The sequence below is a fragment of the Streptomyces sp. NPDC048415 genome, from assembly GCF_040651675.1.
GTDB lineage: Bacteria > Actinomycetota > Actinomycetes > Streptomycetales > Streptomycetaceae > Streptomyces.
Map to the genome: position 1 here is coordinate 1 of NZ_JBEZKJ010000030.1, position 85934 is coordinate 85934.

The following is an 85934-nucleotide window of genomic DNA, read 5'->3' on the forward strand; positions in this document are numbered from 1 at the left end:
AGGAACCCTCGCTTCTCTGCGACCTGATCCCGCCGGACAGGCCCTAGTCCTGGCCCGCCGGCCGATACACGCACACCGACGTCGGGCCGGTCGGTCGCCGAGTCGCCGGTGAGCGCCGCGATCGTGGCGCGCATCCGCTCGACGGCGGCCTCGGCGTCCCCTCCCGCCGCTGCGGCGTCGGTCAGCACGATGCCCGCGACGAGCGTGGCCATCCAGTCGAACGGCCCGTCGAGGAGGGCGTGGGCACGGTCGGTGGCGTCCTGATCGCCGCGCGCCAGGGCGACGTACAGCGCGGGCCCGGTCGCGAACCCGCCCGCCGCGGGCAGCCGTTCGGCATCCGCTTCGGCCGCTCGCGCGCACTCCTCCCAGCGGCCCAGGGTGTAGAGCACCAGGGACTGCAAGTAGCGCAGCTCCAGGGCGTACGGCGAGGAGATCAGACCCGCGCGGCGGGCGCGGTCCAGGCCGTCGGTGAGCCAGGTCAGGCACTCGTCGAGGTCACCGGATTCGTAGCACCCGACGGCGAGGTTGTAGAGCGCGCGCATCTCGACCGGTATGTTGCTCGCCCCCCGGGCCAGCTCGCGGGCCTGGCGCAGCCGGTCGCGGCCTTCCGGTGTACGCCGGTTGGGCGCTTCCAGGCCGACCAGGGAGATCATCAAGTCGGCCTGGGCGTCGGCCAGTCGGAGCTGTTCGGCGATGCTCAGCGCCTGCCGGGCGACCCGCTCGGCGTCCTCGTCACGGCCCACGTAACGCGCGGCCATGACGTGGGTGGCCGCCGCCCACACCCAGGTGTACGACGGCGGCTCGGCGGGGATCATGGCCAGCGCCTCGCTGCTGTAGGTGAACGCGGCTTTCAGATTGTCGATGCGCATCAGGTTGCCCGCCAGGGTGTAGCGCACGCGGGCGGCGAGTTCGGAGTCGGCGTCCGAGCCGGCCCTGGCGAGCGCGGCGCGGGTGAGGTGGACCGCCCGGTGGGTCTCGCCGGCGTGCGCGGCGGCAGCGGAGGCGCGCAGGGTGAGGGTCACCGAGTCGCCGTCCTGGGGGCGGGCGGCCGGATCCACCGCCGGCCACAGTTCGAGGACGGTCTCCAGATGGCGCAGCTCCTCGGCGGGCGCGCCGACCCGCTGGGCGTGGTCGGCCGCTTCGAGCGAGGCCGTGAGCGCGTCGGCGAGGTCATGGCTCTCGCGTGAGTGATGGGCGCGCTCCGCCGCGCTCTCGCCCGAACGCCCGTGCCCCGCGAGGAGCTTGGCGAACGCCCTGTGCAGCCGGACCCGCTCGCCGGGCAGTAGATCGGTGTACACGGCCTCGCGGGTCAGAGCGTGCCGGAAGGAATACGTGCCGTCCTCGCCGGGGACCAGCAACTGCCGGCCGACGGCCTCGCGCAGCGCCGACTCCAACTCGTCCTCGGGCAGTTGTACGGCGGCACGCAACAGGTCGTGCTCGACGCGGCGGCCCGCGACGGCGGCCGTGCGCAGCACCTGCTGGGCGGTCTCGGAGAGTTGCTCGATGCGGATGAGGAGGACGTCGGCCAGGCCGCTCGGCATGGCGGGCGATGCGGGGTCGATGTCGCCGGGCAGGGCGGCGAGCAGCTCCTCCGCGTAGAAGGCGTTGCCCTCGGCGCGGTCGACGATATGGCGGACCGTGGTGTCGGAGAGGGGGTCGGTGCGCAGCGCCCGCACGAGACGGGCCACCTCGGCGTCGGGCATCGGCCGCAGCTCCAGGCGGTCCACCGAGGGCAGCCGGATCAGCTCGGCGAGCAGGGGGCGCAGGGGGTGGCGGCGGTGCAGGTCGTCCGCCCGGTACGAGGCGAAGATCGCCAGGCGGTGGGCGGGGGCACCGGCCGCGGGACTGTGCAGCAGCCCGCGGCTGAGCAGGAAGCGGAGCAGGTCGCGGGAGGACTGGTCGGCCCAGTGGAGGTCTTCGAGGACCAGGAGAAGGGGGGTGATGCCGGCGAGGTCGGCGAGGAGGGCGGCCATGCCCTCGAAGAGGCGCAGGCGGCTGCCGGGGTCCGGCATGGCGTCGGTGCCGGTGCCCAGCAGGCGGTCCACCGCCGGGTGCGCCGCGAGCGCGGGGGCGAAGCGGTCGTCGGTGGCCAGGACGCCCAGGATCTCCGTGAACGGCAGGTACGGCAGGCCCACGTCGCCCAGGTCCACGCAGTGGCCGGTGAGGACCGTTATGCCGGTGGTGGTGGCGTGGGTGGCGGCTTCCGTCAGCGTGCGGGTTTTGCCGACGCCGGCGTCGCCCGCTATCAGTACGGCGCGGGGGGCGCCGTTCGTTGCCCGGTCCAGCACGCCGGTGAGCCGGGCGAGTTCGTCCTCCCGGCCGATGAACGGCGTACCGAATGTCTGGGCCACGGTGACCATCCTGGCACGCGCCACCGACAGCCGATGGTTCTCGCCCCTCCGCCCCTACCCGTCCCGTACCTGGGGGCTCCGCCCCCCAGACCCCCCTGTCGCGCTTCGCGCTCGTCCTCAAACGCCGGACGGGCTAAAGGTTTTCAGACCTCCCAAGGACGGGACGGGCAGGGGCGGAGGGGGCGAGAACCCGGACGGGCCGGGAATCCCGGCCCGTCCGCGAAAGCGCACCCTCAGACAAGGGACTCCGCGGCCTCGGCCTCGCGCACGTGCACCCTCCGCAGCGTCGTCGTGGCGAGCACCGCCGCCCCGAGGAGCAGCACCGCCCCCGCGATCGCCGCCGCCTGCATCCCGCTGGTGAAGGCCTCGCGCGCGGCCGTCGCCAAGGCCTGCCCCGCGGAGCCCGGCAGCTGCTCGGCGACGGCCAGCGCGCCGCCGAGGGTCTCGTGGGCCGGGGCCGGGACCCCGGAGGGGATGTCGTGGCGGTAGACCGCCGTGCCGATGGAGCCCAGGACCGCCATGCCCAGCGCGCCGCCGAACTCCGCGCCGGTCTCCAGCAGTGAGGAGGCGGCGCCCGCGTTGCCCACCGGGACGGTGCCGAGGGCGAGGTCCATCATCTGCGACATCACGGTGACGATCCCGGCGGCGAGGACACCCGCGCCGGCGAGCACGAGCCACATCGAGTCGGTACCGGCGAGGGTCAGCAGCCCATAGCCGCAGGCGGCGGTGACGAAGCCGGCGGAGACGACGTGGGCGCGGTGCACACCCTTCTGCACCAGTTGCGCGGCGACCGGCGCGGCCACGCCGACCAGGACCGTGGGGAGCAGCGCCCACAGCGCGGCCTCCATGGAGCTCTTGCCGAGCACGGACTGGAGGTACTGGGTGGTGAAGTACGCCGAGCCCATCATCCCGAAGGAAGAGATCAGGTTGAGGACGACGGCGGGTGCGAAGCCGCGGCCGCGGAACAGGGCAGGGGAGATCAGCGGGGACTTCGCGGTGCGCTGGCGGTGGATGAAGAGGGCGGTGAAGACCAGGCCGACGACGATCGAGGCGACGTACTCCAACTTCCAGCCGTCGGAGGGGATTTCCTTGATGCCGTAGATGACCGGCAGCACGGCGGCCATCGACAGCGGCACGCTGAGCAGGTCGAAGCGGCCGGGCTCCGGGTTCTTGGACTCGGGCAGCAGGATCGGGCCGAGGACGAGCAGCAGCACCATCGCGGGCAGGTTGACCAGGAAGACCGAGCCCCACCAGAAGTACTCGACCAGGACGCCGCTCATCACCGAACCGAGCGCGATACCGCCGGTCATGACGCCGGACCACAGGCCGATCGCCTTCGCGCGCTGGCCGGGGTCGGTGAACATCGTGCGGATGATCGCCATGGTGGACGGCATCAGCGTCGCGCCGCCGATGCCGAGGAGCGCGCGGGCGGCGATCAGGGTCTCGGGGCTGTTCGCGTAGGCGGCGATCACCGAGGCGGTGCCGAAGGCGGCGGCGCCGAAGAGGAGGAGCTTGCGGCGGCCTATGCGGTCGCCGAGCGAGCCCATCGTCATCAGCAGCCCGGCGAGCACGAACGCGTAGATGTCGAAGATCCACAGCTGTTGGGTGCCGCTCGGCTCCAGGTCCGCGCTGATCGAGGGGATCGCGAAGTACAGGACCGAGACGTCCATCGAGACCAGGAGCAGCGGAAGCATCAGGACGCCGAGGGCGGTCCATTCGCGGCGGCCGGCGAGGGCGCCGGGTGCGGGAGTCGTGCTCGTCGAGTTCGTCATGCCAGGGACTGTACGGGCGTCTTAAACACTTGTCTAGTACGAGCGTATAAGACGCTCGTTTCGTACGATCGTCTAGGACGCTTGTCTGGATCGGGGGTACGCTGGCTCGTATGGGACACCGTGAGGATCTGCTCGAAGGCGCCAAGCGCTGCCTGCTGGAGAAGGGGTTCGTGCGCACGACGGCGCGCGACATCGTGAAGGAGTCGGGGACCAACCTGGCGTCCATCGGCTACCACTACGGCTCGAAGGACGCTCTGCTGACGCAGGCCTTCGTGGAGCTCATCCAGGAGTGGGGCGAGAAGTTCGATCCGCCCTCGGCCCGTGAGGCCGAGCCCGGGGGTTCCGTCGAGCGTTTCCGCAGCGTGTGGGCGCGGATGCTGGAGTCCGTCGACGACTTCAAGCCCCTGTGGGCGGCCAGCATGGAGATCGCCACGCAGGGGGACCGGGTACCGGAACTGCGCGATCTGATGGCGAAGGCGCAGATCGAGGGCCGGTCCGGGCTCGTCGCGATGTTCACGGACCTGGACGAGGCGACGCTCGACGAGAAGACCGTCCAGTCGGTCGGCGGCTTCTATCAGGCGCTGCTCAACGGACTGATGGTGCAGTGGCTCTTCGACCCGGCGAGCGCCTCCACCGCGGACGACCTCACCGAGGGGCTGCGGCGGGTCATCGACGCGGCGGCGAAGGCGAAGGACTGATGTCCTCTTCGGCGCGGGCCCTACGCGTCTCCCGTCCGCCGCTGGTCCCGGCATGCGGGCACCAGTGCCACCAGCATCAGTAGGGCGGTGACGGCGAAAGCCCACGGATAGCCCGTCCACCCGGCGAGCGCGCCGAAGCCGACCGCGCCGACGCCCATGCCACCGTCGTAAGCGAGGTTCCACACCGCGCTGACGGTGCCGTATCCGGAGGCCGGGACCCGCGCGTACATCAGGGTCAGCGTGGCGTTCTTCGCGGAGCGCCTCGACAGCAAGAGCTGGAACGAGCAGTACGCCGACGACCTGGGCCTATGGGCCGCCCGCCGGTACGAGCGGCACGAGGAGGCCGACGACCGCGAGCGCGCCGTACTGCTGCTCACCGCCTGCCAGACCATGCGGATCTCCTCTCCGAGCCCACCGCTCTCCTGGTCCGGGGCGTCCTCACGGCGATGCGCGCCGTCGCCGCCGCGCCCCGCCCCGGGGAGTGCGCGCACGACGACGAGCACCCGGCCCTGCGGGACGCGCAGTTCCGGCACGGCCTGCCGCACTTCTACGCGCCCCGGGAGTTCCCGCCGGCCGGGCAGCCCCGCGCCCCGGAGGCGTGGACCTGCCCGCGGTTTACGGGGGAGGTCGCCGAGGAGTGCGTCAGTGGACTGGAAGGTCTGTACGAAGACGAGAGCTCGTAGGCGGACGAGGCCCCTTCCCTAGAGCCGCGCCCCCTTCAGTGCCATGTGCAGCAGCAGCCGGTCCTCGCCGTCGTCCAGGTCCAGGCCGGTGAGCTGTTCGACCCGGGAGAGGCGGTAGTAGAGCGTCTGGCGGTGGATGCCCAACTCCGTTGCCGTGCGCCCGGCTTGGCCCGCGCAGTCGAGGAACACCTCGGCCGTGCGGGCCAGTTCGCGGTGGGCGGGGGACAACAGGGCGCGTACGACGGGGTCCTGGGCGATCTCCGGGGGCAGGGACGTCAGGAGGCGGAAGGGGCCGATGGCCGCCCATTCGGCGACCGGGCCCAGGCGCGGCTCGGCCAGTACCGCGCGCGCGGCGGCCGACGCCTCCTGCCAGGCGGCGCCCAGCTCGGCGAGACCCACCCGGGCTCCGGCGACCCCGGCCGCGGTCGCGCCCGCCTCCTCCGCCTCCCGTACGAACCGGGAAGCCGCCGTCAGCGCCGGAGTCAGGACGTCCGCCGACCGCAGCCGTACGAGCAGGGCCAGGCTGTGCCCGGCGGCCCCCCACGGCACCGTGCACAGCGCGGTCGCGCCCGGCACCGTACGGGCGGAGGGGGCGTCGTCCGGGTCGGCGGAGGGCCAGGGTGCGACGCAGACGACGGTGTGCAGTACGTCGCCGCGCGGGCCGAGAGCCGTGCGCAGTTCGGCGACGGCCATGTCGCGCTGCCAGCCGCGCTCCGCGGTCAGGACCGCGCGCAGCTCGCGGGTGAGGTCCGCGCCGGCCTGCGCCTCGTCCGCGAGCAGGGCGCCGATGCGGGAGGCGACCTCCATCGCGGCGCCGAGCTGGGCGTCGGTGGGGCCGGGGTCGTCGTCGAGGAGCCAGACGTAGCCCAGAACGATCCTCCGATGGCGTACGGGCAGACAGATCCGTCCCCGGTACACCCCCGCTTCCGGGGTCGGCGGAATGCGCACCGGGTCGGTGGCACGGGTGATGCCGAAGCCCTCGAACCAGGTGCGGACCGCCGTGGTGGAGCGGCGCGTGAGGATCGAGCGGGTGCGCACGGGGTCGAGGGCCGACGGGTCGAGCTCGCCCTCGCTGTCGTACGCGCCGAAGGCGATCAGCTCGAAGTCACGGTTCTCCAGCGTCGCGGGCACGCCCAGGAGCGCCGAGATCTCGTCGACCAGCTCTTGGTAGGCGCCTCTGTATTCACCCGTCACTTGGGCATTCTCCCGCATTTCCGGGAGCCCTTCATACATCTGTCTGAAATCCAGGGCACGGATGCGTGACAGCTGTCGATGGCACAGGATCGGAGGGATCCTTAGGTTTCACGGTGGTTCTCCGTGCCGTATCCGAATGGTCGGGATACGGCCTCCTGGTCGCTTTGTTGTGGAGGTGCCCCGTGCTGGGTCCCGTGATTCTCGCCGCGTCGCGCAGCGACAAGATGCGCCGCTTCGTGTCGGCGGCTCCCGGCACCAAGCAGGTGGTCGCCCGCTTCATCGCCGGTGAGACGGTCGATCAGGTCGTTCCGGTCGTCGAGGACGCCGTCGACAAGGGGCTCGAGGTCACCCTCGACGTCGTCGGCGAGGACATCACCACGCGCGAGCAGGCCTACGCCGCCCGTGACGCGTACCTGGAGCTCATCGAGCGCCTCAAGGACCTGGACCTCGGCACCAAGGCGGAGATGTCCGTCAAGCTGTCGATGTTCGGCCAGGCGCTGGAGGGCGGCCACGAGCTGGCCCTCGGCAATGTCCGCCCGGTCGTCGAGGCCGCCGCCGCCATCGGTACCACCGTCACGCTGGACGCCGAGGACCACACCACCCTCGACTCGATGTTCGCCATCCACGAGGAGCTGCACAAGGACTTCCCGCAGACGGGCTGCGTGATCCAGGCCTATCTGTTCCGCACCGAGGCCGACGCCCGCCGCCTGGCGGCGAGCGGCAGCCGCGTACGCCTCGTGAAGGGCGCCTACAAGGAGCCCGCCGAGGTCGCGTACCAGCAGAAGGCCGAGATCGACAAGGCGTACGTCCGCGTCCTGAAGGTCCTGATGGAGGGCGAGGGGTACCCGATGATCGGCTCCCACGACCCGCGGCTCATCTCCATCGCGCAGGAGCTGGCCCGGCGCGCCGGGCGCAAGCTGGACGAGTACGAGTTCCAGATGCTGTACGGCATCCGCGGCGAGGAGCACCTGCGGCTCGCCGCCGAGGGCCACCGCATGCGCGTGTACACCGCCTACGGCACCGACTGGTACGGCTACTTCATGCGCCGCCTCGCGGAGAAGCCGGCCAACCTCCTCTTCTTCGCCCGCTCGATCCTCACCAAGGGCTGAGCGGTAGCTGTCGGCATCCGGGTACATCCTGGGTAACGGCAGCTACCGCCCATCGGTCGGCTGAGCCGACCCGGTTCCGGAAAGGAGTTACGGAACCCGTGACTCCGCCCCCTGGGGGCTTCTCACTCGCCCGCCGCAGCGAGCTCGTGAAGGTCAAGCCCTGACCGCCGACCAACATACGCACATGGCTTCGGTTCTCCCGGCTGAAGTCAGGGATTCACTCGGAAGAGGTAGCTCATGGACGCTGTGACCCAGGTCCCCGCCCCCGTCAACGAGCCGGTGCACGGCTATGCCCCCGGCTCGCCGGAGCGCACCCGTCTGGAGGCCAAGCTCAAGGAGCTGGCCGAGAACCCGATCGAGCTGTCGATGACCATCGGCGGCGAGAAGCGGCTCGGCGGCGGTGAGCGCTTCGAGGTCGTGCAGCCGCACAACCACAAGGCCGTCATCGGCACCGGCGCGCACGCCACCCAGCAGGACGCGCAGGATGCCATCGACGCGGCCCTGGCCGCCGCGCCCGCCTGGCGCGCGATGTCCTTCGACGACCGCGCCGCGATCATCCTGCGTGCGGCCGAGCTGCTGGCCGGTCCCTGGCGTGAGACCCTCGCGGCCTCCACCATGCTCGGCCAGTCGAAGACCGCCCAGCAGGCCGAGATCGACTGTCCCTGTGAGCTCGTCGACTTCTGGCGCTTCAACGTGAAGTACGCCCGCGACCTGCTCGCCGAGCAGCCGCCGGCCAACTCGCCGGGCGTCTGGAACCGCCTCGACCACCGCCCGCTCGAGGGTTTCGTCTACGCGATCACGCCGTTCAACTTCTCGGCGATCGCGGGCAACCTGCCGACCGCGCCCGCGCTGATGGGCAACGTCGTCGTATGGAAGCCATCGCCGACCCAGACCCACGCCGCCGTGCTGCTGATGCAGCTCCTGGAGGAGGCCGGTCTGCCCAAGGGCGTCATCAACCTCGTCACCGGTGACGGCATCGAGGTGTCGAAGGTCGCCCTTGAGCACCGCGACCTGGCCGGCATCCACTTCACAGGGTCCACGAAGACCTTCCAGTACCTCTGGAAGACGGTCGGCAACAACATCGAGAAGTACCGCTCCTACCCGCGCCTGGTCGGCGAGACGGGCGGCAAGGACTTCCTGGTCGCGCACCCGAGCGCCGACCGTGCGGTCCTGAAGACGGCGCTCACCCGCGGTGCCTTCGAGTACCAGGGGCAGAAGTGCTCCGCCACCTCCCGCGCGTATGTCCCGGCCTCCATCTGGAACTCCGGTTTCAAGGAGGAGTTCGCGGCCGAGGTCGACTACCTGACCATGGGTGACGTCGCCGACCTGTCGAACTTCATCGGCGCGGTCATCGACGAGCGGGCCTTCGCCAAGAACAAGGCGGCCATCGACCGCGCCAAGTCCGACCCGAGCTGCACGATCGTCGCGGGCGGCTCGTACGACGACTCCGTCGGCTACTTCGTACGCCCGACCGTCGTCGAGTGCGCGGACCCGGAGAACGAGGTCTTCAAGACGGAGTACTTCGGCCCGTTCCTCGCCGTGCACGTCTACGAGGACGACAACTACGACGAGATGCTGACCCAGATGGAGTCGGCGTCCGACTACGCGCTGACCGGCGCGGTCATCTCCAACGACCGTGCGGCGGCCGCGTACACGATGGAGAAGCTCCGCTACGCCGCGGGCAACTTCTACATCAACGACAAGTCGACCGGTGCCGTCGTCGGCCAGCAGCCCTTCGGCGGCGGCCGTGCCTCCGGCACCAACGACAAGGCCGGCGCCCCGCAGAACCTGATGCGCTGGACCCTGACCCGCGCCATCAAGGAGACGCTGGTCCCGCCGACCGACTACGGCTACCCGCACATGGGCTGACGCTCAGTCACACATGTCGGGCCAGGAAGTCGTCCATCAGGGCGGCGACCTGGCCCGCGTGCGTTTCCAGGGCGAAGTGGCCCGTGGGCAGGAGATGGATCTCGGCGTTGGGGAGGTCGCGCCGGAAGGCGAGGGCGCCCGCCGGGACGAAGATCTCGTCGTGCCCGCCCCAGACCGCCAGCAGCGGGACCTGGCTGGTGCGGAAGTACTCCTGGAAGGCCGGGTAGAGGGCGAAGTTGGAGCCGTAGTCGGAGATCAGGTCGAGCTGGATGTCGGGCTGGCCGGGACGGCCCATGAGGGCCACGTCGTGCGTGTACGCGTCGGGACTGACGAGCGTGGGGTCCGGGACGCCGTGCAGGTACTGCCACTTGATGCCGTCGGGACCGCTGATCTCACGGACCGGCGCCTCGGTCTCGGAAGTGCGCTCCGCGATCAGCGCGAGGACCGGCGCCCAGGCCTCGGCGCCCAGCCCCTCCTCGTACGCGTTGCCGTTCTGCGTGATGATCGCGGTCACCCGCTCGGGGTGCGCGAGCGCCAGGCGCAGACCGATCGGGGCGCCGTAGTCCTGGATGTAGAGCGCGTACTCCTTCAGGCCGAGCTGCTCGGTGAACTCACCGGTGATCTCGGCCAGTCGGTCGAAGGTGTACGGGAACTCGGTGGCCGCCGGGGTCGCCGAGCGGCCGAACCCCAGGTGGTCCGGGGCGATGAGGTGGTAGCGGTCGGCGAGGAGCGGCATCAGGTCGCGGAACATGTGCGAGCTGGTCGGGAAGCCGTGCAGGAGGAGCAGGACGGGCGCGTCCGCGGGGCCCGCCTCGCGGTAGGCGATCTCGTGACCGCGGACGGTGGTGGTGCGGTGGTGGACCCGGTGGCTGCTCATGATCGGTTCCCCTAACCTCTCAAGCCTATTTTGATGGTTGGCGCGGCGATGCGGACAGTGCATCATGAGCGACTGTAACCAGTCAACACGCTTTTGGGGGTTAGATTGCGCCTCGCGTGATACTGGCCCGATGACTCTCCGACTGCGGACCGTCCACACGGCGGACCTCACCCCCGCCGAACTCCGTGCCGCCCGCGAGCTCCTGGACGCCGCCTTCGGCGGGGACTTCAGCGAGGAGGACTGGGACCACGGGCTCGGCGGTCTGCATGTGCTCGTGCACGACGAGCGGGGGCTCGCGGCCCACGGCTCGGTGATCCAGCGGCGCGTCCTGCACCGCGGCCGCTCGCTGCGCGTCGGATACGTGGAGGCGGTCGGCGTACGGGCGGACGTGCGCCGCTCGGGCCTCGGCGGTCGGGTGATGGCAGAGGCCGAGCGGATCATCGAGGGGGCGTACGCGCTCGGGGCGCTCTCCGCGAGCGAGGAGGGGGCCGCCCTCTACGCCGGCCGGGGCTGGCAGAGCTGGCCCGGCCGGATCTGCGCGCTCGGCCCGGCCGGCGTCGTACGCCTCCCGGAGGAGGAGGGCACCACGTTCGTGCGCCCCGCCTCGGCCGGTTCCCTGGACCCGGCGTACGAGCTGGTCTTCGACTGGCGTGAGGGGGACGTGCTGTGACGGTCCCGTCGGGTGCGGTTCATGTGCCGACGGCCTCTCAGGCCTGACTGATGTCCCGCACGATCATCGTGCCCGTGTTGCCGCCGCGCAGCATCGACAGGAACGCGTCCACGATCCGCTCGAAACCGTCGACGACCGTCTCGTCGAGCGAGAGTCGGCCACTGAGCAGATGCGGTACGGCGAACTCGTACAACTCCTCCTGTGCGTCACGGTAGTCGCTCACCAGGAAGCCCTCGATCCGCAGGCTCTTCTCCACCACGTCGGCGTGGTTGAAGAGGACCGGCGGCGCGTCCGGTGTGTTGTACTGGCCGACCGTGCCCACCCGCACCACCCGGCCCCGGTCGCGCAACGAGCCGATGGCCGCGCCGAGTTGGTCGCCGCCGCCGTTGTCGACGCATACGTCGATACCGTCGGGCGCGGCCTTCCCGAGCAGCTCGGCCACCGGCCCCGAGCGGTAGTCGAAGGCCTCGTCGTAGCCGACCCGGTCCCTCAGGTACGCCACCTTCGCCGCGCCGCCCGCGCTGCCGATCAGCCGTCCGGCGCCCAGCAGTCGCGCGAACCTTCCGGTCGCCGTGCCGACCCCGCCCGCGGCCGCCGAGACGAACAGATCGTCCCCTTCCCGCAGTCGGGCGATGCGGGTGAGAGCGACGTACGCGGTCAGGCCGGTGCCGCCGAGCACGCTCAGATACGCGGACAGCGGTACGCCCTCGTGGCGGGGGAGGCGTCTGGTCTCGTCCGGGCGTACGACGGAGTGCGTGCGCCAGCCCGCGCGGTGGAAGACGATCTCCCCCTCGGGGAGCGCCGGGTCGCGGGACTCGATCACCCGGCCGAGGGCGCGACCCTCCAGAGGGGCGTTGAGCTCGAAGTCGCCATCCATCATTTCGCGGTGATACGGGTCGACGGACCAGTACAGGTTCTCGACGAGCGCCGCGCCCGGGCCCGGTTCGGGCACGGGTGACTCGGCGAAACGGAAGTGGTCCGAGGTCGGGAAGCCGGTCGGGCGGGCGGTCTGCAGCACGGTGAGCGCGATGTCGTTCATGGCAAGGGACCGTAGGAAGGAATGTGACCGCCCGGCAGAGGGTTGTGCTCATGGCACGGCCGCTTCCATGAGCCGTGTTCATAGCCGCAGGTGGGGAGCACTATCCGCAGCGGAGGGGGTGACTCCTTTCGCCACCCGCGTCAGCGCCCCCCGCAGCCAGCGAGGCGCCGGAGCCGGGCGAAGGCCTACGTGCCACGCCTGGCCGTGGCGGCGGGCGCTCTGCGTCCGCACTCCGCGGCTGGCGACGCCGTACGGACCGTCGTCCCAGGTTGGAGCGGTGTGACTCAATCCGCCGTCTCAGATAGTAGGAAGTCCGAGTAATTGTGGAGACAGACGCGCGGTCCTCGCCTACTTTTGTAGGAGCCGAACGTCTCGCTCGACCCAGCGAATGGCGGTCGTGAGCCGGAGCCCTTGGCAGGCAACCCCTGCGGCACCGCTCCCCGCCCCTTCCGGCGTCTCGTATCCCTCACGCATTTCCGGTCGCTGTGCGCCCGGAGGCAAGGAGTCGATTCACCATGGCCGAGACGACCGTCCGCCGAGTCCGCCACATCTCCCGTACGAGCGAGTCCGACCGCAAGAACGCCGCCGCCGCCCTCCAGCGCGCCCTCGACCGCAGGGACAACGGCGGCGCGACGGGCCACTGAGCCCACCACCTCTGCCGGGAGCCGCACCCGCACGGGGTGCGGCGCGGGGCCTACGCGCCGCGCCGCACCTCGAAGTGGTCGATGCGCTCGCCGCTCTGCGCGAGCGCCGACACCTTGAGCCGGGGAGAGCTAGCCGCCTCCACCTCCACCGAGAGGAAGGAGAAGCCGGTGTACCGCACGCGTGACCACTCGACCGTGTCCGGCTTCTGCTGCTGCGACTTGGTCCAGTGGAAGGTGTCCACGGACTCGTGGTCGGCGACCTTCCCCTCGTAGCTGTCCTTCACCCCGGCGGGGAACCGGTACAGGCTCTTGCCCGCGCCGCCCGCCGTGACGTACACGATCCCGTCCCGCGTCGGATCGGTCGACGCACCCACCGGCACCGGCTTGCCCACCGCGCCGCCCTTGATGGCGTCGGTCCGCTCGTACACGTGGTTGTGCCCGTTGATCACCAGGTCCACCTGGTGCTTGGCGAACAGCGCCAGCCAGGCGTCGCGAACGCCCCCGTCGGAGGCGTGCGTCGACGTCGAGTAGGCGCAGTGGTGGAAGAAGACCACGACGAAGTCGACCGCCTTCCGCAGTTCACCGAGCCGCTTGTCGACCCAGGCCGTCTGCCTGCCGTCCGTGTAGCCCAGGTTGGCGGGAATCTCGTACGACACGTCGTTCGCGTCCAGCGCCACGATGCCGACATTGCCGTACGTGAACGAGTACACGCCCGGCGCCTTCCGCGCGTCGAAACCGTTGTCCGGCAGGGACCAGCGCGCCGACTGGCCGCCGTAGCCGTTCGGCGAGTACCACGCCTCCATGTCGTGGTTGCCGGTCGTCACCATCCACGGCACCGACTTCGCCACCGTCTCGGTCTGCTTGAGGAACAGATCCCAGGCGCTGGGGTCGTAGACGTCGGAGTCCTTGCCGAGGCCGATCGAGTCGGCGTAGCAGATGTCGCCCGCGTGCAGATGGAAGGCCGGGTGCCGGCCGAGCAGCGCCTTGTCGCCCGCGAGCGCGTCGGGGGTGACGCCCTGGTCGCCGAAGGCGGTGAACACGAAGGTTCCGGGACTGGCCGGCGCCGTGCGGAAGGAGCCGACCGTGGAGTGCCGCTCCCGGGAGGCCGGGTCGAACCCCTCGTGACCGACGCCGTAGTAGTACGTCGTTCCGGGGCGCAGCCCGTCGAGCGCCGCGTGCAGGTAGTACTGGTCCAGTGCGAAGCGCTGCCCCGCGAGGGCCGGCGTGTGCAGGGCGCGCACCTCGGCCTCGATCTTCCGGCTCAGACCCCAGGGCGTCAGACCCACCCGTACATACGGCTTGCGCACCGCGAACGGCACCTGCCAGGAGATCCGCATCTGCGTCTTGGGGTCCGCGCCGAAGGCGAGGTGGCGGCCGAAGGGGGTGACGACGGACCCGGGTACGCGGCTGGTCGCCGGATTCGGCGTCGAGGTGGACGAGCGCGCACCCGCCGTGGCCGAGGAGCAGCCGGCCAGCAGCCCGCCGCCCGCGAACGCGCCCGCAGTGACCAGCGCGCGGCGCCGGGTGAGCTTCGTCCGCAGGTACTCGTGCTGCTCCGCCATGCTCATCCCGCGCGCGAGCGGCTCGGGAATGCCGACGTCAGGGGTGTCCATGTTCGAGAACTTCCCAGCAACTCCCAACGTCCGCCATACGTAAGAGTGAACGGGAGCCGACGAATCGCCGCCGTGTCCGTATGGCGGACATGGCGTGTCATCCCATGGGACCAGGAGTACGGTGCCGTCATGTCTCGCAGCATCAATCTCGCAGTGATCCCCGGTGACGGCATCGGCCAGGAAGTCGTGGCCCAGGGGCTCAAGGTCCTCTCCGCCGTCCTTCCGCAGGATGTGAAGCTGGAGACCAAGGAATTCGACTTCGGCGCCAAGCGCTACCACGCCACCGGTGAGACCCTCACCGACGCGGACCTGGACGCCCTGAAGCAGCACGACGCGATCCTGCTCGGCGCGATCGGCGACCCGTCGGTCCCCTCCGGCGTCCTTGAGCGCGGCTTCCTGCTCAAGCTCCGCTTCGCCTTCGACCACCACGTGAACCTGCGCCCCTCGAAGCTCCTCCCGGGTGTCGAGACCCCGCTCGCGGGCCAGCCCGCGATCGACTTCGTGGTGGTACGCGAGGGCACCGAGGGTCCGTACACCGGCAACGGCGGCACCATCCGCAAGGGCACCCCGCACGAGGTCGCCACCGAGGTGTCCGTCAACACGGCCTTCGGGGTCGAGCGAGTCGTCCGCGACGCGTTCGCCCGTGCGCAGGCCCGTCCGCGCAAGAAGCTGACGCTGGTCCACAAGAACAACGTGCTGACCTTCGCGGGCCACCTCTGGACGAACGTCTTCAACCGGGTGGCCAAGGAGTTCCCCGAGGTCACCACCGACTACATCCACGTGGACGCGGCGACGATCTATCTCGTCACCGACCCCGAGCGCTTCGACGTGATCGTCACCGACAACCTCTTCGGCGACATCATCACCGACCTCGCCGCGGCCGTCTCCGGCGGCATCGGCGTCGCCGCCTCCGGCAACATCAACCCGAGCGGCGAGTTCCCCTCGATGTTCGAGCCCGTGCACGGCTCGGCGCCCGACATCGCGGGCCAGGGCAAGGCCGACCCCAGCGCCACCGTCCTGTCCGTCGCCCTCCTGCTGCGCCACCTCGGCTACGAGGCCGAGGCCGCCCGCATCGAGGACGCCGTCTCCGCCGACCTCGCGGAGCGGGTGGGCAAGCCCGCCCGTAGCACCGACGAGATCGGCGACGCGCTCGCCGTACGAGTAGCCGGCTGACCCGCCGGGCCACTTACCCTTCGTAGGAGCCGCCGGGTCGCATCCGCACCCGGCGGCTTTTGCTATGCCCTCGCCGGGTGCCACCATCAACCCCTGGGCAATTCCCTGGGCCGCTACACACCGTTTTCGTCCACGGCTCTCCGCGCGCGATAATCGAACGCGGAGCCGCGGATTGAGGGAATGCTCGGACGTCCTAGCACTGGCCACTGGCAGTGCGGACGTGAGCGCGGCCCGTCACACACAAACCGGTGAAGGACAACCACTCATGACGACGCCCACGATCGAGCTCAAGCCCTCCGCCCGTCCGCTCTCCGACGCGGAGCGCGAGGCGATCCTGACCAACCCCGGGTTCGGCCGCCACTTCACCGACCACATGGTGACGATCAAGTGGACCGAGGGCCGCGGCTGGCACGACGGCCAGCTCGTTCCCTACGGCCCGCTCTCCCTGGACCCCGCGAACATGACCCTGCACTACGCGCAGGAGATCTTCGAGGGACTCAAGGCCTATCGCCAGCCCGACGGCTCCGTCGCCACCTTCCGCCCCGACAAGAACGCCAAGCGCTTTCAGGCCTCCGCCCGCCGGCTCGGTATGCCGCAGCTGCCGGTCGAGACGTTCATCGAGGCCTGTGACGTGCTGGTCCAGCAGGACCGCGACTGGGTCCCGGCGCACGGCGGCGAGGAGTCCCTGTACCTGCGCCCGTTCATGATCGCGACCGAGGTGGGCCTCGGCGTGAAGCCCGCCAACGAGTACCTCTTCCTAGTGATCGCCTCGCCCGCCGGCGCGTACTTCGCGGGCGGCGTGAGGCCGGTCTCCATCTGGCTCTCCGAGGACCGCGTGCGTGCCGTCCCCGGCGGCATGGGCGACGCCAAGACCGGCGGCAACTACGCGGCGTCCCTCCTCGCGCAGGCCGAGGCCGCCGCCATGGGCTGCGACCAGGTCTGCTACCTCGACGCCGTGGAGCACAAGTGGGTCGAGGAACTGGGCGGCATGAACCTGTACTTCGTGTACGGCGACAAGATCATCACTCCCTCGCTGACGGGGTCCATCCTGGAAGGTGTCACCCGTGACTCCCTCCTGACCGTCGCCCGCGACCTCGGCTACGTGTCCGAGGAGGGCCGTGTCTCCATCGACCAGTGGCAGCGCGACGCCGAGAACGGCACCCTGACCGAGGTCTTCGCCTGCGGCACGGCCGCCGTCATCACCCCCGTCGGCACGGTCAAGCGCACCGGCACCGAGTGGCAGCAGTCGGGCGGCGAGCCCGGCGAGGTCACGCTGAAGCTCCGCGAGGCGCTGCTGGACATCCAGCGGGGCATCAGCGAGGACAAGCACGGCTGGATGCACCGCCTGGGCTGAGCCGGTCCCTCCCGGACTCGCCTTCCGCTGAGCCGGTCCCTGCGGGCCTGCGCCTGGCGGCCTGCCTCTTCGGGCCTGCGCCTGCGGGGTCTGCGCCTGCGGGGTCTGCGCCTGCCGGGCCTGTGCCTGCCGGGCCTGTGCCTGCCGGGCCTGCCCCTCCGGGCCTGCCCCTCCGGGCCTGCGCCTGCCGGGCCTGCCCCTCCGGGCCTGCGCCTGCCGGCCTGCCCCTCCGGGCCTGCGCCTGCCGGCCTGCCCCTCCGGCCCTGCCCCTCCGGCCCCCGTCCGCTCCAACAAGCGGGCGGGGGCCGGTACTTCGTTCGACGCGTATCGCCTTCGCCGGGCGGGTATCCACTGAGTCCACGGGGGGAGCGTGTGCTGTCCCGTGTGCACACACGTCCGGGGGAGGAGTGCGGGTGAACGGGTCGCGGATATCGCGGGTGCGGTGGCTGGCACGGGCGTTACGCACCCCGCGCCGCCCGCAGGCCGCTGGTGGCCGGGATCAACGACAACGCGGACGCCTGGGCCGACCTGTGGGACGAGACGACCACGCTCGGCGCGGTGCCGTACTACCAGTTCGTGGAGCGTGACACCGGCCCGCAGGGCTACTTCGGGGTGCCGCTGGCCCGCGGCCACCAGATCTTCCGCGACGCCTACGCCCGCGTCTCAGGGCTCGCCCGCACCGTGCGCGGCCCGGTCATGTCGGCGATGCCCGGCAAGGTCTGCGTGGACGGGGTCGCCGAGGTGGCGGGCGAGAAGGTCTTCGTCCTGCACCTCATCCAGGCACGGAACCCTGACCTGGTCGACCGCCCCTTCTTCGCCGTGTACGACGAGAGCGCGACCTGGTTCACCGACCTGAAGCCCGCTTTCGGCGCGAGCCGGTTCCTGCCGGGCCTGGAGACGGGCTGAGCCGCGCGCCGCCTTCCGCTCTGTGATCTACGACGTTCCAGAAGGATTCGTCATGACCAATTCGCCGGCCCAGCCCGCGGCCACGGCTGCCTGGCTTCTCGTCGCAGTCCTGTTTTCCCTGGTCGTCGCCCTGTTGGCGATCCTGCTGAAGGTGAACGAGGGCGAGCGCCTGGGCGCGGCCCTGCCGTCGGCGGCCGTCGCCTTCGCCGGATCCATGGCACTGTGCGTGCCGACGCTCACCGCTGGGGGCCTGCTGTGACGCCGATCTCGGCCGCGGCGTGCTGTGAGCCGCCCGAGCCGTGGACTGTCTTCGGAGACAGCACCAGGTAGACCAGTCCGCCCACCGCCCCCGACAGCAGGAAGCTGCAGTCCACCCCGCCGGTCAGGGAGAGCAGGGGGCCCTCGTAGGAGGGGAGGGAGACCGCGAGGAGGCCGGTGAACGCGCCGAGGGTCCAGGACACGACGGCCTGGATGTTCCAGCCGGACCGGTACCAGTACACGCCGCCCTGGGAGCGGCGGTTGAAGACCTGGAGGGCGTCCGGGTCGTAGACGCCGCGGCAGCGGACGAAGCCGATCAGGGTGATGACAGCCCACGGGGTGCCGAGCGCGGTCAGCAGGAGGACGAAGGACGTCATCGCGGACTGCGCGTTCCAGGCGTAGTGGCCGGCGAAGACGCAGAGCATGGCGACGGCGGCGACCGTGTAGGTGGCCCGGGCGCGGGAGGCGCGGGGCAGGATCGCGTCGAGGTCGAGGCCCATGGAGTAGAGCATCAGGCCCGCGTTGCCGACCGAGCCCGCGGAGGCGGCCAGCAGCAACGGGACGAGATACCAGGTGGGCGACGCGGAGACCAGCGGCCCCGCGTAGTCGAGGGCCGCGTGGGCCGCGTACGCCGTGAAGGTGCCGAAGAGCTGGGGGACCAGGAGACCGAGGGTCAGTCCGAGCCAGGTCGCGTGCAGGACCGTGCGGGAGGAGTGGCGGGACGGGGAGATGTAGCGGGTGTAGTCGCCGAGCAGGGTGATGAACGCGATCGGGCCCGACAGGCCCGCCGCCACCGCCGCCAGCAGCCAGGTCGGCCAGAAGGAGCCGAGCAGATAGCCGCCGGTCCCCGGCAGCGCGGCGGTGGTGAAGTGCGGGGCGTACGCGATCACGCCGACGGCCAGCAGAGCCGTCATGCCGATCGCGAGGACCCGGGACATGGCCAGCAGCACGCGGTAGCCGTACACCGCGCCCGCAACCGTGGCGGCGGCCAGCAGCGCGTAGACGACGGCGTACGACACTCCGTTCGCCGGCAGTCCGAAGAGGCGGCCGAGCACGCTCACCATCACATCGCCGCCGATCCACACGGTCAGCGCGGTGTAGCCGAGGGCGAGGAGCAGTCCGACGACCGAACCGACCAGGCGTCCCCGGACGCCGAACTGGGCGCCGGAGGAGGTGGAGAGGTTGGTCGCGGTACGCAGTGACACGAGGGCCAGCGGCGCCGTCAGGGCCGTGCCGACCACCGTGCCCGCCACAATCGCGCTCACGGAGGCCCACCAGCCGAGGCCGAACGACGCCGGCAGCCAGCCGAAGATGATCACACCGAGGCACAGATTGGATCCCAGCAGGATCGAGACGAGGTCGCGCGGCCCGCTGGTGCGCTCCTCGTCCGGGATGGTGTCGACTCCGCGCTGTTCTATCGGCATGGCTGGTCTCCTTCGACGGCCGCCTGAGATGTTTGAGCGACGTTCAATGTCAGGCTTCGGCAGGTGAAAGTCAATGTTTCCGTTTCATGAATCCCCCGTTTAGAGTGGTACTCAAAAGCGAGGAAGGCAAGGAGGTGTCGTGGCGTGAGGCTGACCCCTACGGAGCGTGACCGGCTGCTGCTGTTCTCGGCGGCCGAACTGGCCCGGGCCCGCAAGGCCCGCGGTCTCAGGCTCAACGTGCCCGAGGCGACCGCCCTGATCGCCGACACGGTGTGCGAGGCGGCCCGTGACGGGGCCAGGCTGGCCGAGGCCATCGAGCGCGCCCGGTCCGTCCTAGGCCCGGGCGATGTGCTGCCGGGCGTCGCGGACGTCGTCACCGAGGTGCATGTCGAGGCGGTCTTCGACGACGGTTCGCGACTCGCGGTCGTCAGCGACCCCCTCGGCGGCGGGCTGGGCGATCAGGCCCCGGGCGCCCTGCTGCCGGGACCAGGCCACGCCGAGCCCGAGGCGGTCCTGCGGCTGCTCGTCACGAACACGGCCACCGTGCCTGTCTCCGTCACCTCCCACTTCCACTTCTTCGAGGCCAACCCGCGCCTCGACTTCGACCGCGCCGCGGCCTACGGGACGCGGCTCGCCGTGCCCGCCGGGTCCTCGGTCCGCTTCGGGCCGGGGGAGAGCGTCGAGGTCGGGCTCCTGCCGATCGGGGGCAAGCGGGTCGCGATCGGGTTCGCGGGGCTCGTCGACGGGCGGCTGGACGCGCCGGGGGCGAAGGAAGAGGCCCTGCGCAGGGCCGCCGCCTGCGGATATCTCGGAGCTGAGCTGTGAATCCGTACGAATACGCCGCCACCCACGGCCCCCGCGCCGGCGACCGCGTCCGCCTCGGCGACTCGGGGCTGGTGATCCGCATCGAGTCCGACGCACAGCGGCACGGTGACGAGTTCCTCGCCGGCTTCGGCAAGACCGCGCGCGACGGACTGCACCTCAAGGCCGCCGCCGTCCGTGAGACCTGCGACGTCGTCATCAGCAACGTCGTCGTGATCGACGCCGTCCAGGGCATTCGCAAGGTCTCCATCGGCATCCGCGAGGGGCGGATCTGCTCGATCGGGCGGGCCGGGAACCCCGACACCCTCGACGGCGTCGACGTCGTGGTCGGCACGGGCACGTCCATCGTGTCCGGGGAGGGGCTCATCGCCACCGCCGGAGCCGTCGACACGCACGTCCATCTGCTCTCGCCGCGCATCATGGAGGCCTCGCTCGCCTCCGGTGTGACGACGATCATCGGCCAGGAGTTCGGCCCGGTGTGGGGCGTGGGCGTCAACTCCCCCTGGGCACTGCGCCACGCCTTCAGCGCCTTCGACGCCTGGCCGGTCAACATCGGCTTCCTGGGCCGGGGTTCGTCCTCCTCCGACGCGCCGCTGATCGAGGCCCTCGCCGAGGGCGGAGCGAGCGGCTTCAAGGTCCACGAGGACATGGGCGCCCACACCCGCGCCCTCGACACGGCGCTCCGGGTCGCCGAGGAGCACGACGTCCAGGTCGCCCTGCACAGCGACGGCTTGAACGAGTGTCTGTCCGTCGAGGACACACTGCGGGTCCTCGAGGGCCGCACCATCCACGCCTTCCACATCGAGGGGTGCGGCGGCGGGCACGTACCCAACGTCCTGAAAATGGCCGGAGTCCCGAACGTCATCGGCTCCTCCACCAATCCCACCCTGCCCTTCGGCCGGGACGCGGTCGCCGAGCACTACGGGATGATCGTCTCCGTCCACGACCTGAAGACGGACCTGCCCGGCGACGCCGCCATGGCCCGCGACCGGATCCGGGCCGGGACCATGGGCGCCGAGGACGTGCTGCACGACCTCGGCGCGATCGGGATCACCTCCTCGGACGCACAGGGCATGGGCCGCGCGGGCGAGACCGTACGCCGGACCTTCGCGATGGCCGGAAAGATGAAGGCCGAGTTCGGCGCCCCCGAGGAGCACGACAATGAACGCGTCCTGCGCTACATGGCCAAGCTGACCATCAACCCCGCCATCGCACACGGCCTCGCGCACGAGGTCGGATCCATCGAGGCCGGCAAACTCGCCGACATCGTGCTGTGGCGGCCCGAGTACTTCGGCGCCAAGCCGCAGCTCGTGCTGAAGTCGGGTTTCCCGGCGTACGGGGTCGTCGGAGATCCCAACGCGGCCACCGACACCTGCGAACCCCTCGTCCTGGGGCCCCAGTTCGGAGCGCACGGGGCGACGCCCGCCGAGATCTCGGTGGCCTTCGTGGCGCAGGCCGCCCTCGACCAGGGCGGCGACACGATGCCGACCCGCCGTCGCCGGGTCGCCGTGCGCGGCACGCGCGGCATCGGACCGGCCGACCTGCGCCTCAACTCCCGTACGGGAGCGGTGGACGTCGACCAGCGCACCGGCCTGGTCACCCTCGACGGCGACCCGATCCGTTCCGAGCCCGCCGACTCCGTATCCCTCAACCGCCTGTACTTCCTGTGAGGACCCCCCGCATGAACACCCCCGCCGCCGACGGCTTCCGCATGCCCGCCGAGTGGACCCCCCACGAGCGCACCTGGATGGCGTGGCCGGGCCCCAACCCCACCTTCGACAACCCGGACGACCTCGCCGAGTCGCGGGCGGCGTGGGCGGCGGTGGCCCGTGCGGTGCGCCGCTTCGAACCGGTCACGGTGGTGTGCGGTCCGGGGCAGTCCCGGGAGGCCTCCGCGCTCCTCGGCCCCGGCATCGACACCGTCGAACGGGAACTCGACGACGCCTGGATGCGCGACATCGGCCCCACCTTCCTCACCAACTCGAACGGCGAACTCGCCGCCGTTGACTGGACGTTCAACGGCTGGGGCGCCCAGGACTGGGCCCGCTGGGAGCACGACTCCAAGATCGGCGCGTACGTCTCGGACCTCGCGGGCGCGAAGACGTACGCCTCCAAGCTGGTCAACGAGGGCGGAGCGATCCACGTCGACGGCGAAGGGACGGTGCTGCTCACGGAGACCGTGCAGCTCGGCCCCGAGCGCAATCCGGACTGGACCCGCGAGCAGGTCGAGGCGGAGATCCACGCCCAGCTCGGCACCCGCAAGGCGATCTGGCTGCCGCGCGGCCTGACCGGCGACTATCCGCCCTACGGCTTCGGCACGCTGGGCCATGTCGACATCGTCGCCGCCTTCGCCCGCCCCGGTGTGATCGTCGCGCACTCCCAGCAGGACCCGGCGCACCCCGACCACGAGGTAAGCGAGGAGATCATCGGGCTGCTGAAGGCGCAGACCGACGCGCGGGGCCGCCGTATCGAGGTCGTCGAGGTGCCCGCCCCGACCGCCCTGGAGGCCGACGGCCACTGGGCCGACTACTCCTACATCAACCACTACCTCTGCAACGGCGGTGTGGTGCTGTGCGGCTTCGACGACCCGCGCGACGAGATCGCGGCGGGCATCTTCCGCCGGCTGTTCCCGGAGCGGACGGTGACGCTGGTGGACGCACGTACGATCTTTGCGGGTGGGGGAGGCATTCACTGCATCACCCAGCAGCAGCCGAAGATCTAGGGAGTCGGGCGATGGCCGGTGCGCGCAAGCACGCGCCCCCGCGGGAGGACGTACTCGCCGCCGCCATGAACATGATCGCCGAACGCGGTCTGGAGAAGCTCACCATGGCGGCGCTCGGCCGCGAGGTCGGCATGAGCAGTGGCCATCTCCTCTACTACTTCCGCTCCAAGGACGAGCTGCTGCTGCGCACCCTGGAGTGGAGTGAGGGCCGCCTCGGTGCCGAGCGCGGCCGACTGCTGGCCGCGCGGGGAACCGCCCGCGAGCGGCTCGACGCGTACGTCGACCTGTACGTCCCCGACGGCCACCGCGACCCGCACTGGACGCTGTGGCTGGAGGTCTGGAACCGCTCGCAGAACGCCGACGAGGACGCCCGGGAGCGGCAGGTCGCCATCGAGGGCGCATGGCACCGGGACCTGGTGGCGCTGCTCGCCGAGGGCGTGTCGCGCGGCGAGTTCCGCACCGTCGACCCGGACCGCTTCGCCGCCCGGCTGCGCGCCCTGCTCGACGGATTCTCCATCCATGTCGCGATCGGCCTGCGGGGTACCGACCGCGGCCAGACCCTCTCGCACGTACGGGAGTTCCTGGACGACTCGCTCGGCTGACCGGCGTGCGCGGACTGTTGATCAGCGGTCCGGGTTGTACGTAATCGGGCGCATTGACCCGAGGTGCGTGGTGCGATTGCATCCCAGGGGGGACGGCCCGGCGGGCACGGTGTCCCTGACCAACGGCCGGGCGGTCTCCTCCTCGACTGCCATGAACCTCGTCCCCGGCGACGCCGACGGAGTCTCCGACGTGTTCGTCGACCACATTCGCTGACCATCAGCGAGGGGAACACATCGCGTACGCGGGCACGCGGGTCGCACTCGCCGCCGTCCTCGTCGCCGCCAACGCGGCGCTTACGGGAACGGGAGCGAGCGCCGCAGCGGAGAGGTCGCGGTGTCCGGTGACACCAACGGGCACGCGGACGGGTTCGTACGCCACCTGGGTCGAGGGAGGGAGTAGCCCGCTGTTCGCATCCTGAGACGCCCCGTGAGCATGGGGCCGGTATGTGCCAGACTGCCCCCGTGCTCTCGTTCGCCATGATTATTGGCAGCAGGCGCGCCGGTCCGCAGTGACCGCCACGTACCACCACGTACGGGCGGACACCGTCGTCCTCGACCCGCGCGCAGACCTCTCGCACCCGCGAGAGGTTTTTCGTTTTCCTGGCCCACCCCAAGCCGGGAAGGGAGCGCGAGGGACCATGGAGGAACGGTGGAGCCGGTCATTCCGGTAGACCGAGATCCAACATCAGGAGCCAGAGACCATGACGGAAACCAGCGAACTCGACGATTCGTTCCACGTCTTCGACACGACCCTGCGCGACGGCGCGCAGCGTGAGGGCATCAACCTCACGGTGGCGGACAAGCTGGCCATCGCACGGCACCTGGACGACTTCGGGGTGGGCTTCATCGAGGGAGGGTGGCCGGGCGCCAACCCGCGCGACACCGAGTTCTTCGCCCGCGCCCAGCAGGAGATCGACTTCAAGCACGCCACGCTCGTCGCCTTCGGCTCCACCCGTCGCGCGAACGCCAAGGCTTCCGAGGATCCGCAGGTCAAGGCGCTGCTCGACTCCGGCGCCCAGGTGATCACGCTGGTCGCCAAGTCCCACGACCGGCATGTCGAGCTGGCCCTGCGCACCACGCTGGACGAGAACCTGGAGATGGTCCGTGACACCGTCTCCCACCTGCGCTCGCAGGGCCGCCGGGTCTTCGTCGACTGCGAGCACTTCTTCGACGGCTACCGCGCGAACCCCGAGTACGCGAAGGCCGTCGTCCGCGCTGCCGCGGAGGCCGGCGCGGACGTCGTCGTCCTGTGCGACACCAACGGCGGCATGCTCCCGGCCCAGGTCCAGGCCGTGGTGGCCACCGTCCTCGCCGACACCGGTGCCCGGCTCGGCATCCACGCCCAGGACGACACGGGCTGCGCGGTCGCCAACACGCTGGCCGCCGTCGACGCCGGCGCCACCCACGTCCAGTGCACGGCGAACGGCTACGGCGAGCGGGTCGGCAACTCCAACCTGTTCCCGGTAGTGGCGGCCCTGGAACTGAAGTACGGCAAGAAGGTGCTCCCCGAGGGCGCCCTGCGCGAGATGACCCGTATCTCCCACGCGATCGCCGAGGTGGTGAACCTCACCCCCGCCACCCACCAGCCGTACGTCGGTGTCTCGGCCTTCGCCCACAAGGGCGGCCTGCACGCTTCCGCGATCAAGGTCGACCCGGCGCTGTACCAGCACATCGAACCCGAGCAGGTCGGCAACACCATGCGGATGCTGGTGTCCGACATGGCGGGCCGCGCCTCCATCGAGCTCAAGGGCAAGGAGCTCGGCATCGACATCAGCGGCGACCGCGAGCTGGTCGGCCGGGTCGTCGAGCGGGTCAAGGAGCGCGAACTCAAGGGCTACACGTTCGAGGCGGCGGACGCGTCCTTCGAACTCCTGCTCCGCGCGGAGGCCGAGGGCAAGGCCCGCAGGTACTTCGAGGTCGAGTCCTGGCGGGCCATCGTCGAGGACCGCCCCGACGGCACCCACGCCAACGAGGCCACGGTCAAGCTCTTCGCCAAGGGCGAGCGGATCGTCGCCACCGCCGAGGGCAACGGTCCGGTCAACGCCCTCGACCGTGCCCTGCGCGTCGCCCTGGAGAAGATCTACCCCCAGCTCGCCAAGCTGGAGCTCGTCGACTACAAGGTCCGCATCCTCGAGGGCAAGCACGGCACGTCCTCCGTGACCCGCGTCCTCATCTCCACGTCCGACGGCGCGGCCGAGTGGTCCACGGTCGGCGTCGCCGAGAACGTCATCGCCGCGTCCTGGCAGGCACTGGAGGACGCGTACACGTACGGACTGCTGCGGGCCGGGGTGGAGCCCGCGGCGTAAGCTCCGCCGCTCAGCACGAGTCCTCGGCGAGTTTCTCGAACTCGCCGAGGCTCATGGCCCGGCCGTCGGCCCCGACCTGGCCGGGCGAGGCCAGGCCAGGCCGGCTGTGGTGAAGCCTGGCCCCCTCGGCCGGGCCTAGCCCAGCCGCCACTTCTGGTTGGCGGCGCCCGTGCAGGACCAGATCTGCGCCCGTGCCCCGTTCGCGGACGAGTTGTCCGCCACGTCGAGGCACTTGTTGGCAGCGGTATTGACCACGTCCCCGGTCGAAGAGTTGTACGACCAGCGTTGTGCGCCCGTACCGTTGCAGTCGTAGAGCTGGACCTTCGCGCCGTCGGCGGTCGACGCGGAGGTGACGTCCAGGCACTTTCCGAGGGACTGGACCGAGCCGTCGGCCTTCACCGTCCACCTCTGCGCCGTGGACCCGTTGCAGTCGTAGAGCTGAACGGCCGTCCCGTTGGTGCTCGAACCACCCGCCACATCAAGGCACTTGCCGGCGAGCCCGACGAAGGCCCCCGACTGGTCGCCGCCACCGGACTGCGTGCCCGACCACGTGAACGTGGCGGACGTCTTGCCGGGCAGCGAGTAAGTCGCGTGCTGGCCACCCCAGTTGATGGTCACCGTCTTCGCGGACGACGCGTCGTTGTACGCGATCAGCGCCTTCGATCCGTCCGGGTTGCGCCACGCGACGTTCGGCACGGAGGTGCTGGCCGTGGAAGCGATCCGCTGCGCCCCCGGCCGTACGAACTTCGTCAGGTGCCCCATCGTGTAGTACTCGACCGTGTAGTCGACCGTCCCGCTCGCACCGTCCCCGTTGTGCACCGTGATCAGGCCGGTGCACGTCCCGCAACCGCCGTTGTGCGGCCCCATGTTCTGGTCCACCGCCAGCGACCACTTCGTCACCGACTTCGCCCAGTTGCGGGTGTAGTCCACGATGTTGAGCATGTCCTCGCGCTGCTGGTTGGCGATCCAGGTGCCACCGGAGTGCTCGGTGCCGAAAGCGTCGAGAGCGGGGTACTGGTTGTGCACGCTCGTCTGCTTGGTCACATCGCCGCCGTACCCGTGCCACGCGATGCCGCCGAAGTTCGGGTGCGAGCGGACCGCCGCGTCGTCGACGGTCTGGGCGGCGTACGAGTCGTACACGTCCCAGTTCCAGTCGTGGGCGAGGACCTTCGTGGACAGCCCCGCCGCCTGCAGCTTCGGCAGCAGTTCGCTCTTCGTGAAGTAGGCGAGCCCCGACGCGTTCCAGCTCATCGACGGATACCCCGAGCAGCAGGTCGGCTCGTTCTGCGTGGTGACGTAGGAGACCGGCACGCCCTGGTCGCGGTAGGCCTGGAGGTACTTCACGAAGTACGACGCGTATGCCCCGTAGTTCTCCGACTTCAGCCAGCCGCCGTTGAGCTGCCCGCTGTCCTTCATCCAGGCCGGAGCCGTCCACGGCGAGGCCATCACCGTCAGGGAGGGATTGAGCTGGAGCGCCTGTTTCGTCAGCGGCACCACATCCGCCAGGTCGTGGGCGATCGAGAACTGTGTGAGGTTCGGGTCGGTCTGGCCCGAGGGTACGTCGTCGTACGTGTACCCGTACCGCGCGAGGTCCGACGCGCCCATCGGATTGCGCAGGAACGACAGCCCGATTCCGTCCGTCGGCGAGAACAGCTTCCGCATCGTGGCGTCCCGGGTGGCCCCCGACAGCGCGCCGCTGCTGTTCATCAGCCAGGCGGCCGTGTCGGTGAAGGAGGCGCCGCCGCCGGTGAACGTCTGGTAGCGGGTGTTCTCGTCGATGGTGATGTTGTCGCCGCTTCCGCCGCTGCCCGACTGGAAGGCGAACGGCGTCTGCGCTTGGAGCCCGCGCACGACATGACGGCCGCCGCTGTCGTCCGTCGTGGTGAGCCAGGCGGTGACCTGCTCGCCGGCCGCGTGCGCGGGCGTGGCCGCCGTGAATCCGGCGGTGGTGAGCAGTCCGGCGAGGATCAGCCGGACCGCCCGGGTGGACCGCGTGGATCTGGTGGATCTCCTCATGGAGCGCCGCCCTTCTGGAGGTGGGGGTGGGGAGGCGTGTGCGGCGTGAGTAAATGACGGCTTGGGAGACCCGTCAAGGGGTTGCGCGTTCAGACTTTGAAGTGACAACCCTCCGGATCCGGCCGCGACTTGGGTCTGTACCGGTTCTGACGTGAAGCCTTGACGGGTTCGCGTGCCGACAGTTAACTCACGGCGTGATCTAAGTCGTAAGTGAACTACGAGAGCCGAGGGAAGGTCCATGCGAAGAACCGCCCTGCTCGCCTCCGCCGCCTTGCTGACCGGACTGCTGCCGCTGGCCTCGGCCGGATCCGTCGCCGCGGCCGGCGATCCCGCCCCCGTCCCGGTCGACCGCTTCGAGGGCGAGGTGCCCTTCGCGAACCAGCCCGCCGACGGCATCTTCACCTGGGGCAGCGACGCCGACGACCCGCCCCGACTCGCCCTGACCGCACGGTCCGACGCCCCCGAGGGCGCGAAGGTCCTCACCGGCGACTACGACATCAGCGGCTACGGCGGCTTCACCCATGACTTCGCCTCCGGCGAGCCCGCCCACGACTGGTCGGCCCACCAGGGCATCCGCTTCTGGTGGGAGGGCCGCGACACCGCCAAGAAAGTCAGCTTCGAGATCAAGGACGGCGGCGCGAACGGCGAGGCCTCCGAGCTGTGGACGACCTCCTTCACGGACGACTGGACCGGCTGGAAACAGGTCGAGATCCCCTTCACCGACTTCACTTATCGCACGGACTACCAGCCCGTCGGCGGCATCGACCAGGTCCTCGGCCTCACCCAGATGTGGGGGTACGCCCTCACGCTCCCGGTCGGCGTCAAGGGCCAGTTCGCCATGGACGACGTCGAGTTGTACGGCAAGGCGGACCAGTCCCTGCGGGCCTCCGTCACCACCGACTCGGCCGTCCACACGGTGAAGGAGGGCGGCACGGCCGACGTGAAGCTCTCCGTCGCCACGACCGGCTCCGCCCCGATCGACGAGCCGGTGACCGTCGCGTACGAGAGCGCGGGCGGCACCGCCGAGCCCGGCAAGGACTACACCCCGGTCAAGGGCGAGATCACCTTCCCGGCGGGTACGGCGTCCGGCACCTCGCGCACGATCCAGGTGACCGCTCTGAAGGACAAGGCCGCGGAGTCCGCCGAGACGATCCCCCTCAAGCTCACGGTCACCGGTGCGAAGGCTCCCGCCGAGACCCCGCAGGTGGTCATCGACGCGCACGGACTCCCGTACCTGGATGCGAAGTTGCCCGTGAAGAAGCGGGTCGCCGACCTGGTGTCCCGGATGTCCCTGGAGGAGAAGGCCGGGCAGATGACCCAGGCCGAGCGCGGCGCGCTCACCGCCCAGGGCGACATCGCGACGTACGACCTCGGCTCACTGCTGTCGGGAGGCGGCTCGACGCCGACGCCCAACACCCCCGGGGCATGGGCGAAGATGATCGACGCCTTCCAACTCCGGGCACAGGCAACACGGTTCCAGATCCCGCTGATCTACGGCGTGGACGCGGTGCACGGCCACAACAACCTCACCGGCTCGACGATCATGCCGCACAACATCGGCATCGGCGCGACCCGCGATCCCCAACTCGCCGAGAGGACGGGCGCGGTGACGGCCTCGGAGGTCCGCGCCACCGGCATCCCGTGGGACTTCGCGCCCTGCCTGTGCGTGACCCGCGACGAACGCTGGGGCCGCTCCTACGAGTCCTTCGGTGAGGACCCTGCCCTCGTCAAGTCCATGGAGACGATCATCCAGGGCCTGCAAGGCGCCGCCAACGGCAAGGACTTGAAGGACAACGACAAGGTGCTGGCCACCGCCAAGCACTTCGCCGGCGACGGCGGTACGGAGTACGGCTCGTCCACGACGGGCTCGTACACCATCGACCAGGGCGTCACGAAGGTCACCCGGCAGCAGCTGGAAGCGATCCACCTCTCCCCGTACCAGACGGCGGTGGACCGCGGCATCGGCTCGGTCATGCCGTCCTACTCCTCGCTCGACATCCTCGGTGACGGACAGGGCCCGGTGAAGATGCACGCCCGCGCCGACATGATCAACGGCGTGCTCAAGGACCGCATGGGCTTCGACGGCTTCGTCATCAGCGACTGGGCGGCCATCGACCAGATCCCCGGCGACTACGCCTCCGACGTCCGTACGTCCGTCAACGCGGGCCTCGACATGATCATGGTCCCGTACGCGTACAAGGACTTCCGCACCACACTCATCGACGAGGTGAAGGCGGGCCGCGTCAGCGAGAAGCGCGTGGACGACGCTGTATCGCGCATCCTCACGCAGAAGTTCAAGCTGGGCCTCTTCGAGAAGCCGTACGCGGACACCAGCGGCGCGTCGGGGATCGGTTCGCCCGCGCACCGGGCGGTGGCCCGCCAGGCGGCGGCCGAATCCCAGGTCCTGCTGAAGAACGCGGACGCCGTGCTGCCACTGAAGAAGTCGCAGAAGGTGTACGTCGCCGGTTCGAACGCCGACGACATCGGCAACCAGACGGGTGGCTGGACGATCACCTGGCAGGGTTCGTCGGGCCACATCACGGACGGCACGACGATCCTGGACGGGATGCGACGCGCCGGCGGTGACGTCACCTACTCGAAGGACGCCTCGGCGCCCACCAGCGGTTACGACGTCGGCGTGGTCGTCGTCGGCGAGAGCCCGTACGCCGAGGGCGTCGGTGACGTCGGCAACGGCAACGACCTGGAGCTGACCGCGGCGGACAAGGCCGCCGTCGACAAGGTGTGCGCGGCCATGAAGTGCGCCGTACTGATCGTCTCCGGCCGCCCGCAACTCATCGGCGACCGCCTCGGTGACATCGACGCGCTCGTGGCCTCCTGGCTGCCCGGTACAGAGGGCGACGGCGTCGCGGACGTGCTGTATGGGAAGCGGCCCTTCACCGGCCAACTCCCCGTCACCTGGCCCAGGTCGGAGTCCCAGCTGCCGATCAACGTCGGTGACACGGCCTACGATCCGCAGTTCCCCTACGGCTGGGGCCTGACGACCCTGACGAAGGTACCGTCCGGCGGCACGGCGGCCCTGAGGGCCCTCGCCCTCGTGGCCGGGGCGGCGGAGAAGTCCGGCGCGGACGAGATCGCCCGCACGGCCGTGACGAAGGCCCGCCTTCTGGTCCAGCAGAGGATCGGCTCGTCGATCACGGCGGCGACCGCGAAGCCCTTCGCCGACGCCGACCATCTCCTCCTGACGGGCCGTTACGCCGGCGCGGTGGCGAAGCTGAGGGAGGCGTACGGGGCTGGGTGAGGGGTTTCTTCGCCCCCTCCGCCCCTGCCCGTCCCGTACCTGGGGGCTCCGCCCCCAGACCCCCGCTGCGAGCGCTCCGCGCTCGTCCTCAAACGCCGGACGGGCTAAGAATCAGCCCCTCCGGCGGTTGAGGAGCGGGCCTGGGGCGGAGCCCCACGTTGGGCGGGCAGGGGCGGGCGGGGCGGGGGGGGCGAAAACGCTCTCCGCCCCGCCCCGCCTCCCACCGGCTCCGATGCCCGGTTTCACCCACCTTCAGGTAGCTTCGAAGACATGAAGCCCGCACGCGCCCGAGGGCTCCCCGGCCTCCTGGTCGCCCTGACACTCGCCGCCCTGGCGGTCCTGTCACCGGCGCCCAGCGCCCACGCGTCAACCGACGTAGGCACCGTCGCGGCAGCGCTACGCAAGAGCCCGGTCTACGTGGACCCGGCCGCCTCCGCCCAGCTCTCCGCGACGGACGCCGCCTCCCTCGCCAAGAAGATCGAAAAGGCGGACAAGCCCCTCTTCGTCGCCGTCCTGCCCGCCGGCTTCCCCACCCAGAACCTCTTCCAGAACCTGCGCACCTCCACCGGCATCACCGGCCTGTACGCCATCAGGCTCGGCGACCGTTTCGACGCGCGGGCCGACTCCTCGGTGATGCCGCGCACCGCGGTGGGCAATCTCGTCAGCAGCGTCCAGGGCGAGGGCGCGAAGGCCCAGCTGAACGATTTCACCGACCGCGCGCTCACCAACATCAGCGGCTCGGCGCCCGCGAGTTGGAGCGGCGGCGGCTCGGGCAGCGGCGGTGTCTCCACGGGCGCGCTGATCACGGTCGGCGCGGTGGTCGTGGCGGGCGGCGCGGGCGCGTACACGCTTGTGCGCCGTAACCGCCGCCGCAAGGACGAGGAGCAACAGGCGGCACTCGACAGACTCCGCGTGGTCGTGGACGAGGACATCACGGCCTTCGGCGAGGAACTCGACCGGCTCGACTTCCACCCCGCGGAGGCGGGTGCGGACGACGCGATGCGCGCGGACTACGAACGCGCGCTGGACGCCTACGAGCAGGCGAAGTCCTCCATGGCCGCGGCCCGTCGCCCCGAGGACGTACGCCCGGTCACGGAGTCCTTGGAGGACGGCCGCTTCTCACTGGCGATGCTCGCCGCCCGCCGCGAGGGCCGCCCGCTCCCCGAGCGCCGTGCGCCCTGCTTCTTCGACCCGCGGCACGGCCCGTCCGTCGCCGACGCCACCTGGACGCCCGCCGGCGGCGCTCCCCGCGAGGTCCCGGTCTGCGCGGCGGACCGGGCCCGCCTCGCCGACGGCGCCGACCCGGCGGTCCGCGAGGTCGACACCGACTACGGCCGCCGCCCGTACTGGGACGCGGGCCCGGCGTACGGCCCCTGGGCGGGCGGCTACTTCGGCGGCGGCCTGCTGCCCGGCCTGCTCGTCGGCACGATGCTCGGCAGCATGATGTCCAGCCCCTCGTACGCCTCCGACTACGGCTCCGGATACGGCGACTTCGGCGGCGGTTACGACGGCGGGGACGTCTCCGGCGCCGACTTCGACCCCGGCGACTTCGGCGGCGGCTTCGGGGACGGCGGGGGCGGCGACTTCGGCGGGGGAGGGGACTTCGGCGGGGGTTTCTGAAGCATCAGGATCCACGCAACCGCCGGGACCGCACCGAACCGTCACCCGAACGCCGCGACGTTCCGCTCCGCCCACTGCGCGAACGTACGGGCCGAGCGGCCGAGGACCCGCTCGACGTCCGGGCTCACCCGCTGCTCGGCGGCCTTCGGTGCGCCCAGGATGTCAAGGGTGCCCTCCACCACCGGCTCGGGCATGAAGCGCAGCATCTGCGCCCTGGCCTCCTGACGGGTCTGCTCGACGAACCGCACCGGTTCACCCAGCGCGTCACCGATCGCGGACGCCTGCTGCCGAGGTGAGACCGGCGCCGGACCGGTCAGCTCGTAGGCCCTGCCGACATGGCCGGAGTCCCGCAACGCCACCGCGGCCACCTCGGCGATGTCGTGCGGATCGACGGTCGGCAGCGCGACATCGCCGAACGGCGCGGAGATCGTCCGTTGCGTGCGGACCGTCTCGGCCCAGGCGAGCGTGTTGGAGTGAAAACCTCCCGGTCGCAGCAGCGTCCACTCCAGGTCCGAGCGGGTGACGGTGTCCTCCAGGGCCGAGGGATGGCGTCCCGTGACCACGCCCTGGGAGGACAGCAGGACGACCCGGCGGATCCCGCCCGCCCGTGCGACGTCGAGGACGTCACCGACGCTGCCACCGGCCGACAGGAAGTCGCCCGACGTCAGCAGGAAGAGCGCCTCGGCCCCGTCCAGCGCTGGCTTGAGGCTCCCCGGATCGCTCAGGTCGGCCCGGACGTGCCGCACTCCCGTCGGAATGTCCGGCGCCGCTGCCCCGCGCGAGACCGCCGTCACCCGCTCGCCCGCCTCGGCCAGCGCCCGCACGAGCGGCTGCCCGACATTGCCCGTAGCGCCCGTCACCACGATCATGATCGCTCCCCTGTGTCACGTTTCCTTGTGGACAAAAAGAAAGCTACAGGCGCATGCATAGTAGGTACCTAGAGGAAAGTAATGGAGAGGAAGGCTCATCGTGACCGACGCCACACTCGCGCCGCGCGGCGCCGTCGAGGTCGACCCGGAAGTGGCCTGCCCGATCGCCCCGGTCGTCGACATCGTCTTCAGCCGCTGGACCACGCCCATCCTCTGGGCGCTGAACGAATACGGCCGGCAGCGCTTCGTGGAGCTGGAACGCCGTATCACCAAGATCACCCCCAAGGTGCTGACCCAGCGGCTGCGCCAGCTGGAACGCGACGGGCTGGTCGTGCGCACGTACCACCCCGAGGTCCCGCCGCGCGTGGAGTACGAGATCAGCGAACTGGGCCGCAGCCTGGCCCCCCTCTTCGCGACCCTCACCGAGTGGGCGGCGGTCAACCTGGACAAGGTCGACGAGGCGCGAGTCGAGTACGACGCCAGGTGAGGCCGGGCAGAAGGCCGGCATGGTGATCTCCACTGGTGCCGAGCAGGTCGCCGCCGCGGTGGACGCCCGCAGGAACGGCGGATTCGCCCTGGTCGCCCTCGACGGCATGGGCGGTTCCGGCAAGTCGACCCTGGCCGCGGCCCTGGGCGGGCTTCGCGGTGCCGAGGTGGTGCACGGCGACGACTTCTACCGCCCGATGGACTGCGCGGAGCGCGCCCGGCTGAGTCCCGCGGAGGGTTACCGCTGCTACTTCGACTGGCAGCGCCTGCGCGAGGAGGTGCTCGCCCCGCTCGCCGCCGGCCTCGACGCTGCCTACCGGCGCTACGACTGGGAGCGAGGGGAGCCGGCGCCGAACGAGAGCCACGTCGTGTCCCGCTCCGGCGTCATCGTGGTCGAGGGGCGTCTACACCGCCCGCCCCGAACTCGCCCACCTACTACGACCTGGTGGTCTACGTGGACCCTCCTCGGGAGGAATCCCTGCGCCGACTCCGCGAACGCGACGACGCGGGGCGATTCCGGGTGTGCCGCTTGCCGGATCCGGATCCGGACATGCCGAAGCGCCCGCCCTCCGGTACGGGGAGTCGGAGGGCGCGCGCGCTTCAGTCGGGGCGTAAGGGTGTCAGCCGGTCAGTCGGGACGTAAGGGCGTCAGCCGGCGTTCTTGATCGCCGAGATGTCGAAGTTCAGCTTGATCTTGTCGGAGACGAGGACGCCGCCGGTCTCCAGCGCCGCGTTCCAGGTGATGCCCCACTCGGAACGCAGGATCTCGGCCTTGCCCTCGAAGCCCACGCGCTCGTTGCCGAACGGGTCCTTCGCGGCGCCGTTGAACTCCAGGTCGATGCTGAGCGGCTTGGTCGTGCCGAGGATCTCCAGGTCGCCGGTGATCCGGTAGTCGTCGCCGCCCAGGGCCTCCGCCTTGGTGGACCGGAAGGTCATCATCGGGAACTCGTCGATCTTGAAGAAGTCGGCGCTCTTGAGGTGGCCGTCGCGGTCGGCGGACCCGGTGTCGATGCTCTCCATCTTGATGTCGAGGGACGCCGTCGACTTGGAGGGGTCGGTGCCGTCCAGGTGCAGCGTGCCCGCGACGTCGTTGAACTTGCCCTTGACGTTCGTCACCATCGCGTGGCGCGCGACGAAGCCGATCGTCGTGTGTGCGGGGTCGATCGTGTAGTCGCCGGTCAGCGCGGCCAGGTCGGGGTTGACGGCGGCGGGCGCCGCAGCGGCGGAGGACTCGGTCGTGTCGGTGGTGTTCTTGCGGCCGAAGATGCCCATGGCGTGCTCCTAGGGGGACGGGTCGCGGCTTCCTTGCCGAAGCCGCGCTGCGAAGCTGTTGAATCTTCAACGATGCTAACAAGGAGCACCGTAGCGCTATTCCGTTCAAGTTTCAACATCATCCGTAGCGTGTCTACGACGTTACGGTGGGTTCATCTGTACCGCCCTCTGGCGGACGCGCGTAGAGCTCGGGCACCATCTCCCTGCACCACCTGCACAGCTGCCCCGTAGGAAGCACGCTAGTCCGCAGGAAGGGTCCCCATGAAGCTCCGCTCCGCCGCGACCGCCCTCGCCCTCGTCGTCGCCCCCGGCCTCGCCGTCGTCGGCACCGCCACCGACGCCTTCGCCGTCACCAAGATCAGTCACGCCACGGCGACCTCGATGTTCCGCGAGGTCGGCATCACCTGGTCCTCGTCCGGCAACTGCTCCGACCGCAACAACCCCACGTGTACGTCCTTCGAGCAGCTCAACCTCGCCACCGCTCAGGGCGCCCAGACGCTCAAGCGGGCCGGCGGGTGCGCCCTGAACATCACCGGCGGCACCGAGACCGGCCACGCGAGCGGCACGTACTCGCACTGGAACGGCTACAAGCTCGACTACGCCAAGAACACCTGCGTCACCGGCTACATCAAGAACAACTTCACCTACATAGGCCTGCGCGGCGACGGCGCCCCGCAGTACAAGTCCGGCTCCGGCAACATCTACGCCGACGAGGGCAGCCACTGGGACGTCCTCTACTACAACTGCGGCGGCTGCTAGGCATGCCGTCCACCCGGCGCGCCTTCCTGCTCGCGGCCGCCCTGGTGGCGGCCGCGGCACCCCCCGCGGACGCCGCCGACGCGTACGCCGCCCTCCGGAAGCGCTGGCTCACTCTCGCCCTGGGTGCCGACTACGACCCCACGGTCGAGCTGTACGCCTCCCGCCTCCGTGAGACCGGCGAACTCGCCCGAGCCCTCAGCGCGACCATGGCCCCGACCGCCGTCTCCCTCTGGCCGGGCCACCCCTTCGACCCGCCCTCGGGCATCACCCAGAGCTACAGCAGGTTGTGGACGATGACCCAGGCGTACGTCCAGGAGGGCACCGGCTCGACCGGGGACGAGTCCCTCCTCACCGCCGTGATCAGCGGCCTCGACCATCTCTCCGCCACGGTCTACAACCCCTCCATCACCCGTTACGGCAACTGGTGGGAGTGGCAGATCGGCAGCCCCCGTCTCCTGTTGGACATCGTGGCGGCCCTGTACGACCACCTCACCGACAGGCGAACCGCCGCCGCCTGCGCCGCCGTCGACCACTTCATCCCCGACGCCATGCTCCGTGACTACTCCGGCACCTCCACCGGCGCCAACCGCGTCGACCTGTGCCGGTCCGTCGCGCTGCGGGGCATCCTCGGCCGGGCGCCCGACAGGATCGCGCTCGCCCGGGACGCGCTCTCGCCCGTCTTCCCGTATGTGACGACGGGGGACGGGCTGTACGCGGACGGCTCGTTCGTGCAGCACACCTGGGTCGCGTACTCGGGGACGTACGGGCAGGTCATGCTGGACGGACTCGGGCGGCTGTTCGCGCTGCTCGCCGGGTCCGCCTGGGAGGTGACCGACCCGAACCGGCAGATCGTCCTCGACAGCGTGGAGGGCGCGTACGCGCCCCTCCTGCACGACGGTCTGGTGATGGACAGTGTCAACGGGCGGGCCATCAGCCGGGGTTACCTGAAGAGCGACGACCTGCACGTGCTGCGCGGCGACCACTTCCACGGGCAGGGGCTGATCGCCGCGATCGCGCTGCTGGCCGAGGGGGCGAGCGCGCCGGAGCGGCAGCGTTGGCACGGGCTGATCAAGGGGTGGATCGAGCGGGACACGGTGACTCCGAGCCTCACGGCCCCCCAGTTCGGGGTCGCCGATCTGGCGCGGCTGCACGCCATCGCCGACTCCGCCACCGAGCCCGCCCCCGAACCCGCAGGGCACCGCCTGTTCGCCGCCATGGACCGCGCCGTGCACCGTGGCCCCGGGTTCACCGCGGGCCTCTCCATGGCCTCCGAGCGGATCGCGTACTACGAGTGCGGCAACGGCGAGAACCCGCGCGGCTGGCACACCGGCGCCGGGATGACGCTGTGGTGGGCCGAGGGGCACTCGGAGCAGTACACGGACTGGTTCTGGCCGACGGTCGACTGGTACCGGCTGCCCGGAACGACCGGGTCCACCAAGCGGCTCGCCGACAAGGAGGGCGGTGAGTGGGGCGAGCCCAAGCCCGCCGTGCGGTGGGTCGGTGGCACGACGGACGGCACGTACGCGGCCGTGGGACAGCACCTCAAGGGGCTGGGATCCTCTCTCGAGGCCCGCAAGTCGTGGTTCTGCACGGCGGATTCCCTCATCTGCCTGGGCGCCGGGATCACGGCCGCCGACGGTGTGCCCGTCGAGACGGTGGTCGACAACCGCAACCTGGGCGAGGGCGGCACCGAGGTCTTCACCCTGGAGCGCGGATGGGCGCACCTCGAGGGGCACGGCGGGTGGGTGTTTCCCAGCGGTACGTCGGCCCTGCGCAGCCTTCGCGAGGACCGCACCGGCGCCTGGTCCGACATCAACACCACCAGCACCAGCGAGCGGCGCACCCGGCGCTGGCAGACGCTCTGGCTCGACCACGGCATGGACCCGAGCGGGGCGTCGTACGCCTATCTCCTGATGCCCGGTGCCTCGCGCCGTGCCGTCGCGGCCCGTGCGGCGGACCGCGACTGGCTCCGCGTCCTCGCCAACGACGCCCGGCGCCAGGCGGTGCGCGTGCGCTCACTCGGCCTCACGGCAGCGAACTTCTGGGAGGCCGGAACGGCGGGCCCGCTGAGCGCGTCGGCGGGAGCGAGTGTGCTCGTCCGGCATCGGGGGCGTACCGCTACGCTCTGCGTGAGCGAGCCGCCGCGCACCGGGGAGCCGGTGGAGATCGTCTGGGACCGGCCTGTGCGCTCCGTCCTGAGCGCCGATCCGACGGTCGAGGTGGTCGGGACAGGCCGCCGACTGAGGGTCCGTGTCACTCCAGGGATGGCATGCGCCACTCATGAATGTGAGGTGACTCTCAGCTGACGGGTTTGTGTGACCTCTACAAGCCGAAGGCCCTCTGAGCAGTCAGATCGCCTGCACGGGGTGATGGTTCTGTTCAGGTGCACCAGGAAAACGGGCCGGAGACTGTACGGAGTCGACGGCCCCCTTTCCTTGGCGGACTTCGTAAGGTCGCTACATGACCGTTTTGGACGAGGCCGGCCCGACAGACTCCACGAGCGCCACTGGCGAACCCACGGACGCGCGCGGGCGTGTGGCCGAACTGCACGCGATCCGTGCGGAGGCGCTGCGGGGTCCCAGCGAGAAGGCGACCGAGGCGCAGCACGCCAAGGGCAAGCTGACCGCCCGGGAGCGCATCGAGCTGCTGCTGGACGCGGGCTCGTTCCAGGAGGTCGAGCAGTTGCGCCGGCACCGGGCGACCGGGTTCGGCCTGGAGGCCAAGAAGCCGTACACCGACGGTGTCATCACCGGCTGGGGCACGGTGGAGGGCCGCACGGTCTTCGTGTACGCGCACGACTTCCGCATCTTCGGCGGCGCCCTGGGCGAGGCCCACGCCACGAAGATTCACAAGATCATGGACATGGCCATCGCGGCCGGCGCCCCGCTGGTGTCACTGAACGACGGCGCGGGCGCCCGTATCCAGGAGGGCGTCTCCGCCCTCGCCGGATACGGCGGCATCTTCCAGCGCAACACCAAGGCGAGCGGGGTCATCCCGCAGATCTCGGTGATGCTCGGCCCGTGCGCCGGCGGCGCTGCCTACTCGCCCGCCCTCACGGACTTCGTCTTCATGGTCCGCGAGACCTCGCAGATGTTCATCACGGGCCCGGACGTGGTCAAGGCGGTGACGGGCGAGGAGATCACCCAGAACGGCCTGGGCGGCGCGGACGTGCACGCGGAGACGTCGGGCGTGTGCCACTTCGCGTACGACGACGAGGAGACCTGCATCGCCGAGGTGCGCTACCTCCTGTCGATGCTGCCGCAGAACAACCGCGAGAACCCGCCGCGCGTCGCCTCCGAGGACCCGGCGGACCGCCGCTCGGACGTCCTGCTGGATCTGGTCCCCGCGGACGGCAACCGCCCTTACGACATGGCGAAGGTCATCGAGGAACTCGTCGACGACGGGGACTACCTCGAGGTCCACGAGCGCTGGGCCCGCAACATCATCTGCGCGCTGGCTCGCCTGGACGGCCAGGTCGTCGGCATCGTGGCCAACCAGCCGCAGAGCCTCGCCGGTGTCCTCGACATCGAGGCCTCCGAAAAAGCTGCGCGCTTTGTCCAGATGTGTGACGCTTTTAACGTTCCGATCGTCACGCTGTTGGACGTTCCCGGGTTCCTCCCGGGGGTCGACCAGGAGCACGGCGGGATCATCCGGCACGGCGCGAAACTCCTCTACGCCTACTGCAACGCGACCGTCCCGAGGATCTCGCTGATCCTGCGCAAGGCGTACGGAGGTGCGTACATCGTCATGGACAGCCAGTCCATCGGTGCCGACCTCACCTTCGCCTGGCCGACGAACGAGATCGCCGTGATGGGTGCGGAAGGTGCCGCCAACGTCATCTTCCGTCGGCAGATCGCCGAGGCCGAGGACCCCGAGGCCATGCGGGTCCGCATGGTCAAGGAGTACAAGTCCGAGCTCATGCACCCGTACTACGCCGCTGAGCGGGGCCTTGTCGACGATGTCATCGACCCCGCCGAAACCCGCGAGGTGCTGATCAAGTCGCTCGCGATGCTGCACACCAAGCACGCGGACCTGCCCTCCCGCAAGCACGGCAACCCTCCGCAGTAACCCCGCGGATCCTCCGCAGTACCCCTGCGGAAACCTCTCTCACGGAGACTGACACCTATGACCACCCCTGACATTCGCGTTGAGAAGGGCCACGCAGAGCCCGAGGAAGTAGCCGCCATCACGGCGATCCTCCTCGCTCGCGCCGCCTCCGCCCCCGCCGATGCCCCGGCCCACCGCGGCCGCGCCAAGGCCGGCTGGCGCCGCCTGGAGCGGGAGCCCGGGTTCCGGGCGCCGCACAGCTGGCACTGAGGGTTTGAGCTGACTCACGGCCCCGTTCTCCTGGTGGAGGGCGGGGCCGTGGTGTGTGACCCACGGACAACGGCCCCCGCTTCTCCCTGGGGAGAAACGAGGGCCGCTGCCTCAAAGTGCGGTGCCGCTAGCGCAGGCGCGCCATCAGGGCGTGCTCGACGAGCGTGATCAGCGACGACTTGGCGTCCGCGCGGTGGCGGGCGTCCGTCGTGATGATCGGGGTGTCGGGGCCGATCTGGAGCGCCTCGCGGACCTCGTCCGGGTTGTACGGCTGGTTGCCGTCGAAGCCGTTGAGGGCGATGACGAAGGGGAGACCCGAGTTCTCGAAGTAGTCGACCGCGGGGAAGCAGTCGGCGAGGCGGCGGGTGTCCACCAGGACGACGGCGCCGATGGCGCCGCGGACCAGGTCGTCCCACATGAACCAGAAGCGGTCCTGACCGGGGGTGCCGAACAGGTAGAGGATCAGGTCCTGGTCCAGGGTGATGCGGCCGAAGTCCATGGCGACGGTGGTCGTCGTCTTGTCTCCGGTGTGCGTGAGGTCGTCGATGCCCGCGGACGCGGACGTCATGACGGCCTCGGTACGCAGCGGGTTGATCTCCGAGACGGCGCCGACGAACGTGGTCTTGCCCACGCCGAAGCCGCCCGCCACCACGATCTTCGCGGACGTGGTGGAGCGGGAAGGCCCTCCGCTAGAGCTTGCGAAGTCCACTGAGCACCCTTTCGAGCAAAGTCACGTCTGGCTGGCCGCCGGCGTTTTCGTCGCCGCCGGGCTGATGGATGGCGACCAGGCCCGCCTCCGCCAAGTCGGCGACGAGAATCCTGGCCACGCCGAGAGGGATCGTCAGCAGCGCCGAGATTTCGGCCACCGACTTGATCTCGCGGCAGAGGTTGCAGATCCGCTGATGTTCGGGCAACTGGCCCTGCATCTGGTGCGGCTGCGCGGTGGTGTGCACCAGTGCCTCGATGGCGAGCTGGTAGCGGGGCCTGGTGCGGCCGCCCGTCATGGCGTACGGGCGCACCAGAGGGTTGTTCGACGACCCGGCCGGCGCCGGCTCGGGGGTGCGTCGCTGCGGCTGCACAGGCTGGATACGCGGCGCCGGAGGCTGGTCGTACGGTGACGGACCGGGACCCTGGGGGCCCTGAGGCGCGTACGGCTGCCGTCGGTGGCTCGGCGCGGAGGGGAAGTTGTATCGGTTCGGGTTCTGCGAACCGTCACCCTGGCCGCCCTGCCCCTGGCCGGGGCCGTACGACCAGTTGCCCGAAGACGAACCGCCTGGGGGTGTTGCCACTTTCTCCTCCTCCGACTGTGCCGGGCACCCATCACTGTGGGACCGCGTCCCGAAACCTTACGGCCACGGGACGCCAAAACGCACCGTCTGACTGTTAGTTGAGAAGGCTCCCCTGGAGCTCCGCTCGAAGGTCGGGTGTCAGGACCGTACCGGCACGGTCCACCAGAAGGGCCATCTCATACCCAATGAGGCCGATGTCCGCCTCCGGATGTGCGAGGACCGCGAGCGACGAACCATCGGAAACGGACATGATGAAGAGGAATCCTCGCTCCATCTCCACAACTGTCTGGTTCACACTGCCGCCCTCGAAGATGCGGGAGGCACCCGCGGTCAACGAGGTCAGACCGGACGCGACGGCCGCCAGCTGGTCGGCGCGGTCACGGGGAAAGCCTTCGGACATCGCCAGAAGGAGTCCGTCGGCGGAGACCACCACCGTGTGCGACACCCCGGGGGTGTTGTCCACGAAATTGGTGATCAACCAGTTCAGGTTCTGTGCCGCCTGGCTCATCGGGCTCACACTAACGCTCCTGGTTGTAGGTGCTGTCAGGACCGAAGCCCTGACCGTTCGTGTCACTACCTGCATTGCGCCCCCGCTGCACGCCGCGGCGCAGGTTGCTCAGCCTGCCCCGCACGTCCTCGGGAGCGCGGGAGACCTGGGGGCCGCCCTGTGGGGTCGATTCCGCGGTTCCCTCGACCAGGTTGGCCTTGGGCACCCGCCGCGGCAGGCCGGACGAGGTGACCCCGCCCGCCTTGGGCTTCTTGAGCTGCTCGGCGCGCTGCCAGCGGTCGTCGTTGGACGAGCGCCAGTCGTCGGTGCCGTTGCTCTCGGTGGCCGCGGGCGGTGCCTGGACGCCCTGGTCCACCGGACGCCGGCTGTTGCCGTTGGCACTGCCGCTCGCGGGGGATCCGCGGCGGGGCAGCCCGGCGTCGGTCAGCGCGTGGGTGGCGGAGGCAGCCGGTCCCGGACGGGTGAAGCCTACGCGGTCCTGCTCACTCACGTCAGCGGCCTGTGCGGATTCCGCTTCCGGAGCGTAATCGGATCGATACCCGCCCTGGTACGAGCCCTGCTGCGGCCAGTCGTCCTGGTAGGACGGCTCCTGGAAGGCGGAGAACGTCTCCGAGGCGGCGCCCCGGGCTCCCGAGTGCTCCTCCTGGACCGGCTCCGCATACGAGGGCTCCGGGTAACCGCCGCTGGACGGGAAGTACGTCTCGTCGTACGTCGGCTGCTGGGGCTCCTCGTACGCGGTCTGCCGGTCGTACCCCGTCTGCTGCTCCTGGTACCCGCCCTGCCCGTTGTCGTACCCGGGGGCGCCGTCGTACGACGGCTGTCCGTTGTCGTACGCGGGCTGACGGCCGTCGAAGTCGTCCTGGTAGCGCGGGGCCTCGATGGCGTCCGGGCCCTGTGCCTGGGCCTCCAGGGCCGCACGGCGCTCCTCGCGCATCAGGGAGCGGCCCACCGGGTCCAGCTCGCGGATGTCGTCGGGGACCTCGGTGTAGCGGCTGTCGTCGAAGCCGAGTTCGGCGGCCGTACGCAGCGGCTGCTGGCCCCCGAAGTCCTCGCCCTGGAACGACTGCTGCTGCTCCGGGATGATCTGCGAGACGGTGAACTCGTCACGCTGCAGCTGCTGTTCGCCGCCGCCACCACCGTGGGTGATCGCGTCGGGAAGCATGACCAGGGAGGTCGTACCGGCCTGCTCGCCCGAGGGGCGCAGCTGGACGCGGATGCCGTGCCGGTCGGACAGCCGGCCGACCACGAACAGGCCCATGCGCTGCGAGATCGCGGCGTCCACGGTCGGCGGGTTGGCCAGCTTGTGGTTGATGTCCGCGAAGTCCTCGGCGGTGAGCCCGATTCCCTTGTCGTGGATCTCGACCATGATGCGGCCGTCCGGGAGACGGGTCGCGGTGACGCGGACCTTTGTCTGGGGTGAGGAGAACGTGGTGGCGTTCTCAAGGAGCTCGGCGAGCAGGTGCACGAGGTCGGTCACGGCGCGGCCGTGGATCTCGGCCTCCGGTACGCCGGACAGCTCGATGCGCTCGTACTGCTCCACCTCGGAGGAGGCGGCGCGCAGGACGTCGACCAGCGGGACCGGCTGGTCCCAGCGGCGGCCCGGCTCCTCGCCGGCGAGGACCAGGAGGTTCTCGCCGTTGCGGCGCATTCGGGTCGCGAGGTGGTCCAGGCGGAAGAGGTTCTCCAGCTGGTCCGGGTCGGCCTCGTTGTTCTCCAGGTCGGTGATCAGGGTCAGCTGGCCCTCGATCAGCGACTGGTTGCGGCGCGAGAGGTTGGTGAAGATCGCGTTGATGTTGCCCCGCAGGAGAGCCTGCTCGGCGGCCAGTCGTACGGCCTCGCGGTGGACCTGGTCGAAGGCGCGGGCGACTTCGCCGATCTCGTCCGTGGTGGTGATCGGGATGGGCTGGACACGGGTGTCCACGCGGCCCGGATCGGTGCGCGAGAGCTGGTCGACCAGCATCGGCAGACGCTGCTCGGCGACGCTGAAGGCCGCGTTGCGCAGCTGGCGCATCGAGCGGCTCATCTGGCGCGCCACCATGCCGGCCAGGATGAACGCGGCGAGCAGGGCGACGACGACGACGGCGCCGGTGGTGAAGGCGTCGGTCTTGGCACTGTCGGAGATGTCCGCGGCCTCGGCCACCGCCTTGTCGGCGAGGTCCGACTCGATCTGGCGGTAGGCGTCGTACTTCGCGGTGTTGACCGCCCACCAGTTCTGCTCGGTGATGCCCTTCGCGGCGAGCCCGTCGAGCGCGGTCTGCTGCGGGGAGGGGAGCGTCGCGAGGGCCGAGACCATCACGGTGGTGTCGGACGGCGGCGGCACGTAGGCCGGGTTGGCGGCGGCGGCCTGCTTTGCCTTGTCCGTCAGGTCGGTCTTGATCTTCGCCTTGGCCGCGTCCAGCTTCGTCGCGTCGGCCTCGGTGCCACCACCGATGTACTCCTCGACGGCGATGCCCTCGAGGTAGGCGTACGAGGAGAGGGCGACGCGCTGGCTGGCGAGGCTGCCGGCGCCCGGGCCGGGCTTGATCAGCATGTGCATGCCGATGGACCGCTCCAGCGACAGCGCGGCCTTGGAGAGCGAGATCGCGTAGACCGTACGGCCGTAGCTGGTGATGTTTCCGGTGCCCAGACCGAGTTCGTTGGCGAACTCCATCAGCGGGTGCTGGATCTGGAGATAGCCCTCTTCGGTCTGCACGCCGTGGAGCTTGGAGGTGTACGCGATCTTGCGCAGGGAGTCCAGACCGGGCTCGACCTTGCGGAAGATGGCGAGGCGGCGTTCCAGGCCCGCCGTCTTCGGCATGTTCTGGGCGGCCTCGTCGAAGGTGTCGGCGGCGGCGTCCGTGGCCTTGCGGGCGTTGACGACGGTCGCGTTCTTCTGGCCGGCGCCGCTCAGCAGCGGTGCGGCGGTGACGTCGCGCTCGACGAACAGCTTGTCGCCGTAGTTGAGGGCGGCCTGCACCAGGCGCGCCGTCTTCTCGGCGTCCTGAGCCTGCTGCCAGGTGTCGATCGAGCTCTTCACCTGGAAGCCGCCCATCACAAGGCCGACCGCCACGGGTATGAGCAGAATCGCGTTCAGCCTGGTCGGCACGCGCCAGTTGCGCGGGGAGAGGCGACCGCCGCTCGGCGCGGGCGCCGCCGTGGGCTCCGGGCCGGGCATGTGTGCGGGCGCCGCTCCGCGCGGCGGCGGGGTGAAGTTGCCCCGTGCCGACGGCTCGGGACCGTTATTGCTTCGCCTCACTCGACCAACAACCTCTCGGCGTCGGCACCTACGTTGTGCCGCGGTATGTCCAGCGCCCTTGACTACTGGGCAGTTCAGCGCATTCCAGCACGTCAGGCGGCGCCCTTCCAAACACTCGGAACCCATGATTCCGAGTGGCGCAAGCCCCAGATAAAACGGTCATAAAGAGCGAGCCCCGCCAAAAGGCGGGGCTTTTGTGAGCGCAGCGGTACCGGACGACCGCGATGCGTGTCTGCGCCAGTGAAATTCTCTGTCGAAACGTTATGAACACTGTGGCCGACCGTGTCAAACGACACAGCCGGCTCCAATGCGTCTACGACAACTTCCGTACGAAGCTGACGACTTGGGTGCTACCGCAGGCGTGCCATGAGCGCGTGCTCGACCAGCGTGATCAGCGCACTCTTCGCATCCGCACGGTGCCGGGCGTCCGTCGTGATGATCGGGGCGTCCGGACCGATCTGGAGCGCCTCGCGAACTTCCTCGGGGTTGTACGGCTGGTGCCCGTCGAAGCCGTTGAGGGCGATGACGAACGGCAGACCGGAGTTCTCGAAGTAGTCGACCGCGGGGAAGCAGTCGGCGAGCCGGCGGGTGTCCACCAGGACCACCGCGCCGATGGCGCCGCGGACCAGGTCGTCCCACATGAACCAGAAGCGGTCCTGACCCGGCGTACCGAAGAGGTACAGGATCAGGTCCTGGTCCAGGGTGATGCGCCCGAAGTCCATGGCCACCGTGGTGGTGGTCTTGTCCCCGGTGTGGGTGAGGTCGTCGATGCCCGCGGACGCGGACGTCATGACGGCCTCCGTGCGCAGCGGGTTGATCTCGGAGACGGCGCCCACGAAGGTGGTCTTGCCGACGCCGAAGCCGCCCGCCACCACGATCTTCGCGGAGGTGGTCGCCCGGCCTCCGTCAGAGCTTGCGAAGTCCACTGAGCACCCTTTCGAGCAAAGTCACGTCCGGCGCGCCGCCGTTGCTCTCGTCGCCACCCGGCTGGTGGATGGCGACGAGTCCGGCCTCCGCGAGGTCCGCGACGAGAATCCGTGCCACACCCAGCGGCATGGACAGGAGCGCCGACACTTCGGCGACAGACTTCACCTCACGGCAGAGGTGGCAGATCCGCTGGTGCTCGGGGAGCAGCCCCATCAGCTGCGCCGGGTCGGCCGTGGTGCTGATCAGTGCCTCGATGGCGAGCTGGTAGCGCGGCCGGGTCCGGCCGCCGGTCATCGCGTACGGACGTACCAGCGGCTGGTCGCCCTCGTCCTCGTACGTATGTGCGTACGGATCATGAGAGGCGGTGGGCGGGGTCATGAATCCTCCGGGCGGGACAGCAAGTCGGTCAGTCGTGCCGTCTGTTGGGGCCGGTGGGGGGATTGTGGCGGCCGGACGGTGATTTCGTGCAGTCGGTAGAACCGGGGGTCGTCAGTGGAGCAGACTGCCCTGGAGTTCGGCGCGCAGGTCCGGGGTGAGGACGGCGCCCGCACGGTCGACGAGCAGCGCCATCTCGTAGCCGACGAGGCCGATGTCGCAGTCCGGGTGGGAGAGGACCGCCAGGGACGATCCGTCCGAGATGGACATGAGGAAGAGGAAGCCGCGCTCCATCTCCACGACCGTCTGGGCCACCGTGCCGCCCTCGAAGATCCGGGAGGCCCCGGCGGTCAGCGAGGTGAGCCCGGAGGCGACGGCCGCGAGCTGGTCGGCGCGGTCGCGGGGGAAGCCTTCGGACATCGCCAGAAGGAGTCCGTCGGCGGATACGACGACGGTGTGGGACACCCCGGGGGTGTTGTCCACAAAGTTGGTGATCAACCAGTTGAGGTTCTGTGCCGCCTGGCTCATCGGGCTCAACTAACGCTCCTGCTGGTGAGTGGGGCTGGGGAAGCTGCCGGTCTGGCCGTTGGGAGCGGCCTGTCGACCTTGCTGAATGCCCCTACGGAGATTGGTCAGCCGACCGCGTACGTCATCGGGCGCACGCGAGACCTGCGGACCGCTTTGGTGCTGTTGCTGCTGTGCCGTGCCCGCGACGAGATTGGCTCGCGGGACGCGGCGCGGCAGGCCTGAGGTGGTGACCCCGCCCGCCGACGGTTGACGGACGCGTTCTGCCTGCCGGACGAGGTCGTCGTTCGGCGAGGTGCGCCAAGAGGCGGGTGCTGTGGGGGCCGGTGCGGCGGCCGGCCGTTGCGGAGCCGAGGGAGCCTGCGGCGGCTGCTGCGGGGCCGCCGGCGAAGGCTGGGAGCCGTTGTGCTGAGCACCGCCGTTCGCCTGACCGTGGAACCAGTTGGTCTCCAGCGTGTCGTACAGCGGCGTACGTCCGTCGCCGGGGCCCGACGCCGGCGGCAGGGCCTCGGGCTCCTGCGGACGCACGGGCCGCTGCTGCGGACGCTCGTACTGCCCGGTGGAGGACGGGTCCTGGTGGTTGTCGTAGCCCGGGGTGGCGAACTGGCCGGTGGACGAGGGGTCCTGGCCGTTGCCGTAGCCCGGCCGGGCGAACTGCCCGGTGGACGACGGATCCTGGGAGGCGCCGTAGCCCTGAGTGGCGAACTGGCCCGTGCTGGACGGGTTCTGGCCGGCCGGGGAGGAACTCCCCGGGCCGAACACGTCCGGGCGGACGAACTGCCCGGTGTTCTGGCCGGTGTTCTGCGGCGCACCCGCGCCGGGGCGCGGAGCGTCGAAGTCGGGACGGGCGAACTCGGAGGTGGATCCGGGGCCCTGACGGTCGTCGATCCGCGGCATGCGCGAGGTGGCGTCGGGCTCCTCGTGACCGCGCGGGGTGTCGAGGGACGCGCGCGGCACCGGCGGCTGCGCGTTGTCGTCGCTCCAACTCGGCGCGCGGGAGCCGGGGTTGCCGCCGGGCAGCTCGGGTCGCTGACCACCGCGCCCCGGAAGCTGCGGCCTGCGGCGGCTGCCCTTGCCGCCCTTCGGCTGCTGCGGAGGAGCGGCCGCGGGGCCACTGTCACCGAAGCTGCCCTGACGGGCACCCGGTCCCTCGCCGAACGTGTTCTGACGCGTACCGGGTCCGTCACCGAAGCCCTGCGGCGCACCACCGGTCCCAGCGGCCTGGAGGCCCTGCGGGGCACCCGGCGAGCTCTGCCCGAAGGCACCGGCACCGGCCGGAGCCGGCCTGCCCTGCTGCCCGGCACCCGGACCCTGCGGCCCGCGCGCTCCGCCAGGAGCACCCGGGCGACCGCCCTGGTTGCCGCCCGGCAGCGAGGGGCCGCCCTGGTTGCTTCCGGGCAGCGCGGCCCGCGGACCCTGTCCCGCGCCGACCTGCCCACGCTGTGGCGGGGCGCCGACGCGTCCGGCGCCACCTGTGGGGGCACCGGCACCGAGCGAGGGGCCGCCCGAGCCGTTGCCCCGGCGGGCCGCGGCGACACCGGCGGAGGCCTGCGCGGCGGCCGGACCACCGGCGACCGGGGCGCCCTGGCCCGGCTTGCCCGGAGCCTTCTTTCCCTGGGCGACATCGACGGGAAGCATGACCAGGGCGGTCGTACCACCGGAGTCGGACGGGCGAAGCTGGATGCGGATGCCGTGGCGCTGCGACAGCCGGCCGACCACGAACAGGCCCATGCGGCGGGAGACGGAGACGTCCACGGTGGGCGGCGAGGCGAGCCGCTCGTTGATCGCCGCGAGGTCCTCGGGCGAGAGGCCGATACCGGTGTCGTGGATCTCGATCAGCACACGCCCGTCGGGCAGCGCGTGACCGGTGACCTTGACCTTGGTCTGCGGCGAGGAGAACGAGGTGGCGTTCTCGAGCAGCTCGGCGAGCAGGTGCACGAGGTCGTTGACGACGCGGCCGGCGACCTCGGTGGTCGGCACGGAGGCCAGCTCGATGCGCTCGTACTGCTCCACCTCGGACGCGGCGGCGCGGAGCACGTCGACCAGCGGGACCGGGCGGGTCCAGCGGCGGCCGGGCTCTTCACCGGCGAGCACGAGGAGGTTCTCACCGTTACGGCGCATGCGGGTCGCGAGGTGGTCGAGCTTGAACAGCGAGGACAGCTGGTCCGGGTCGGCCTCGCGGGACTCCAGCTCGGAGATGAGCGAGAGCTGACGCTGGATGAGGCCCTGGGAGCGGCGCGAGAGGTTGGTGAACATCGCGTTGACGTTGCCTCGCAGGAGGGCCTGCTCGGCGGCCAGTCGTACGGCCTCGCGGTGCACGTCGTCGAAGGCCGCGGCCACCTGGCCGATCTCGTCCCGGGAGTGCACACCGACCGACTCGACGGAGGTGTCCACGTCCTGCGGGTCCGACTCGGAGAGCTGCTTGACCAGCTCGGGCAGCCGGTCCTGGGCGACCTTGGTCGCGGTGTCCTGGAGGCGGCGCAGCGAGCGAATCATGGAGCGGGCCACCACGAAGGCGCCGACGAGCGAGACACCGAGGACGAGCAGGATCAGCGCACCCGAGAGGATCGCTTGGCTCTCGGACTCGTTGCGCAGCTGACGGGCCTTCTGCTCCATCTGGCCGAGCAGCGTGGTCTCGATCTTCGACATCTGCTCGATCTTGGCGGAGTCGTCGTCGACCCAGTCCTTGTACGAGCGCTTGCTCTGCGTCTTGAGAGCGTTCGGACCGGCCAGCACGCGCTTGGCGTACTCGTCGGCGGACTGGATGGTCGGGTTGTCGCCCTCGATCGGCTTGAGGAGCTCCGCGTAGCCGGCGCCGTAGATGTCCTTGAAGCCGCTGATCTCGGATTCCTGGCTCTCCTGTGCGGAGAGCGCGTACTGCCGGTCGTTCTCGGACAGCGTGCCGTAGGTGTTCTTGGTCTCGGGCAGCGCGGCGGCGATGACGGCGCGCTGGAGGGAGGCGTACTCCTTGGCCGAGGAGAAGGCCGACAGCGCGCGGGTGCGCTGGATCATGTCCGGGTTGCTGGTGGCCTCGGCCATGTCCTGCGAGAGCGCGAGGAGCTGGGTGATGAGGCGGTGGTACGCCTCGACCGTCTGCGTCGAGTTCTTGGGGTCGTCGTAGGCGTCGCTGCGGATGCTGTTGAGCTTGTACAGCTCGGTGGCGAGGCCGACGAGGCTCTCCCGGACGCCGGAGAGCTGGCCGCTCTCGGTGGCGTCGTCGACCTGCTGGACATCCGAGAGGAAGTGCTTCTTGGCGACGTCCGTGGCATCGCGAACGCCCTTGACCGTGTAGTCGGTGGCCGGGGCGCCGTGCGCGAGAGGGCCCGCCGACTGGTCGCGCTCCTTCTGGAGCGCGGCGGCGAGCTCGGTCGCCTGCTTGGTCATGTCGGTCAGCAGCTTCATGTTGTCGAGCTGCTGGATGGAGTTCATGTTCTCGTTGATGCGGAGCGCACCGAGCGAGGTCGCGGCGACCACGGGGAGCGCGAGCAGCGACACCAGACGCGTGGAGATGCGCCAGTTGCGCAGGGCTATTCGCGAGCCGGGGCCGCTGGGGCTCTTCGGCTTCGCGGCCGGCGTGGTGGCGGGAGCCTTGGCCTTCGCGCCGGGGCGAGCGGAGTGTTCACCGCTGCCGCCGACCGCTGCCGGTCCCGGGTTCTGGGCGTGCTGGGGCGAGGAGCCGGCTGCCATCGGGCCAGTCCCGCCGTGCGGCTCCGGCTCCGCCGAAGCGCTGCCATCCCTCTTGAAACGTCCCTGCACTAGCGTCGCAACCTCTGGACCAGGCGCCCCTCCGCGAAAGCGGCGAGGCGGTGTCGGCGTCGTACAGGAGCGCAGATGCGCCCCTTGGTGGTCGTGAGTGACCGGCGCTGGCTCCCCTTTCCCGCCGCCACTCGGCGCTGCGTTGCGCCGCTTGCGCGCCGGTTCCATCCCGCGGCGGTCCGTGGAATTCCAGCACAGTGCCGGATCTCCAACAAGGCCCGAGTACCAGGCTGTGACCTCCGTGACACCTAGTGAGGGCTGCGTCACGAGATGTAGAAAGCGATCTGGTACATAACGGACGTATGTCCACGAGGGGAAGGGGTGGGTGGGGTGTCCCAGTCGCCATGATCAGGAGCGGAATGTTGGCTTCAGGGAAGCAATGTCCGTTTCGTGGGGTCGAGTTGGGGGTCTGAATTGACCGATTTGCCTAGTAGTAAGTGAGCAAACTCACATGGCGATCATGGCCTCTTCACGGCTCCGCCCGGGAATTGAATGTTTAGCCTGACGCTTTACAGCGACGGCGAATCCGACAACCCGCGCCGATACGGCGGCCCTTGGGCGCGCCCGGCGCCCGCGACGACAAGGTCGAGTACAACAGTGAAGACGACGATGATGTTCCGCAACATAGCCAACCCGCGGCGCACGACGCTGGCGCACCTCGAGGACGCCGACGCGCTGGAGACGCCGCAGCAGCCGGAGCACTCGGTCGACCTCCCCGCCCAGACCGCCAACCCCTGCCGGACCATCCTGATGGAAGCCCCGGTCGCGGCCTCCGTCGCGGAGTAGTACGCACCGCGGGTCGCCGCAGGCTCACGCCCGGCCGGTCGATATACGCGAAGCTCGCACCCCTTGCCGCGTTAGCCTGGAGCGTCAGACTCCAGCCAGCTCAGTGAGGGGCGCAACGATCCCGTGCGCATCGCCAGATTCTCCATCGACGGCAACGTCGCGTTCGGCGCGGTCGAGGGCGACAAGCCGGACGAGCTCGTCCTCGACATCATCAAGGGCATCCCGTTCGCGGACTTCGAGCTCTCCGGTACGAAGGTCCCGCTGAGCAAGGTGCGGCTGCTGCCGCCGGTGCTGCCCAACAAGGTCGTGGCCTTCGGCCGCAACTACGCGGAGCACGCGAAGGAACTCGGCAATGAGGTGCCCGACGCCCCGTTCGCCTTCTTCAAGCCGTCGACCTCCGTGATCGGCCCCGGCGACGAGATCCAGTACCCCTCCTTCACCAGCGAGCTGCACCACGAGGCCGAGCTGGCCGTGGTCATCGGCCGCATGTGCCGCGAGGTCCCGCGCGAGCGCGTCAAGGACGTCATCCTCGGCTTTACCTGCGCCAACGACATCACCGCGCGCGATGTCCAAAAGCGCGAGAAGCAGTGGGCCCGGGCCAAGGGCTTCGACACCGCCTGCCCGCTCGGCCCCTGGGTGGAGACGGACCTCGACCCGAGCGACCTCACCATCCAGCTCACGGTCAACGGGCAGCAGCGCCAGCTCGGCCGCACCAGCGAGATGATCCACTCCATCGAGGATCTGATCGTCAACATCACCGAGGCCATGACGCTGCTCCCCGGCGACGTGATCCTCACGGGCACCCCTGCTGGGGTCGGCCCCCTGAACGTCGGCGACGAGGTCGCCGTCACCATCGAAGGCATCGGCACTCTCACCAACAAGGTGATCAAGCGTGGCTAACGGATCCGTCCGCGTACGTTTCTGTCCCTCCCCGACCGGCAACCCCCATGTGGGCCTGGTCCGCACCGCCCTGTTCAACTGGGCGTTCGCCCGGCACAACGAAGGCACTCTGGTCTTCCGCATCGAGGACACCGACGCGGCCCGCGACTCCGAGGAGTCGTACAACCAGCTGCTCGACTCGATGCGCTGGCTGGGCTTCGACTGGGACGAAGGCCCCGAGGTAGGCGGCCCGCACGCGCCGTACCGCCAGTCGCAGCGCATGGACATCTACCAGGACGTCGCCCAGAAGCTGCTGGACGCCGGCCACGCGTACCACTGCTACTGCTCGACGGAGGAGCTGGACGCCCGCCGCGACGCCGCCCGCGCCGCAGGCAAGCCCTCCGGCTACGACGGCCACTGCCGCGACCTGACCGCCGAGCAGAAGGCCGCGTACGAGGCCGAGGGCCGGACCCCCATCGTCCGCTTCCGCATGCCCGACGAGACGATCACCTTCACGGACCTGGTCCGCGGCGAGATCACGTACCTCCCGGAGAACGTGCCGGACTACGGGATCGTACGAGCCAACGGCGCGCCCCTGTACACGCTGGTCAACCCGGTCGACGACGCCCTGATGGAGATCACCCACGTCCTGCGCGGCGAGGACCTGCTCTCCTCCACCCCGCGCCAGGTCGCCCTCTACAAGGCGCTGATCGAGCTGGGCGTCGCCAAGGAGACCCCGGCCTTCGGGCACCTCCCGTATGTGATGGGCGAGGGCAACAAGAAGCTCTCCAAGCGCGACCCGCAGGCCTCGCTCAACCTCTACAGGGAGCGCGGCTTCCTCCCCGAGGGCCTGCTCAACTACCTGTCGCTGCTTGGCTGGTCGCTCTCGGCGGACCGCGACATCTTCAGCATCGACGAGATGGTCGCCGCCTTCGACATCGCGGACGTCAACCCCAACCCGGCCCGCTTCGACCTCAAGAAGTGCGAAGCCATCAACGCCGACCACATCCGCCTGCTCGATGTGAAGGACTTCACCGAGCGCTGCGCCCCCTGGCTGCGCGCCCCGTTCGCCCCGTGGGCGCCCGAGGACTTCGACGAGGCGAAGTGGCAGGCGATCGCCCCGCACGCGCAGTCCCGTGTCAAGGTCCTCTCCGAGATCACGGAGAACGTCGACTTCCTGTTCCTGCCGGAGCCGGTCTTCGACGAGGCGTCCTGGGCGAAGGCCATGAAGGAGGGCTCGAGCGAGCTGCTGAGCACGGCCCGCGCGAAGCTGCTGGAGGCCGACTGGACGAGCCCCGAGTCGCTGAAGAACGCCGTCCTGGCCGCCGGCGAGGAGCACGGCCTCAAGCTCGGCAAGGCTCAGGCCCCGGTCCGCGTCGCCGTCACCGGCCGCACGGTCGGCCTCCCCCTCTTCGAGTCCCTGGAGATCCTGGGCAAGGAGAAGACGGTAGCCCGCATCGACGCGGCGCTGGCGAAGCTGTAGCCACACCGCTCAGCGAAGGGGCGGCGTCCGGTTCGGACGCCGCCCCTCTCGCGTCGCGTTCCTCGCGCGAGCGACGGACACGGGCCCCCGCACGGAGTTACGGTCGGTCCATGAGTATCAAGGCCGTGGTCTGGGACATCGACGACACGATCTTCGACTACACGGCCGCGGACCGGGCCGGGATGCGTGGGCATCTGGCGGCCGAGGGACTGCTCGAGGGGTACGAGTCCGTCGAGTCGGCCCTCGCCCGCTGGCGGGAGATCACCGACGCCCAGTGGGCGAGGTTCTCGGCGGGGGAGACGGACTGGCAGGGCCAGCGCAGGGACCGGGTCCGGGTGTTCCTGGGGGAGCAGCTCAGCGACCCCGAGGCCGACGCCTGGTTCGACCGGTACATCACGCACTACGAAGCCGCCTGGACCCTCTTCCCGGACGTACTGCCTGCCTTGGACAGCCTTGTCGCCAGCCACCGGCACGCGGTCCTGTCCAACTCCAGCCTGCTCGTCCAGGACCGCAAGCTGCGTGTCCTCGGCGTGCACGACCGCTTCGAGTCCGTTCTGTGCGCGGCCGAACTCGGCGTCTCCAAACCCGCCGCCGAGGCCTTCCACGCCGCCTGCGACGCCCTCGGTCTGCCCCCGCACCGGGTCGCGTACGTCGGCGACCACCCGGAGATCGACGGCCGGGGCGCCGCCGCCGCGGGACTGCTCTCCGTCTGGATCGACCGTGACGGTGCTCACGCTGCCGGCGACGGCCCACCCGCGGGCCCGCACCGGATCGCCTCACTGGCCGAACTCCCGGCTGTCCTCGGCGCGGATACCCGTTTTGGAGCGCCGTCCACCTTCAGGTAATGTTCTTCCTGCGCCGCCGGAGAGCGGGCCGAAAGGTCCGGAAACCCGGAGGCGCAAGCTAGAACAGGATCCCCGCAAGGGATTGTGTTTCAGTGGCCTATGGTGTAATTGGCAGCACGACGGTTTCTGGTTCCGTTAGTCTAGGTTCGAGTCCTGGTAGGCCAGCTCGCAGAGCTTATCTGCATCGCAGACACCAGTTCTGCAAGGCCCCCGTTGTGTAGCGGCCTAGCACGCCGCCCTCTCAAGGCGGTAGCGCCGGTTCGAATCCGGTCGGGGGTACAGATCCTTCCCAGGGGGACAGTCCGGGTCGCACCCGCTGACTCTCATGCAGGATCGCTAGGGCCCCCGTTGTGTAGCGGCCTAGCACGCCGCCCTCTCAAGGCGGTAGCGCCGGTTCGAATCCGGTCGGGGGTACTCGGTGGTCTAGACCACCATTGGGCTATGGTGTAATTGGCAACACGACGGTTTCTGGTTCCGTTGTTCTAGGTTCGAGTCCTGGTAGCCCAGCTGGATCACTTGTGATCCTTGCCCCCGTTGTGTAGCGGCCTAGCACGCCGCCCTCTCAAGGCGGTAGCGCCGGTTCGAATCCGGTCGGGGGTACAGAGATCGACGGGCCTTCACTTCGGTGGCGGCCCTTCGGCGTTCCCGGCCCGCTTCATGACCGTACGAGCCCATCCCGCTTGGGGCTTGGGGTACGACCGTCACACGATCCCGTACCGCCGTGCCGACTCCTCCTCCTGCGCCAGTCGGTGCATCGCCTCGAGTACCGGCTTGAAGAGCACCGCTCCCACCACCGCCGCCTCCGCCTTCTCCTCCTCGGACGGGAACGTCTCCACGAAATCCAGGTCCCGGACGGCCGCCTGATACATCAACTGGGCGTAGGACACCATGAGTTCGGCATCGACGGGATAGCCGAGCCGGATGAGCGTGGCCACCGCCGACACCAGCGCGCGGTGCACGGGGGAGAGGGTGCTCAGCTCCCGCGCGCTCTCCCAGCCCACCGTCCGCAGCATCGCGTCCACCTCGCGGCGCGCGGCCGTTACGGAAGGGTCCGCCTCGTCCGGTGCGGGCGGCTGCGGCAGCGCCCACAGGGCCGCGCCCAGCCGGATCGTGCGGCCGAGGGAGTCGTCGTCGATGTGCCCGAGAACCTCCCGGGTCGTCGCCACCGGGACCTGGCCGTCCTGGATCAGCGCGCGCACCAGGCGCAGCCGGCGCAGATGACCCTCGTCGTAGTCGGCGGTCGTCGCGCCGATCCTGCGCCCCGGAGCCAACAGCCCTTCGCGCAGGTAGTACTTGATCGTCGCGATGGACACCCCGCTGCGCTCGCTCAGTTCCGCCAGCCGCATCTCTTGCGCCCCTCCTTGGATAAGGGCACTATCTAAGCATCGCCCGGTTGGATAGTGACGTTATCCAAGGCGTGTTCTCCGGGAGGGGATCGCCATGTTCGCCAAGCCCATCGCGGGCCGTACCACCGCAGCGGCCGAGGGAGACGCGGTCGTCCTGCTGATCGGGATGCGCATCAACCACTTCTGGGCGGTGCACCAGTGGGTGCCGGTGCTCCTCGCCATGCCGCGCATGATCCGGGAACTGTCCAGGGACAGGAGCCGCGGCCTGCTCGGTCACCTTCTGCTCACCGCCTCCCCGCGGACGTACTACGTCGTCCAGTACTGGGAGTCCAAGGAGAAGCTCTACGCGTACGCGGCGGCGCCCGACATGTTCCATCACAAGGTGTGGGCGGTCATCAACCGCAAGGAGCGCGCCGGGAAGGTGCGGCAGCACGTGGGGATCTGGCACGAGGCGTACATCACGCCCAAGGGCTCCTACGAGACGATCTACGCCGACATGCCGCCCTTCGGGCTCGCGAAGGCCACCGGTGTGCTGCGCGTCGAGGAGCGCGGCCGCCGTGCCGCGGACAGGCTGGCGCATCGCTGAGGGGGAAAGGGGGCGGGGCATGCCGGGTGCTCCGGCATGCCCCGCACTCGTGTGAGCTCGTATCTGTCTCGTCCGGGGGAGGGTCTGCCGCGGCGTTGAGGCGGGCCCGGTCCCGGAGCGTACGAGAAGAAGGTCAGCCGGTGCGGCGCAGGGCCTCGGAGAGGCGGGCGGCGGCGTCGATGACCGCCTGGGCGTGCATACGGCCCGGGTGGCGGGTCAGACGCTCGATCGGTCCGGAGACCGAGACGGCGGCCACGACACGGTTGGAGGGGCCGCGCACGGGCGCGGAGACGGACGCGACGCCAGGCTCGCGCTCGCCGATCGACTGGGCCCAGCCCCGGCGTCGTACCCCGGAGAGCGCGGTGGCGGTGAAGCGGGCGCCCTGCAGGCCCCGGTGCAGGCGCTCGGGCTCCTCCCAGGCCATCAGGATCTGGGCCGATGAGCCGGCCTTCATGGTGAGCGTGGAGCCGACCGGGACCGTGTCCCGCAGGCCGGACAGGCGCTCGGCCGCGGCGACGCAGATGCGCATGTCGCCCTGGCGGCGGTAGAGCTGCGCGCTCTCGCCCGTGATGTCACGCAGGTGCGTGAGCACCGGGCCCGCCGTCGCGAGGAGGCGGTCCTCACCGGCGGCCGCGGCCAGCTCGGCGAGGCGGGGGCCGAGAATGAAGCGGCCCTGCATGTCGCGCGCCACCATACGGTGGTGTTCAAGTGCCACGGCGAGGCGATGTGCCGTGGGTCGTGCCAGTCCGGTCGCCGCGACCAGGCCCGCGAGGGTGGCCGGACCGGACTCCAGAGCGCTCAGGACAAGGGCTGCCTTGTCCAGAACGCCGACGCCGCTACTGTTGTCCATGCAACGATACTCGCGTCTCACTCTGTGAAACGCAAGTTCAATTTTCCGTGGAAGGCGCCACCCTTGTAGACACAGCGGCCCGCGTACCAACGGGCCCGGCGGACGACGTCCGGTACGAGGGGTACGAACGTTGCACGCCCCGGAAATCTCTAGTTGGGCCGGCGCCACACAGGCCGGCCGGAGGGAAAGCGATGGGTAGGACACTCGCGGAGAAGGTCTGGGACGACCATGTCGTCCGGCGCGCCGAGGGCGAGCCCGACCTCCTCTTCATCGATCTGCACCTGCTGCACGAGGTGACCAGCCCGCAGGCCTTCGACGGTCTGCGTCAGGCGGGGCGCCCGGTGCGCCGCCTCGACCTCACCATCGCCACCGAGGATCACAACACCCCGACCCTCGACATCGACAAGCCCATCGCGGACCCGGTCTCCCGGGCCCAGCTGGAGACGCTCCGCAAGAACTGCGCCGAGTTCGGCGTGCGCCTGCATTCCCTGGGCGACGTCGAGCAGGGCGTCGTCCACGTGGTGGGACCGCAGCTGGGCCTGACCCAGCCGGGCACCACCGTGGTCTGCGGTGACTCGCACACCTCCACGCACGGCGCCTTCGGCGCGCTGGCGTTCGGCATCGGCACCTCGCAGGTCGAGCATGTGCTGGCCACCCAGACGCTGCCGCTGGCCCGCCCCAAGACCATGGCCATCACGGTCGACGGCGAACTGCCCGAGGGCGTCACCGCCAAGGACCTGATCCTGGCGATCATCGCCAAGATCGGTACCGGCGGCGGCCAGGGCTACATCCTGGAATACCGCGGCTCCGCCATCGAGAAGCTCTCGATGGAAGCCCGCATGACCATCTGCAACATGTCGATCGAGGCCGGCGCCCGCGCGGGCATGATCGCCCCCGACGAGACCACCTTCGACTACCTCAAGGGCCGCGCCCACGCCCCCGAGGGCGAGGAATGGGACGCCGCCGTCGCGTACTGGAAGACGCTGAAGACGGACGAGGACGCGGAATTCGACGAGGAGGTCGTCATCGACGCCGCCTCCCTCTCTCCGTTCGTCACCTGGGGCACCAACCCCGGCCAGGGCGCGCCGCTTTCGGCGTCCGTCCCCGATCCGGCTTCGTACGAAGACGCTTCGGAGCGGATGGCCGCCGAAAAGGCCCTGGAATACATGGGGTTGACCGCCGGAGAGCCGCTGCGCGACATCAAGGTGGACACCGTCTTCGTAGGTTCCTGCACCAACGGCCGTATCGAGGACCTGCGTGCCGCCGCCGCGATCGTCGAGGGCCGCAAAGTCGCCGACGGCGTACGGATGCTGGTCGTCCCGGGCTCCGCGCGGGTCGGTCTGCAAGCCGTTTCCGAGGGCCTGGACGTCGTCTTCAAGGAGGCCGGCGCCGAATGGCGGCACGCGGGCTGCTCGATGTGTCTGGGCATGAACCCCGACCAGCTGGCTCCCGGTGAGCGCTCCGCGTCCACCTCCAACCGCAACTTCGAGGGCAGGCAGGGCAAGGGCGGCCGTACGCACCTGGTCTCGCCGCAGGTCGCCGCCGCGACCGCCGTGCTGGGCCACCTGGCCTCGCCCGCCGACCTGTCCGACGCCCCCGTGCCCGCTGGAGTCTGAGAGCCATGGAAGCATTCACCACGCACACCGGCCGGGCCGTCCCGCTGCGCCGCAGCAACGTCGACACCGACCAGATCATCCCCGCCCACTGGCTCAAGAAGGTGACGCGGGACGGGTTCGAGGACGGACTGTTCGAGGCCTGGCGCAAGGACTCCTCGTTCATCCTCAACCAGCCCGAGCGCAAGGGCGCCACGGTCCTGGTCGCCGGACCCGACTTCGGTACGGGCTCCTCGCGCGAGCACGCCGTCTGGGCGCTGCAGAACTACGGCTTCAAGGCCGTCATCTCGTCGCGCTTCGCCGACATCTTCCGCGGCAACTCGCTCAAGAACGGCCTGCTCACGGTGGTTCTGGAGCAGAAGATCGTGGATGCGCTGCAGGAGCTGACGGAACAGGACCCACAGGCCGAGATCACCGTCGATCTGGAGGCCCGCGAGGTGCGCGCCGAGGGCATCACCGCCGCCTTCGAACTCGACGAGAACGCCCGCTGGCGGCTGCTGAACGGCCTGGACGACATCTCCATCACCCTCCAGAACGAGGGCGACATCGCCACGTACGAGGCCAAGCGCCCGTCGTACAAGCCGAAGACGCTCCAGGTCTGACCCACAGGCCGTAGCCACGGCTGATTTCAGCCACCGCAACATCCCTCTGTACCCCCAATCGTGGACGGTTGGGGGTACAGCTGTGTCTGCCTCCGGGCGGCCTTCCAAAGGGTCGGTCCGGGGCCTCAACTCCCCTAGTTACAAAGGCGGTTGCCGGGGTACACGACCCGGCGTGCCGGGTCGTGCCGAGGTGCTCAGGACCCCCTCCAGGGACGGCAGTTACCCCCTGCGCAGGCGACAACTCGCCCCAGATGGCACAATCTGTGCATGGAACACGACGGCCAACTCGAGCTCTACGTGGCAGTCGCGGCCCAACTGAAGGAAGCGCACACAAGAGTGCGCGCACTGCAAGTCCCGGAGGGCGTACGGATGGCGCTGACCCGGAAGCTGCTGGTCATTACGGCCGTGGCCAAGCACGATCTCGCCGATGCGGCAAGGCGTCTGGAGCGGTTCACCACGGACCTCGACGAGGGTCGATTCCTCGAAGGGGAACGCTGAGGAACTCCGCGACAGCCCGAGTTCGTTGCGGCACAAGGGTGATTAGCCCGTTTCGTGTTTGATTTGCGGTATATATCTGCCTAACGTGCGAAAAAGCTTGAACGCATTCGTTCGGGCAATGTCTCCGAAGGGGAAGACGTGAACAAGGCGCAGCTCGTAGAAGCGATTGCCGACAAGGTCGGCGGGCGTCAGCAGGCCGCTGACGCGGTCGACGCCGTACTGGACGCCGTCGTCCGTGCGGTTGTCGCCGGCGAACGGGTCTCGGTCACTGGCTTCGGTTCGTTCGAGAAGGTCGACCGTCCGGCCCGATACGCCCGCAACCCGCAGACCGGAGAGCGCGTTCGGGTCAAGAAGACCTCCGTGCCGCGCTTCCGCGCGGGTCAGGGCTTCAAGGACCTGGTGAGCGGCTCCAAGAAGCTCCCGCGCGGCGGCGAGGTCTCCGTCAAGAAGGCGCCCAAGGGCAGCCTGACCGGCGGCGCTTCGGTGACGGTCAAGAAGGCCGCGGCCAAGAAGGCCACCGCCAAGAAGGCCGCGGCGAAGAAGACCACCGCCAAGAAGGCGACGCCGGCGAAGAAGACCACGGCGACCGCCAAGAAGACCACCGCCAAGAAGGCGGCGCCGGCGAAGAAGACGACGTCGACCGCCAAGAAGACCACGGCGAAGCAGACGACCGCCAAGAAGGCGACCGCCAAGAAGGCCCCGGCGAAGAAGGCGACGGCCAAGAAGGCCCCCGCCAAGAAGTCGACGGCTCGCAAGACCACCGCCAAGAAGACCACCGCCCGCTCGTAACAAGGGCGCGAGGGCAACTCACGCGCCGGGCCGGGCTCCCACTGGGAGCCCGGCCCGCGGCGTGTCACGGCCTCCGGAAAAGCCTGTCTAGAAGGTCTGCAGCGTGATCAGGGTGATCCGGCGGGCCTCGCCCGCACCCTCGGTCTCGATGCGCACGCGCTGACCGGGGCGCAGCAGCCGCAGCCCCCCGGCGTCGAACGCCGGCCCGTCGAAGGGCACCGGAGTGCCGTCGTCGAGCAGCACCTGTCCACTGCGGGTCTCGGGGTCGTACGTGTACGCGGTCGCCTGCATGGGGGCAGCCTAGGCGCTCCCCTTGAGAACCTGCTCTTCGAGGCGGTGCACAACGCGCGGGCATGCCCGGGCACCGACCGCCCGCCTACTGCCCCGGAATCAGCAATCGCGCCGCAGCCGCCGCCGTACGGGGCCCCACCCCCAGGGCCAGCGCGGCCCGCAGATCGTCCCCGGTGTCCACGTCCTGCCGTACGGAATCCACCGCGTCGAGGCGCAGTTCCACGGCACCCGAGGCGTGATGCCGGGCCCGGGAATCCGCACCGAAAGCCGGAAGCAATTCCCGGGCCCGCCCGGCGGCCAGCAGAGTTGTACCGATTGCGGCGGCATCCGGCAGAAATGCGCGGGGGAATTCGGCGGCGGCGTCGAGTACCCGGGACAATTCCGTCGGCCGCAGCGCGGGCAGATCGGCGTTGAGGGCCGCCACGGCGGGGTCGGTGCGCCAGGACCGTACGACCGCGGCCGCGTGCGCCAAAGCCGCGTTCAGGCCGCCTCCGGGTTCGTCCGCAATGATCCGGGCGCCGAGCGCGGCCAGCTCTTCTCCGGCCAGGGCGTCGCCCGTGACGACCGCCACATCCCGGACCGCGGCGCAGGCCAGCGCGGCCGTCACGGTGTCCTGTGCGAACGCGAGGGCGAGGCCCGGGCGCAGTCCGTCGGCGGCCGTGTCCGCCAGCCTGCTCTTGGCCCGCGCCAGAGATTTGAGGGGTACGACCACAGTCCACCGCACGAGCGTTCCGCCCTCCTTTGTCGCGCCCCATTGTGACCCGGCCGCCCCAGCGGCCCGCAGGCCGGGGCGTACGGTGTTCTCGACAGACAGGCGGCCTGGGGCGACACTTGTGCGGCCCCCCAGGCCTTAGAGGAAGGTGTCCGCGTGCCCCGCCGCAGAATCGGCTTCTGGTACCGCTTCGCAGCGGTCCTCTGCAAACCACCACTGGTGGTTCTGATCAAGCGGGACTGGCGCGGAATGGAGAACATTCCGGTCGAGGGCGGATTTATCACCGCGGTGAACCACAATTCGCATGTGGATCCCTTCGCGTATGCGCACTATCAGTACAACACCGGGCGTGTTCCGCGATTTCTGGCGAAGGCCGCCCTTTTCAGGAAGGGATTCGTGGGGGCCGCGATGCGCGGCACCGGACAGATCCCCGTCTATCGCGAGAGCACCGACGCGCTGAGCGCCTTCCGGGCCGCGATCGACGCCGTGGAGCGAGGTGAGTGCGTCGCGTTCTATCCCGAGGGCACCCTCACCCGCGACCCCGACGGCTGGCCGATGATCGCCAAGACCGGTGCCGCGCGGGTCGCCCTGCAGACCAAGTGCCCGGTGATTCCGGTCGCCCAGTGGGGCGCGAACGAACTCCTGGCCCCGTACGCCAAGAAACCCAACCTCCTTCCACGCAAGACCCACCACGTGCTCGCGGGCCCGCCGGTGGACCTCTCGCGTTTCTACGACAGGGAGATGAGCCCGGACCTCCTGAAGGAGGCCACCGAGGTCATCATGGCCGCCATCACCGCGCAGCTGGAGGAGATCCGCGGCGAGAAGGCGCCCAAGACGCCGTACGACCCGCGTGAGGTGCGCATCGCGCAGCGTCGCAGGGCCGCGGCCAAGGAAAAAGCACAGCAGGAAGAGGGGCAGGGCACGTGAGCAAGCCGGTCAGGGCGGCCGTCTTCGGGACCGGATCGTGGGGTACGGCCTTCGGCATGGTGCTCGCCGACGCGGGGTGCGACGTCACCCTGTGGGCGCGCCGCGGCGAACTCGCCGACGCGGTCAACTCCACCCGGATGAACCCGGACTACCTCCCGGGCATCGAACTCCCCGAGAACCTGCGGGCCACCACGGATGCCGCGAAGGCCGCGCGCGACGCCGACTTCACCGTGCTCGCCGTGCCCTCCCAGACCCTGCGCGCCAACCTCGCGGACTGGGTGCCGCTGCTCGCCCCGAGCACCGTGCTCGTCTCCCTCATGAAGGGCGTCGAACTCGGCACGGTGAAGCGGATGAGCGAGGTCATCGAGGAGGTCGCCAAGGTGTCGCCGGACCGCGTCGCCGTGGTGACCGGGCCCAACCTCGCCAAGGAGATCGCCCAGCGGATGCCGGCCGCCGCGGTCGTCGCCTGCCGTGACGAGTCGGTGGCCCAGCGACTCCAGGCCGCCTGCCACACGCCGTACTTCCGGCCGTACACGAACACCGACGTCGTCGGCTGCGAACTCGGCGGCGCCGTCAAGAACGTGATCGGTCTCGCCGTCGGTATCGCCGACGGCATGGGCCTCGGGGACAACGCCAAGGGCTCGCTCATCACCCGTGGCCTCGCCGAGACGACCCGCCTCGGACTCGTCATGGGCGCCGACCCGATGACGTTCTCCGGCCTCGCGGGTCTCGGTGACCTCGCCGCCACCTGCTCCTCGCCGCTCTCCCGCAACCACACCTTCGGGCTCAACCTCGGCAAGGGCATGACCCTGCAGGAGACCATCGCGGTCACCAGGCAGACCGCGGAGGGCGTCAAGTCCTGTGAGTCCGTGCTGGATCTGGCCCGCAGACACGGCGTCGACATGCCCATCACGGAGACGGTCGTCAGCATCGTCCACGAGGGCAAGCCGCCGGTGGTCGCCCTCAAGGAGCTGATGTCGCGCAGCGCGAAGCCCGAACGGCGCTGACACGCAACGCTGCCCGACCGCTCGGTCGACGCTGGGAATCAACGCTGCGCGACCGCCGCCCGTACGGCGCTGGGAATCGACGCGTGACGACCGCTCGGTCGACGCTGGGAATTCAACGCTGCCCGACCGCCGCCCGTACGGCGCTGGGAAGCAACGCTGCGCGACTGCCGCCCGTACGGTGCTGGGAATCGACGCGTGACGACCGCTCGGACAGGGCCGGGAATCAACGCTGCGCGACCGCCCGTGCGACGCTGAGCAACGGCCGTCGTGGGGCGCTGACTCACCGCCGTACCAACGGGTACTCTCAACGCGATATGAGCACCGAGAACCTCCCCCAGAGCCCTGAGCAGCCGCCTCGCAAGCCGCGCGTGGCCGTCGTCTTCGGCGGCCGCAGCTCCGAACACGGGATCTCCGTGGTCACGGCCGGCGCCGTCCTGAGCGCCATCGACCGTACGAAGTACGACGTACTGCCGATCGGCATCACCCAGGACGGCCGTTGGGCGCTCACCGCGGACGAGCCGGAACGCATGGCGATCGTCGACCGGAAGCAGCCCAGCGTCGAGCAGCTCGCCGAGTCGAGCGAGGGCGGCGTGGTGCTCCCCGTCGACCCGGCCAACCGCGAAGTCGTCTACAGCGAGCCCGGTTCGGTTCCCAAGGCCCTCGGCGAGGTCGACGTCGTCTTCCCCATGCTGCACGGTCCCTACGGCGAGGACGGCACCCTGCAGGGCCTCCTGGAGCTCTCCGGAGTCCCCTACGTCGGCTCGGGCGTGCTCGCCTCGGCCGTCGGCCAGGACAAGGACTACATGAAGCGGGTGTTCACCTCGTTCGGCCTGAAGGTGGGCCCGTACGTGGTGATCCGGCCGCGCGAGTGGGAGCGCGACGAGTCGGTCGCCCGCAAGAAGATCATCGACTTCGCGGGCGAGCACGGCTGGCCGCTGTTCGTGAAGCCCGCGCGCGCGGGGTCGTCGTTCGGCATCACCAAGGTCGACGACCTCTCGGGCCTCGACGAGGCGATCGCGGTGGCCCAGCGGCACGACCCGAAGATCATCGTGGAGGCGCTGCTGCGCGGCCGCGAGATCGAGTGCGGGGTCCTGGAGTTCGAGGACGGGCCGCGCGCCTCCGTGCCCGCGGAGATCCCGCCCGTGCAGTCCCACGCCTTCTACGACTTCGAGGCCAAGTACATCGACTCGGCCGACGGGATCGTGCCCGCGCCGCTCACCGAGGAGCAGACCGCCGAGGTGCGGCGGCTGGCCGTCGAGGCGTTCGAGGCGGCCTCCTGCGAGGGCCTGGTCCGCGCGGACTTCTTCCTCACCGAGGACGGCGAGTTCGTGATCAACGAGATCAACACGATGCCGGGCTTCACGCCGATCTCCATGTACCCGCGGATGTGGCAGGAGACGGGCGTCAGCTACCCGGAGCTGGTGGACCGCCTGGTGCAGGCGGCGCTGCGGCGGTCGACGGGGCTGCGCTGAGCACTTCGTAGGACGGCCGTGTCAGTTGGCGATCCCCTTGGGGATCGCCTTCTTGATGGAGGCGGCCAGGTCGACGAGCATGCCGGAGGTGTCCCGCCCCTTGGGGACGGTCACCTGGACGTACGCGCTGCGGTTGGCGGTGGTGAAGCGGTTCGAGCCGTCGTCCTGCTTCTCCATCAGCCAGTCGACGCCGTTCACGCCGCCGCCGGCCGCCTTCGGGTCGTCGCCGAGCGCCACCTTCGGGTCGATCATCTTGGGAGGCCGCTCCACACCGCAGCGCAGTATGATCGCCGGGCTTCCCCAGCCCGCGGTCAGCGCGGACCGGGGCTCGGGGTCCTGGCGGCTTTGGCCGTCCACCTTCCGCGGCAGCACCTTGTCCAGGTTCTGGCACAGCTTGGTGACCTTCGCGTCCGGGCTCGGAACCGCGACGGAGACACTGTCGTCTGCTGAGGAGCAGCCCGCGATCGTGATCAGCAGTGCGAAGGCGGGCAGCCCGAAGAAAGCGGCGTGCCGGTGACGGAAGAAGTTCACCGGCCAAGGGTAGACGGGGGCTAGAGGTGAACGACCGGGCAGGTCAGGGTACGGGTGATGCCATCCACTTGCTGGACCTTCGCAACCACCATGCGGCCGAGTTCGTCGACCGTGTCGGCCTGGGCACGCACGATCACGTCGTACGGTCCTGTCACGTCCTCTGCCTGGATCACCCCCGGGATCTTGCTGATCGTCTCGGCGACGGTCGACGCTTTGCCGACCTCCGTCTGGATCAGGATGTACGCCTGTACCACGGAACCTCCAGGGCGGCCACGAGGATCATGTGGGGAAAAGGAACGCCACGGTATCGCGTTGCCGCTCGCCACGGGGAGACCCGGGGTGATGGGGGCTTGCGCGCCGGGGTGCAGGGACAGGACAAGTTGACGGTCAACTCGACCGTACCGAGTACGCAGACGGCTCGCGACCGGGCACGGGTAGCGACAGAGGGAGCACGACGATCATGAAGGGTACCGTGGGCGAGTTGGGGGAGTTCGGGCTCATCCGAGAGCTCACCTCGCGTCTCACCACCACCCCGGCGGTCCGGGTCGGGCCCGGCGACGACGCCGCGGTGGTGGCCGCGCCGGACCGCAGGGTCGTGGCGAGCACCGACATCCTCCTGGAGGGACGGCACTTCCGCCGCGACTGGTCCACGGCGTACGACGTCGGGCGCAAGGCGGCCGCGCAGAACCTCGCGGACATCGCCGCCATGGGCGCCGTACCGACCGCGCTGCTGCTCGGCCTGGTCGTCCCGGCCGAACTCCCGGCCACCTGGCCCTCCGAGCTGATGGACGGGCTGCGCGACGAATGCCAGGTCGCCGGCGCCGCCGTGGTCGGCGGCGATGTCGTACGCGGCGACACCATCACCGTCGCGATCACCGCCCTCGGCGATCTGCGCAACCACGAGCCGGTCACCCGGGCCGGCGCCCAGCCCGGTGACGTGGTCGCCGTGACGGGCTGGCTGGGCTGGTCGGCGGCCGGATATGCGGTGCTCTCGCGGGGCTTCCGCTCGCCGCGCGCCTTCGTCGAGGCCCACCGGCGCCCCGAACCGCCGTATCACGCCGGTCCGGCGGCCGCCGGGCTCGGCGCGACCTCGATGACGGACGTCAGCGACGGGCTGATCGCCGATCTCGGGCACATCGCCGAGGCGAGCAAGGTGCGCATCGACGTCCGCTCCGGGGACATCGACATCCCCTCCCAGATGAACGACATCGGGCAGGCCGTCGGCGTCGACCCGCTCCAGTGGGTGCTCACCGGCGGCGAGGACCACGCGATCGTCGCGACCTTCCCACCGGACGTGAAACTGCCCGCCCGCTGGAAGGTCATCGGCGAGGTCCTCAACCCGTCGGCGCTGCCGCAGGTCACCGTGGACGGCGCGCCCTGGACGAGCAAGGGCGGCTGGGACCACTTCGGGGACATCGAGTCGTGATTGCTCGCGGCGTCGAGCAGGGCGTGCAGGGCGTGCAGGGTAACGCTGGTGCTGGTGCTGGTGCTGGTGCTGGTGCTGGTGCTGGTGCTGGTGCCGGTGCCGGTGTTGGTCGTGGTGCGGGTACGGGTGCTGGCTGCTCCCGCGCCGGGTAGAACTGCCCTGATTTGCGCGGTGCTTGGGAGCTACCCCCTTCACGGGCGGGGTTCAGGGCGGGGTGTCGGCCAGGCGCGGTCGGCGACGGTGCGTAGGCGTTTGTGTGAACGCTTCCGGCCACGGGAGTGCGTAAGCGTTTGCGTAAACGCTTCCGTCGACGGCGCGTAAGCGGTTGCGCAAACGCTTACGGCGATCGGGCGTAAGCGGTTGCGTAGGCGCTTACGCCGATGTTTACGCCCATGGGCATTCAGGCGTGCCGTGTCGCCCAGGCCCCGGCGGGCGGCCGCCACCTTGTCGGAAGCGCCGGCCGTACGGGCCAGGGAGGCGGCGTGCGTGTAGTGCGCGGCCGCCCCTTCGAGATCTCCCGTGTGCAGCAGGACGGTGGCCCGGCGCTGCAACAGGTCACCGGTCTCCTCGGGCGCCGCCAGCTCCCGTACGGAGACCAGGGCCTCGTCGATCAGCCGCAGGGCCCGCACGTGGTCGCCGCGCAGGTCGGCGAGCAGGGCCAGCGGGTCGAGGCAGTTGGCCAGGCCCCAGCGGTCGCCGGTGGCCCGGAATCCCGTCAGCCCCCGGGTGAACGCGGCCTCGGACGCCACGGGGCGCCCGCGGAACAACTGCTGGAAACCGTCGCCGAGTTCCAGCAGGGCCAGCCCCCAGGGATCGTCGCCGACCTGGAGGCGCACCTGTTCGTCGGTGACACGGCGCGGGCCGTCGGCCACCGACCACATCACGAAGGCGAAGGGAAGCCGGAGTTGGTGGTTGTGGGCACCGAAGAGGGTGGCCGCGCGGTCCAGGCGCTCCCGCGCGGCAGGGTCGTCGCCGTCCCCGGAGACCGTGTTGATCAAGCACAGGACGTACTCCTCCGTCAGCCCCTCCGGGGGAGTGCTGCCCACGGCCGCCAGCAGCTCATGAGCAAGCGACACCTGCTCGCTGTGCAGGCCGCGCAGGCGCCAGAACCAGGACAGTGCGGCCATGAGGAGCAGCGCGCATCTCGCGTTCGCGCGCACGAGGTGGCGAAGGGCCGCGTCCAGATTGCCGTGCTCGGCGCCCAGCCGGGCCAGCCACGGGAGTTGGCCGCCGCCCCGGAGACGAGGTTCGGTCTTCTCGGCCAGGCGCAGGAAGTACCTGGCGTGGATGTCCCGCAGCCGATCCTCCTCACCGGCCCGCGCGAGCTGCTCGGCGGCGAACGCGCGGATGGTCTCCAGCATCCGATAGCGCCCGTCGGCCACCTCCAGCAGGGATTTCTCCGCCAGCGAGGCCAGCAGATCCTCGGGATACGGCACTCCGCACACGGCCTCGACCGCCTCGAGGGTCGCGCCCGCGGAGAACACCGTGAGCCGCCGGGCCAACTCACGCTCCTCCTCGGCCAGGAGGTCCCAGCTCCACTCCACGACAGCCCGCAGGGTGCGGTGCCGGGGCGCCTTGGTGCGGTCGCCCCGCGAGAGCACCCGAAAACGGTCGTCGAGGCGCTCGGCGAGCTCGTCGGGGGTGAGGGTGCGCAGCCGGGCCGCGGCCAGTTCGATGGCCAGCGGCAGTCCGTCGAGCGCGGCACAGATGTCGGTCACGCGCGCGTGACCTTCGAAATCCGGGCGCACGGCGGCGGCCCGGTCCAGGAACAGCCCGACGGCGGACTCCGGCGGCAGCGGCGGGACCGGGCACAGCACCTCGCCGGTGATACCCAGGGACTCGCGGCTCGTGGCCAGGATCCGCACGCCGGGGCAGGCACCGAGAAGCAGCGCGGCGACTCGGGCCGCGTCCTCGATCAGGTGCTCGCAGTTGTCCAGCACCAGCAGCAGCTCGCGGTCCTCCAGCGCGTCGAGGAGCCGCTGGGTGGTGTCGGTCGCGGGGGTGCGGAAGCCCTCGCGCACGCCGAGTGCGGTGAGGAGGGCGTGCGGGATTTGGGAGCCGTCGGTGAGGCTGGTGAGGTCGGCGAAGTAAACGTTTGCGTAAGCGCTGGCGCAAGCGTTTGCGTTGGGGTTGACGTATGTGTCGGCGACGTAAGCGTGTGCATTGGGGTTGACGTGCCCGTCGGCGCTCGCGTAAGCGCTTGCGCCAGCGTTTACGTGGACCTCCGCCCCCCTGCTCGCGGCCTCGAGCGCCAGGCGGGTCTTGCCCGCGCCGCCCGGCCCGGTGAGCGTCACCAGGCGAGCCCGCGCGAGCAGTTCCCCGATCCGCCGGAGTTCCGCGTCGCGGCCGATGAAGCGCGTCAGCTGGGCCGGGACGCGCCGCTGGGCAGGCGCCGCGCCCTTGAGCAGCTCCAGGTGGAGCGCGGACAGCTCGGGCGTCGGATCAGCACCCAGCTCGTCCGCGAGAGTGCGCCGCGCCTCCTCGTACACCGTGAGCGCCTCGGCGGACCGCCCGCCCGCGTGCAGGGCCCGCATGAGCTGGCCATACAGCCGCTCGCTCAGTGGATGCGCGGTGAGCAGCTCGCGCAGCTCCGGTATGAGTTCGGGACCGCCGCCGAGTGCGAGCTCGGCGTCGACGCGGTCCTGGGTGGCGGTGAGCCGGAGTTCGTGGAGCCGGGTGATCTGGGCGTGCGCGTCGGGCAGGTCGGCGAGGGCGGAGCCGCGCCACAGGGCGAGTGCTTCCCGGAGCGCTGCCGCCGCGCCCGCGTGGTCGCCTCGGCCGAGGGCTGTGCGGCCCTCGCGCGCCAGGCGCTCGAAACGGTGGGCGTCGACGGCCTCCGGAGAGACGTCGAGGCGGTAGCCGATGGGGGAGGCCGTGATCTCCGTGTGGGGAGCGAGTCGCTTGCGCAACCGGGAGATCTGGGACTGGAGGGCGTTGGCGGCCCCGGCCGGTGGCTCGGCACCGTACAGTCCGTCGGTCAGCCGCTCCGTGGACACCGTCTGCCCGGCGTGCAGCAGAAGCAGGGTGAGCAGGGCGCGTGGCCTGGGGCCGCCGGGGTCCAGCGGGCTGCCGTCCTCGCTGCGGATGTCGAGGGAGCCGAGGATGCCGAAGCGCATTGGGCAGATTCTGGCAGCTCGCGCGGGCGCGCGTACGACAAAAAACCGGCCCACCCTGAGGTGGACCGGTTTCTGTAAGCGAACCAGCAGTGGTTGCGCGCTAGCGTAGCGTCAGCGCGAGACCTTGCCGGCCTTGATGCACGAGGTGCAAGCGTTCACGCGCTTCGGCGTCCCGCCGACCACGGTACGGACGCGCTGGATGTTGGGGTTCCAGCGACGGGACGTACGGCGGTGCGAGTGCGAGATGTTGTTGCCGAAGCCCGGCCCCTTGCCGCAGACGTCGCAGTTGGCAGCCACGGGTCACTCCAAAGACTTCAGATGCACTTACGGTTGATCCCGGCATGCCGGGATCAAGATCTAGGATCTGAGTGGCGGTGCCAGGGGGAAGGCCCGATCGGATCGGGCAACTGGAGCAGCATACAACGACTGCGTCCGGAGAACGAAACTACCATGGCTGCCCCCGGCCTCGCTCCAGCCCACCTCAGGGCCCCTACCGGCAGTAACCCGTTCTGGGTCTACGCTGCGTCCCACGTCCAGCAGCTCAAGGAGGCGCAGGTGCCGCAGGTGCCGCAGACATTCGATGCTCTCGCGGTGCGCACCTGGTGCGGGCTCGCGCTGGAGGCGCTGGGACGCGCGCGCGAGGAGATCGACGCGATCAATGTCTACCCGGTGGCCGACGGAGACACCGGGACGAATCTCTATCTGACGGTGGAGTCGGCGACGGCGGCGGTCGAGGCGGTTTTCGCGGGTTACGAGACCGTGGCGGCCCCGGGGCGCGGGACGGTGACTCCTGCCGGGGGCGAGACGGTGGCTGCTCTTGGGCGCGAAACGGAGACTCGCTCGGGGCGCGACACGGTGGCTGCTCTTGGACGCGAGAGCGTGGCTGCCCCGGGGCGCGATGCGGCGCCCGCCTCGGCGACCGAGCGGCCCACCCTCGCCGACGCCGTACGCGCGATGGCGCACGGGGCGCTCATCGGGGCCCGCGGCAACTCCGGGACCATCCTCGCGCAGCTGCTGCGCGGTATGTCTCAGGTCTTCGCCGCCGACAGTGAGACCGCTCACACCGACGACCAGGGGCTACGGCTCGCGCTGCGGCACGCCGCGGACTCCGCGCGTCAGGCGGTCGCGCACCCCGTCGAAGGCACCGTCCTCACAGTCGCCGCGGCCGCCGCCGACGCGGCCACCGGCGCGGAGGGGGACTGCGGCACGGTCGCGCGCGCGGCGTACGAAGGGGCGCGAGCCGCCCTGGCCGCGACCCCCGGACAACTGGCCGTCCTTGAGCGCGCCGGTGTGGTCGACGCGGGCGGACGGGGACTGGTGGCGGTGCTGGCGGCGCTGGTGGAGACCCTGACCGGGGAGGCGCCGGGAGCGCTCGACGGTCCCGCGGCGGTCCACGCGCGCGTGATGGAGGCTCACGCGCGCGTGAGGGAGCCCGTGACCGATGTCATCGGCGCCGGTATCGGCGGGGTCCACGCGGACGTGTGCGCGGACGGGGTGCCGGAGAAAGGTGGCCCCGCCTTCGAGGTGATCTATCTCCTGGAGGCGGACGACGTGGCGGTGGCCGGGCTGCGGGACCGGCTCGACAGGCTCGGGGACTCGCTCGTCGTGGTCGGCGGGGACGGGCTGTGGAACGTCCATGTGCACGTGGACGACGCCGGCGCCGCGGTGGAGGCGGGCGTCGAGGCCGGTCGGCCGTACCGGATCAGGATCACGCACTTCGGTCTCGGGGACGCCCACGCCGCGGGCGCGGCCGGGCGGCCACCCCGGGAGCGGGCACAGCGCGCCGTCGTGGCGGTCGTGCCCGGCGAGGGCCTGGCCGGGCTGTACTCGGAGGCCGGGGCGACCACCGTGCTCGCACGGCCCGGGGAACCTCCCGCCAGCGGGGAGCTCGTCGAGGCCGTACGGCGGGCCCACGCGCGCGAGGTGGTGCTGCTGCCCAACGACGCCGAGCTGCGCCACACCGCGGCGGCCGCTGCCGAGCAGGCCCGCGCGGACGGCATCCGGGTCGCGCTGATCCCGACCCGCTCCGCCGTGCAGGGCATCGCCGCGCTCGCCGTGCACGAGCAGGAGCGCCGCTTCGACGAGGACGTGGTCGCCATGACCTCGGCGGCCGGCGCCACCCGCTACGCCGAAGTCGTCGTCGCCGAGCGGCAGTCCTGGACCATGGCCGGCATCTGCCAGGCCGGTGACGTCCTCGGCCTCATCGATGGCGATGTCGCCGTGATCGGCTCCGACATCGCCGCCACCGCCGAAACCGTCCTCGACCGCATGCTCGCCGCCGGCGGCGAAATGGTCACCCTAGTCCTCGGCGACGAGGCTCCCGACGCCATCGCCACCCATCTGGAAACACGGGTACGGGAGTCATACCTGGCGGTGGACACGGTGGTGTACCGGGGCGGACGGCAGGGAGCGCTGTTGCTGATCGGCGTCGAGTAGTAGATCTTCAGCCCGTCCGGCGTTTGAGGACGAGCGCGGAGCGCGATACGGGGGGTCTGGGGGGCGGAGCCCCCAGGTACGGGACGGGTAGGGGCGGAGGGGGCGAAACCCACCCCACCGGCACCCCGGCACCCGGCACCCCGGCACTCCGCACCCGGCAGCCCGCATCGGGCACCCCGCAGCCCGCACCCGGGACCCCACACCCCGCCCGCACCCTCGCCACGGCTCAGCGCGTCTCCGCCGCCCCCATGAGCTCCCGCATCCTCTCCGCCTCGGCCCGCCGATCCTCCGCGACCTCCCCCTCCAGCCCCGCGCAAACGGAAAGCACCGCACGCGCGCGTGCAGCCGCCTCCCCGGGCCGCCCCAGGTCGGCCTCCAGCCACCCAGCGGCGAGTTCGGCTCCGGTCCGGGCGTCGAGGACCTCGTCGCCGAGGGAGGCGAACACGGCGATCGCCTGCGTGATGTGGCCGAGGGCCTCCGCGAACGCGGTCTGTGCGGCGGCCTCCGCCGCGTCCTTGGGCACGGAACGTGCCACAAGGTCCCCGAACTGGCGCCACGTGTGGCCGAGTTCGGCGACGAGACGGCGGCGCGCATCCTCCTCCGACGAGACAGCTGGCGAGACAGTCGACGAGACAGCTGGCGGGCCAGCCGACGAGCCCGACGCGACGGTCGCGCCCCCGACCGCCGACTCGCACTCCCGCACCGCCGCCCCCATCAACTCCCGCGCCTCGTCGAGCTCCCCGCCCACACGGGCCGTCGCCCACGCGCGCGCCCGCAGCGAACGGACCAGCCCGTGGATGTTGCCGAGGTCGCGCCAGAGATCGCCGGCGCGGGCGTACGCCTGGTCCGCCTGGGCGGTCAGCCCGGCGTGCCCGAGGGCCTCGGCGGCGAGATGCGCGAGCATCGCGTGGTCGCGCTGCTCGGGCCAGTGCCGGGCGATCTCCGCGGCCCGCAGCCAGTGTTCCGCGGCCTCGCGATGTTCGCCGAGTTCGGTGAGACAGTCACCGAGCCACCACCGGGTCTGGACGATCGCGCCGTCGCCGTGCATGTCGGTCGTCAGATCGGGCAGTGCCGACTCCAGTATCTCGGCGGCCTCCGCCCACCGCCCCTGACGGAGCAGGAAACCACCGAGCTGGTGCCGGGCCCAGGCACCGAGCGTGGTGGCCTCGCCCGCTTCGTCGGCCCAGTGCGCGGCCTCCAGGGCGTGCTCCGAGGCGGGCCGGAACTGCCCGGTGGTGGCCAGGATTTCGGCGAGCTGCAGGTGGAGCTGGGCATGGCCCGTCGGCTCCAGATACGCCCCTCCGTGGTCCAGCGCCGCGCGCGCCGCCCGCTGCGCACCGTCCGCATCGCCGAGGTGCAGGGCGATCCCGGCGAGCCGGGAGTCGTACTCGACGGCGAACCACGGCAGTCCGGCCGCCACGAATCCCTCGACGGCCCGCGAGAGCAGCTCCGCGGCCGCCTCGGCGTCCCCGGAACGCGCCGCGAGCTCCCCGAGCATCGCCTGCGCCTCCGCTGCCCGCGAGGCCAACGCCACGCCGTCCCCGACACGCGGCTCGACAAAAGCCAACAACTCGCGAGCGGCCTCCTCCGCGGCGGCACGGACGGTACCCCCGGCCTCCGCAGGTCCCGCTGTCCCGCTCCTGGAGCCGGCCTCCGCCTGATCCACCAAGTGCATCCATATCCGCGCCCGCCCCACCAGCACGGACGCCGTCTGCGACGCCCCCGTCCCACCCTCCGCGAAGAGGGCGAGCACCGCCGCGTACAGCTCCGAGACGGCCGTCAGGGCCTCGTCGGCCTCGCCTGCCAGCGCGTGCACGTACGCGGCACGGGCGCGCGCCGCCAGCGCCTCACCGGGGTCGCCCGCCTCGGCGTACAGCTCGGCCGCCTGATGGAAGAGTTCGCCGCCCTCCGGACCGCGCCCCATCGCCGCGTGGTCGGCGATCTCCGCGCGGTTGCGGGCATCCAGCTCGTGGCCCTCCGCGGCTCGCGAGACCGCCGCCCACGCCGCTACGGCGTCCGGGCTCCGGAGATCCGAGAGCCGCCGGGCCTCGGTGAGCAGCGCGGACAGGCCGGGCTCGGCGGCGGATTCCGCGACGGCGTCCGGCACGGGCGCGGACGCCGGCGCCCGATGCCCGGTGCGCGTGGGGCGCGCGGAGCGCACGCCCAGCGGCAGTCGGTCCACGAGCGCGGGCTGATCCATCCGCGCGCGGGCGCGCTCACTGATGTACGACGTGCCGTTGCGCGCGTCGAAGCGCGCGGCCAGCGAGAGGGCCTCCCCGCGCGCGTGGACGGCGAGTTCCCGCGCGCTCCACACGCGCCCGACGGGCCCCGGCACTGCCTGTTCGCCCAGCCCCAGTGACGTCAGGCGGTCCATCAGGAGGGCCACGACCGCCATGAAGTCCAGCTTGCTGCGCGGGTCCCCCGAATCCGTGAAATAGGCGGGCCGCTCGGCGAGCAACTCCAGGGCGCGCGCCTCGTTGCCGGAGAGAGCGCAGAACTCCACGTGGTCCGCGTACGCGCCGCGCATGCTCTCCATGGGGCGCACCAGCCGGAAGCCGCGCAGGTGATGGCCGCGGGCCTCTTCCAGGCGCCCCAGACGCAACAGCGGAAGCAGGGAGGACGCGAGCACCGTGTGCGGCTCGTGGGCGCAGGCGTACTCGCCCTCCAGGACCGGACTCCACAGCTCCAGCGCCTCCGCGTCCGCGTCGCGCTGTGCCCGCCACCACCCCTGGCTGTGCAGCTCGCACGCGTGGCAGTCGGCCATGGCGTCACGGTCGGCGGCCAGCCACGCGGTGTACGCCCGCTCGGCGCGCGCCACGTCGCCCAGGTGGGCGGCGACGCTGAACTCGGCGCCGCGCACGGCCCGTTCGGAGTGTCCTGCCAGCCGGTAGCGGTGTTCCATCTCGCCGAGCCACTTCTCTATGGAGGCGAGCGGAATGTGCGGCTGGTCGAGCATTCCGGCCGACATCCACTTGAAGACCCAGTGCAACGAGTGGATCTCGTACTCGTCGAAGTCCTCGGGGCGCTCGTCCCACATGCGCAGCAGGCGCGCGAAGGGGACGAACATCTTGTCCTTCTCGGAGCTGTAGTTGTAGACCTTCAGCTGATGTCCGAGCGCCTCGATGACGGCGAGGGGGATGTCCAGCTTCTCGGCCTCGAGAAGCAGCTGCTCCGCGCGCGCGTTGCGGGCGGGTCCCTCCGGCTGTTCGTGGTTGTCCGCCATCGCCTGGCGCAGGGTGTCGAAGTCCATGGCCTGGCTCATCGGCGGTCGTCCTTCCCGGGGTCGGTGTGGGTGGCCCACTCCAGGAGGCCGATGAACGCGCGGTTGAGGAGCGCGGAGTCCGCCGGCCGCAACGGGCGCTGGGCCATCAGCAGGGCCTGCCCGTAGAGGGATTCTGTGGCGGTGCCTATCAGCTCCGGGTCGCTGAGCGAACTGATCCTTCGGATCAGTGGATTGAGGTGGTTGAGGACCAGGCGCGCGCGTGGGGCGCTGCCGCGCAGCGAGCCGAGAATGCCCGCCCACAGGTCGTCGGCCTGCTCCTCCGCCTCCGCACGGGCCTGTTCGTGACGGGCGGCCCGGTCATCCAGGTGCAGCGCGGGAACCGACAGCGGGTGGAAGGCGCGCAGCACCACATCGCAGCCCAGGGGATCGAGCCTGGCCCGCGCGGCCGCCAGGAAGGCCGACAGGGCCAGCTCCTCGGCCGGGTCGACCGCGTCCAGATGAGCCGTCACCGTGTCCGCGTCCAGCTCGGAGACGACCGTCCCCGGGCGCACGGACGGCAGCGCCTCGATCAGCTCGCTGTCGTACGTGTAGCCGCCGTTGATCACCCCGACGCCCTGCGCGGAGGCGATCGGCGCGACCTGCCGGTACTCCTCCACGGTCCGCGTGAAGTGCACCACCGGGTGCCGCTGCGCGAACTCCTCCAGGGACAGCCGCCCGTCGGTCGTCTCGAAGGGCAGCCACGGCAGCATCGTGCGCAGCATCTCCTTGTCGTGCCGCGCGAGGGACTTCACGCCCAGGTGATGGACCGAGAGGAAGGCGGCCAGCCGCTCCGGATCGCCCGCCGCGAGACCCGTCAGCCAGGACCGGATGCGCTCGCCCAGCGCCTCTCGCACCGCCGCGAGCGTCTCGTCCTCGTACAGCGACTCGCGGGACGCGGTGGGCCGCAGGCTGTCCGTGTCGAGGACGCAGCGCACGAAGAACGCCCAGTCGGGCAGCAGCTGTTCGGCCCGCTCGGTGAGCAGCATGCCCTTCAGGTGCACGCGGTGGCTCGCGCGCTGGGCCGGGCTGACCGCGGACGGCAGCACGTACGCGACGCCCCGGATCCCGGCGAGCGGCACGTCCAGGTCGATCGAGTCCAGCGGAGTGAACCCGAACAGCTCGTGGCAGTGCCGGCTCAGGGCCACCCTTCGGGTGGCGGGGCTCGGGTAGGCGCGGTCCCAGGGTGCCGGAAGGTCCGCGATCACCTCGTCCCCGACGCATACGTCGTACGGCAGCAGTGAGCCGAAGTGCCGCGCCAGTGATCGGACGCGCTCCTGGCTCAGCCACTCACCGGCCCCGGCGCGCGCCACCAGGTGCACGGTGGTGCCCGGTTCGGGGCGCGCCTCGCGCGGCAGCGTGCGCACGGTGTACGAGCCGTCGTCGGCCGCCGTCCACTCCACGGGCGCCGCGTCGGGCGTCCGCGCGCTGCGGCTGACGACCCGGATGCGCTCGGCGACGACGAAACACGCCAGCAACCCGATGCCGAACTGGCCCAGGAACTCGGAGCGCGCCGACTCCAGCCCGTCGTTCCGCTTGGAGCTTCGGCCGATGGTCGCGAGGAGGTTGTGCACGTCGGCCTCGGTGAGCCCCACGCCGGAGTCCTCCACTCGCAGGACGCCGTCGGTGGCGTACAGGCGCACGGTGGCCGGGGCGTCCGGCTGCTCGGCGCGGCGCGCGGTGATCGCGTCCACGGCGTTCTGCAGCAGTTCGCGCAGATAGACCTTGGGACTGGAGTACAGGTGATGGGAGAGCAGGTCCACCAAACCGCGCAGGTCGACCTGGAACGTATGAGGTGACTGGGATGCCTGTGATGGCTGTGAAGTCTGGGAGTCCATCGTCGCTGCGCCGGTGGGTGGGGGGACGGGCGACGGCGCGGGGTCGGGCGGTCCCGGGGGACGGTGACCGCGAAGAGGGCCGGAGCGCGCCATCCTAGGCCCTGTCGTCAGCCCTGTCGTCAGCTTCCCGCCTGTCCCGGGGCGTCTGGCACGCATGCTCGCCGTGTTGCAGAAAGCCTCAGCAGCGCCGCTACGAGGACATTCCGGCACGTTGCGATGGCACGCTCCACCACGCTCGGCTTCGCTCGCGCGGGGAATCCCCATGACGCGGCGGGGCCGGCCCTCGGGCGGACGACGGCGGGCTGGCGACGGGGCCTGCCCGGAACGACCCGCCTGACCAGCGGATTTCCGGGACGTATACGACATTGTCAGTGCCGTGGTGTGCAATGGATCTCGTGCCCGTGCTCGAAGAACCACTGAAGAAGGCGCTCGGTCCCGCCACCGCGAAGGTGATGGCTGAGCACCTCGGCCTGCACACTGTCGGCGATCTGCTGCACCACTATCCCCGCAGATACGAGGAGCGCGGGCAGCTCACCCACCTCGCCGACCTGCCCATGGACGAGCATGTGACGGTGGTCGCCCAGGTGGCCGACGCGCGCCTGCTCACCTTCGCCTCGTCCAAGGCACCCCGCGGCAAGGGCCAGCGCCTCGAAGTCACCATCACGGACGGCAGCGGCCGCCTCCAGCTGGTCTTCTTCGGCAACGGCGTGCACAAGCCCCACAAGGACCTCCTGCCCGGCACCCGCGCGATGTTCTCCGGCAAGGTCTCCGTCTTCAACCACCGCCTCCAGCTGGCCCATCCGGCCTACGAACTGCTGCGCGGTGACAGCGACGAAGCCGCAGAGAGCGTCGACTCCTGGGCGGGCGCCCTCATCCCGATCTACCCGGCCACCGCCAAGCTGGAGTCCTGGAAGATCGCCAAGTCCGTGCAGATGGTGCTGCCGAGCGCCCAGGAGGCCGTCGACCCCCTCCCTGACTCCCTCCGGGACGGCCGCGGGCTGGTCCCCCTTCCCGAGGCCCTTCTCAAGATCCACCGCCCGCACACCAAGGCGGACATCCACGACGCCCGCGCGCGCCTCAAGTGGGACGAGGCCTTCGTCCTCCAGGTCGCCCTGGCCCGCCGCCGCCACGCGGACGCCCAACTCCCGGCCGTGGCCCGCACGGCCAAGCCCGACGGCATGCTCACCGCCTTCGACGCCAAACTGCCCTTCACCCTCACCGAGGGCCAGCAGAAGGTCTCCAAGGAGATCTTCGACGACCTCGCCACCGAGCATCCGATGCACCGGCTGCTCCAGGGAGAGGTCGGTTCAGGCAAGACGATGGTCGCCCTGCGGGCCATGCTCGCCGTCGTCGATGCCGGCGGACAGGCCGCGATGCTCGCGCCGACCGAAGTGCTCGCCCAGCAGCACCACCGGTCGGTCACGGAGATGATGGGGGAGCTGGCCCAGGGCGGCATGCTCGGCGGCGCCGAGCACTCCACCAAGGTCGTGCTGCTCACCGGCTCCATGGGCGCGGCGGCCCGGCGTCAGGCGCTGCTCGACCTCGTCACCGGGGAGGCCGGGATCGTCATCGGCACGCATGCGCTGATCGAGGACAAGGTGCAGTTCCACGACCTGGGCCTGGTCGTGGTGGACGAGCAGCATCGCTTCGGTGTCGAGCAGCGCGACGCCCTGCGCGGCAAGGGCAAGCAGCCCCCGCACCTTCTGGTGATGACCGCCACGCCCATTCCGCGCACGGTCGCGATGACCGTCTTCGGCGACCTGGAGACCTCCGTCCTCGACCAACTCCCCGCCGGGCGCTCGCCGATCGCCAGCCATGTCGTCCCGGCCGCGGACAAGCCGCACTTCCTCACGCGCGCGTGGGAGCGCGTCCGCGAGGAAGTGGAGAACGGACATCAGGCGTACGTCGTCTGCCCGCGCATCGGTGACGAGGAGGACGACCCGAAGAAGACCAAGAAGAAGTCCCCCGAAGACGAGGCCGAGAAGCGGCCGCCCCTCGCCGTCCTGGATGTCGCCGACCAGCTCGCGACGGGGCCCCTCCAGGGGCTCGGGGTGGAGGTCCTGCACGGCCGGATGCATCCCGACGACAAGGACGCCGTCATGCGCCGCTTCGCCGCGGGCGAGACGCACGTCCTGGTCGCCACCACGGTCATCGAGGTCGGGGTGAACGTGCCTAATGCCACGGCGATGGTGATCATGGACGCCGACCGGTTCGGCGTCTCGCAGCTCCACCAGCTGCGCGGCCGTGTCGGCCGTGGCTCGGCCGCCGGACTCTGCCTCCTGGTCACCGAGATGCCGGAGGCGAGCCCTGCCCGCCAGCGGCTGAACGCGGTGGCGGCCACACTCGACGGCTTCGAGCTCTCCCGCATCGACCTCGAACAGCGCCGCGAGGGCGACGTCCTAGGCCAGGCCCAGTCCGGCGTCCGCTCCTCGCTGCGCATGCTCGCCGTCATCGACGACGAGGAGGTCATCGCCGAGGCCCGCGAGGAGGCCGCCGCGGTCGTCGCCACCGACCCGGACCTGGAGCGTTTCCCGGGCCTGCGCACCGCCCTGGACGCCCTGCTCGACGAGGAGCGCGAGCAGTACCTGGACAAGGGCTGAGCGGCGGTGTCCGGGCAGCGGCTGAGACACTGGGAGGAACCGACACACCCCCAGCGCAAAGGACCCTCATGACCCGCGTGATCGCCGGCCGGGCCGGCGGACGCCGTCTGGCCGTCCCGCCGGGCACCGGCACCCGCCCCACCTCCGACCGGGCGCGTGAGGGCCTCTTCTCCACCTGGCAGTCCCTGCTCGGGGGCCCACTGGAGGGCGAGCGCGTCCTCGACCTGTACGCCGGCTCGGGCGCCATCGGCCTGGAGGCGCTCAGCCGCGGCGCAGGACACACCCTCCTTGTCGAGGCCGACGCCCGCGCGGCCCGCGTCATCCGCGAGAACGTGAAGACACTGGGCCTGCCCGGTGCCGAGGTCAGGTCGGGCAAAGCGGAACAGATCATCCAGGGACCGGCGCCGGCAGCCCCGTACGACCTGGTCTTCCTCGACCCGCCGTACGTCGTCTCGGACGACGATCTTCGGGAGATACTGCTCACACTCCGGGCGCAGGGCTGGCTCGCGGCCGAAGCGCTCGTCACCGTGGAGCGCAGCACCAGAGGCGGCGAATTCGGGTGGCCGGACGGCTTCGAAGAGATCAGGGCCCGTCGTTACGGCGAGGGGACGTTTTGGTACGGTCGCGCCGCCTTTACGTGCGAAGACGCACGATGACCGGACCGGAGAGCGAGGGACCACTGTTGCGCCGCGCCGTCTGTCCGGGGTCATTCGACCCCATCACCAATGGACACCTCGACATCATCGCCCGCGCCTCCAGGCTGTACGACGTGGTGCACGTCGTGGTGATGATCAATCAGTCGAAGAAGGGCCTGTTCACCGTCGACGAGCGGATCGAGCTGATCCGCGAGGTCACCGCCGAGTTCGGCAACGTCCAGGTCGAGGCCTACCACGGCCTGCTCGTCGACTTCTGCAAGCAGCGCGACATCCCCGCCATCGTCAAGGGCCTGCGCGCGGTCAGCGACTTCGACTACGAACTCCAGATGGCCCAGATGAACAACGGACTCTCGGGCGTCGAGACGCTGTTCATCCCGACCAGCCCCACCTACAGCTTCCTCTCCTCCTCGCTGGTCAAGGAGGTCGCGACCTGGGGCGGCGACATCTCCCACCTGGTTCCGCCGGTGGTCCTCGAAGCGCTCAAGGGGCGGCTCGGCCAGGACTGAGCATCTGACGGCCCGTCACCAGGTGTCGGGCGGGGCAGGAGTGGTCGTACAGTCGACCCGTCCGTCTCCATCACAGCTGTAGAGAGTGGCGAGCACCCGGTGGACGTGCAGAAGAAGCTCGATGAGATCGTCGCGGCGGTGGGCAGCGCCCGTTCCATGCCCATGTCGGCCTCGTGCGTGGTCAACCGCGCCGAGCTGCTCTCGATGCTCGAAGAGGTGCGCCAGGCGCTGCCCGGCTCCCTCGCCCAGGCCCAGGAGCTGATCGGCGGCCGTGAGCAGATGGTCGAGCAGGCCCGGGCGGAGGCCGAGCGGATCATCGAGTCGGCGCACGCCGAGCGCGGCTCGCTGATCTCCGACACCGAGGTCGCCCGCCGCTCCCAGAACGAGGCGGACCGCATCCTCGCCGAGGCCCGCAAGGAGGCCGAGGAGATCATCGCCGAGGCCGACGACTACGTCGACTCCAAGCTCGCCAACTTCGAGGTCGTCCTCACCAAGACCCTCGGCTCCGTCGGCCGCGGCCGCGAGAAGCTCCTCGGCACCGGCCCGGGCGTCGACGAGCAGGGGTACGAGGACGAGGACGCCCCCGAGCGCAGCCACGACCCCGAGACCCTGCGCCGCAACGCCGACGAGTACGTCGACGTCAAGCTCGGCGCCTTCGAGGCCGTCCTCGCCAAGACCCTGGAGGCCGTCGGCCGCGGCCGGCAGAAGCTGCACGGCCGCATCGCCAGCGACGATCTCGGCGACCTGAGCGTCTTCACGGACGACGGTACGCCGGGCCTGCACACCAGCGACGCCGACTACCTGGCCGGTCTCGCGGATCTTCCGGACGCCCCGGAACAGCCCGCGCAGGCCCCCGAGGTGCCGGCCCAGCCGTCGTATGGGCAACAGGACGCCTACGCGTACCAACAGCAGGTCGATCCGTACGGCTATCAGCAGCAGTACGTCCAGCAGGACGCCTACGGCTACCAGCAGGCCGACCCGTACGCCGCCTACCCGCAGCAGCAGGGCTACGACCAGCAGCCGACGTACGACCAGGGCGGCCAGCAGGCCTACGGGCAGCCGCAGACGCACGCGCCGGACCCGCAGACGCACGCCCTCGACGAGACCAGCCTCTTCGACACCGGCATGATCAGCGCGGAGCAGTTGCGGGCGTACGAACAGGGGCGCGGCGGCCACTGAGACGGGGGCGCACGCCGGCGTACGTTCGCGGGGGCGCACACCGGATTGGGCCGAGAGCGAAAGGTCCAGTATCCTGGCTCTTCGGTCGCGCGTACGTCCGCGATCACTGCTGCCCACGGAACACCAGGGGCAGCGCTCCCTTGAGCGTCGAAGATCGAAAGCAGGAATGGCCCTGAACACCCGCCTCGACCACCGCAACCCTCTCGTGTTCGACACACACGAGCTGGGGCGGCGTCCTGGTGCGCTCCAGCGCTCGACCCGCACGATCGACGCACCCAAGGATCTCGGGATCCAGGACGTCATCGGAGTGCCGGAAGGCGCCCCGTTGGAGCTCGAACTCCGGCTCGAGTCGGTCATGGAAGGGGTGCTTGTCACAGGCACCGCCCGTGCATCGGCCAAGGGGGAGTGCGTAAGGTGTCTGGAGCCGCTCGAGCAGCAGCTCGAAGCGGACTTCCAGGAGATGTTCTCGTACCCTGACGCCGATGACCGGGGCCGCCCCAAAGCGGAACCGGTCGACGACGCCGAGGAAGACGAGGACAGGCTCTTCATCGAGGACGGCTTGTTCGACCTCGAACCCGTGCTGCGTGATGCGGTAGTGCTCGCACTGCCGATGCAGCCGGTGTGCCAGGACGACTGCCCCGGCCTGTGCTCCGAGTGCGGAGCACGGCTCGCGGACGACCCGGACCACCACCATGACGCCGTCGACATCCGTTGGGCGGCACTGCAGGGACTCGCCGGTTCACTCGAAGATGGCGAGAAGGACGACATGAGCGGCGCCGAAGCGGGCGTCGACGAGAAGCAGGAGAAGTAGCCGTGGCTGTTCCGAAGCGGAAGATGTCGCGCAGCAACACGCGCCACCGCCGGTCGCAGTGGAAGGCTGCGGTCCCCACCCTGGTTGCGTGCGAGCGCTGCCACGAGCCCAAGCTGCAGCACATCGCGTGCCCGGCTTGCGGCACCTACAACAAGCGCCAGGTCCTCGAGGTCTGAGCGGCTGGTGAGAGGTCTGATGTCTGACGCCAAGGCGGACTCAAACGCCAAGAAAAAGGCGGACAACACAGCCTCGTCCCACACGCTTCTGGAAGGGCGGCTCGGGTACCAGCTCGAGTCCGCCCTTCTGGTGCGTGCGCTGACCCACCGTTCCTACGCGTACGAGAACGGCGGTCTGCCGACCAACGAGCGCCTGGAGTTCCTCGGGGACTCCGTGCTTGGCCTCGTGGTCACGGACACGCTGTACCGCACCCACCCCGACCTCCCAGAAGGCCAGCTGGCCAAACTGAGGGCCGCGGTGGTCAACTCGCGTGCGCTGGCGGAAGTGGGCCGCGGCCTCGAACTCGGCTCCTTCGTCCGGCTCGGCCGGGGCGAGGAAGGCACGGGAGGCCGGGACAAGGCGTCCATCCTCGCCGACACCCTTGAAGCGGTGATCGGCGCGGTCTATCTCGATCAGGGTCTGGACGCGGCGGGCGAACTCGTCCACCGGCTCTTCGACCCACTGATCGAGAAGTCCTCGAACCTCGGTGCCGGCCTGGACTGGAAGACCAGTCTCCAGGAGCTCACCGCGACCGAGGGGCTCGGCGTTCCCGAGTACCTGGTCTCGGAGACCGGCCCGGACCACGAGAAGACCTTTACTGCTGCCGCCCGCGTCGGAGGCGTCTCGTACGGCACCGGCACCGGCCGCAGCAAGAAGGAGGCAGAGCAGCAGGCCGCGGAGTCCGCGTGGCGTGCTATCCGCTCCGCCGCGGACGAACGCGCGAAGTCGGCCCAGGCCGCCGAGAGGGCGGCTCTGGCCGCCGCACAGGCAGCCCAGGCCGCCGAGGGGACCGCCGACGCCCCCTCGGCTCCGACCAGCGACCCGGCCACGGCCTGAATCCTTCACAACCGCAGTACCGAACCCCGCCGCAGCGCCCGCGCTGCGGCGGGGTTCGTCTTTCCGCAAGCGGGCTTCCGCAAGGCGGGCTTTCCGAACGGCGGCCTTTCGGCACGTGGGCCTTCGGTACGGAGGGTGAGATGGGCTCGGACCTGCTGCGGGGGCCGCGCCCGGCCGCTGTGACCCGGCGCAGCGGGCGAGCGTGCCGGACCACTGGTTCGAGGAGGTGCCGGCGCACGCGACCCGGCCGCTGCCCGGAGTTCGCCGACCAGGGGAACGGCGAAGTCGACTACACCCGCGTGCGGCTGCCGGCCAAGCGCGGCGAGCTCGACGTACTCCTCGAACGCGCCGACGACGGCGACGCGCACGTGGCCGCCGAGGCGGCGAAGTCGCCGCGCGCGAGGCGAAGTGGACCGCGCCGCCGACGCTTTGACCCGCCGACCCGCCGACGCTTTGACCCGCCGACCCGCCGACCCGCCGACCCGCCGACCCGCCGACCCGCCGACCCGCCGACCCGCCGACCCGCCGACCCGCCGAC

The 85934-nt window shown here is 70.4% G+C and carries 75 protein-coding genes and 5 tRNA genes; 51 read left to right on the top strand and 29 right to left on the bottom strand.

All coding sequences use genetic code 11. The features are described 5' to 3' along the window. Window positions 1–2351 (bottom strand): AAA family ATPase (locus AB0D27_RS20760; protein WP_362510618.1); only part of this gene is annotated, 2351 nt, incomplete at its 3' end. Window positions 2352–2584: 233 nt separating this feature from the next. Further along, a complete protein-coding gene (locus AB0D27_RS20765; RefSeq protein ID WP_362510621.1) occupies window positions 2585–4123 on the bottom strand; it encodes an MFS transporter in 1539 nt (512 codons plus the stop codon). A gap of 110 nt (window positions 4124–4233) precedes the next feature. Here AB0D27_RS20765 and AB0D27_RS20770 point away from each other — a divergent pair, with 110 nt between their 5' ends. After that, window positions 4234–4821: a TetR/AcrR family transcriptional regulator gene (locus tag AB0D27_RS20770; protein WP_362510624.1), complete on the top strand. Its 588-nt coding sequence runs from the start codon at window positions 4234–4236 to the stop codon at window positions 4819–4821. Window positions 4822–4841: 20 nt separating this feature from the next. Here the strand turns inward: AB0D27_RS20770 and AB0D27_RS20775 are convergent, their stop codons facing one another. Next, entirely contained in the window at window positions 4842–5213 is a 372-nt protein-coding gene (locus AB0D27_RS20775) for a hypothetical protein (protein ID WP_362510627.1), read from the bottom strand. 54 nt (window positions 5214–5267) lie between these two features. Here AB0D27_RS20775 and AB0D27_RS20780 point away from each other — a divergent pair, with 54 nt between their 5' ends. Next, window positions 5268–5504, top strand: coding sequence for a hypothetical protein (locus AB0D27_RS20780; RefSeq protein WP_362510629.1), 237 nt, complete (start codon window positions 5268–5270; stop codon window positions 5502–5504). Between the two features lie 18 nt (window positions 5505–5522). On the opposite strand, the gene AB0D27_RS20785 is transcribed toward AB0D27_RS20780, so the two are convergent. Next, on the bottom strand, window positions 5523–6716 hold the full coding sequence (locus AB0D27_RS20785) for a helix-turn-helix domain-containing protein (RefSeq protein ID WP_362510632.1): 1194 nt from the start codon (window positions 6714–6716) through the stop codon (window positions 5523–5525). Between the two features lie 164 nt (window positions 6717–6880). Between AB0D27_RS20785 and AB0D27_RS20790 the strand changes: the two genes are divergently transcribed. Next, on the top strand, window positions 6881–7807 hold the full coding sequence (locus tag AB0D27_RS20790) for a proline dehydrogenase family protein (RefSeq protein WP_362510635.1): 927 nt from the start codon (window positions 6881–6883) through the stop codon (window positions 7805–7807). Between the two features lie 237 nt (window positions 7808–8044). Then, window positions 8045–9676: an L-glutamate gamma-semialdehyde dehydrogenase gene (pruA, locus tag AB0D27_RS20795; protein WP_362510638.1), complete on the top strand. Its 1632-nt coding sequence runs from the start codon at window positions 8045–8047 to the stop codon at window positions 9674–9676. Between the two features lie 7 nt (window positions 9677–9683). Here pruA and AB0D27_RS20800 read toward each other — a convergent pair whose 3' ends face one another. After that, window positions 9684–10553, bottom strand: coding sequence for an alpha/beta hydrolase (locus AB0D27_RS20800; protein ID WP_362510641.1), 870 nt, complete (start codon window positions 10551–10553; stop codon window positions 9684–9686). Window positions 10554–10683: 130 nt separating this feature from the next. Between AB0D27_RS20800 and AB0D27_RS20805 the strand changes: the two genes are divergently transcribed. Beyond that, the gene (locus AB0D27_RS20805) at window positions 10684–11223 is read left to right on the top strand and encodes a GNAT family N-acetyltransferase (RefSeq protein ID WP_362510644.1); all 540 of its coding nucleotides are present in this window, start codon (window positions 10684–10686) and stop codon (window positions 11221–11223) included. A 37-nt stretch (window positions 11224–11260) separates the two neighbouring features. Here AB0D27_RS20805 and AB0D27_RS20810 read toward each other — a convergent pair whose 3' ends face one another. Further along, window positions 11261–12262, bottom strand: a complete 1002-nt coding sequence (locus AB0D27_RS20810) for an NADP-dependent oxidoreductase (RefSeq protein ID WP_362510647.1) — start codon at window positions 12260–12262, stop codon at window positions 11261–11263. A 515-nt stretch (window positions 12263–12777) separates the two neighbouring features. On the opposite strand from AB0D27_RS20810, the gene AB0D27_RS20815 reads away from it, so the two are divergent. Continuing rightward, window positions 12778–12906 carry a hypothetical protein gene (locus AB0D27_RS20815; protein WP_362510650.1) on the top strand — a complete coding sequence of 43 codons (129 nt, stop codon included), beginning with the start codon at window positions 12778–12780 and terminating at the stop codon, window positions 12904–12906. Between the two features lie 50 nt (window positions 12907–12956). Here AB0D27_RS20815 and AB0D27_RS20820 read toward each other — a convergent pair whose 3' ends face one another. Beyond that, window positions 12957–14519, bottom strand: coding sequence for a metallophosphoesterase family protein (locus tag AB0D27_RS20820; protein ID WP_362510653.1), 1563 nt, complete (start codon window positions 14517–14519; stop codon window positions 12957–12959). 129 nt (window positions 14520–14648) lie between these two features. Between AB0D27_RS20820 and AB0D27_RS20825 the strand changes: the two genes are divergently transcribed. From AB0D27_RS20825 to AB0D27_RS20840, 4 genes are all read left to right on the top strand, one after another. After that, window positions 14649–15692, top strand: a complete 1044-nt coding sequence (locus tag AB0D27_RS20825) for a 3-isopropylmalate dehydrogenase (RefSeq protein ID WP_362510656.1) — start codon at window positions 14649–14651, stop codon at window positions 15690–15692. A gap of 265 nt (window positions 15693–15957) precedes the next feature. Next, window positions 15958–17046 (top strand): branched-chain amino acid aminotransferase, encoded by a 1089-nt coding sequence (locus AB0D27_RS20830; RefSeq protein ID WP_362510659.1) that lies wholly within the window; start codon window positions 15958–15960, stop codon window positions 17044–17046. A 489-nt stretch (window positions 17047–17535) separates the two neighbouring features. Further along, window positions 17536–17952, top strand: coding sequence for a hypothetical protein (locus AB0D27_RS20835; RefSeq protein ID WP_362510662.1), 417 nt, complete (start codon window positions 17536–17538; stop codon window positions 17950–17952). 52 nt (window positions 17953–18004) lie between these two features. Beyond that, window positions 18005–18211, top strand: a complete 207-nt coding sequence (locus tag AB0D27_RS20840) for a hypothetical protein (RefSeq protein ID WP_362510665.1) — start codon at window positions 18005–18007, stop codon at window positions 18209–18211. Here the strand turns inward: AB0D27_RS20840 and AB0D27_RS20845 are convergent. After that, on the bottom strand, window positions 18189–19634 hold the full coding sequence (locus AB0D27_RS20845; RefSeq protein WP_362510668.1) for a cytosine permease: 1446 nt from the start codon (window positions 19632–19634) through the stop codon (window positions 18189–18191). The two genes, AB0D27_RS20840 and AB0D27_RS20845, sit on opposite strands and share 23 nt — an antisense overlap. A 144-nt stretch (window positions 19635–19778) precedes the next feature. Between AB0D27_RS20845 and ureA the strand changes: the two genes are divergently transcribed. The 6 genes from ureA to cimA all read left to right on the top strand — a co-directional run bounded on the left by ureA (window position 19779) and on the right by cimA (window position 26086). Next, window positions 19779–20459 (top strand): urease subunit gamma, encoded by a 681-nt coding sequence (gene ureA / locus AB0D27_RS20850; protein WP_362510671.1) that lies wholly within the window; start codon window positions 19779–19781, stop codon window positions 20457–20459. Then, window positions 20456–22126, top strand: a complete 1671-nt coding sequence (locus AB0D27_RS20855; protein WP_362510674.1) for an urease subunit alpha — start codon at window positions 20456–20458, stop codon at window positions 22124–22126. The genes ureA and AB0D27_RS20855 overlap by 4 nt, the downstream gene beginning before the upstream one ends. A gap of 11 nt (window positions 22127–22137) precedes the next feature. After that, entirely contained in the window at window positions 22138–23178 is a 1041-nt protein-coding gene (locus AB0D27_RS20860) for an agmatine deiminase family protein (protein WP_362510677.1), read from the top strand. Between the two features lie 11 nt (window positions 23179–23189). Continuing rightward, window positions 23190–23780, top strand: coding sequence for a TetR/AcrR family transcriptional regulator (locus AB0D27_RS20865; RefSeq protein ID WP_362510680.1), 591 nt, complete (start codon window positions 23190–23192; stop codon window positions 23778–23780). A 70-nt stretch (window positions 23781–23850) separates the two neighbouring features. Continuing rightward, window positions 23851–23994 (top strand): hypothetical protein, encoded by a 144-nt coding sequence (locus AB0D27_RS20870; RefSeq protein ID WP_362510683.1) that lies wholly within the window; start codon window positions 23851–23853, stop codon window positions 23992–23994. A gap of 487 nt (window positions 23995–24481) precedes the next feature. Continuing rightward, a complete protein-coding gene (gene cimA, locus AB0D27_RS20875; protein WP_362510686.1) occupies window positions 24482–26086 on the top strand; it encodes a citramalate synthase in 1605 nt (534 codons plus the stop codon). A gap of 135 nt (window positions 26087–26221) precedes the next feature. On the opposite strand, the gene AB0D27_RS20880 is transcribed toward cimA, so the two are convergent. After that, window positions 26222–28102 carry a ricin-type beta-trefoil lectin domain protein gene (locus tag AB0D27_RS20880; protein ID WP_362510689.1) on the bottom strand — a complete coding sequence of 627 codons (1881 nt, stop codon included), beginning with the start codon at window positions 28100–28102 and terminating at the stop codon, window positions 26222–26224. 238 nt (window positions 28103–28340) lie between these two features. Here AB0D27_RS20880 and AB0D27_RS20885 point away from each other — a divergent pair, with 238 nt between their 5' ends. Further along, window positions 28341–31361, top strand: coding sequence for a glycoside hydrolase family 3 N-terminal domain-containing protein (locus tag AB0D27_RS20885; RefSeq protein ID WP_362510691.1), 3021 nt, complete (start codon window positions 28341–28343; stop codon window positions 31359–31361). A 270-nt stretch (window positions 31362–31631) separates the two neighbouring features. After that, on the top strand, window positions 31632–32981 hold the full coding sequence (locus AB0D27_RS20890; protein WP_362510694.1) for a hypothetical protein: 1350 nt from the start codon (window positions 31632–31634) through the stop codon (window positions 32979–32981). Window positions 32982–33022: 41 nt separating this feature from the next. Here AB0D27_RS20890 and AB0D27_RS20895 read toward each other — a convergent pair whose 3' ends face one another. Then, complete coding sequence (locus AB0D27_RS20895; RefSeq protein ID WP_362510696.1) at window positions 33023–33850, bottom strand: NAD(P)H-binding protein; 828 nt, start codon at window positions 33848–33850, stop codon at window positions 33023–33025. 100 nt (window positions 33851–33950) lie between these two features. Between AB0D27_RS20895 and AB0D27_RS20900 the strand changes: the two genes are divergently transcribed. Both AB0D27_RS20900 and AB0D27_RS20905 read left to right on the top strand, forming a co-directional pair. Next, window positions 33951–34337: a helix-turn-helix domain-containing protein gene (locus AB0D27_RS20900; RefSeq protein ID WP_362510699.1), complete on the top strand. Its 387-nt coding sequence runs from the start codon at window positions 33951–33953 to the stop codon at window positions 34335–34337. 19 nt (window positions 34338–34356) lie between these two features. Beyond that, entirely contained in the window at window positions 34357–35001 is a 645-nt protein-coding gene (locus tag AB0D27_RS20905) for a hypothetical protein (RefSeq protein ID WP_362510702.1), read from the top strand. On the opposite strand, the gene AB0D27_RS20910 is transcribed toward AB0D27_RS20905, so the two are convergent. Further along, window positions 34985–35608, bottom strand: a complete 624-nt coding sequence (locus AB0D27_RS20910; protein ID WP_362510705.1) for a YceI family protein — start codon at window positions 35606–35608, stop codon at window positions 34985–34987. The two genes, AB0D27_RS20905 and AB0D27_RS20910, sit on opposite strands and share 17 nt — an antisense overlap. 261 nt (window positions 35609–35869) lie before the next feature. Between AB0D27_RS20910 and AB0D27_RS20915 the strand changes: the two genes are divergently transcribed. The 4 genes from AB0D27_RS20915 (at window position 35870) to AB0D27_RS20930 (ending at window position 40684) form a co-directional block, all read left to right on the top strand. Further along, on the top strand, window positions 35870–36367 hold the full coding sequence (locus AB0D27_RS20915; RefSeq protein ID WP_362510708.1) for a hypothetical protein: 498 nt from the start codon (window positions 35870–35872) through the stop codon (window positions 36365–36367). A 2-nt stretch (window positions 36368–36369) separates the two neighbouring features. After that, entirely contained in the window at window positions 36370–38673 is a 2304-nt protein-coding gene (locus AB0D27_RS20920) for a polysaccharide lyase 8 family protein (protein ID WP_362510711.1), read from the top strand. A 154-nt stretch (window positions 38674–38827) separates the two neighbouring features. Then, the gene (locus AB0D27_RS20925; protein ID WP_362510714.1) at window positions 38828–40435 is read left to right on the top strand and encodes an acyl-CoA carboxylase subunit beta; all 1608 of its coding nucleotides are present in this window, start codon (window positions 38828–38830) and stop codon (window positions 40433–40435) included. A 57-nt stretch (window positions 40436–40492) separates the two neighbouring features. After that, entirely contained in the window at window positions 40493–40684 is a 192-nt protein-coding gene (locus AB0D27_RS20930) for an acyl-CoA carboxylase subunit epsilon (protein WP_362510717.1), read from the top strand. A 127-nt stretch (window positions 40685–40811) separates the two neighbouring features. Here the strand turns inward: AB0D27_RS20930 and AB0D27_RS20935 are convergent, their stop codons facing one another. The 8 genes from AB0D27_RS20935 to AB0D27_RS20970 form a co-directional block, all read right to left on the bottom strand. Then, complete coding sequence (locus AB0D27_RS20935; protein WP_362510720.1) at window positions 40812–41393, bottom strand: ATP/GTP-binding protein; 582 nt, start codon at window positions 41391–41393, stop codon at window positions 40812–40814. Then, the gene (locus AB0D27_RS20940; RefSeq protein ID WP_362510723.1) at window positions 41374–41973 is read right to left on the bottom strand and encodes a DUF742 domain-containing protein; all 600 of its coding nucleotides are present in this window, start codon (window positions 41971–41973) and stop codon (window positions 41374–41376) included. The genes AB0D27_RS20935 and AB0D27_RS20940 overlap by 20 nt, the downstream gene beginning before the upstream one ends. Window positions 41974–42067: 94 nt before the next feature. Further along, window positions 42068–42481: a roadblock/LC7 domain-containing protein gene (locus tag AB0D27_RS20945; RefSeq protein WP_005479603.1), complete on the bottom strand. Its 414-nt coding sequence runs from the start codon at window positions 42479–42481 to the stop codon at window positions 42068–42070. Window positions 42482–42491: 10 nt separating this feature from the next. After that, complete coding sequence (locus AB0D27_RS20950; RefSeq protein WP_362510726.1) at window positions 42492–45716, bottom strand: nitrate- and nitrite sensing domain-containing protein; 3225 nt, start codon at window positions 45714–45716, stop codon at window positions 42492–42494. Between the two features lie 350 nt (window positions 45717–46066). Continuing rightward, entirely contained in the window at window positions 46067–46642 is a 576-nt protein-coding gene (locus AB0D27_RS20955; protein ID WP_028802395.1) for an ATP/GTP-binding protein, read from the bottom strand. Beyond that, window positions 46623–47021: a DUF742 domain-containing protein gene (locus AB0D27_RS20960; RefSeq protein ID WP_362510729.1), complete on the bottom strand. Its 399-nt coding sequence runs from the start codon at window positions 47019–47021 to the stop codon at window positions 46623–46625. Before AB0D27_RS20960 ends, AB0D27_RS20955 begins: the two co-directional genes overlap by 20 nt. A gap of 111 nt (window positions 47022–47132) precedes the next feature. Then, the gene (locus AB0D27_RS20965; RefSeq protein WP_055520031.1) at window positions 47133–47546 is read right to left on the bottom strand and encodes a roadblock/LC7 domain-containing protein; all 414 of its coding nucleotides are present in this window, start codon (window positions 47544–47546) and stop codon (window positions 47133–47135) included. 9 nt (window positions 47547–47555) lie between these two features. Then, window positions 47556–51299 carry a nitrate- and nitrite sensing domain-containing protein gene (locus AB0D27_RS20970; protein ID WP_362510732.1) on the bottom strand — a complete coding sequence of 1248 codons (3744 nt, stop codon included), beginning with the start codon at window positions 51297–51299 and terminating at the stop codon, window positions 47556–47558. A gap of 597 nt (window positions 51300–51896) precedes the next feature. Here AB0D27_RS20970 and AB0D27_RS20975 point away from each other — a divergent pair. The 9 genes from AB0D27_RS20975 (at window position 51897) to AB0D27_RS21015 (ending at window position 55892) form a co-directional block, all read left to right on the top strand. Then, complete coding sequence (locus tag AB0D27_RS20975; RefSeq protein WP_362510735.1) at window positions 51897–52085, top strand: hypothetical protein; 189 nt, start codon at window positions 51897–51899, stop codon at window positions 52083–52085. A 123-nt stretch (window positions 52086–52208) separates the two neighbouring features. Further along, complete coding sequence (locus tag AB0D27_RS20980) at window positions 52209–52985, top strand: fumarylacetoacetate hydrolase family protein (RefSeq protein ID WP_362510738.1); 777 nt, start codon at window positions 52209–52211, stop codon at window positions 52983–52985. Further along, a complete protein-coding gene (gltX, locus tag AB0D27_RS20985; RefSeq protein ID WP_362510742.1) occupies window positions 52978–54447 on the top strand; it encodes a glutamate--tRNA ligase in 1470 nt (489 codons plus the stop codon). The genes AB0D27_RS20980 and gltX overlap by 8 nt, the downstream gene beginning before the upstream one ends. 110 nt (window positions 54448–54557) lie before the next feature. After that, on the top strand, window positions 54558–55292 hold the full coding sequence (locus tag AB0D27_RS20990; protein ID WP_362510745.1) for an HAD family hydrolase: 735 nt from the start codon (window positions 54558–54560) through the stop codon (window positions 55290–55292). A 93-nt stretch (window positions 55293–55385) separates the two neighbouring features. Next, window positions 55386–55457 (top strand) — tRNA-Gln (locus tag AB0D27_RS20995). A 41-nt stretch (window positions 55458–55498) separates the two neighbouring features. After that, window positions 55499–55571, top strand: a tRNA-Glu gene (locus tag AB0D27_RS21000). A 62-nt stretch (window positions 55572–55633) separates the two neighbouring features. Beyond that, a tRNA-Glu gene (locus AB0D27_RS21005) sits at window positions 55634–55706 on the top strand. 21 nt (window positions 55707–55727) lie between these two features. Continuing rightward, window positions 55728–55799 (top strand) — tRNA-Gln (locus AB0D27_RS21010). Between the two features lie 20 nt (window positions 55800–55819). Then, window positions 55820–55892, top strand: a tRNA-Glu gene (locus AB0D27_RS21015). A gap of 101 nt (window positions 55893–55993) precedes the next feature. On the opposite strand, the gene AB0D27_RS21020 is transcribed toward AB0D27_RS21015, so the two are convergent. Next, a complete protein-coding gene (locus AB0D27_RS21020) occupies window positions 55994–56638 on the bottom strand; it encodes a MerR family transcriptional regulator (RefSeq protein WP_362510748.1) in 645 nt (214 codons plus the stop codon). Between the two features lie 94 nt (window positions 56639–56732). On the opposite strand from AB0D27_RS21020, the gene AB0D27_RS21025 reads away from it, so the two are divergent. Then, window positions 56733–57224 (top strand): DUF4188 domain-containing protein, encoded by a 492-nt coding sequence (locus AB0D27_RS21025; protein ID WP_362510751.1) that lies wholly within the window; start codon window positions 56733–56735, stop codon window positions 57222–57224. A 133-nt stretch (window positions 57225–57357) separates the two neighbouring features. On the opposite strand, the gene ndgR is transcribed toward AB0D27_RS21025, so the two are convergent. Next, window positions 57358–58074, bottom strand: a complete 717-nt coding sequence (gene ndgR / locus AB0D27_RS21030; RefSeq protein ID WP_007384919.1) for an IclR family transcriptional regulator NdgR — start codon at window positions 58072–58074, stop codon at window positions 57358–57360. 191 nt (window positions 58075–58265) lie between these two features. On the opposite strand from ndgR, the gene leuC reads away from it, so the two are divergent. The 4 genes from leuC (at window position 58266) to AB0D27_RS21050 (ending at window position 61576) form a co-directional block, all read left to right on the top strand. Continuing rightward, window positions 58266–59690: a 3-isopropylmalate dehydratase large subunit gene (gene leuC, locus AB0D27_RS21035; RefSeq protein WP_362510755.1), complete on the top strand. Its 1425-nt coding sequence runs from the start codon at window positions 58266–58268 to the stop codon at window positions 59688–59690. Window positions 59691–59695: 5 nt separating this feature from the next. Next, window positions 59696–60289, top strand: a complete 594-nt coding sequence (gene leuD / locus AB0D27_RS21040) for a 3-isopropylmalate dehydratase small subunit (RefSeq protein WP_362510758.1) — start codon at window positions 59696–59698, stop codon at window positions 60287–60289. Window positions 60290–60556: 267 nt separating this feature from the next. After that, window positions 60557–60787 carry a hypothetical protein gene (locus tag AB0D27_RS21045; RefSeq protein WP_362510761.1) on the top strand — a complete coding sequence of 77 codons (231 nt, stop codon included), beginning with the start codon at window positions 60557–60559 and terminating at the stop codon, window positions 60785–60787. Between the two features lie 138 nt (window positions 60788–60925). Then, on the top strand, window positions 60926–61576 hold the full coding sequence (locus AB0D27_RS21050) for an HU family DNA-binding protein (RefSeq protein ID WP_362510764.1): 651 nt from the start codon (window positions 60926–60928) through the stop codon (window positions 61574–61576). Between the two features lie 87 nt (window positions 61577–61663). Here the strand turns inward: AB0D27_RS21050 and AB0D27_RS21055 are convergent, their stop codons facing one another. Beyond that, window positions 61664–61867, bottom strand: a complete 204-nt coding sequence (locus AB0D27_RS21055) for a hypothetical protein (RefSeq protein ID WP_362510767.1) — start codon at window positions 61865–61867, stop codon at window positions 61664–61666. An 85-nt stretch (window positions 61868–61952) separates the two neighbouring features. After that, entirely contained in the window at window positions 61953–62591 is a 639-nt protein-coding gene (cofC, locus tag AB0D27_RS21060) for a 2-phospho-L-lactate guanylyltransferase (RefSeq protein WP_362510770.1), read from the bottom strand. Between the two features lie 144 nt (window positions 62592–62735). Here cofC and AB0D27_RS21065 point away from each other — a divergent pair, with 144 nt between their 5' ends. From AB0D27_RS21065 to AB0D27_RS21075, 3 genes are all read left to right on the top strand, one after another. Continuing rightward, window positions 62736–63506 carry a lysophospholipid acyltransferase family protein gene (locus tag AB0D27_RS21065; protein ID WP_362510773.1) on the top strand — a complete coding sequence of 257 codons (771 nt, stop codon included), beginning with the start codon at window positions 62736–62738 and terminating at the stop codon, window positions 63504–63506. Then, on the top strand, window positions 63503–64513 hold the full coding sequence (locus AB0D27_RS21070) for an NAD(P)H-dependent glycerol-3-phosphate dehydrogenase (protein WP_362510776.1): 1011 nt from the start codon (window positions 63503–63505) through the stop codon (window positions 64511–64513). The genes AB0D27_RS21065 and AB0D27_RS21070 overlap by 4 nt, the downstream gene beginning before the upstream one ends. A 314-nt stretch (window positions 64514–64827) precedes the next feature. Further along, window positions 64828–65985 carry a D-alanine--D-alanine ligase family protein gene (locus AB0D27_RS21075; protein WP_362510779.1) on the top strand — a complete coding sequence of 386 codons (1158 nt, stop codon included), beginning with the start codon at window positions 64828–64830 and terminating at the stop codon, window positions 65983–65985. Window positions 65986–66006: 21 nt separating this feature from the next. Here the strand turns inward: AB0D27_RS21075 and AB0D27_RS21080 are convergent, their stop codons facing one another. Both AB0D27_RS21080 and AB0D27_RS21085 read right to left on the bottom strand, forming a co-directional pair. Further along, window positions 66007–66516, bottom strand: a complete 510-nt coding sequence (locus tag AB0D27_RS21080) for a DUF3515 domain-containing protein (protein ID WP_362510782.1) — start codon at window positions 66514–66516, stop codon at window positions 66007–66009. A 20-nt stretch (window positions 66517–66536) separates the two neighbouring features. After that, the gene (locus AB0D27_RS21085; RefSeq protein WP_028802415.1) at window positions 66537–66770 is read right to left on the bottom strand and encodes an Lrp/AsnC ligand binding domain-containing protein; all 234 of its coding nucleotides are present in this window, start codon (window positions 66768–66770) and stop codon (window positions 66537–66539) included. Window positions 66771–66976: 206 nt separating this feature from the next. Here AB0D27_RS21085 and AB0D27_RS21090 point away from each other — a divergent pair, with 206 nt between their 5' ends. After that, window positions 66977–67942: a thiamine-phosphate kinase gene (locus tag AB0D27_RS21090; protein WP_362510785.1), complete on the top strand. Its 966-nt coding sequence runs from the start codon at window positions 66977–66979 to the stop codon at window positions 67940–67942. Between the two features lie 191 nt (window positions 67943–68133). Here AB0D27_RS21090 and AB0D27_RS21095 read toward each other — a convergent pair whose 3' ends face one another. After that, a complete protein-coding gene (locus tag AB0D27_RS21095; RefSeq protein ID WP_362510788.1) occupies window positions 68134–71058 on the bottom strand; it encodes a BTAD domain-containing putative transcriptional regulator in 2925 nt (974 codons plus the stop codon). Window positions 71059–71169: 111 nt separating this feature from the next. Beyond that, window positions 71170–71355: a 50S ribosomal protein L28 gene (rpmB, locus tag AB0D27_RS21100; RefSeq protein ID WP_003993230.1), complete on the bottom strand. Its 186-nt coding sequence runs from the start codon at window positions 71353–71355 to the stop codon at window positions 71170–71172. Window positions 71356–71508: 153 nt separating this feature from the next. Between rpmB and AB0D27_RS21105 the strand changes: the two genes are divergently transcribed. After that, complete coding sequence (locus AB0D27_RS21105; RefSeq protein WP_362510791.1) at window positions 71509–73494, top strand: DAK2 domain-containing protein; 1986 nt, start codon at window positions 71509–71511, stop codon at window positions 73492–73494. Window positions 73495–73720: 226 nt separating this feature from the next. On the opposite strand, the gene AB0D27_RS21110 is transcribed toward AB0D27_RS21105, so the two are convergent. Both AB0D27_RS21110 and AB0D27_RS21115 read right to left on the bottom strand, forming a co-directional pair. Then, window positions 73721–76756 (bottom strand): tetratricopeptide repeat protein, encoded by a 3036-nt coding sequence (locus tag AB0D27_RS21110; protein WP_362510794.1) that lies wholly within the window; start codon window positions 76754–76756, stop codon window positions 73721–73723. Further along, on the bottom strand, window positions 76753–78591 hold the full coding sequence (locus AB0D27_RS21115) for an HSP90 family protein (protein WP_362510797.1): 1839 nt from the start codon (window positions 78589–78591) through the stop codon (window positions 76753–76755). The genes AB0D27_RS21110 and AB0D27_RS21115 overlap by 4 nt, the downstream gene beginning before the upstream one ends. Window positions 78592–78977: 386 nt before the next feature. Between AB0D27_RS21115 and recG the strand changes: the two genes are divergently transcribed. From recG to AB0D27_RS21155, 8 genes are all read left to right on the top strand, one after another. After that, window positions 78978–81191 (top strand): ATP-dependent DNA helicase RecG, encoded by a 2214-nt coding sequence (gene recG / locus AB0D27_RS21120; RefSeq protein ID WP_362510800.1) that lies wholly within the window; start codon window positions 78978–78980, stop codon window positions 81189–81191. Between the two features lie 29 nt (window positions 81192–81220). Next, window positions 81221–81847: a 16S rRNA (guanine(966)-N(2))-methyltransferase RsmD gene (rsmD, locus tag AB0D27_RS21125; RefSeq protein WP_362510815.1), complete on the top strand. Its 627-nt coding sequence runs from the start codon at window positions 81221–81223 to the stop codon at window positions 81845–81847. A 26-nt stretch (window positions 81848–81873) separates the two neighbouring features. Further along, complete coding sequence (gene coaD, locus AB0D27_RS21130) at window positions 81874–82353, top strand: pantetheine-phosphate adenylyltransferase (RefSeq protein ID WP_362510817.1); 480 nt, start codon at window positions 81874–81876, stop codon at window positions 82351–82353. A gap of 99 nt (window positions 82354–82452) precedes the next feature. Next, window positions 82453–83532 (top strand): cell division initiation protein, encoded by a 1080-nt coding sequence (locus AB0D27_RS21135; protein ID WP_362510803.1) that lies wholly within the window; start codon window positions 82453–82455, stop codon window positions 83530–83532. Between the two features lie 166 nt (window positions 83533–83698). After that, the gene (locus AB0D27_RS21140) at window positions 83699–84343 is read left to right on the top strand and encodes a YceD family protein (RefSeq protein ID WP_362510806.1); all 645 of its coding nucleotides are present in this window, start codon (window positions 83699–83701) and stop codon (window positions 84341–84343) included. Window positions 84344–84345: 2 nt separating this feature from the next. Beyond that, a complete protein-coding gene (gene rpmF, locus AB0D27_RS21145) occupies window positions 84346–84519 on the top strand; it encodes a 50S ribosomal protein L32 (RefSeq protein WP_006139588.1) in 174 nt (57 codons plus the stop codon). 19 nt (window positions 84520–84538) lie between these two features. After that, on the top strand, window positions 84539–85396 hold the full coding sequence (rnc, locus tag AB0D27_RS21150; protein ID WP_362510809.1) for a ribonuclease III: 858 nt from the start codon (window positions 84539–84541) through the stop codon (window positions 85394–85396). Between the two features lie 299 nt (window positions 85397–85695). After that, on the top strand, window positions 85696–85934 hold a 239-nt coding region (locus AB0D27_RS21155), incomplete at its 3' end, for a hypothetical protein (protein ID WP_362510812.1).

Excerpts from the sequence above, each read along its gene's own strand:
- AB0D27_RS20925 (WP_362510714.1), top strand. The coding sequence starts at position 38,828 with ATGACCGTTTTGGACGAGGCCGGCCCGACAGACTCCACGAGCGCCACT.
- AB0D27_RS20765 (WP_362510621.1), bottom strand. The coding sequence starts at position 4,123 with ATGACGAACTCGACGAGCACGACTCCCGCACCCGGCGCCCTCGCCGGC.
- AB0D27_RS20820 (WP_362510653.1), bottom strand. The coding sequence starts at position 14,519 with ATGGACACCCCTGACGTCGGCATTCCCGAGCCGCTCGCGCGCGGGATG.
- AB0D27_RS21090 (WP_362510785.1), top strand. The coding sequence starts at position 66,977 with ATGAAGGGTACCGTGGGCGAGTTGGGGGAGTTCGGGCTCATCCGAGAG.
- AB0D27_RS20880 (WP_362510689.1), bottom strand. The coding sequence starts at position 28,102 with ATGAGGAGATCCACCAGATCCACGCGGTCCACCCGGGCGGTCCGGCTG.
- AB0D27_RS20840 (WP_362510665.1), top strand. The coding sequence starts at position 18,005 with ATGACCAATTCGCCGGCCCAGCCCGCGGCCACGGCTGCCTGGCTTCTC.
- AB0D27_RS20890 (WP_362510694.1), top strand. The coding sequence starts at position 31,632 with ATGAAGCCCGCACGCGCCCGAGGGCTCCCCGGCCTCCTGGTCGCCCTG.
- AB0D27_RS21110 (WP_362510794.1), bottom strand. The coding sequence starts at position 76,756 with ATGAGCCAGGCCATGGACTTCGACACCCTGCGCCAGGCGATGGCGGAC.
- AB0D27_RS20825 (WP_362510656.1), top strand. The coding sequence starts at position 14,649 with ATGTCTCGCAGCATCAATCTCGCAGTGATCCCCGGTGACGGCATCGGC.
- AB0D27_RS21105 (WP_362510791.1), top strand. The coding sequence starts at position 71,509 with ATGGCTGCCCCCGGCCTCGCTCCAGCCCACCTCAGGGCCCCTACCGGC.
- cimA (WP_362510686.1), top strand. The coding sequence starts at position 24,482 with ATGACGGAAACCAGCGAACTCGACGATTCGTTCCACGTCTTCGACACG.
- AB0D27_RS21140 (WP_362510806.1), top strand. The coding sequence starts at position 83,699 with ATGGCCCTGAACACCCGCCTCGACCACCGCAACCCTCTCGTGTTCGAC.
- AB0D27_RS21025 (WP_362510751.1), top strand. The coding sequence starts at position 56,733 with ATGTTCGCCAAGCCCATCGCGGGCCGTACCACCGCAGCGGCCGAGGGA.
- AB0D27_RS20930 (WP_362510717.1), top strand. The coding sequence starts at position 40,493 with ATGACCACCCCTGACATTCGCGTTGAGAAGGGCCACGCAGAGCCCGAG.
- AB0D27_RS20780 (WP_362510629.1), top strand. The coding sequence starts at position 5,268 with ATGCGCGCCGTCGCCGCCGCGCCCCGCCCCGGGGAGTGCGCGCACGAC.
- AB0D27_RS21055 (WP_362510767.1), bottom strand. The coding sequence starts at position 61,867 with ATGCAGGCGACCGCGTACACGTACGACCCCGAGACCCGCAGTGGACAG.
- AB0D27_RS20770 (WP_362510624.1), top strand. The coding sequence starts at position 4,234 with ATGGGACACCGTGAGGATCTGCTCGAAGGCGCCAAGCGCTGCCTGCTG.
- AB0D27_RS20815 (WP_362510650.1), top strand. The coding sequence starts at position 12,778 with ATGGCCGAGACGACCGTCCGCCGAGTCCGCCACATCTCCCGTACGAGC.
- AB0D27_RS20965 (WP_055520031.1), bottom strand. The coding sequence starts at position 47,546 with ATGAGCCAGGCGGCACAGAACCTCAACTGGTTGATCACCAACTTTGTG.
- AB0D27_RS20860 (WP_362510677.1), top strand. The coding sequence starts at position 22,138 with ATGAACACCCCCGCCGCCGACGGCTTCCGCATGCCCGCCGAGTGGACC.
- AB0D27_RS20810 (WP_362510647.1), bottom strand. The coding sequence starts at position 12,262 with ATGAACGACATCGCGCTCACCGTGCTGCAGACCGCCCGCCCGACCGGC.
- AB0D27_RS21075 (WP_362510779.1), top strand. The coding sequence starts at position 64,828 with ATGAGCACCGAGAACCTCCCCCAGAGCCCTGAGCAGCCGCCTCGCAAG.
- AB0D27_RS20865 (WP_362510680.1), top strand. The coding sequence starts at position 23,190 with ATGGCCGGTGCGCGCAAGCACGCGCCCCCGCGGGAGGACGTACTCGCC.
- AB0D27_RS20800 (WP_362510641.1), bottom strand. The coding sequence starts at position 10,553 with ATGAGCAGCCACCGGGTCCACCACCGCACCACCACCGTCCGCGGTCAC.
- rnc (WP_362510809.1), top strand. The coding sequence starts at position 84,539 with ATGTCTGACGCCAAGGCGGACTCAAACGCCAAGAAAAAGGCGGACAAC.
- AB0D27_RS20775 (WP_362510627.1), bottom strand. The coding sequence starts at position 5,213 with ATGGTCTGGCAGGCGGTGAGCAGCAGTACGGCGCGCTCGCGGTCGTCG.
- AB0D27_RS21115 (WP_362510797.1), bottom strand. The coding sequence starts at position 78,591 with ATGGACTCCCAGACTTCACAGCCATCACAGGCATCCCAGTCACCTCAT.
- AB0D27_RS21045 (WP_362510761.1), top strand. The coding sequence starts at position 60,557 with ATGGAACACGACGGCCAACTCGAGCTCTACGTGGCAGTCGCGGCCCAA.
- AB0D27_RS20910 (WP_362510705.1), bottom strand. The coding sequence starts at position 35,608 with ATGGGCATCTTCGGCCGCAAGAACACCACCGACACGACCGAGTCCTCC.
- AB0D27_RS21095 (WP_362510788.1), bottom strand. The coding sequence starts at position 71,058 with ATGCGCTTCGGCATCCTCGGCTCCCTCGACATCCGCAGCGAGGACGGC.
- leuC (WP_362510755.1), top strand. The coding sequence starts at position 58,266 with ATGGGTAGGACACTCGCGGAGAAGGTCTGGGACGACCATGTCGTCCGG.
- AB0D27_RS20895 (WP_362510696.1), bottom strand. The coding sequence starts at position 33,850 with ATGATCGTGGTGACGGGCGCTACGGGCAATGTCGGGCAGCCGCTCGTG.
- AB0D27_RS20885 (WP_362510691.1), top strand. The coding sequence starts at position 28,341 with ATGCGAAGAACCGCCCTGCTCGCCTCCGCCGCCTTGCTGACCGGACTG.
- AB0D27_RS20805 (WP_362510644.1), top strand. The coding sequence starts at position 10,684 with ATGACTCTCCGACTGCGGACCGTCCACACGGCGGACCTCACCCCCGCC.
- AB0D27_RS20915 (WP_362510708.1), top strand. The coding sequence starts at position 35,870 with ATGAAGCTCCGCTCCGCCGCGACCGCCCTCGCCCTCGTCGTCGCCCCC.
- pruA (WP_362510638.1), top strand. The coding sequence starts at position 8,045 with ATGGACGCTGTGACCCAGGTCCCCGCCCCCGTCAACGAGCCGGTGCAC.
- recG (WP_362510800.1), top strand. The coding sequence starts at position 78,978 with ATGGATCTCGTGCCCGTGCTCGAAGAACCACTGAAGAAGGCGCTCGGT.
- AB0D27_RS20920 (WP_362510711.1), top strand. The coding sequence starts at position 36,370 with ATGCCGTCCACCCGGCGCGCCTTCCTGCTCGCGGCCGCCCTGGTGGCG.
- AB0D27_RS20990 (WP_362510745.1), top strand. The coding sequence starts at position 54,558 with ATGAGTATCAAGGCCGTGGTCTGGGACATCGACGACACGATCTTCGAC.
- ndgR (WP_007384919.1), bottom strand. The coding sequence starts at position 58,074 with ATGGACAACAGTAGCGGCGTCGGCGTTCTGGACAAGGCAGCCCTTGTC.
- AB0D27_RS20945 (WP_005479603.1), bottom strand. The coding sequence starts at position 42,481 with ATGAGCCAGGCGGCACAGAACCTGAACTGGTTGATCACCAATTTCGTG.
- AB0D27_RS21020 (WP_362510748.1), bottom strand. The coding sequence starts at position 56,638 with ATGCGGCTGGCGGAACTGAGCGAGCGCAGCGGGGTGTCCATCGCGACG.
- leuD (WP_362510758.1), top strand. The coding sequence starts at position 59,696 with ATGGAAGCATTCACCACGCACACCGGCCGGGCCGTCCCGCTGCGCCGC.
- AB0D27_RS20785 (WP_362510632.1), bottom strand. The coding sequence starts at position 6,716 with ATGCGGGAGAATGCCCAAGTGACGGGTGAATACAGAGGCGCCTACCAA.
- AB0D27_RS20830 (WP_362510659.1), top strand. The coding sequence starts at position 15,958 with ATGACGACGCCCACGATCGAGCTCAAGCCCTCCGCCCGTCCGCTCTCC.
- AB0D27_RS20905 (WP_362510702.1), top strand. The coding sequence starts at position 34,357 with ATGGTGATCTCCACTGGTGCCGAGCAGGTCGCCGCCGCGGTGGACGCC.
- AB0D27_RS20960 (WP_362510729.1), bottom strand. The coding sequence starts at position 47,021 with ATGACCCCGCCCACCGCCTCTCATGATCCGTACGCACATACGTACGAG.
- AB0D27_RS20845 (WP_362510668.1), bottom strand. The coding sequence starts at position 19,634 with ATGCCGATAGAACAGCGCGGAGTCGACACCATCCCGGACGAGGAGCGC.